Genomic DNA, 97,849 nt, shown 5'->3' with positions numbered 1-97,849 from the left:
TGCCCAGCCTGCCCAGCCTGCCCAGCCTGCCCAGCCTGCCCAGCCTGCCCAGCCTGCCCAGCCTGCCCAGCCTGCCCAGCCTCCGGGCCCGGTTTCTGCAAAAACATCTCTTCGGGAAAGACTGAAGGGTTTTTGGGCGTGGATGCAGCCCCACGCCGCCCGGCTGTCCCTTCTGACGGCGGGGGTCGCTATCGGCTCGGCGGGTCTGTTTTTCCTGATGGGCGAGACGGATGTGACCGACGATTACCTGCCCAAACGCTGGAACGAATCCATCCGCCGGTTGGGTATCACGCCGGTCTACCCGCCCCAGGAGGACATTTACGTTGGCGATATCATCGCCGAGGTCGTAGATTCAGGCCACAAGTTCAAATCCCTGCCGGACGACCTCCAGAGCGAATCCTTCATCGGCCGCTACGTCAAGGTGACGCAGATACCGGATCTTCGACGATACCTTTCCCTGAAATCGGAAGCCCCTTATTTCGGCGACAATACCTGGCAGCAGAGTGAGGAAAAGCTTGCTCTTTCGCAGCCGCGCACCGAAGTCCAGAATAATGGCAAGACGTCGGGTCTCGAGGTGAAGGATGTGCTTTTCCCGGTTATCAAGATCGAGCGACGAGAAGGTATGGCCGGGCTCTGGAACACTATCGGTTTCGGCGGCGCGCGTGCGGATGTCGAGGAAATCGAGCTGCAGAACGTTCAGACGTACGCCATCAATCCTTTTCACGCTCAATACGCATTGATTCAGTTTTGTGCCGGCGAGAAAACGCAGCTTCTTTGTAACGATGAATATCTGCGGGAGAAGCTGTCCTATATTCTCGGCCGCGACATTTTGAGAAGTGCGGAAACCAAGGATTGCGGTCTGCGCTACATCTACGACATCCGGCTGCTTGTGGTGCGCCAGGCATTCCTGACGCGTGGTGTGAAGGTCACCAACGGCCGTGGCCGGTTGGTTGAGGCCAATCTGGCCGGTAGCAAGCCAGACATGAAGCAATTGCAGGATGCCGTGAATTCGGCGGCAACCGACCGACCCAAGGAAACCCCGGCGAACGCCGCCGTGAAGGAAAAGCTCGCTGCTGAAAATACCATCCGCAGCGCCAATAGTTCGGGCCTGTTCTCCGAACGTCGTTTTGCCCGGCCCCTCGTTATTGGTTTCAATTCCGTTTCGCTGGGTATGCGCGGCAGTACACCTGCCTGGAGGGATGATCTGGCAAAGGCAGCCGCCGATGAGAAAGTAAAAGGCACGACGCTGGCATGCGCGACATCAACGGAGGCGCAGAAATGAAAAACGCATCGATTTTGTTCGGACTTTTCTGCTTCTTTCTCGCCAGTACTCAAAATGCCCTCTCGCAGCCTGTTGGTGGCAACGGTTCCCCGATCAACGCCGATTGCCAATTTGAGATTCCGCCTTGCGAAACTCCAATCGTCAGTGTTCCAGGTAAGCCTCCGGTCTCTCCACCACCGGCAGCAGGGGGAGGAGGCATTCACAATCTGCCTGGAGCCTCCGTTTTCAAGGAAACGATAATTATTCCCGGCAACAACATGTTCGAAGAATTCAAACTGGATCAGCCCAAGATGCTTGAGATGCAGAAGCAGCTTCAGAATCGGTCACCCTGAATATCGGATCGATACTATCCAGCCTGTGTCGCCGTCTCCACAGGGGCGGCGGCAGTCGAACCAAAGCCCACCCCGGTGGAGGCAATTTCTTCCCTGTCGCAGCACCCTATGGCCATGTCGCAATCAGGCGGCTGAACGGTCGACAAGCGCTTCATATTCCTCCCATCCAATGTCGGCGGAATAAGGCAAGGCCGGCGCTTTTCAGGGGTTCTGTAAATGAAGACACATGCACGGGCGGTGGTGATCGGTGGCGGCGTCGTCGGCGTTTCGACGCTTTATCATCTTGCCAAGAAGGGCTGGAGCGACAGCGTTCTCATCGAGCGCAAGGAGCTCACCTCGGGTTCCACCTGGCATGCCGCCGGGCTTCTGCCGCTGTTCAACATGAGCTATTCGGTCGGCCAGATCCACAAATATTCCGTCAAGTTCTATGAGGAGCTTCAGGAAGAGACCGGCATGAATGTCGGCTTCTCCAAGGTCTCCAACATCCGTCTCGCCCGCACCAAGGATCGCTGGGACGAATATATGTATTATGCCGGCATTGCCGAGACCATCGGTGTGCGGGTCAACATGCTGACGCCGGAGCAGGTGAAGGAAATCTGGCCGCTCTGCGAGACGGACGGCCTGCTGGGCGCCATCCAGCATCCGGATGACGGTTATATCCAGCCCGCCGATCTGACGCAGGCGCTGGCCAAGGGTGCGCGTGATCGTGGCGCGACCATCTATCGCAACACCACCGTCACCGCCATCGAGCAGCTGGAAGACGGTCACTGGAAGGTGACGACGGATAAGGGCGAGATCATCGCCGAACATATTATCTCCTGCACGGGCTCCTTTGCCCGCAAGACCGGCGAGATGGTCGGCATCAACATTCCGGTCATTCCGGTCGAACATCAGTATATCGTTACCGAGCCGCACCCGGCCATTCAGGAACGTCGCCGCCAGGGCCTGCCGGAAATGGGCGTTCTGCGCGAATCCGACTCGGCCTGGTATATGCGCGAAGAAGCGGGCGGTCTGATCCTCGGTCCTTACGAAGTCGGCGCGCCGGTCTGTTATGTCGACGGCCCCTCCGACGACAGCGAATATGAGCTGTTCCAGGAAGAACTCGACCGCCTGATGCCGCATATCGAAACCGCCATGGTGCGTGTTCCGGCCTTCGGCGAAGTGGGCATCAAGAAGGTCTATAACGGTGCTATCGCCTATACGCCCGACGGCAACCCGATTGTCGGTCCCGCACCGGGCCTGAAGAATTTCTGGCTGAACGAAGGCCATTCCTTCGGCATCACCGCCGCCGGCGGCGCCGGCTGGCAGCTGGCCGAATGGATCGTCGACGGCGAGCCGACGCTCGACCTGATGGGTGTCGATCCGCGCCGCTTCGGGCCTTACGCAACGGAAGGTTACCTCATCGCCAAGAACGAGGAAGCCTATGCCAACGTCTTCACCATGCATTATCCGGATGAGGAGCGTTCCGCCGCCCGTCCGCTGAAGACCACGCCGGTTTATGACCGCCTGAAGAAGCTCGGCGGCGTGTTCGGCTCGGTTTATGGCTGGGAACGTGCCAACTGGTATGCGCCGGAAGGTTATTCGCTGCGCGAGGAAGACTTGGGCGTGGGGGCCGATGTCATCACCAGCCACAATCATGCGCCGGCTCTGGATGATGGCCGTATCGTTGAAAAATGGTCCTTCCGCCGCTCGAATTATTTCGAACATGTCGGCAACGAGGTGAAGAACGTTCACCAGAATGTCGGCGTGCTTGATATGTCCGCCTTCGCGAAGATGGAGGTTTCCGGCCCCGGTGCACGGGCATGGCTCGACAGCATTCTCGCCAACATCGTGCCGAAGAAGCGTGGCCGCATCGCGCTCACCCATCTTCTGACGCCGACTGGCGGCGTGAAGGCGGAATTCACCGTCTATGAGTGGGCGCCGGGCCGCTTCTACATGGTTTCGGCCGGTGGTCTCGAGACGCATGACCATGACGTGCTGCGCCGCCTTGCGCCCACCGACGGGTCCGTGGTGCTGCAGCCGATCACGCAGAAATACGGCGTGCTGGTTCTGGCCGGTCCGAAGTCGCGCGATCTCCTGAAGAAGCTTACTCGCACCAGCCTTGATAACAAGGATTTCCCCTGGCTCACCGGCAAGCAGATTTCCGTCGGCGTGGCGACGGCGCATGCGCTGCGCGTCAACTTCGTGGGCGAACTGGGCTGGGAACTACACCATCCGATCGAGATGCAGAACTACATCTTCGACCGGCTGATGGAAGCGGGCGCCGAATTCGGCATCAAGCCTTTCGGTATTCGCGCCATGGTGTCCATGTCGCTCGAAAAATCCTACCGCAATATGGGCCGCGAACTGTCGGTTGAATATAACGCCTATGAATCCGGCCTCGACCGCTTCGTGCGCCCGGAAAAATCCTTCATCGGCCGCGATGCGCTGGTGGCTTACAAGGAAGCCGGCGCGAAATGGGTGTTCTCGACGCTGACCGTATCAGGCAATACGGATGTCGATGCGCGCGGTTCGGAAGCAATCGTTGATGAAAACGGCGTGCTTGCTGGCCGCGTGACAAGCGGCGGTTTCGGCTGGCGCATGGGCAAGTCAATTGCGCTCGCTATGCTCAAGCCGGATTATGCGGCCGTCGGCACCAAGCTCAAGATCCGCATTCTCGGCACGTCCTATGATGCCGAAGTGGTTGAAGAGAGCCCGTTCGACACCGAAAATGCGCTTCTGCGCGTATAAGACCACATCCCCTCCCAAAGTCGGAATACGGCCCCTCGCGGGCCGTATTTCCTTTTAAGTAAGCATGTGCTCAACTGGCTTTCACGCAAAAGTGTTATTAATCATTCTGAAAAATGAGCCTGCTATCTTTCCCTGACATACGATGGGGGATCGGGGCAGAATGAATTTCCTGGGCATTACGGGCATGCAATATTCTGGCGTGCCTTTTACCAACAGCCGCATCTTGCTGGCGGAAGATACAAATGTGTTCACCCAGATGGTGAGCATGCGCCTGAATGAATTACTGGGCGTTACCGTGGAAGTGTGCCGCAATTTCGAGGAGTTGCAGGCCTGTTACGAACATTCTCCCGAACCGGTGACGCTGGCGATTTCCAACATCAACCTGCCGGGGGCGGAAAAGGGCGAGGCGCTGGAATATCTGATCGATCTTTCGATCCCGACCATCGTTTTCACCAGCACCTTTCACGAGGGGACGCGCGAAACGCTGATCGCCAAGGATGTGGTCGATTATATCCTGAAGGACAATATTTTCGCCGTGGATATGCTGACGGAATCCGTCTGCCGCTTTCTCACCAACCACCGCCACCATGTGCTGATCGTTGATGACAGCCCGACGGCGCGGGCGCTGCTTTCGAGCCGTCTCAAGCGCTATAATTTCCGCGTCAGCCTGGCAGATAGCGGCGCCAAGGCGCTCGAAATCCTGAAGGCCAATTCCGATATTGGCCTCGTGGTGACCGACTATAACATGCCCGACATTGACGGCTTCGAACTGACGCGGCGCATCCGCACCGTGCGCGGGTCGCATGAGCTGCGCATCATCGGCGTGTCTTCCTCCACCAACCGGCTGCTTTCCGCACGGTTCCTGAAGGCGGGCGGCAATGATTTCATGCTGCGGCCCTTCATCGACGAGGAGTTCTATTGCCGCGTCAATCAGAACCTCGATACGCTGGTTCAGATACGGCTGGCGAAAGCGGGGGGCAGGCCGGCGGCCTGAAGGGGAGCGGCGTGACGGCCTGTCAAAGCTGCGATTCAAACGGCAGGAAGCGCATGATACCGGCGACGATGCGGCGGCTGATGGCGGCGTCGGGTTCGCGCCGGTAGGTTTTCGTCCGCCCCTGTTCTTCCGTCATCCAGACAATGTGCCTGCCTTTGTCGATTTCCAGCTCGAAGCTCATGGTGCGGCGGATTTCGTCGGCGAATATCTCATCCATGCGGGCAACCAGCGGGGCTGAGTTGAACACGACGCCCATTTCCGTATTGAGCGAGGCGGAGCGTGGATCGAAGTTGAGCGAGCCGATATAGCCGCTCTTGCCATCACGGGTGAAGGCCTTGGTGTGCAGGCTCGCCTGTCCCGAGCCGCGCAGGGTGAAGTTCGACTGATCCGCCTGCGCGCGCAGCTCATGCAGATGCACCCCGCCGGAGAGAAGCGGTTTTCGATAGCGGGCATAACCGGCGTGAACGGCGGCAACATCGGTCGCCGCCAGCGAATTGGTGAGGATGGCGACTGACACGCCATTTTCGGCGAGTTGCAGGAATATTCCCACCCCCTGTTTGCCGGGAATGAAATAGGGGGAGGTGATGTGCAGGCTGTCACCCGCCGCCTGCATCAGCGGCAGCAGGCTCTCCATCAGGAAGTTATGACCCTTGCGGCGTTTGCCCGCCGCTTTCTCCGGCGGGTCGGCGAGGATATCCGCCGCCTCGACCCAGTGCAGACGGTCCGACATCAGGAAATGGTCGCGGCCATGCTGGCTTTCGACGCGTTCCAGATAGGGTTTGGCCGCCTCGCTTTTCGGCAGGGCATCCAGTTCGCGGCGCAATTTGGCGAGTTTGTTTGGCCGTCTTGCCAGAAGCGACCGCACGGGAACGGAAACGGCGCTGTTCCAGTAATCGTCGAATATTTCGGTGGCGTCGGCGACGATCCTGCCGAAACCGAGAATATCGAAATCATGGAAATTCGCGCGCTCGGCGGCATCGAAATAGGCGTCGCCAATATTGCGTCCGCCGACGATCACGGCCCGCCCATCGGCAATCCACGCCTTGTTATGCATGCGCCGGTTGACGCTTCGGAAACGCAGCACCAGTTCGATGCCTCGATGCAGCATGTTTTCCCGCGCCCGGGTGGGATTGAACAGCCTGAGTTCGATATTGGGGTGGCTGTCGATGGCGTGGAAGATACGGTCTGAGATGGAAACGCCGAGATCGTCGAGGAGCAGACGCACGCGCACACCGCGATCGGCGGCGGCGATGACTTCGCGCATCATCAGCCGTCCGGTCAGGTCGGCATTCCACATGTAATACATGAGATCGAGGCTGCGCCCCGCCGCCCGGGCCGCCGCCACGCGCACCGCAAAGGCATCGAGATTGGAATGTAAGAGGCAGAGCGCATTCTTCTCGTTCCAGCCGTTTCTGATCGATTGCCAGTGCCGGTCCAGCGCCGTTTCATCTTCGGCAACGGGCAGGGCGGTGGAAGGGCGCTTGGGAATGGCCTTTTCCCGCTGCTTGCCGATGACGACGAACAGGCTCGGTCCTATGACCAGGAGAAGAATGATGATGATGAAGACCGTAAATGCAGTCACTTGTTTTGATCGCTCCCGGCCCGAAGAGTATCAGGCGCAGTGAAAACGCGCGAGGGGAGAAAGCGTTCACGGAATTGGACGCTGTGGATGAAAAACGCTGCCTTCCGCCCGCCGAAGGGACTTGTGAATCAGATAAGTGTGTGCTTATGTGTTGTCATGACTGAGAACGATATTTTCCGTGCGCTGGCCGATCCGACACGCCGCGCCATTTTCGAGAAGCTGGCGGACGGCGCCATGAACGCTTCCGCCTTGCGCGAAGGCATCGAGATTAGCCAGCCGGCCATGTCGCAGCATCTTTCTGTCCTGCGCGGGGCGGGGCTGGTGGTTGAAAGACGGCAGGGCCGTTTCGTCAATTATGAGGTCGATCCGGGAGGATTGACCCGCATTGCGGCATGGCTCGCCAAATATCGCGCCTATTGGCCGCAGCGCATCGAGGCTCTGAAGCTCCTGCTGAAGGATATGGATCAATGAACAGGCAAATACCGGAAGCACCGAAAAACGGTCTGGAGCTTGAATATGATCTGGACGAGCCGCCGCAGAAAGTGTGGCGTGCGATCAGCATTCCCGCTTTTCGCGAACACTGGTTGCCGAGGCAAGCCCTGGCGGAATCAGAGGCGATAAAAACCACGCCGGGGCAGGAGGTCTGCTACCGGCTGCGGGAGGATCATCCGCCATTTCTGGAAAGCACCGTCACGTTCCAGATCGCAGCGAATGACCGTGGCGGCACCAGCCTGCGCATCATTCATGACCTGCCCGTAAATACCGGCCGCATGACGAAGGCCGCCGCAAACCACAACGGTTCGCCGATCAAGCTCGCAGCCTGATCCGGCACGTTTCCCAATATTCTTAAACGACAGGAGTTCGCCGATGCGCGAAACGATGCAACTCGTCCCTATGGTAGTCGAACAGTCGTCAAGGGGAGAAAGGTCTTTCGACATCTACTCCCGCCTGTTGCGCGAGAGGATCATCTTCCTCAACGGAGAGGTGAACGATACGGTTTCCGCGCTGGTTTGCGCGCAATTGCTGTTTCTTGAAGCGGAAAACCCGAAGAAGCCGATCCATCTCTACATCAATTCGCCGGGTGGCATGGTGACCAGCGGTTTCGCCATGTATGACACGATGCGTTACATTCGCGCGCCGGTGCATACCTTGTGCATGGGGACGGCCCGTTCCATGGGCTCGTTCCTGCTGATGGCGGGCGAACCCGGCACGCGGACGGCGCTGCCCAATGCCAGCATCCTCATTCACCAGCCATCAGGCGGTTTTCAGGGGCAGGCGTCGGACATGCTTATCCACGCCGAGGAAATCAGGCAGACAAAACACCGCATGACGCGGCTTTATGCCGAACATTGCGGGCGCAGCTACGAGGAGTTCGAGAGGGCGATGGATCGCGACCGCTTCATGACGGTGCAGGAGGCTCTGGAATGGGGCCTGATCGACCGCATTCTGGAAGTCCGCGAGGATGCGGCGGCATAGGGCCGGACTTACTCGGATTTCCGGCTGATATTGGCGCCTGCTGGCAGGACTTCCAGGCTGCACCGGGCAAGCTCAGCCACTACTTCCTCGAAACCGAAGCGGGATGTCCAGCCCAGCCCCTCTGCGGCGCGTGCGGGTGAATAGATCCGGTCAATGGTCGCCGGCAACGTCCACCCCATCTGCGCGAAAGTGGCGGCGAGGGCCGGGGTCCGCTGCCGCAGGATGAAGGCTGCATCCCGAGCGAGAATGTCGCAGTCATCAGCGGAAAACGGGGTCGCGGCCGATATGATATAGCGTTGGAAATCGTCTCCAGCATTGCTCAGCGCCTGCACATGGGCATCGGCGACATCGCGGATATCGACGCCGCGATGCAGCCGGTAGGCCGCCATCACATCGGCGGGCTCCGGGAAACTTCTGGACATGCGCAGCACGCGCACGGCGAGATGCGGGCCGGCCATCTCCGCCAGCACCTGCTCGGCTTCGAGCTTGGTGCGGTGATAGATGCTTTTCGGCCGGGGCGGCGTCTCTTCATCGATAAATGTGCAGGACCCTGCAGATACCGCCTGTCCGTAAAGCGCCGTGGTGCTGGTGAAAACCAGCCGTGGCACACCCGCCGCCATGGCCGCTTCCGCCAGCATGCGCGTCCCGTCGACGTTGATGCGCTGAAATTCTGCGTCTGGAACGATGCCGACATGCGGTGCATGGAGCGCTGCCGCATGGATCACCGCATCCGCTCGCTCCAGAGCGGAACGCAGCAGTTTTATGTCCGCGAAATCGCCGACAATGTGAGTGGTGGAAAAGGGGGAGCGGTCAATGCCGGTAACATCGTGCCTGCCGGCCAGGGCGCTGAAAATCGCGCGGCCGACCCGACCGGAACTGCCCGTCAGCACTATCCGCATGAGGTTCCCTCCACATCAACACAAAAGGCAGCGCCATGCGCTGCCTTTCAGGGGTGCATCCGGATGATCAGATATCCAGATTATCCGCGAAGGCCGCTCGTTCCTGAATGAAACGGAAGCGGGCATCGGCCTTGGTGCCCATCAGATTGTCGACGGCCTCGCGGGTGCCTTCGAAATCCACATCGTCGATCTCGACGCGCAGCAAGGTGCGCTTTTCGGGATCCATGGTGGTTTCCTTCAGCTGCTGGGCCATCATTTCGCCAAGGCCTTTGAAGCGGCCGATTTCGACCTTCTTGCCCTTGAAGACGGTTTCCATCAGTTCGGCGCGGTGGGCGTCGTCGCGGGCATAGGCGCTCTTGGCGCCCTGACGGATGACGTAGAGCGGCGGCACCGCCAGATAGAGGTGATTGCCGCGAATGAGTTCCGGCATTTCCTGATAGAAGAAGGTGATGAGCAGCGAGGCGATATGGGCGCCGTCGACATCGGCATCGGTCATGATGATGATGCGTTCATACCGCAGGTCTTCTTCGCGGTATTTGGTGCGGGTGCCGCAGCCGAGCGCCTGGATGAGATCGGCGATCTGCTGGTTGGCCGAGAGCTTTTCGCGGCTGGCGCTGCCGACGTTGAGGATCTTGCCGCGCAGCGGCAGAATGGCCTGATTGGCGCGGTTGCGGGCCTGCTTGGCGGAGCCGCCCGCCGAGTCACCCTCGACGATGAAGAGTTCCGCATTTTCCGCCGTGTTCTGGGCGCAGTCCGCCAGCTTGCCGGGCAGGCGCAGCTTGCGCACCGCGGTCTTGCGGTTGACTTCTTTTTCCTTGCGGCGGCGCAGGCGCTCTTCGGCGCGCTCGATCACCCAGTCGAGCAGCTTCGCCGCTTCGCCCGGATTGCCGGCGAGATAGTGGTCGAAGGGATCGCGCAGCGCGTTTTCAACGATGCGCTGGGCCTCGACGGTGGCGAGCTTGTCCTTGGTCTGGCCGACGAATTCAGGCTCGCGGATGAAGACCGAGAGCATGCCGGCGGCAGAGATCATCACGTCGTCGGTGGTGATGTCCTTGGCGCGCTTGTTCTGCGTCAGATCAGCGTAATTTTTGAGGCCCTTGGTGAGCGCGATGCGGAAACCCGCCTCATGCGTGCCGCCTTCGGGCGTCGGGATGGTGTTGCAATAGGAATGAATCTGCGTATCGCCGCCATACCAGGTGACGGCCCATTCCAGCGCGCCGTGGCCGCCGGTCTTTTCGGTGCGGCCAGAGAAAATCTCGCGGGTGACGGTGAATTCCTTGCCGAGCGTGGCGGCAAGATAATCCTTGAGGCCGCCGGGGAAATGGAACACGGCCTTCTCAGGGATTTCGCCGCCGGCCGGCACCATGCCGGGATCGCAACTCCAGCGGATTTCGACGCCGCCGAAGAGATAGGCCTTGGAGCGGGCCATGCGGAAGATGCGGGCCGGTTCGAACTTGGCGTGATCGCCAAAGATTTGCGGGTCCGGATGGAAACGCACGCGGGTGCCGCGACGGTTGTGCACGTCGCCCAGCTCCTCCAGCCCGCCGATCGGCGCGCCGCGCGAAAAACGCTGGCGGTAAAGCTTGCGATTACGCGCCACTTCCACTTCCAGAAGATCGGACAGCGCATTGACCACGGACACGCCGACGCCGTGCAGGCCGCCCGATGTCTCATAGGCCTTGCCGTCGAACTTGCCGCCGGCATGCAGCTTGGTCATGATGACTTCGAGCGTCGACTTGCCCGGAACCTGCGGATGGTTTTCCACGGGAATACCACGGCCGTTATCGGTGACTGTCAGGAAACCTTCGGTATCGAGATGGACTTCGATGAAGTTGGCGTGGCCGGCGACGGCCTCGTCCATGGAGTTGTCGATGACTTCGGCAAAGAGGTGGTGCAGCGCCTTTTCATCGGTGCCGCCAATATACATGCCGGGGCGCATGCGCACCGGTTCCAGCCCTTCGAGCACGCGGATCGACGAAGCACCGTAGTCGTCACCAGAAGGAGACACGGGGGCAGGCGGCGTGACGGCCGCAACGGCTGCGGGTTTCGGCTGCACATTCAGGTTGGCGGGCACGTTGGCGGCCGCGGTCGCCGGCGTCTTCGCGGCGTCCTCGTTCGTTTCCGTATCGCTGTTTCGTGCTGCCGGAAGACCGGAGAAGAGATCGTTGCTGTCGTCCATCATGTCCAAAGTTCAAAAGCGTGTGTCAGAATTTCGCCATGCGAATCATTATGCCAGTAGCGTCAATCATAACGCCAAACGCGGTTCCCGTCCGATTGAAGTGGGTCCGTCGGGCAAACGCGGCGCATCCTATGCCACGATTGTGTCAGGGTTTCGCAACAGGAGGATTGCGCTGCCGGCCTTGCAATGGCAAGTCTCGCAGCCACGAATGAACGGTTAGCCAAGGCATGTCCACAGCTCATTTCACGTTTTGTACTCTTTTCAGCCTGACTGTTGCGGCCATGCCGGTTGCGGCTTCGGCCTCCGACGGGCCGCTGCGCCCCTTCAAGGATGAGCTGTTTTCCGCCCAGACGTTGCTTTCCACCGGAGATGGCGGCGCATCCGAGGTCATCGACTATCAGGAAATGCGCGACATCAACGGCCGCGACGAAGTGCCGGAGCGGCGGGTGAAGCGGCAATATGTCGATATGACGCCGAAGAAGGCGCAGGCGCTTGAAACCGTGTCGGTCGAGGGCAGGGCGCTCGAGGTGGGGCGCGTCGGGCCGGCAAGCGGTCAGGCATTCACCGTCATCTTCATCCACGGGCGCGGCGGTGACCGGCGGCTCGGCATGAATGACTACACCTTCGGCGGCAACTTCAACCGGCTGAAGAATCTGGCCGTCGCCAATGGTGGCACCTATTATGCGCCGAGCGTGCGTTCCTTCGATGAGAACGGCGTTGCAGATGTCGCGGCGCTGATTGCCGATGCGGCCAAAAAATCGGGCGGGAAGCCGGTCGTACTGACCTGTGCCTCGATGGGCAGCTTCATCTGCTATGGCATCAGCCGCGACAAGGCTGCTGTCGCCAACCTCAAGGGCATGGCGATCCTCGGTGGTGCGGTCGATCCCGATTTTCCGAAAAGTGCCTTTGCCAAGGCCAGGAAGCCGGTGTGGTTCACCCATGGCAGCGCCGACAAGGTCTATTCGGTCGATCAGCAGGCGACGATCTTCCGTACCCTGCTGAAGGCCGGTGAGCCGGCGCGGTTCACGCGGTATGAGACCGGCAGCCACGGCACGCCGGTGCGCATGACCGACTGGCGGGCGGTTTTGAACTGGATTTTGAGCCGCTGAGGCCTCAATTTGGGTCAGCGGCGGTGAAATTTGCGAAATCGGCCGTCGTTTTGAACCTAAGGGCCGCTTTTTTGTACCATTTGCGGCCTTCTGCGGTTAAAGGAATATCCCGGGATTTCCGGCAGTATTTCTGTCGTGATTAAGGGCCGCTTGCGGCTGAGGGATGGGGCGCCGCCAAAGGCGGGGCCAGAGACAAAGGGAATGGATACGCATGACGCCGAATGTTCGACCGCTTGTTGCCGGAAACTGGAAGATGAACGGCACCCGTGCCTCGCTCGATCAGATCAAGGCCATGGCAGAAGGCGTCAAGGGCGCGCTGTCCGAAAAGGTGGATGCGCTGATCTGCCCGCCCTCGACACTGCTCTATGTCGCAACAGCGCTCTGTGATGACAGCCCGCTGATGATCGGCGCGCAGGATTGCCACCAGAACGCATCCGGCGCTCATACCGGCGATATTTCCGCCGAGATGATCGCCGACTGCTTCGGCACCCATGTCATCGTCGGCCATTCCGAGCGCCGCACCGACCATGCCGAGACGGATCATCTGGTCCGCGCCAAGACCTCTGCCGCCCATCAGGCCGACCTCATCGCCATCGTCTGCATCGGCGAGACGGCGGATGAGCGCAAGGCGGGCCAGACGCTCGATATTCTCAAGCGCCAGCTTGCCGGCTCGCTGCCGGATGAGGCGACGGCCGAAAATACCGTCATCGCCTATGAGCCTGTCTGGGCAATCGGCACGGGCCTGACGCCGACGGTCGAAGACGTGCGCGAGGCCCATGCCTTCATGCGCGACGAACTCGTCAAGCGCTTCGGCGATGCCGGCAAGACCATGCGCATCCTCTATGGCGGCTCGGTAAAGCCGGCCAATGCGCTGGAACTGATGGGCGTCGAGAACGTCGATGGTGCGCTGATTGGCGGTGCGAGCTTGAAAGCTTCCGACTTCCTTTCCATCTATGCGGCATACGAGCAACTGACGGCTTGATCCAAGCTTTCCTGCACGAGTGGCGGGAAAGGGGCTTGGAATAAGCCGTCGCCTCATGTAAAGAGCCGCAAAACCTTCTTTATGGTGCTCCGCGCGGGGCATGGAATGGATTGTCATGCAGACCGTTTTGATTGTTATTCACCTCATGATCGTGCTGGCGCTTGTCGGCGTGGTCCTGATTCAGCGTTCCGAAGGCGGCGGCCTCGGTATCGGCGGCGGTTCGGGCTTCATGTCCGCGCGCGGAACGGCCAATGCGTTGACCCGCACAACCGGCATCCTCGCCGCGCTGTTCTTCCTGACGTCGCTCGGCCTTGGTCTTATGACCCGCTACGAATCGCGCCCGACCGACATCCTGAACCGTATTCCGGCCACGCAGGGTCAGGGCAACGGCATTCTCGACACGCTCGGTCCGGCAACGACGCCGGCCCCGGCTCCGGCTGAAAATGGCGTTCCGACAAATAATGGTGCGGCCGCTCCGGCGCAGACGACACCGGCCCCTGCCGCTTCCGGCACGGCCGCCCCGGCACCGGCGCAGCCCGCCGATCCGAACGCAGTTCCGACCGGTCAATAAGCCCGGTTTTGATTTAACGCTCCGGCAGGCCAAAAGCCTGCCGGTTTTCTTTTGTTCGCATTCCGGCTCGCCCCATCGCGGATTCGTCAACAGCGAATTTTCGAAACCATTAATTTTGGGCTGGCGGAATCAGAGGTAAAAAGGTATCCGGTGAATCCCATGGCGCGATATGTATTCATCACAGGCGGCGTGGTCTCCTCTCTAGGCAAGGGCATCGCCGCGGCAGCACTCGGAGCTTTGTTGCAATCCCGTGGTTATCGGGTGCGGCTTCGCAAACTCGACCCCTATCTGAACGTTGATCCCGGCACCATGAGCCCGACACAGCACGGCGAAGTGTTCGTGACGGATGACGGTGCCGAGACGGACCTCGACCTTGGCCACTATGAGCGCTTCACGGGGCGTTCGGCCACCAAGACCGACAACATCACGACCGGTCGTATCTACAAGAACATCATCGACAAGGAACGGCGCGGCGACTATCTCGGCGCAACCGTTCAGGTCATTCCGCATGTCACCAACGAGATCAAGGATTTCGTGATCGAAGGCAATGACGACTACGACTTCGTCATCTGCGAAATCGGTGGCACGGTGGGTGATATCGAGGCGATGCCGTTCATGGAGGCGATCCGCCAGCTCGGCAACGACCTGCCGCGCGGCACGGCGATCTATCTTCACCTGACGCTGATGCCTTACATTCCGGCAGCCGGCGAGCTGAAGACCAAGCCGACCCAGCATTCCGTGAAGGAACTGCAGGCGCTCGGCATTCACCCCGACATCCTGCTTGTGCGCGCCGACCGGGAAATCCCGGAAGCGGAACGCCGCAAGCTTTCGCTGTTCTGCAACGTGCGTCCTTCCGCCGTCATCCAGGCGCTGGATGTGGCGAATATCTATGACGTTCCGATTGCCTACCACAAGGAAGGTCTCGATTCGGAAGTGCTGGCCGCCTTCGGCATCGAGCCGGCGCCCAAGCCGCGTCTGGAGCCGTGGGAAGAGGTCTGCAACCGCATCCGCACGCCGGAAGGCGAAGTGACGATTGCGATCGTCGGCAAATACACCGGCCTCAAGGATGCCTACAAGTCGCTGATCGAGGCGCTGCATCACGGTGGTTTTGCCAATCGCGTCAAGGTCAAGCTGGAATGGATCGAGTCCGAGGTCTTCGAAAAGGAAGATCCCACACCCTATCTCGAAAAGGTCAACGGCATTCTCGTGCCTGGTGGTTTCGGTGAGCGTGGTTCCGAAGGCAAGATCATGGCGGCGCAGTTCGCGCGTGAGCGCAACGTGCCCTATTTCGGCATCTGCTTCGGCATGCAGATGGCGGTCGTGGAAGCGGCCCGTCACCTTGCCGGCATCGAAAATGCCTCCTCCACCGAATTCGGCCCGACTTCCGAGCCGGTCGTCGGCCTGATGACGGAATGGGTCAAGGGCAACGAGCTGGAGAAGCGCTCCTCCAAGGGCGATCTCGGCGGTACGATGCGTCTTGGCGCCTACAAGGCGGCGCTGAAGAAAGATACCAAGATCGCCGAAATCTACGGCACCACGGATATTTCCGAGCGCCACCGCCACCGCTACGAGGTGAACGTGGACTACAAGGACCGCCTGGAAAATTGCGGCCTCGTCTTCTCCGGCATGTCTCCGGATGGCGTCCTGCCGGAAACGGTGGAATATCCTGACCATCCGTGGTTCATCGGTGTGCAGTATCACCCGGAACTGAAGAGCCGCCCGCTTGATCCGCATCCGCTTTTCGCCAGCTTCGTTGAGGCGGCGGTGGAGCAGAGCCGGCTGGTTTGACAGTTTGAATGAGATGAAGAGGGCCGCTTTTGCGGCCCTTTTGTTTGGTGATAATGGGCTTGGGACGCGCGGTGCGCTGCGATGCGCCCCATGCATCAGGTCAGAAAGCTGCGTTTCTTAAGCCACGCTTCGTACCATGTCGGCCATGCTTCGGTGAGAGTTCCGGGCTTGCCCATGCCAAAGCCGTGACCGCCGGACGCGATTGGATGAAACTCGACATCCGCGCCGGCCTTTTCGCAGGCCTGCTGCATGATACGGCTGTTGGCCGGATCGGAAATGCGATCGTCATCGGCCTGCGTCAGGAAAATCGGCGGGCAATCCTTTCCCACATGGCTTTCCACCGACCATTGCCGCGTTGCCGCATCCGTCGGATGTCTGCCGACAAGCGATTTGCGGGTCGAGGTATCGTCATAGGGAGCCGATAGCGTGATGACCGGGTAGATCAGCGCTGCGATATCCGGCCGGGCTGATTGCCTGTCGATATCATCGAGGGCATCGTAAGATGAGAAGGCGGAGCGGGCCGCAGTCAGGCCCATCAGGTGGCCGCCCGCAGAAAAGCCAAGCGCGCCGATCTTGTGCGTATCGATCTGCCATTGCGAAGCGCGGGCGCGGATGAGCCTGATGGCACGCTGTGCATCCTGAAGCGGGGCAAGCGGACCGGCGACCCAGCCTTCGATCGGCAGGCGATAGGTGAGGACGAAGGCGTGGATACCCCTTGCGGCAAGCCAGCGTGCTGCAGGATAGGATTCCTTGCCTTCTTCGATGCGTTTATATCCACCGCCACCCGCGATAATGATGGCGGAACCGTTTGGTTTCTCGGGTGCGAATATTTCAAGGCTCGGCAGGCTGATATTGCTGACCGCGCCTTTCCTGCTGATCTCCAGAGCGCCACCCGGACCGCTGCCGCCGGGAGGTGGGCCGGGCCAGAGAGGTATTTGCAGCCGCCTGTCCCGGGCCAAGACATCTGGGATTTTCAAGGCCGCCGCGAAAAGCGCGCCGCCCAGCAGGAGATTGCGGCGGCATATCATGGCGTCATCCTCATCGCGCTTGGGGTTTCGGCATTTGCGCCGGAGACCGGCTCACAAGGACGATCTTCAAAACGGCAGGCGAGGTCAATACCGGACCATCGCAGCCTGTCCAGCTTGGAGCCTGTCCTTATCCATCCGGCAATAAAAAACGGGCCCGAAGGCCCGTTCCAATTCCAGCGATAAATCCCGACCGGCTTATTTCGGGCCGATCATGTTTTCCGGGCGTACAAACTGGTCGAATTCCTCGTTGGTGAGGTATCCGCCACCGACCGTTTCTTCGCGCAGGGTCGTGCCGTTCTTGTGCGCGGTCTTGGCGATCTTGGCGCAGATATCGTAGCCGAGCTTGCTGTTGAGCGCAGTCACCAGCATCAGCGAGTTTTCGACGCCCTTCCGGATGTTATCTTCGCGTGCCTCGATACCGACAACGCAATTGTCGGTGAAGGAGACGGCCGCATCGCCCAGAAGCTGGACCGACTGCAGGAAGTTGTAGGCCATCATCGGGTTATAGACGTTGAGCTCGAAGTGGCCCTGCGAACCGGCAAACGAGAGCGCTGCATTGTTGCCGAAGATGTGGGCGCAAACCTGCGTCAATGCTTCCGACTGGGTGGGGTTCACCTTGCCCGGCATGATCGACGAGCCGGGCTCGTTTTCCGGCAGCGACAATTCACCGAGACCGGCGCGCGGGCCGGAACCGAGGAAGCGGATGTCGTTGGCGATCTTGAACAGTGCTGCAGCGGCCGCATTGATCGCGCCATGGGAGAAGACCATGGAATCGTGCGAAGCGAGCGCTTCGAACTTGTTTGGCGCAGTGACGAAGGGCAGGCCGGTGATCTTGGAGATTTCTTCCGCGACCTTCTCGGCGAAGCCGATTGGGGCGTTGAGGCCCGTGCCTACAGCCGTGCCGCCCTGGGCGAGCTTGGAAAGTGCGGGCAGGGTGGTTTCGATATTGGCGATGGCCGAGGAGACCTGCGCGGCATAGCCGGAGAATTCCTGGCCGAGCGTCAGCGGCGTTGCATCCTGGGTGTGGGTGCGGCCGATCTTGATGATCTTTTCGAACTGCTTGACCTTGGCTTCCAGCGCCTTGTGCAGGTGCTTCAGGCTCGGCAGCAGGTGGTGAACGATCTCTTCCACGCAGGCGATGTGCATCGCCGTCGGGTAGGTGTCGTTCGAGGACTGGCTCATATTGACGTGGTCGTTGGGGTGAACCGGCTTCTTGGTGCCCATTTCGCCGCCGAGCATTTCGATTGCGCGGTTCGAAATCACCTCGTTGGCGTTCATGTTCGACTGCGTGCCGGAACCGGTCTGCCAGACGACGAGCGGGAAATGTTCGGTCAGCTTGCCGTCGATGACTTCCTGAGCAGCCGCGATGATGGCGTCGCCGACTTTCGGGTCGAGGCCGGCCAGGGCCATGTTGGCGCGGGCCGCTGCCTGCTTGACGATGCCGAGCGCGCGAACGACAGAGGCGGGCTGCTTTTCCCAGCCGATCTTGAAGTTGCCGAGCGAGCGCTGCGCCTGCGCGCCCCAATAGCGATCGGCCTGAACTTCAATGGGTCCAAATGTATCGGTTTCCGTGCGTGTGGCTGTCATCAGTATTGCCTTTTTACTCGTGTTCCTCCGCCAAAACGGCGCCTTCGCCCGCCTTGCGCGGCCGATATATAGAATCATCGCGCCGGCAATGAAAGCGCTGCAATGGGGCGGAGGCAGATATTTCCCGCCGTGCAAAAGCGATTTTACCGTGTGGCGTGGTGCGCGGAGAAAAAGGCGTCGGCGTGTCATTTTTACTACGACGCGAAATGGCCGGAAAACCGGGCTTTACCGGGTGCGCTGACGCTCCGTTGGGGCAGGGTAAAGTGAATGAAATAAATAGAAATTTAACCATTCTCGCCAATTCTGGAAATTACGTTTTTATGGCTTTGGCTGTATCATAAGGTTCATTTCGGCACGGTTGTGGGCTTTGGGCGTTTTCTTTTCAACGGGCCGGCGATCGGCTAGACAGGCATGAAACTGATGCCCGCCCTTTGCTGGCGGTGCTGGGTGCTACGAGGATCAAATTGCAAGTCACATCTGGAAAATCATCGGCAGCGCTGGTGCTGGCTCTCGGTCTTTCCGTTTCCACCGCTCTTCCCGGCAGCGCCGGGGCGGTAACGCTGATGGACCTCCTGCGCGGCGGCCCCGGCAAGATCGCGCGTGATCGCGGTGAATTGCCGCCGGCCGGCATCGTCACCTCGCCCTCGACCGCTGGACCGGGCGCAGGACAGAGTGCGGACGCTTCCGACCCCGAGCCTTTGCCGCGCGTTTCCGGCCCGCGCTATTACGACTACAAGGCGGATGCGGCGCGTGCGGTAAACACCGCGAATTTCGGCGAAGGTCTCGCCAATCTGAAGTTCAGCGCCACGCCTGAGATCGCCAAGGCGCTGGAAGCCTATTATGGAGCCGGCGGCAAGACGCTGTGGGTTTCGGAAGGTGAGCTTACCGCGCGTGCCAATGCCGTCATCGCCTTTTTCGAGACGGTGGGCGAAAGTGGCCTCGATCCGGCCGATTACAGCATTTCCGCACCGGCAAAGGACGTGACCGCCAGCATCAGCAGCAATGCTGCAGGCACGACTGCAACGGGTACGCCGGTCGAAACGGCCTCGGCACCCGTATCCGACGCCTATCAGCGGGCGCAGATGCAGTTCGAGCTGGCGCTCTCCGCCAAGGTTCTTGCCTATGTGCAGGATACGACCCGTGGCCGTGTCGATCCGAACCGGCTTTCCGGCTACCATGATTTCAAGCGCAAGACGGTGAACCTCGCACCCGTGCTGAAGCTTGCGGGCCTCAGCCCCGATGTCGCCGCGTATCTGCGCAGCCGCGAACCGTCTAGCGCCGAATATCTTGCGTTGAAGACCGAACTTGCCCGCCTGCGCGGCGAGGGTGATGCGGCACATGTCGTGCGCGTTCCCGCCGATCTGGTGCTGAAGCCCGGCAACAGCAGCGCGGATATGGCCAATGTCGTCAAGGCCATCGAACATCGTGCTTCGCCCGCCTTCAAGGCCGAGCATGCGGCGATCATTTCCGCCTATCAGCAGACGCCGGATTATACGCCTGATCTCGTCGATCTGGTGAAGGCGTTCCAGAGCGAAAACGGCCTGAAGCCGGATGGCGTGATTGGCCGCGCGACCGTGCGCGCCATGGTCGGCGAAAGCAATGACGCCAAGATCGCCAAGGTGCAGGTGGCCATGGAGCAGGTCCGCTGGCTGCCGGCCGATCTCGGCCAGCGTTACGTCTTCATCAACCAACCCGCTTTCATGGCCTATTACCACAATGACGGCCTCGAGCAGTTCGGCATGAAGGTGGTGGTCGGCTCGAAAGCCAACCAGACCTATTTCTTCCAGGATGAGATCCAGACCGTCGAGTTCAACCCCTATTGGGGCGTGCCGCAGTCGATCATCGTCAATGAGATGCTGCCGAAGCTGCGCCGTGATCCGTCCTATCTTGACCGGCTGGGTTACGAAGTGCAGGTGGGCGGCCGTGCCGTTTCTTCCACCAGCGTCAACTGGTACGGCTCGACCAACGCGATTTCCGTTCGTCAGCCGCCGAGCAGCGACAATGCGCTGGGCGACCTGAAGATCCTGTTCCCCAATGCGCATGCCATCTACATGCATGACACGCCGGCCAAGAGCTTCTTCAACCGCGACATGCGGGCGCTGAGCCATGGCTGTATCCGCCTGGTCGATCCGCGCCGCATGGCCGCGGCCGTTCTCGGCACCAGCGTCGACAAGGTTGGCGAGCAGATCGCATCCGGCAAGAACCGGGCCGTGCAGGTGCCGGAGAAGGTTCCTGTCTATGTGGCCTATTTCACCGCGTGGCCGGACAAGGACGGCAAGGTGCAATTCTTCGACGATGTCTATGATCGCGACAGCTATGTGCAGAAGGCATTCGCCGTGACGACGAAGGCGCGGGCCGCGTCGATCTGATCAGCATACCATCAAGAGAAAAAGCGCCGGAGACGGCGCTTTTTTGTTTGAAGGAAAGGCCTTCCCGATTTGTTTGGTGGTAGGGTCCGCCTGCTACATTTGGCGTTAACGGCAACACCGTACTCTGTCACCCCGGACTTGATCCGGGGTCCAGCGCGATCAAGTCCTTGATCGCGAGAGACTCTTCTCGCGGTGCAAACGCGCCGTGGCTGGATGCCGGATCAAGTCCGGCATGACGGAAGAAGGGGCGCGCAACCCTCAATGTGGTTGAGTGTGCCGCTCCCTCGCTTTTTCCGCCTAGCCCACAGCCTCTCAGGCCGCAGCCGCACCCTTAGCAACCAGTTCTTCGAACAGCGCCGGCGTCAATTCATTGAAATCGTCGATCACGACATCCGGCTCGAGTTTCACCATCGGCACATCCGTATAACCGAAGGTGACGCCGATCGATGGCACGCCAGCGTTCTTTGCGGCGAGGATGTCGTTGATGCTGTCGCCGACCATGACAGTGCGTTGCGTGTCACCGCCGGCCTTTTCGATGGTGCCGAGGATGTGGCGCGCATCGGGCTTGCGGTACTCAAAGGTATCGCCGCAGGTGATGGCGGCGAAATAGGGCGTGAGGCCGAGTTTTTCGAGTAGCGGCACAGCGAGGATTTCGGTCTTGTTGGTGCAGACGGCAAGCGTGATGCCGGCGGCCTTTAGCGCGTCCAGAGCCGCGACGATGCCCGGATAGGGAAGGCTTTCGCCGGGCATTTCGGCGCGGTAATGGGTGATGAAGCGCTCATAGAGCGGATCGATCTCGGCTTCCGGCAGTTCCGTCTCGCGCAGTGCGAAGGCGCGCTTGATCATCACCCGAGCGCCCTGGCCGACGAGATGCGTCAGGTCGTCATAGGTAACGGGGGCAAGCCCGGCTGCAGCGATGGTGTGGTTAAGGCTCGAGACGAGATCGGCGGCGGTATCGACCAGCGTGCCGTCGAGATCGAAAATGGCGAGCGGGGAGAGCGTGCGGGTTGTCACGGGAACTGGCCTCTTGGAGAATGCGGATGCTGGGATATGGGTGTTTTCATTTGCGCCAAGCCTAGGCAAACGGGCCTGTCTTTGCAACCGCGTCACAACGTTCTGTTCGTTGCCTTGAAAAAGGCTTTCGTTTGGCTTTCGACCCGTGTAAACAGCACGGCGACGACAAAGCTACCGGAGTTTCAGGCACATGGATGCCCGCCAGATGAAGATCAAGGCCGCCGAGGCCGCATTGTCCCACGTGCAGGACGGGATGCGGCTTGGTATCGGCACGGGTTCGACGGCCGAGGAATTTGTCCGGCTTCTGGCCGAAAAGGTCGCAGCCGGTCTCAAGGTCGAGGGCGTGCCGACATCCGAGCGCACCGCGCGCCTGTGCGTCGAGCTTGGCGTGCCGCTGAAATCCCTCGATGAATTGCCGGAACTCGATCTGACCATCGATGGCGCTGACGAGGTCGATCATGCGCTGCGTCTCGTCAAGGGCGGCGGCGGCGCGCTTCTGCGCGAAAAGATCGTGGCTGCGGCATCTGCCCGGGTGATCGTCATCGCCGACCAGAGCAAGGTCGTCGAGACGCTTGGCGCCTTTCCGCTTCCCATCGAAATCAACCCGTTCGGCCAGGTGGCAACGCGCATCGCCATCGAAAAACTGGCGGCACGATCCGGCCTTTCGGGCGAGTTGACGATGCGCTCATCCGGCGATGGCGCCTTCATGACCGACGGTGGACACCTCATCCTTGACGCATCTTTTGGCCGTATTCCTGATGCAGAAGCGCTAGCACGCGAGCTGAACACGATTCCCGGTGTCGTCGAGCACGGACTTTTCATAAATTTGGCATCGCTTGCCATCATCGCGGGTCCTGAAGGCGCCCGCGTGATGCAGGCAGTATAACAGGAGCGAGATTTTCATGGTCAAACTAGCGGGACTGGGCAAAGCTGCCGCTGCTTCGATCCTCATTTCCGGCATCGTGTTCGGTACTGCCGCACGCGCTCAGGAAATTTCGGAAGCGCATATCGCTGCCGCACGGCAGGCTATCACCTCTCTTGGCGTTACCGACCGTTTCGACGACATTCTGCCTGGACTGGCGGAGCGTCTGAAAGCCGAACTCATTCAGGCCTCACCGAATGTGCAGGACGCGATCACCGAGACCGTTGACGCGAAGGCGCTCGAGCTTGCGCCGCGCCGCGCCGATCTGGAACGCGAAGCCGCGCTAACCTACGCGCGCGCCTTCACCGTTGAAGAGCTGAACGCCATTTCCACCTTCTACAGCAGCGAAGCGGGCAAGAAGCTCCTGAAGGACGGCCCGATCGCCACGCGCGAACTGATGAAGGCCGCCGACATCTGGGCCGCTGGCGTCAACCGCGATCTGAACACCTCCAGCATGGCTGAGTTGCAGAAGGTAGCTGGCGCCGATCTGAAGCCGCTTCCGGCAGATCAGACCAATACGGGCGGCGCTCCGGCTCACAAGCCCTGAGTGCGTGACATAGAGCATTGGGCCCAAAAAGCTCAGGTTCAGAAATATTCAAAGCCCGGTCGCAAGACCGGGCTTTTCATTTGTGCGTCGCAGCACCTATATGTGCCGTGAATGCGCCGCCACCCGTCTCGAGGCTGAGGACGGCGGTTTTGATCAGGGGTTTTGACTATGACAGCTTATGACTACGATCTCTTCGTCATCGGTGGCGGTTCTGGCGGCGTGCGCAGCGGCCGTGTAGCGGCCTCGCTCGGCAAGCGCGTGGCAATCGCCGAAGAATACCGCTATGGCGGCACCTGCGTCATCCGCGGCTGCGTGCCGAAGAAGCTGTTCGTCTACGCCTCGCAATTCCCGGAACATTTCGAGGACTCGGAAGGATTTGGCTGGAGCGTCGGCGAACGCAGCTTCGACTGGAAGAAGCTGATCGCGGCGAAGGACAAGGAAATCACCCGTCTCGAAGGGCTCTATCGCAAGGGTCTTGAAAACGCCAAGGCGGACATTTTCGACAGCCGGGCGGAACTGGTTGACGCCCACACCGTGAAGCTCACGAAAACCGGCCAGACGTTCACGGCCGAGCGTATCGTGATCGCCGTCGGCGGCACGCCGAACGAGCACAAGGCGCTGCCCGGCCATGAGCTAACGATCTCGTCCAACGAGGCTTTCGATCTGGAAGAGCTGCCGAAATCGATCCTGATCGCCGGCGGCGGTTACATCGCCGTGGAATTCGCCAATATCTTCCACGGGCTTGGTGTCGAAACGACACTGATCTATCGCGGTAAGGAAATCCTCTCGCGGTTCGATCACGACATGCGCAAGGGCCTGCATGAGGCGATGGAGGCCAAGGGCATCCGCATCATTCTGGAAGACATCATCGAGGACGTCAGCAAGGATGGCGCCGGTGGCTTCGTGGCGCGCACGAAGCAGGGCGGCTCGCTGCATGTCGGCCTGGTGATGCTGGCGCTTGGCCGCGATCCGAACACCAAGGGCCTTGGCCTCGAAAATGCCGGGGTTAAACTCGATGCGCGGGGCGCGATCATCGTCGATGATTACTCGCGTACGAACGTGCCGAACATCTTCGCGCTGGGTGACGTCACCGACCGGGTACAGCTGACGCCGGTGGCGATCCACGAGGCCATGTGCTTCATCGAAACCGAATACAAGAACAACCCGACCAAGCCGGATCACGAACTGATCGCGACGGCGGTGTTTTCGCAGCCCGAAATCGGCACGGTCGGTCTTTCGGAAGAGGAAGCCGGCAGGAAATATCCGGAACTGGAGGTCTATCGCGCACAGTTCCGCCCGATGAAGGCGACCTTATCCGGCCGTCAGGAAAAGACGATCATGAAGCTGATCGTCAATGCTGCCGACCGCAAGGTTGTCGGCGTCCATATTCTCGGCCATGAGGCGGGTGAGATGGCGCAGCTTCTCGGCATCACGCTGAAAGCCGGCTGCACCAAGGATGATTTCGACCGCACCATGGCGGTGCATCCGACAGCGTCCGAGGAACTGGTGACGATGTATTCGCCGAGCTACCGCGTGGTGAACGGCGAAAAGGTCTAGTCACCCTCCACTTCGGCACATCATTGATTTTCGCCCGATTATCACCGACGCCCGCTGAACAGGCTCTCGTTGCTCTTCAAAAGGGCAACGAGACGGTCTATGGCGAGCCGCATTTCAGCGGCATGCCGGTCGTCATCGTTGACGACGATCCACAGCGGATGGGATAATTCTTCGATCGCCTCGCCATCGCGGACAAGGCCGGGCAGGGCATCGCCAACGAAACACGGCAGGACGCCTTTTCCCGCGCCGCTCTGGATAAGGCCCGGTAAAAGTGAGGGCGCGTTCGTCCAGGTGTGGATAAGCGGTTCCCGATGACGGAATACCCATTTCTCCGCGTCGGACGCCGCCACCTCGGTTCCAATTGAAATCCATTGCGTGAACTCTTCGCCCGAACTGTCCTGCGGGCGATAGGCGCAATAGGCGACGTCGACCGATTTGCGCACGGCAAAATTTCCGGTGGCTGGCTTGTCGTGCCTTATCGAAATCAGGCCACGCCGATAGGTCAGTTCGTCTTCGTTCTCGCATTGCTTGCAGCACAGCCGAAAAGCGTCGGATGGGCCCCGGATGGCTGCTGTATTGGCCGCTATGAAGCCCGCAATCCAGATGTCGCTCGATATCGAAACAATCGGCAGCGAGAAGGCCTCACCGTGCCATTGCGCGATCTCTGCCGCGCTTTGCCGCATGATCAGAACCTTTTCGAGCAGGACCTCGCCATCCGGGGCGAGCCTGTATCCGTTCTGGCTTCGAATGAAGAGCGTTCGTCCGATCTTGCGCTCCAAAAGGAGCATTTTTCGGCCAATCGTCGGCGCGCTGAGCCCGGCTCTGCCTGCAGCACCGGCCAAACCTCCCTCTGTCGCAACAATGTCGAAAAGCTTCAGATCGTCCCAGTCCACTTCCTTCACGGCATCTTCTCCAAATCACCGCAGCACCTTATGCGCATCAGGGGCCGCTTTCTCCGTTTTTGTATGAAACGGGTCTTTCAAACGTGCATCTATGCTCTCCCGCCGGGTCCGCTTAACTCGTCTCTCCACACCAAGGAGACAAAAATGTTGCCGGAAACCATGTTCCTGATGGAAAAGATGAGACGCACTGAAGCACTGTGCAGGCAAGGCGGGGGCGATGATGAGTGGGAGACCTGGCCATCCTCTGCCATGGACCGACTGGCGGTCTTTCTCTTCCATCTGCCTCTTTCCTTGCGCCAATACATCCGCACAAAACGGGGAATTTCTTGATTGCACGGGAGCAGGCGGACACCATCTTGTGATATTTTAATCGTTTGAAACGATTTTTCTGCGTCAGACGGCATCAAAAGGGTCGGAAAGGGAGGAGCGGGTGCACGAGTGTCTATGCAAACTCGGCGCTTGGAGCTATAAGCCGCTCAATTTTTCGAGGCGGTCGCGCCGCTGTTGCGCGGGCGAGAAAAGGGTAAGAACATGGCACAGAATTGGACCCCCGGCAGCTGGCGGCAAAAGCCAATCCAGCAGGTTCCCGAATATCCTAACGCGGCAGCGCTTGCGGCAACGGAAGCCACGCTTGCGACCTATCCGCCGCTCGTTTTTGCCGGTGAAGCCCGTCGCCTGAAAAAGCAGCTTGCCAATGTGGCTGAAGGCAACGCCTTCCTGCTGCAGGGCGGCGATTGCGCCGAAAGCTTCCTCGAGCATGGCGCGGACAATATCCGCGACTTCTTCCGCGCTTTCCTGCAGATGGCCGTCGTGCTGACCTATGGCGCGCAGCTGCCTGTCGTGAAGGTAGGACGCATTGCTGGCCAGTTCGCCAAGCCGCGCTCTTCCAACGTGGAAGTGCAGGATGGCGTTTCCCTGCCGTCCTACCGTGGCGACATCATCAACGGCATCGAATTCAACGAGGCTTCGCGCATTCCGAACCCGGAGCGTCAGCTCGACGCCTACCGCCAGTCGGCGGCGACGCTGAACCTGCTGCGCGCTTTCGCGATGGGTGGCTATGCCAACCTCGAAAACGTTCACCAGTGGATGCTCGGCTTCATCAAGGACAGCCCGCAGGCGGACCGTTATCGCAAGCTGGCCGACCGCATCTCCGAAACCATGGATTTCATGAAGGCGATAGGTATCTCGGCAGACAGCAATCCGAGCCTGCGTGAAACCGACTTCTTCACCAGCCATGAGGCGCTGCTGCTCGGTTACGAAGAGGCGTTGACCCGCGTCGATTCCACCTCCGGCGACTGGTACGCCACGTCCGGCCACATGATCTGGATCGGCGACCGCACGCGTCAGCTCGACCATGCGCATGTGGAATATTTCCGCGGCATCAAGAACCCGATCGGTTTGAAATGCGGACCGTCGCTGACGCCCGATAACCTGATCGAGCTGATCGATGCGCTGAACCCGGCGAACGAGGCTGGCCGCCTGACGCTGATTTGCCGTTTCGGCCACGACAAGGTGGCGGACAGCCTGCCGAAGCTCATCCGTGCGGTGGAAAAAGAAGGCCGCAAGGTCGTCTGGTCCTGCGATCCGATGCATGGCAACACGATCACGCTCAACCACTACAAGACGCGTCCGTTCGAGCGGATCCTGTCGGAAGTCGAAAGCTTCTTCCAGATCCACCGCGCCGAAGGCACGCATCCGGGCGGCATCCATATCGAGATGACCGGCAAGGATGTGACGGAATGCACGGGTGGTGCGCGCGCCGTGACGGCGGATTCGCTGTCCGACCGTTACCACACCCATTGCGACCCGCGCCTCAACGCCGATCAGGCGCTGGAGCTGGCGTTCCTGCTGTCCGAGCGCATGAAGAGCGGCCGCGACGAGAAGCGTCTGGCGATTGCCAACGCCTGATCTAACGAAATAAACAAAAAAGCCGCCGGGAGACCTTCCGGCGGCTTTTTCGTGTGCGGTGCTGAACTATTGCACCAGCGCTGGTTGCTGGCAGCGGACATCCGTGACCCGCACATCGGCTTCGCCGATCTTGACGCCGAGAACCAGCAGCACGTTATAGAGCAGCTGATCGACGGGGGCTGTGACCACCGCAAGCGTGTTGGCAAGCGCCGCCTGAATGCCCGCCAGACCTCCGAGATCAAGGTTGAGGAAGAGAAGCCTGATATCCAGATTAAGGTTCTTCAGCAGTGAACTGACAAGAGTGGTAACGGTGTCCTTGGTGGAGACACTCTTGATCTTGGCCTGGGTAATATCGGACTGAGTGAAGGTCAGCTTGGTCTTGGTCATGTTGGTGGCGTTGATGAGGGCGCTGCCATTGATGGAGAGCAGCGCCGAATCCACGATCGCCGCCTTGGTGACGCGCGGATCCTTGCCGAAATTGGCAAAGGCCGTGGTATCGACATTGCCAAGAGCGATTTCCGCAACGCCGGGAACGACCTCGACATCGACGGTTCCCTGTCCGCCGCCCGTGCAGCGAATATCGGCAAGCCGCGCTTCGGCATGGGCGACTTCCACATAGAGCGGAAGATTGACCTTGAGGCCTGCTATGGCCTGAAGCCCGTCAACCACGACATTGACCGCAAGCCGGGTCTGTGCGGTGCGCACCACGGTGCCCTGACCTCCGACGGCAAGCGACGGCGTTTCGACCGGCGGTTCACCGATGGCAAGCGTTGCCTTGACCGAGGCGAGACCGAGAAGATTGGCGTTGAGATTGAGGCCCAGCTGATTGCCGCCATTGCCGGCTACCGCTGCGGCATTGATGAGATCGAAGACACCGGCGGTGACCTTGAGGTTTTCACCCGTACCGATCAGCTTGTCCGAGAACGGGCCGAGATTGAGGATTTCCTCCAGCTTTATCTTGACGTTGCTCTTGTTGACGGTTTTTTGCAGCGTATTCAGAATGTTGACGACCGCCGGCTGCAATCCCGTTGTTTTCGTCAGCACGTCGAGGAATTTGCCGTAGCTGATTTCGGTCTTCAGAACATCCTTGTAGGTGCCGGCGGTGAGGTTGAGATCAATGGCCAGCGCCTCGACGATCTTCAGTGCGTTGACATCGGCGGCGAGAAGCGCCTGATAATCCATCAGCTTCAACGACACCGTGGTGCCAAGCAGGCCGCCGAGAAGGCTGTTGAGAATTCCCTCATCGAGGCTGGCGAGCCGCGATCCCACCGAAAATGCCGCGATCTTCTGGGATGAGGCCGTTCCGACCGCCGAAACCTTTGGCGGCTTGGTGAAGGCGGAGGCGAAGAATATCTGCCCCTGTTCGACGATGTTCACTTTTATCGCATTGGTGGGCAGGGCGTTATCGACAAAACGCTGGCCGACAGGGACCGTCGCATCCGGCTCATAGTGACCCTTGATGACTTCGGCATAACCCTTGCTGCTGGCGAATTCATTCAGGGGATCGAAGGGCTGGAGCCCCTTGGCGGTCAAAATGCCCTGGGCCGTCCGGACGCCGAGATCCATGCCGTTGAGGGCAAAATATTGCTGAACCGCTTTTTCGGCATCGGTGGCGTTGGCTGCCGCCGAGATGGCGGCGAGGTCGGCGGTCTGCTGCAATTGCCGTTTCTGTAATGTCAGGTAACCGTAATCGACACCGAGCGCCAATATGCCGATGAAGAGCGGTGCGGTGAGCCCCGCCGAGATGGCGATGTTGCCCGTTCTATCCCTAAGGAAGCGGGGGAGCAGGGAATGGATATCTCGCATGTCATGCTCCTCCGATCCGGATGGTGGAAAAACGCCGGATGACCGGCTCGGGCAGGGTGTAGCTGTAGAGGCTCCAGATCGGCAGGTTGCGGGCGTCATATTCGACCTTGACCGTGAACTGGTTGGCATTGGCGGGATCGGTGGCGACGTTGACGGTGAAACGCGTCTTGTCCATGAAGGCGTAGCTGAGATCGCTTTTGCTGACGAAATCGCGGGCAAGCTGCTGGCGTTCGGTGGTGTTCAGTCCGGCAACGGCCGTTCTTGCCGCATCGGCGGCGATCTGCTGCACCGAATAGGCGGCCATCAGATAAATGCCGTAGGCGATCATCGTGAGCAGGACGAGAAAGAATATCGGTGCGACGATGGCGAACTCGACAGCAGACGAGCCGGATCTATCGCGAAAGAAACGCACTCCATTAAACATAAAGCACCCCCGTTCCTTCAGGCATCAAGGTTCGATGCCTTGATTTATTATTTTCGGAAATGCTAATTTATAGGTGTTAATTTTGTATTGATGCCGCCTCTATGGGTTGCAGCTCGCGTTAAACTTTCGCGTTTGCTTCAGATCAGCCGAAGGCCCTTGAAGCTGGCGTGGCCATCCTTGCCGATGATGATATGGTCGTGAACGGCGATGCCGAGCGGCTTTGCCGTATCGATGATGGTTTTGGTCATCTCGATATCCGCTCGCGAAGGGGTGGGGTCTCCACTCGGGTGATTATGGATTAAAATCAATGCAGTAGAGGATAGTTCAAGCGCGCGCCGCACGATTTCGCGCGGGTAGACCGGCGTGTGGTCCACGGTTCCCTGACCCTGTACCTCGTCGGCGATCAGGACGTTGCGCTTGTCGAGGAAGAGGATGCGGAACTGTTCCCGCGTCTCGTGGGCCATGGCGGCATGGCAATAATCGATGACCGACGACCAGGAGCCGAGAACCTGCTTGTTGCGGATTTCGCTTTTCAGCATGCGCTGGGAAACGGAGGCGACAAGCTTCAGATCAAGCGCCACGGCTTCGCCCACGCCCTTCACTTCCTGCAGCAAGGCCAGAGGAGCACCGAGAACGCCGCCAAGGGTTCCGAACCGGGCAAGGAGGGCCTTGGCGATGGGTTTGGTATCGCGCCGCGGGATCAGCCGGAACAGCAGAAGCTCCAGCAACTCGTAATCGGCAAGCGCTGCATCGCCGCCATCGCGGTAACGCGCCCGCAGCCTGTCGCGGTGACCGTGATAATGGGCCGCATCCGCTTCCTGTTCTGAGATGGCTGCGGCCCGCTCGGGTTTCCTGGGCGCATTTCGCGGTTCTGCAAAAAAGCCGCGCTCATCCGCCCCTTCAAAGAGATCGCCTTCGCCCGCCTCAAAGCCTGACGTCGTGGAAAGATCGGCGGAAGGCGAGGCGGGGCGTTTTGCCATAGGCGGTCTGGCCTTATGCGGGGGGAAGCGGCGGCAGGCCCGGACGATCAAAACCACCCGGTGACAGCGTGAAGATTTCGCAGCCGGTGGCCGTGACACCAACGGCATGTTCATATTGGGCGGAAAGGGAACGGTCACGCGTCACCGCGGTCCAGCCGTCCGAAAGCACCTTCACATGCGGTTTGCCGAGATTGATCATCGGCTCGATGGTGAAGATCATGCCCTCGCGGATTTCCGGGCCTTCATCGGGGCGGCCGTAGTGCAGGATGTTGGGTGTGTCATGGAACAGGCGTCCGACGCCATGGCCGCAGAAATCACGCACCACGGAGCAGCGTTCCGCTTCCGCATAGGCCTGGATCGCAGCGCCGATCGCGCCGGTGCGTACGCCGGGCTTTACGGCCGCAATACCGCGCAGCAGGCATTCATAGGTCACTTCCATCAGCCGCTCGGCAGCGCGCTTGATCTGGCCGACCGGATACATGCGGCTCGAATCGCCATGCCAGCCGTCAAGCACATAGGTCACGTCGATATTGACGATATCGCCTTCGCGCAGCGGCTTCTCATCCGGAATGCCGTGGCAGACCACGTGGTTGATCGAGGTGCAGACGGATTTCGTATAACCACGATAATTCAGCGTCGCCGGCAGCGCGCCATGGTCGGCGCCGAATTCGAAGACGAAGCGGTCGATGGCGTCAGTCGTCACACCCGGCTTGACGATGGCTGCCAGTTCATCGAGGCAACGCGCCGTCAGCTGGCAGGCCTTGCGCATGCCATCAAAATCCTCAGGCGTATAAAGGCGGATGACGCCGGTATTCTTGAGGGGGGCGGAGGCTGCGTCGATATAGGTGACCATCATAGTGCTTTCTGTCTCTTTACGTCCCTGTTCATAAAACAGCCGGACGCCATTCGTCCATCTTAACCGTTCCGCTGACTGAAATTTGTGCCGGGGAGACCGTGCATTTCACCGCATAGGCCTCCACGCCGCGCGCCATCGCCCGCTGAAACGCCAGCGCATAGACGGGATCGAGATCGTCGCAGATACGCATCCGGTCGCAATCATCGCGCTGGATGAGATAGAGCATCACCGTACGGTAACCAGCTTCCGCTGCGTCACCCAGTTCTTCGAGATGTTTCGCGCCGCGTTTGGTGGCGGTGTCAGGGAATTCGGCCAGACCTTTTTCGCGCATGAAATGCACGTTCTTCACTTCCACATAGGCATCCGGCCGGCCGGGTTCCGACAGCAGGAAATCGATGCGGGAATTGCGGCCGTATTTCTGTTCGCGCCGGATCGTCGAATAGCCGTCAAGCTCAGGAATGCGGCCGTTCAGGATCGCCTCTTCCGCCAGCCGGTTCGGCATGCCGGTATTGATGCCGACCACGGTGCCATCGGCCTCGACCATTTCCAGCATGTGACGGTATTTGCGGGTGGGGCTGTCGTGTTCGGAAAGCCAGATGCGGGAGCCCGGTGTCGTCAGCCCGCGCATGGAGCCGGTATTGGGGCAGGAGCCCGTGATCGTCGTGCCGTCTTCCAGAACGGCATCGAACAGGAAACGCTTGTAGCGGGAGATCAACGTTGCGGGAATAAGCGGGGGCGTGAAGAACATGGGGCCTGAAAGATTAAGAGGTAGCGGGCGTGATCAGGACAGGACATAGGTTCCCGGCGCATCGCCGAGCACCGGACGCCTGCCATCTCCCGGTTTTCGCGCCTTCACCTTTTCGGCACTCTGGTTTTCGATCCAGCTCTGCCAGTGCACCCACCACGAGCCCTTATGGGCCGTGGCGGCGGCCTGCCAGGCGTCGAAGTCCCCAGCTGGTGACGGCCCCGTCCAATATTGGTATTTCTCAAGCTGCGGCGGGTTGACGACGCCGGCAATGTGGCCGGAAGCGCCGAGCACGAATTCCACCGGCCCGCCAAACAACGCAGCGCCCGTGAAGACCGATTTCGCCGGCGCGATATGGTCGTCGCGGGTGGCGAGATCGTAGACAGGGATATTGATATCGCCGAGATTGATCCGTTTGCCGGCAACGCGCATCAGTCCACGCGCGAGATTGTTCTCGAGATAACAATTGCGCAGATAAAACGAGTGGCTGGCGGCGGTCACCCGGGTCGAATCGGAGTTCCAGTAGAGCAGGTCGAAGGGCAGGGGCTCGGTGCCGCGCAGGTAATTATCGACCACATAGGGCCAGATGAGATCGGAGGCGCGCAGCATGTTGAAGACGGTCGCCATGATCGAGCCGTCGAGATAACCGACCGCCTGCATGTGCTTGTCCAGCGCCGCCAGCTGGCCTTCGTCAATGAAGACCTTGAGGTCGCCGGCATGGATGAAATCGGTCTGGGCGGCCAGCAGCGTGGCGCTACGGATGCGTTCATCGCCTTCCTGCGCATGCAGCGCCAGCGCCGAGGATAAAAGCGTACCGCCGACGCAATAACCTATGGCGTTGATTTGCCTCTCACCGGTCCGCTCCTCGATGGTATCAAGCGCAAAATCGATGCCTTCGCGGATGTAATCGTCCCAGCCCTTCTCGGCCAGACGGGCATCCGGATTGATCCAGGAGACCATGAACACGCTGTGGCCCTGCTCAAGGCACCAGCCGACGAAGGATTTCTGTGGGTTGAGATCGAGAATGTAGAATTTGTTGATCCATGGCGGCACGATCAGCAGCGGCCGCTTGAAGGCCTTCTGCGTCGTCGGCGCATAATGGATGATTTCGCAGAGCGGGCTTTTCGCCACCACCTTGCCCGGCGTGACGGCGATATTCTGGCCGATGACGAATTTGCTGTAATCGGTCTGGCGCAGTTTCAGGTGGCCATTGCCGGCTGCGACATCTTCCGCCAGCTGCGCCATGCCCTTGACGAGATTGGCGCCGCTGGAAGCCACCGTCTCGCGGAAGACCTGTGGATTGGTGAAGACGAAATTGGCCGGTGAAAGCGCCTCCGTTACCTGCCGCATATAGAACAGCGCCTTGGTGCGGGTATGTTCGTCAAGGCCTTCGGCTTCCGTCACCATCCGGTCGGCAAAACCGACGGTGGTCTGGTAGGCTTTCAGGAGAAAATCGAAGAAGGGATTGGCCTGCCAGTCGGCATCGGCAAAACGCCTGCTCCTGCGTTCGGCAGGACCGCTTTCGGCGGGTTTTTCAGAAGCCGAATCGGCGTCGTCGGAAAACTGCGCCACCGATTTAGCCCAAAGATCGTAATAGCTGGAAAGCAGATGGGTCTGCGCTTCGAGCGAGCGCTTCGGTTCGGCCATCCAGTATTCGGCGACATCGGAGAGCGTCTTGACCAGATCGGTCACGGGATCAGCGCTTGCCTGGGGGATTTCGCCGCGTTCGCGCGGCGCCAGCCATTCGGAGGCGGCCTTGCCGAGATTCTCGAGCGCGCGGGCGATATTGATCGCGAAGGTTTCCGGGTCGCGGATCAGGTAGGCTTCGGCGGAAGTAGCGTCGAAACCGGGCGTTTTTCCACCCTTTTTCTCTGCCCCGCCGTCAACACCTGCCATGCGCCATCCTCCACCAAATTTGTGTTTGCACATTCTGCATGAAAACGAATACAAGTTCCACCAGCAAGGGGAGGCCGCAAAGGGCCGAACCGCAGTCGAATTCGATATCGGCGATATCCTTACAGGCGGAACATGACGATGGGCAAGCACATGGGCACATGGGGAACATATGCGGAAAACGCCGCGAGAATCGCTGTTCTTTCGCTCTCTGGCACCTTGCTCGTCACCGCGCTTGCAGCCTGCAAGGCACCGGAGCCGATCGTTGCGCCCGCCCATATGCGCCGTCCGACGACTGAAATCGTCGGTCCGCGCCCCGTCAGCGACAATGCGGTGAGCCAGAAGCGCGATACCGGCACCTATCCGACCTTTTCGCAGCCGCTGACGGCCGCGGGCACCCAGATGGGTGAGGATGAGGCCTCCACCATGGAATCGAGCCTGTCGCGCCTCGGTGCGGCACGGCGCAACGGCCAGATTTCGGAAGCCGAATACAAGCGCCGGGTGGCCGAGCTGCGGGCGCTTGCCGAAAACCAGAAGCCGGTTGCGACGCCTGCAGCCTCGCAGTGAGATCATGCCGCGTATTTGCGCGGTTTCAGAGACTGGCCAGACCATCTTTGTTGACAAGACATGCCCCCCAAACGGTCGATTCCCTATGGAGCGAGCGGGTGTGCTTTGTTTCTTCTCTCTGGCGGAGAGAAGAAACATGCGGCGATGCCGAGCTTGTAACCCCTTCTTTACCCTGCCTTTGAACCATCCGCTTACCCAAGATGTTAAGCGGATGGATGAGGTTTGCCGCTATGATGCAGCCATAACAAACAGGCCGCTGAAAAAGCGGGGCACGGGGTGAAATATCATGAAATGCATCGCCGCTTTGCTGGTTCTTGCCGGTTTTGCGCTCGCACCCGCACAGGCGCGGGCGCCGCACATCAATTTCGGGACACCTGCACTTCAGGGGCAGTGAGAGGGCAAATTCCGTCAGTCGTTGCCGGCGGCTTCGCTCAGCACGTCGAGATCAGGCACCGTGATGTGACGGTTGTTTTCGATGCGGATAATGGCTTCCTTGCGCAGCTTTGTCATTTGCCGGCTAACCGTTTCGATGGTGAGGCCAAGGAAATCGGCGATGTCGGCGCGTGAAAGCGGCAAGTCGAAACAGGATTTGTCGTCGTTTTCCGGGTCGATATGGGTGGCGATCATATAAAGGAAGCTGGCAACCTTTTCCTGTGCCGATTTGCGACCCAGCGTCAGCATCCAGTCACGCGCCTCGTCCAGTTCCTTCAGGGACTGGTTGTGAAGCTTGCGTTCCATGTCAGGCACTTCGGACACCATGCGGTCGACAACGCGGCGCGGAAAGAGACAAATCTCCACATCGGTTGCGGCTTCCGCCGTCATCTTGCTTTCCGCCAGGAACGGACGGCCGAGGAAATCCGGTGCGAATTGCAGGCCGACGATCTGCTGACGGCCATCCGACATCATTTTCGACAGCTTCACCACGCCCTTCAGGATATTGCCATAGGAGGTGACGAGTTCGCCCTGGCCGAGAAGCTCGTTGCCGGCTTCCAGCTTTTTGCGGCTGGAATGGCGGTTGAGATCGCAGAGCTGCTGTGGTGTCAGCGTGCTGCAAAGACCGCCGTGACGCGCCTCGCAGGAGCGGCAAACAACGGGCTCTTCCGAATTGTGGATGGTCTTCTGCAGCGTGTCCATAAGCCTTTTCCAATGCTGGCTTTTCGGGACGATTGCGACCGTGGGTATCAAATACGGTCTCTTTGAAGGCTTGCGCCATGTAGCCGTCGTCCCCGCGTCTACTTTAGCAAGAACTTATGGCGCAATTTGATTGAAGTCAAAGTTGCAAACTGTCGCAGCCGTTACTGAAAGAGAGGAAATCGACATTTTCTTGATAAAAGGCAAATCGGGTGATGAATACCGAACTTCTTCACAAATATTCGGGTGCAGTGCCGCGTTACACGAGCTATCCGACCGCGCCGCATTTCCACGAGGGAATCGATAATGGCACTTATCGCGGCTGGCTCGGCGCGCTTGGCTACCGGAATCGCATATCGCTTTATCTGCATATTCCCTATTGCGACCGGCTGTGCTGGTTCTGCGCCTGTCACACCAAGCACACGCTGAAATACGAGCCGATTGCAGTTTATCTTGAAGCACTTAAGCAGGAGATTGCGGCGGTTGGCGCGCTTGTTTCGCCTGATGCGGTGGTGAGTGCTGTTCATTTCGGCGGCGGTTCGCCCACCATGCTGAAGCCGGAGGACATGCAGAGCCTGATGGACTGTCTGCGGCGTCACTTCACCTTCGGGCTCGCACCTGAAATCAGCGTCGAGATGGATCCCAATGATCTGGACGACAGCCGCTATGATGCGCTTGCCGCCATCGGCATGTCGCGGGCGAGCCTCGGCGTTCAGGACTTCGATGACAAAGTGCAAAAAACCATCAACCGCATCCAGTCCTTCGAACAGACGAAATCCGTCGTGGATGCCGTTCGGGCGAGGGGCGTGCATTCGGTCAACTGCGACATCCTCTATGGGCTGCCGTTCCAGACCTGTGAGACATTGGAAAGGACCGTCAACCAGATCGTGTCGCTCGATCCCGATCGCATCGCGCTTTTCGGTTATGCCCATGTTCCCTGGATGAAAAAACACCAGTCGCTGATCCCCGAACACGCGCTTCCGGATATTGCCGAGCGCTACCGCCAGATGACGATGGCGGGCGAGATGCTGAAACAGGCAGGCTACAAGGCGATCGGCATCGACCATTTCGCCAAGCCGACCGATACATTATGCCAGACCGCAGAAGCCGGCGCGCTGCGACGGAATTTCCAGGGCTACACGACCGACACCGCCGATGCGCTGATCGGGCTTGGTGCATCGTCGATCGGCAGGCTGCCGCAGGGTTATGTGCAGAACATGGTGGCGACGGGGGAATATCAGCGCATGGCGGGCGAGGGCGGTCTTGCCGTCGTCAAGGGCATTGAACTGTCGGAGGAGGATCATCTGCGCTCGCATGTCATTGAACGGCTGATGTGCGATTTTTCGATCGATCTTTCGGAATTGCAGCACCGTTTCGGTAAGGTGAGCCATTCCGTGAGGAATCAGGCACAGCTGTTCGCCGCAGGCGACAGGGATGGCGTGGTGCGTCTGGATGCCGATATTTTTGCCGTGACGGAGGCTGGAAAGCCGTTCGTGCGTAACATCGCGGCAATCTTCGACACCTATCTCGGTAACGGACGCGGCCGTCATTCGGTTGCTGTTTAGGCAACAGTTTTGGGGCAAATTACAAAGTTACGTCACGAAACCATTGGCTTTTTTGTGCGACTTGCCTATGTGGTGCGTCAGACAGGATAATTCATACGAACGACAATAAGGATTATGGGCGTGACAGCTACATTCGACAAGGTTGCCGACATTATCGCCGAAACCAGCGAAATCGACCGCGAAACCATTACGCCGGAGAGCCACACGATCGACGATCTGGGCATCGACAGCCTCGACTTTCTTGATATCGTTTTTGCGATCGACAAGGAATTCGGCATCAAGATTCCGCTCGAGCAGTGGACGCAGGAAGTCAACGAAGGCAAGGTTTCCACCGAAGAATATTTCGTGCTGAAGAACCTCTGCGCCAAGATCGATGAATTGCGCGCAGCCAAGGGCTGAAGCAACGATGCCCGCTTCAGGCGGGCATTTTTCTTTCTGGACCCAGCCTTTAAAGGCGGGTCGCAACCGACCAGAGACGGGCCGGACAGATGCTGCTTGAATATTTTCAGATGATCGACAAGGTCGAGGCCGTGGACATGGCGACGCGCACGTTGAAGGCGCAGTCGATCGTTCCCGACCAGAGCCCGGTATTCGAAGGTCACTTCCCCGGCATGCCGCTGGTTCCGGGTGTGCTGCTGATCGAAACCATGGCGCAGGCTTCCGGCATGCTGGTTCTGGCCTTCAGCGATTTTGCGTCCATGCCGTTCCTGATGTCGGTCGACGGCGCCAAGATGCGCACCTTCGTGGAGCCGGGCGCGGTTCTCGACATCGAGGCCGTGCTGGAGCATGACGGTTCCGGTTTTGCCGTCACCAAGGCGAAAATCACCTCGGACGGCAAGAAGGTCTGCGACGCGCAGCTTAAATTGCGCACCATGCCGTTCAGCGAAATTCCGCTCGGGCCTATCGTCAAGAAGCGGGCGGAAGAAGTCGGCCTGATGGCGGCGATTGCCGCGGATGCGCAGAAATAAGCGTTTCCACCCGTTTCGAAGGAGAGCGTTTTTCCCGTCGGCCCGGTTTTGACGCACGAAATTCGTGGGCTCGCGACGGCGGATCGGGCCTTCACCATTGCCAATCCGCATCGCGCGCTTTATTCCGCAACGCATGAAGTGGTTGTTCGCAACCGCTGTGGATAGCCGTGACCGTTTCTGCGGGGCCGGCTGCAAAGGATGACAGACGATGAAATCTGACAATGATGTGGTGATAACAGGGGTCGGCATCGTGACCTGTCACGGCGTTGGCAGCCAGGCGCATGTGGCGCTTCTTTCTGGAACCGCCGCGCCGGCGACGATTGTCGAGACCGAAAAATTCAAACCCTATCCGGTCCATCCCATGCCTGAGATCGACTGGTCCGCGCAGATTGCGAAGCGCGGCGACCAGCGCCAGATGGAAAACTGGCAGCGGCTTGGCGTTTTTGCCGCCGGTCTGGCGCTCGATGATGCCGGGCTGAAGGAAAATGCCGAAGCCTGCGCCACAATGGACATGATCGTTGCCGCCGGTGGTGGTGAGCGCGACATCAATGTCGATACGCTGATCGTCGACGAGGCGCTGAAGCGCAATGACCGCGAAAAGCTGCTCAACGAGAAGCTGACGACGGAACTGCGCCCGACGCTGTTTCTCGCCCAGCTTTCCAACCTGATGGCCGGCAACATCTCCATCGTGCACAAGGTTACCGGGTCTTCCCGCACTTTCATGGGCGAGGAAGCGGCGGGCATTTCCGCCGTCGAAACCGCATTCCACCGCATTCGCTCCGGCGAATCGAGCCACGCGCTGGTGGGCGGTGCTTTCTCTGCGGAACGTCCCGACATGATCCTGCTGTTTGAAGCCATCGGTGCACATGCGCAGGGCGGCTGGCAGCCGCTCTGGTCGCGTGGTGACCAGGACGGCGGCGGCATGGTTTCCGGTTCTCTCGGTGCGTTCCTTGTGCTGGAATCGCGCAAGCACGCCAGCGAGCGTGGCGCGCGCATCTATGCCCGCATCGACGCCATCGAGGGTGATCGCGGCAGCCGTGACGAAGGCAAGATGGAAAAGCGCATGGAGCGTCTGCTTGCCCCTGCCAAGGACGGCGCAGCCACTGTCATCTTCTCCGGCGCAAGCGGTTATGACGGTGTGACGGCCCGCGAGAAGGACATTCTCGAAAAGGCTCTGCCAAATGCTGTCATCCGCGGTTTCGGCGGTATCACCGGCCACGGGCTGGAAGCGCAGTTCCCGCTTGGGCTGGCGCTCGCGGCGCTGACCCTTGAAAGCGGCGCGAAGGTGCCGGCTTTCGACGCGGCCGAGGAAAAACCCATGGGCGAGGCGGCCAGCGAAGCCGTCGTCACCACCGTCGGCCATGTGCGCGGCGAAGGTGTCGCCGTTCTGTCCCGTGACGTGTGAGGAGAAAGACCATGACTTCCAACTTCAAGGATCATCTCGGTCGTCCCATCGTTGCCGTGACCGGCATGGGCATCATCACGTCGCTCGGGCAGGGGCTCGCCGATAACTGGGCGGCGCTGACATCAGGCAAATCGGGCATCCACAAGATCACCCGTTTCCCGACCGAGGGGCTTTCGACGCGGATCAGCGGCACGGTGGATTTCATCGATATCCCGGTTCCGAATTCGGTCGAGCGTTCCTATGCTTTTGCGCGTGAGACCACCATCGAGGCTCTGGCGCAGGCCGGTATATCAGGTGATTTCGACGGTCCGCTGTTTCTTGCAGCACCGCCAATCGAGCCGGAATGGAGCGCCCGTTTCGAGCTTGCCGACCGGTCGCCGCCGGCCGCCCAGCCGGGTGACGCCTATGAGCGGTTCCTGACGGCTTTCCGCCAGCGTCCCGATCCGGCATTCCAGGAAGCAGCACTTTTCGGCGCGATTTCCGAGCGTCTTTCCAACCGTTTTGGCACGCGCGGCCTGCCGGTCACGCTTTCGACCGCCTGTGCATCCGGCGCGACCGCGATCCAGCTTGGTGTCGAAGCAATCCGCCAGGGCCGCACCGAGCGGGCGCTGACGGTTGCGACAGACGGTTCGGTCAGCGCCGAAGCGCTGATCCGCTTCTCTTTGCTGTCGGCGCTTTCGACCCAGAACGATCCGCCGGAAAAGGCCTCCAAGCCATTCAGCAAGGACCGCGACGGTTTCGTGATCGCCGAAGGTGCGGCGACGCTGGTGCTGGAATCGCTCGAAGCCGCCGTTGCACGCGGTGCCAAGGTTCTCGGCATCATCAAGGGCGCCGGCGAAAAGGCCGACAGCTTCCACCGCACACGCTCTTCGCCCGATGGCGGCCCGGCGATCGCGACGATCCGCGCGGCACTTGCCGATGCGGGCGTGGCCGAAAGCGATATCGGTTATATCAACGCCCACGGCACCTCGACGCCGGAAAACGACAAGATGGAATATGGCTCCATGCTTGCCGTCTTCGGCGAGGGCCTGAAGAATATCCCGCTGTCGTCCAACAAGTCGATGATCGGCCATACCTTGACCGCCGCAGGCGCTGTGGAAGCGGTGTTTTCGCTGCAGACCATGCTGACCGGCACCCTGCCGCCGACAATCAACTACAACAATCCCGATCCGACCATCACGCTCGACGTGGTGCCGAATGTGAAGCGGGATGCTCAGGTGAGCGCGGTTCTGTCCAACTCCTTCGGATTTGGCGGGCAGAATGCAAGCCTTGTCATGACGCGGGAACCGGCCTGACCGGTTTCACCACTAACAGGAGCGTTTTCGCTTGAATTGCGAAAACGCTCTCGCTTCTTTGATTACGCATTCCGGCCGCAAAACCGTTACAGAGGTTTGCTGGAATAGCCCTTTAGATAAACGCCCTCGGGCGAAGGACTGATATATGCGCGCTCTTCAACTCGTGGACGACCGGAAGCTCGAAAAAGTGGACCTGCCCGAACCGGATGCTCCGGCACCGGGCGAGGTGACGCTGCGCGTCAAGGCGGTTGCGCTCAACCACATCGATGTGTGGGGCTGGCGCGGCATGGCTTTCGCCAAGCGCAAGATGCCGCTCACCATCGGTGCGGAAGCCTCCGGCGTGGTCGAAGCCATCGGTCCGGGCGTGTCGAACGTGCTGCCCGGCCAGCTCGTCGCAATCTATGGCGCGCGCACCTGCGGGCTGTGCAAACCCTGCCGCGAAGGCCGTGACAATCTGTGCGAACATGTGCAGGGCGTTCACGGTTTCCATCTCGATGGTTTTGCCCAGGAAAAGATCAATATTCCCGCCCGTCAGCTCGTGCCCGCGCCGCATGGCATCGATGCCGTTGCGGCTGCCCTTGCGCCTGTCACCTTTGGCACGGTCGAGCACATGCTGTTCGACAATGCCAAGCTCGAATCCGGTGAGACGATCCTCGTGCATGCCGGCGGTTCCGGCATCGGCACAGCGGCGATCCAGCTTGCCAAGAAGATGGGCTGCACCGTCATCACCACCGTCGGCTCCGACGACAAGATCGAACGGGCGAAGGCTCTGGGCGCCGACCACGTCATCAACTACCGGACCGACCGTTTTGAAGGCGTCGTGCGCAAGCTGACGAAAAAGAAGGGCGTCGACGTTGTATTCGAACATGTTGGCAAGGACACCTGGGCGGGCTCGATGTTCTCGCTGAAGCGCGGCGGCCGTCTCGTCACCTGCGGTTCTACGTCTGGTGTCTCCACCGATATCAACCTGATGATGCTGTTCCAGCAGCAGCTGAAGCTGCTCGGCTCGTTCGGCTGCCGCATGGAAAACATGGCCAACGCCATGCAGAAGATGGCGCGTGGCATCGTGCATCCTGTTATCGACACCGAAGTCACCTTCGACGATATCGACCGGGCGCTGGAACGTATGGAGACGCGTCAGGTGTTCGGTAAAATCGTTCTGCGGATGGATTGACCGTCTTGAAGCTTTTCCTGACACGGATCGTCCTGAAACTGGACCACTTCCGGCAGTGGCTGATCGCGACATTCGCCTTCGGCCTTCTCAACCTGCTGAAGCTCTTCCCCGCCGATGCGGGCATTCGCGCCGCCGACCGGCTGGCGCGCTGGGTGGGGCCGAAGACTGGTCGCCACAAGCTGATGCTTTATAATCTGGCACGCGCCTTTCCGGAGAAGTCAGAGGAAGAGCGGCTTGCGATCGCCATGGATAGCTGGGCCAATATGGGCCGGCTTGCGGCGGAATATGTGTTTCTCGACCGGCTGTTCGATTTCGATCCGGAAAAGAACGAGCCGGGCCGCATCGAGGTCGAGGGCACCTCGACCTTCCTCGAACTGCGCGACAATCCACGACCCTTCATCGTCTTTACCGCCCATAGCGGCAATTTCGAGCTGCTGCCGGTTGCCGGCTCGGCTTTTGGTCTCGATGTGACGGTGTTGTTCCGGCCGCCCAACAATCCCTTCGTGGCTGACAAGGTTTTCAATTTCCGCAAGGAGCGCATGGGTAATCTCGTGCCCTCGCATGCCGGCTCTTCCTTCGCGCTGGCGCGACAGCTGGAAAAGGGTGGCGGCGTGGGCGTGCTCGTCGACCAGAAATTCGGCAAGGGGCTGACGACGAAATTTTTCGGCCTTGAGGTTCGCACCAATCCGCTTCTCGCCAAGCTGGTGCGGCAGTTCAACTGCGATGTTTATCCTGCCCGCTGCGTGCGTCTTCCGGATAATCGCTACAGGCTGGAAATAGAGCCCAGGGTTGAAATTCCGCGCGATGAGAAGGGCAATGTCGATATTCAGGCGACGGCGCAGCTTCTGAACGACAAGGTGGAAAGCTGGGTGCGCGAATACCCCGGACAATGGCTGTGGTATCACGACCGCTGGGACGTGAAGCATCAGATTTGACGGGATCGTGTGCGGCCAGATTTTCGGTGATTCTCACGAAATTCGACGGGAAAATCGTGCGTTTCGGTACTTTTCCATATTTGCGGAACCTCATTTTTCGTTCATGGATTATCGAAATTGAAAAATTAGCGGCTGCTGTGATATTTTGAACAACAATCCTCGCGGCGTTCCTGCGTTTCGTTACGTCATTTTTAAGCGCAAAGACGCTACAATCAGGGGATAAAGGCTTAATCCGTTCGCATAGGTAGCGGGGTTATGCCCGTTCAGGGAGAGTTGGGTTGAAAGATTTGATTGAGTTGTTCTGGCTGCGTTATACGGAACTGCAATCTGCCGTTGGTAAAAACGAAGCCGACAAGATTGCCGTGCTGGAACGTGAACTGGAACAGCTCCTCGAGCGGGTTGTCGGACGCAAGACAGAAAACTCCGAAGATATCCGCGAGCAGTTCCGTTTTGCCATCGATCTCCTTAACCACGAGGCGGAAGACCTTGGCTGCGTGCAGCGCAACTCCGAGCTTCTTCGCACCCTTGTCGATCGCTACGTCGGCATGCCGTCAAAGGCGAAGGTCGTCGGTGACGAGGACGAAGACACTCTGGAGTGGCATCACCGCCATCTGATCCTCGATGAGGATATGCTCAACGATCTCGACGAGCCGGTGGTGATCGTTTCCCCTGGCTACCGCGTTTCCTTCGCCAATGCTCTCGATGCATTTCAGCGCAATGCCCCGGAAGGGCTTGTCGGCTGCCATATCGCCGAACTTGTCGGCGTTCACCGGTTCCAGAACAATCTCAGGGAAAAGCTCGACAATTGCTTCAAGGGCGATACGTCGAAATATACCTATGCGGAAGATCAGAATGGCCGCACGGTCGTCAAGTCGCTGGAAATGTCGCCGTGCTACTCGTCCGCCTACAAGCTCGTAGGTGCGATGGTGGTGATCCGCGAAATCGCCGATCGCCGTCGCCGCGCCGCTGGCTGAGGCAGCAGGGCGCCTTCCCATTGTCGGAATGACGGGAAAAGGCGCTCCACCATCCCTTATTTCGGGAATATGGTTTCCCAGACAGTGGCGATCGACCAGGCGGACGATGCGTCGACAAGAAGCTTCGTCGCCATGGCAAGGCATGACAGGACGAGCAGCGGGCGGATGATCTTTGCGCCGTTTTTCATCGCGAAACGGGATCCGATCTGCGCGCCGATGAACTGGCCGACCCCCATGGCCAGGCCGAGCTTCCACAAAACCGCGCCACCCATTGCAAAGACGAGAAAGCCGCCGAAATTCGAACCGAGGTTGAGAAGCTTCGTGTGGGCGGTCGCCTTCAGCATTCCGAAACCGGCAAGACCCACAAAGGCCAGCATGTAGAAGGACCCAGCGCCAGGGCCGAAAACACCGTCGTAAAAACCGATCAGCGGCGCGACCGCAAGCCCGAACACGAAGGGCGTGATGCGGCGGTGGCTGTCGACATCGCTGAGCTGCGGCTTGAAGGCAAAATAAAGCGCGATCGCAATCAACAGGAACGGCATGATGGCGCGCATGAGATCGGCCGGCACGAAGGCGGCTGTCAGCGCGCCGAGCATCCCGCCGGCCATGGCCATCAGCGCCATCGGCAATTGTTCTTTGAGATTCACATGGCCGCGTCTGGCATAGGCAAGGGTCGCAGAGGCGGAACCGAACTGCGCCTGCAGCTTGTTCGTGCCGAGCGTATCGAGTGGGGCGATGCCCATGATCATCATTGCGGGAATGACGATGAGGCCGCCACCACCGGCGATGGAATCGATAAATCCGGCAAAGATGGCGACGCAGAAGAGAACGATAAAAACGTTGAGGGCGATGTCTTGCACTGGGAATGTCCGGGCAGGCGAAGGAGAGGGCTTCTTCTTTCACCGAAAGGGCCACGGCGCAATCTCTTTCTGTGCGTTCAGCAGCGGGCAGGGGGATTGCGGTGTTGCCGCTTATCGTTATGTTTCCGTGGCGCGTCGCCGGAAGGACGGATGGCGCTTGAGACATATGGATGAGGGCATTATGCATAAAGTGATATTCGATACGGACCCCGGTGTGGATGACGCCATGGCGCTTCTGTTCCTGCACCGCCATCCCGATATCGATCTGATCGGCGTTACCACCGTTTTCGGCAATGCGCCCATTGATATCACCACCCGCAATGCGCTCTTCCTGAAGCGGGAATGGCAGATGACAGCACCGGTCGCCAGGGGCGCCGGCGTGACCTTCGATCCCGCCCGCAAGGAAGGCCACTGGCCGACCTTCATCCATGGCGAAAACGGTCTCGGCGATATCGATATCCCTGAGGCCATCGATCTGCCGCTCGACCCGCGCCCCGCACATCGTTTCATCATCGAGACGGTAAAGGCCAATCCCGGTGAGGTGACGCTGATTGCCGTCGGTCGCATGACCAATCTGGCGCTGGCGCTCAGCGAAGAACCTGACTTCGCGGCGCTGGTGAAGGAAGTGATCGTCATGGGCGGCGCCTTCGACATGAACGGCAATGTGTCGCCGGCGGCCGAGGCTAATATTCACGGCGATCCTGAAGCGGCCGATCTCGTCTTCACCGCGCCCTGGCGCGTGATCGTTGTCGGTCTCGATGTGACGATGAAAACGGTGATGACCAGCGCCTTCATGGCTGACATGGCAAAGGCCGGCGGCAAGCCGGTGCAGCTGCTTTCGGACCTGTCGCAGTTCTACATCGATTTCTACAAGACCCGCACCGGCGACGGCATGGTGGTGCATGACAGCTGCGCCTGCGTCTATCTTGTGGCGCCTGAGCTTTTTGAAACCCGCAGCGGCCCGGTACGCGTCGTCTGCGGCGGGCTTGCCGACGGCCAGACGATCCAGAAGCCGGATGGCCGCGCCTTTCCGCCCGGTGACTGGGATGGGCATCCGAGCCAGCTCGTCTGCACAAATATCGAGCCGGAGCGCGTGCTTTCGGTCATCCGTGCCGCAATTGTGACAGGGGAGCGCGGCTGAAGGGCGGGAATGGCCGTTCTTGAGCATGGCTTGCCTTGCATTTTCCAAGAATCTGGCGTTATGCAAGTTCCCTGATCGTAGTGCGCGATCCGCCATGCCTGAGGGGCTGAAAAGGCCGTGCCGGAAGGACGGGCGGATGGCCGCTATGCGGCGTGGGCCAAGAAAACCCCTGTAGGTTTTCCCGTGCTTTGCGCTACAATGAATAACGCCTGCCGGGTCGGTTCGTGTCGGCGGCGTTTAACAACAAAAAACGAACCTTCGTTATGGACCGGAAGAACCGGTCCATTCCCATGAGGAAAGAGATGGAAGAGTTTCATAAGGTCCGGCGTCTGCCGCAATACGTCTTCGAACAGGTCAACCGTTTGAAAGCGAGCGCGCGAGCGGCCGGGGCCGATATCATCGATCTCGGCATGGGCAATCCCGACCTTCCGACCCCCAAGGCGATCGTCGACAAGCTTTGCGAGGTCGTTCAGGATCCGCGTACCCATCGTTATTCCTCCTCCAAGGGCATTCCAGGCCTTCGCCGCGCGCAGGCCGGTTATTATGCCCGCCGTTTCGGCGTGAAGCTGAACCCCGATACGCAGGTCGTCGCGACCCTCGGCTCCAAGGAAGGCTTCGCCAATATGGCGCAGGCCATCACCGCGCCGGGCGACGTCATCCTGTGTCCGAACCCGACCTATCCGATCCATGCCTTCGGTTTCCTGATGGCGGGCGGTGTTATCCGTTCGATGAATGTCGAGCCTGATGACAGTTTCTTTGGCCCGCTGGAGCGCGCCGTGCGCCACTCCATCCCGAAGCCGCTGGCGCTGATCGTCAACTACCCGTCGAACCCGACGGCGCATGTCGCCTCGCTTGATTTCTACAAGGACGTGATCGCCTTTGCGAAGAAGCACGAGATCATTGTGTTGTCCGACCTTGCCTATTCGGAGATCTATTTCGACGACAACAATCCGCCGCCTTCGGTTCTGGAAGTTCCCGGTGCAATCGACGTTGCGGTGGAATTCACCTCCATGTCGAAGACCTTCTCCATGCCAGGCTGGCGTATGGGCTTTGCCGTCGGCAACGAGCGGCTGATCGCGGCGCTGACGCGTGTGAAGTCCTATCTCGACTACGGCGCCTTCACGCCGATCCAGGTTGCGGCAACGCATGCGCTGAACGGTGACGGCTCTGACATTGCCGAAGTGCGCAATGTCTATCGCCGCCGTCGCGATGTCATGGTCGACACGTTCGGCAAGGCCGGCTTCGAGGTTCCGCCGCCGGCGGCGACCATGTTCGCCTGGGCGAAAATCCCGGAAAAGTTCCGCCATCTCGGCAGCCTGGAATTCTCCAAGCTTCTGGTCGAGAAGGCCGATATTGCCGTTGCTCCCGGCATCGGCTTTGGCGAGATGGGCGATGATTACGTCCGTCTCGCGCTCGTGGAAAACGAGCACCGAATTCGTCAGGCAGCGCGCAATCTGAAGCGTTTCCTGTCGAGCGCAGACGAAACGATGCACAACGTCGTTTCGCTTAACGCCCACAGATAAGGGCAACCGAAGGCGGCCGGGCCTCGGCCGCCACCATCACCAGCAAATCAGGAACATACCCATGGCAGATTCATTGAGAATCGGCATAGCGGGGCTCGGCACTGTCGGCGCTTCGCTCGTGCGCATCCTCCAGCAGAGAAGCAACGAACTTGCGATTACCTGCGGACGCGCGATTGAGATTATTGCGGTGAGCGCGCGCGACCGTTCGCGCGACCGCGGCATCGATCTCAAGGGTATTACCTGGTTCGACACGCCGGAGCAGATGGCAAGCGAAGCCGATATCGACGTCTTCGTCGAACTGGTCGGCGGTGCTTCCGGCCAGGCGGAAAATGCGGTGCGGGCCGCACTCGCACGTGGTCTCCACGTGGTGACAGCCAACAAGGCGCTGCTGGCCAAGCATGGCGTCGAACTGGCGACCATTGCCGAAGACAAGGGGGCGCTTCTCAATTTCGAAGCGGCGGTGGCCGGCGGTATCCCCGTCATCAAGGCGCTGCGCGAATCCCTGACCGGCAACCATGTGTCGCGCATCTACGGCATCATGAACGGCACCTGCAATTACATCCTGACCAAGATGGAGAAGGAAGGGCTGTCCTTCGAGGCCTGTCTGAAGGAAGCGCAGCGGCTGGGCTATGCCGAAGCCGATCCGGCCTTCGATATCGAGGGCAACGACACCGCTCACAAGCTCGCCATTTTGACCACGCTTGCCTTCGGCAACAAGATTTCGGCTGATGACATCTATCTGGAAGGCATCACCAATATCTCCAGCGAGGACATTCAGGCGGCCGCCGAACTCGGTTACCGCATCAAGCTTCTCGGCGTGGCGCAGGTGACCGAATCCGGCATCGAGCAGCGCGTGCATCCGACCATGGTGCCGCTCGATTCCGTCATTGCCCAGGTGGACGGCGTGACCAATGCGGTGGCGATCGAATCCGACATTCTCGGCGAATTGCTGATGGTCGGCCCGGGTGCGGGCGGCAACGCCACGGCTTCCGCCGTGCTGGGCGACATTGCCGATATCGCCAAGAGCCGTCCGGGCGCCCAGCAGGTGCCTGTCCTCGGCCGTCCGGCGAAATCCCTGTCGGAGTATCGCCGCGCCAAGATGAAGAGCCATGAGGGCGGTTATTTCATCCGCCTGACGGTGAAGGACCAGGCGGGCGTCTTCGCCTCCATCGCCACCCGCATGGCTGACAATAACATCTCGCTGGAATCCATCGTGCAGCGCCAGCGCGTGCATGTGGAAGGCGCGCCGCAGACCATCATCCTTGTCACCCATGCGACGATGGAAGATGCGATCCGCAAGGCGGTAAAGGCGATCAAGAACGAGAAATATCTCGTCAGCGAGCCGCAGGTCATCCGCATCGAGCGGACCTGAGACGCTTCATTATTTTGATGACACCGAGAGCCGCGCTTCCATATGGAGGCGCGGTTTTTCGTTGTATGGCTGCCTGTATAGCGCCGGTGGTCCGGCGCCCATAAAATTTGAGGGGAAGGCGTCGGAAGCGCTGGAAAACAAGGCGATTCGGCACTATGGTTAATCCTGTTCACCAAGCGAGGGAGGCGTGGCCGTGACATCGATCATCCTGTTCAAGGACAATAAGCGCGCTGGCATTGCGGCGACCCATCACCGGGCGCGGCCTCACAATGCCAATGACAATATTCGCACTATGGAATTCGACATGGGGGAGCATGAGCGCAACTGGTGTTCGCTCGCCGTCTTCTCGCTGCTGCTGCTCGTTGGCGCTGTCTCGATCGTCAGCCCATTTTTCTCGATTTTTTCGGTGTGAAACCTCATATGCGCGTTTTTGCTTGAAAAACGCGCCACCGCCATTTAGCCCGTCTTAAGAGCGCGATCAGGCGCATGACAGGACGAATGGACAGGATGGCAATGATGGAGCCGGCCGATACCGTGGCCCGCGCATTTTTAAGCGTGGAGCGGTCGGCGACAGAACAGCGCTGGGTATCGCGGCTGGATCAGGCCGGGCAGAACCGCGCGCTGGCCATGTCCCAGATTCACGCCATTCCCGAATTGATCGCACGCGTTCTTGCCGGACGCGGGGTGGGTGTCGATGACGCCCTGGCGTTCCTTGATCCGACCATCCGCTCCCTGATGCCCGATCCGCATATGCTGACCGATTGCGAGAAGGCCGCCGAGCGGCTGGTACGCGCTATCGAGACCGGCGAGAAGGTGGCGATCTTCGGGGATTACGATGTCGACGGTGCAGCCTCTTCCGCACTGATGTATCGCTTTCTCGCGCATTTCGGTCTGACGCCGGAAATCTATATTCCCGACCGTATTTTTGAGGGCTACGGGCCGAACCCGGCGGCGATGCAGCAGCTTGCTGCCAATGGCGCGACGCTGATCGTGACGGTCGATTGCGGCTCAACCAGCCATGAATCGCTGCAGGCCGCCAAGGACGCGGGAACGGATGTCGTGGTGATCGATCACCACCAGGTCGGCACGGAGCTGCCGCCGGCGGTGGCGCTGGTCAATCCCAACCGCGAGGACGATCTTTCGGGGCAGGGGCATCTCTGTGCGGCAGGCGTGGTGTTCCTCGTGCTGGTCGCCACCCTGCGCCTATTGAAGGACAGGCGGAACCGGCAGGCCTTCACACTCGATCTGCTGTCCCTTCTCGATATCGTTGCGCTTGCCACCGTATGTGATGTGGTGCCGCTGAAGGGCCTCAACCGCGCCTATGTGGTCAAGGGGCTGATTGCCGCGCGCCACATGAACAATGCAGGTCTCGCTGCTCTGTTCAAGAAGGCGGGGCTTGGTGGCCCTGTCACACCCTATCATTTCGGTTTCCTGATCGGGCCGCGCATCAATGCCGGCGGCCGCATCGGTGATGCGGCACTCGGCAGCCGACTGCTGACGATAGATGATTCCTCGCAGGCCGAGGTGATCGCGGAGCGGCTGGATGAGCTGAACCGTGAGCGGCAGGCGATGGAAGCGGTGATGCTCGCGGAAGCCGAAGCGGAGGCTCTGTTCGAATATGGCGACGGCTCGGGTGCGGGCGTCATCGTCACCGCGCGCGAGAACTGGCATCCCGGCATTGTCGGCCTGCTCGCCTCGCGTCTGAAAGATCGTTTCCGCCGCCCGGCTTTCGCCATTGCTTTTGATCCCTCGGGCAAGGGCACCGGCTCCGGCCGTTCGATCAACGGTTTCGATATGGGGCGCATGGTGCGCGCCGCCGTGGAGGCCGGTTTGCTGGTCAAGGGCGGTGGGCATGCCATGGCGGCCGGTCTGACGGTTGAGCGCGCCAATCTCGGCAAGCTCAGGACCTTCTTCGAGGAGGCGGCCGCAAAGACCGTGAATGAGCTGGTGGAAAGCAGCGTGCTGAAGATCGACGGCGCCATCGGCGCCTCGGGCGCGACATTGCAGCTTGTCGACCAGTTGGAGCAGGCCGGTCCTTACGGATCAGGCCACTCGCAGCCGATCTTTGCCGTGCCGGCGCATCGCCTGCGCGACGTGCGGCTCGTGGGTACAGCTCACGTCAAGATCACGCTGGAGGCCATGGACGGCTCGCGGCTGGACGGTATCGCGTTTCGCGCTGCAGAAGCGCCTCTGGGGCAGATGCTGCTGAATGCACGCGGCAGGAACATTCACGTCGCAGGCACCGTGGGCGCCGATCTGTGGCAGGGCCAGAGGCGCGTGCAGCTGCGCGTTCTGGACGCGGCTTTCGCGCCCTGACGGGGCCTTGGAACTTACCCTGAATTTTGGGAACACTGTCTCTGACGAATGGCCGAGACACGCCAATGCGTCTTTACGCGATGCGTGAAGATTTTCGTGCAGACTACTGATTTTTATGGAGAAGCAAGTGGCACGCCCTAGGGGAGTCGAACCCCTCTTTTCAGAATGAAAATCTGACGTCCTAACCGATAGACGAAGGGCGCGTGCGCTTGTGGTGTGGCGCCCTTATAGTCAGGCTCCCGTTGCTCCGCAAGCGGAAAAATTGATTTTTTTCGCTTCACGACGAGTTTTTTTATGGAAGCCGAAAGGGCTGTGGAAAACTGAGCCGGGTCTGGCCAAGGCCTTGAAATTTCGCCGCTATCGCTGCGCGCCGGTAATGCCTTCATGCCTCGTGGAAGGCCGGGGGGTGCTTTTCCCAACCCTTAGCTGGCATCTGCCGCCCGCCGGAAAGAACCGACGCTATGACTTGTCTAAAGGGGGGAAAGGCAAGCCGGTCGATTTGCCCGCTGGCGCTTCATCCGGCTTGCCTTCCATCGGGGGGACAGCACTCTAACGTGCCGACCGGGAATCGGTTCCGGCGCATCGATCACGCGCGACGAATTCGCGATCTGTGAAGCTGCTTTATATTTTTGAAGAGGAAGAACACGAAGGCAAGTGGCACGCCCTAGGGGAGTCGAACCCCTCTTTTCAGAATGAAAATCTGACGTCCTAACCGATAGACGAAGGGCGCGTGCGCTTGTGGTGTGGCGCCCTTATAGTCAGGCTCCCGTTGCTCCGCAAGCGGAAAAATGCATGATTTGACAAAAAAATGACATGGACCGCCAGAAGCCCTGAGAAACAAGGATTCTTGTTTCGTAACAAATGGTTAAATGGTCGGGCTGTGGCTATTTTTGAGGCCTGTTGCTTTGGATGTGGGCTGTGAAACGACGACTCAGCACAAGCGTTGGCTTGATTGGAACTAACGGCGAGGCAGTGATGAGGTAGAACATATTTGCCGTCATCCTCGCCTCAGGGGCGAGGATGACGTTGGGTGTGGCCACTGTTTCTGCAATAAAAAACGGGGCCGAAACGGCCCCGTTGGATGATGCGTTGATGGCAAAAGTTCTCAGTGCAGAATCTGGCTGAGGAACAGCCGGGTGCGCTCGTGCTGTGGATTGTCGAAGAATTCGGCAGGCGAATTCTGTTCGACGATCTGGCCCTGGTCCATGAAGATGACGCGGTTTGCGACCTGGCGGGCAAAGCCCATTTCGTGGGTCACGCACAGCATCGTCATGCCGTCTTCGGCAAGGCTGACCATGGTGTCGAGCACTTCCTTGACCATTTCCGGGTCAAGCGCCGAGGTGGGTTCGTCGAACAGCATGATCTTCGGCTTCATGCAGAGCGAACGGGCAATCGCCACGCGCTGCTGCTGGCCGCCGGAGAGCTGGCCGGGATATTTATGAGCCTGCTCGGGGATCTTGACGCGCTTCAGATAGTGCATCGCCACTTCTTCGGCTTCCTTCTTGGGCATCTTGCGAACCCAGATCGGCGCCAGCGTGCAGTTCTCGAGGATCGTCAGATGCGGGAAGAGATTGAAGTGCTGGAACACCATGCCAACCTCGCGGCGCACCTCGTCGATCTTCTTCAGATCGTTGGTGAGCTCGATGCCATCGACATTGATCGTACCCGACTGATGTTCTTCCAGCCGGTTGATGCAGCGGATCATGGTCGACTTGCCCGACCCCGAAGGACCGGCGATGACGATGCGCTCGCCTTTCATGACCTTCAGGTTGATGTCGCGCAGTACGTGGAAGTCGCCATACCACTTGTTCATGCCGATGAGTTCGATCGCTACGTCCGTTGTCGAGACGGTCAGTTTTTTTGTTTGGGTTTCTGCCATTTGAGCGTCCCTTATCGTTTATGCCCGGTGTCGAGGTGCCGTTCCATGAACAGCGAATAACGCGACATGCCGAAGCAGAATATCCAGAATACGAAGCCTGCGAAAATATAGCCAGTCATGGCGGTGACGGGCGTCGCCCAGTTCGCATCCGACTGGTTGAGTGTGACAATGCCAAGCAGGTCAAACATGCCGATGATCGAGACCAGCGACGTGTCCTTGAAAAGACCGATGAAGGTGTTGACGATGCCCGGAATAACGAGCTTCAGCGCCTGCGGCAGCACGATCAGCCGGGTTTTCTGCCAATAGTTCAGGCCGAGCGAGTCTGCCCCTTCATATTGCCCCTTCGGGATGGCCTGCAAGCCGCCACGGATCACCTCCGCCATATAGGCGGACGAGAAGAGCGACACGCCGACCAGAGCTCGCAGGAACTTGTCGAAGGTCCAGCCGTCGGGAAGGAACAGCGGCAACATGATGCTGGCGAAGAACAGGACGGTGATCAGAGGAATACCTCTGATGACTTCAATGAAGAGCACGCAGAGCATCTTGATGACCGGCAGGTTCGACCGTCGGCCGAGCGCCAGGAGAATGCCGAAGGGGAGCGACACCGTGATCCCGAAGAAGGACAGGATGAGCGTCACCATCAGGCCGCCCCACAGCTGCGTTTCCACCTTCGGCAGGCCGAAGACGCCGCCGATGAGCAGGAAAAACGCAATGAAGGGCAGGATGATGAAAAGCACCAGCGCGTTGAGGCGCTTGAACGGCGCTTTTGGAATCAGCATCGGTATCAGCAGGATGGCGAACGTCACCATCACGAGGATGGGACGCCAGCGTTCGTCGATCGGATAGCGGCCGAAGACGAATTGTCCGAGCTTTGCCGAAACGAAAGCCCAGCACGCACCGGACTGGCCGTCCGGCAGCGCGCCGCCCTGCGAAGCGGTCAGGCAGGCGATACGATCGCTGCCGGTCCACACCGCGTCAATGAACAGCCACTTGATGACCGGCGGCACCAGATAGGCGAGCAGGGCAAGGGCGATCACCGTCAGGACCGTGTCCTTGGGGGTGGCGAAGAGTTTGGTGCGCAGCCAGTGACCGAAGCCGACGGCGCTCGAGGGCGCGGGTCTGGCGTCCTCGATGGTCTGCCGCACGAAAGCGTGATTGCTTGTTGTCATCGTCATCTCTCCACCAGGGCCATTTTCGCGTTGAACCAGTTCATGACCACGGCCGTGAGCAGGGACAGCGAGAGATAGATGACCAGCCAGATCGCAACGACTTCGACCGCCTGACCCGTCTGGTTCAGGATCGTGCCGCCGACGGAGACGATGTCGGCGAAGCCGACCGCGACCGCAAGCGAGGAGTTCTTGGTCAGGTTGAGATATTGACTTGTCAGCGGTGGGATGATGATGCGCATCGCCTGCGGAACGACGATCAGGCGCGTCGTGGTGCTGGAACGAAGCCCGAGCGCATCCGCAGCTTCCGTCTGGCCCTTCGCCACGGCCTTGATGCCGCCGCGAACGATCTCGGCGATGAAGGAGGCGGTGTAGAAGGAAAGCGCCAGAAACAGCGACATGAATTCAGGTGCGACGACCGCGCCGCCCGAGAGGTTGAACCGCCCGGCAATCGGGTAGTCGAAGGTCAGCGGTGAGCCGAGCGCGAGAAATGTCGCGGCCGGAAGGCCGATGATGAGAAGTGTAGCCGTGATCCCGGTGCGGAACTGCTGACCGGTCTTTTCCTGTCTCGCCTTTGCCCAGCGGTAAATGAAAAAGCTGATGACGATGGCGACCAGAAGGGCGAGCGGTATCAGCCACGTGCCTTCGCCCCAAAGGGGCTTCGGAAAGAAGAAACCGCGATTGTTGAGGTAGCTTCCGAGCGGAAGCTCCAGCGAATCACGCGCCTGCGGCAGGACTGAGATGACGCCCTTGTACCAGAAGAAGATGACGAGCAGGGGCGGGATGTTGCGGAAGATTTCCACATAGGCCTGCGCGAGCTTCGAAATCAGCCAGTTGCTGGACAGCCGGGCGATACCAACGATGAAACCGATGATCGAGGCGGCGATGATGCCAAAAAACGCAACCTGGATCGTGTTGAGAATGCCAACGAGCAAAGCCCGGCCATAGGTCGCGTCGCTGGTATAAGCGATCAGCGACTGGCCGATATCAAAACCGGCTCTTCCGTTGAGGAATCCGAAGCCGGACGAAATGTTTGACCGTTGAAGATTGGTGATCGTATTCGTCACGATGATCCAGACGAAGGCGGCCAGGATGACGACTGTCAGGACCTGATAGAAAATTCCGCGTATGCGTGGATCGTAGATAAGTGACGACGCGCTTTGCGAGCGCGATCGTTGCGAACTGACCGCGTTGCCTGCCATAGGCACCTTTCCCTTTTATATGCTCTTTGCGAGCTTATTTATATAATTTTAAAATGGAGGCCGGGCATTGCCCAGCCTCCTGTCATGATCTAGCCGATGATGGGGCCGATCAACGGACCGGCGGTGCGTATTGCAGGCCGCCCTTGGTCCACAGCGCGTTCTGGCCGCGCTCGATCTTCAGCGGAGAGCCTGCACCGACGTTGCGGTCGAAGACTTCGCCGTAGTTACCCACCAGCTTGATGATGTTGTAGGCCCAGTCGTTGGTCACGCCGAGATCGGTACCGATCTTGGTGCCTTCTTCCGTGCCGAGCAGGCGCTTGATATCAGGGTTGGCGCTGGTCTTCTGCTCATCGACGTTTTTCGAGGTGATGCCCAGTTCTTCGGCATTGACCATGGCGTAGTGAACCCAGGTCACGATGTCGAACCACTGGTCGTCGCCCTGGCGAACGGCCGGTCCAAGCGGCTCCTTGGAGATGACCTCAGGCAGAACGATGTTGTCGTCCGGGTTCTTCAGCTTGAGGCGGATGGCGTAAAGACCGGACTGGTCGGTGGTGTAGACGTCGCAACGGCCGGAATCATAGGCGGAGGTTGCGTCGGCTTCCTTTTCGAAAACGACCGGGTTGTACTGCAGATTGTTGGTCTTGAAGTAGTCGGCGAGATTGAGCTCGGTGGTCGTGCCGGTCTGAACGCAGACGGCGGCGCCGGAAAGCTCGAGCGCGGACTTAACATTCAAGCCCTTCTTGGCGATGAAACCCTGGCCGTCATAATAGTTGACGGTACGGAAGTTGAAGCCGAGCGACGTGTCGCGGCTGATCGTCCAGGTGGTGTTACGGGTCAGAACATCGACTTCACCGGACTGGAGAGCCGGGAAACGGTCCTTGCTCGAAAGGGCGACGAACTTGGCCTTGGAAGGATCGCCGAAAACCGCAGTGGCAATACCACGGCAATAGTCCACGTCGATACCGGACCATTCGCCCTTGTCATCGGGATTGGAAAATCCCGGAATGCCGGCGCTGACGCCGCAGGTGACGAAACCCTTGCCCTTCACATCCTGAAGCGTCGCAGCCGAAGCGACCGAGGCTCCTCCCAAAACTGCTGCGCCGATGGCGGCTGACAGAATTGCCTTTTTCATTTTTCCCAACCTTTGTTTGTTATCGTCACTTGGAAGAGGACCGGCATATTGTCTTGCCCCAGCTCCCCCTTCAGCGAGACCTTTTCGATCCGCTTTTTCTATCACAATCGCAATTGGCAGCGGGGTCAAGACGTGCGGGCAATAATTGTGCCTATAAAACGGAATTTTCCAAATTTTGGTCGGGAAGTGTGCAAAGGGTGAAAATATAAGCATATTTTTGCGAAAATTTGAACTTGCACAGTATTTGTATACTTGTTGTATGCTCGCTCTCGGCGGATCAATTCACCCTGTTTGACAGAACCCTGCGGGACTTGACCTTGCGGTCCGCTCTTAGCATTGTCGCACGCGTCAATGTTCCTTCGAAAGCTGATCTGAAATGACCAAGACAAATGACCTGCTTTCCGCCGCAGGTGTGAATACGCGCCTGACCCACGGCGGCAACGATCCCGCGGACTGCTTCGGTTTCGTCAATCCGCCCATCGTGCGTGGCTCTACAGTGCTTTTCCCCGATGCCGAGACGCTTTCGACCGAAAACCAGAAATACACCTATGGCACCCATGGCACGCCGACGACCGATGCGCTGTGCAGTCTCGTCGATGAGCTGGAAGGGTCTGCCGGAACCATTCTCGTGCCGTCGGGCCTTGCGGCGATTACCGTGCCGTTCCTCGCCTATCTCGGCGCCGGCGATCATGCGTTGATTGTCGATTCCGTCTATTATCCCACGCGCCGCTTCTGCAACATGATGCTGCGGAAGCTCGGCGTCGAGGTGGAATATTACGACCCGGCAATCGGCACGGGCATCGAGGCGCTGATCCGTCCGAATACCAAACTCGTGCATCTGGAAGCGCCGGGCTCCAATACCTTCGACATTCAGGATGTCCGGCTGATCACCGAGATCGCCCACAGGCATAATTGTGTGGTGACGATGGACAATACCTGGGCGACGCCGCTTTATTTCAGGCCGCTCGATTTCGGCGTCGATGTCTCCATTCACGCCGCCACCAAATATCCTTCGGGTCATTCGGACGTGCTGATGGGTTTCGTCTCGGCCAATGAAAAGCATTGGAAGACGCTTTATCAGGCCAATACCAATCTTGGCATCTGCGTCACCTCTGACGATGCCTATCAGATCCTGCGCGGCATGCGCACCATGGGAATCCGGCTGGCGCATCATCAGAAAAGCGCGCTTGAAATCGCCACATGGCTGGAGAGCCGTGACGACGTCATTCGTGTGCTGCATCCGGCCTTGCCGAGCTTTGCCGGGCACGAACTCTGGAAGCGCGATTTCAAGGGCGCAAGCGGTGTCTTCTCCTTCGTGCTGAAGGCGGAAGAGGGCAAATACAAGCAGACGGCGGCTGCCTTCCTTGATGCGCTGACGTTCTTCGGGCTCGGCTATTCCTGGGGCGGATACGAATCGCTTGCTGTTTCGGTGTCGCTTGTCGACAGGACCATCGCCAAGGGCCCCTCCGAAGGGCCGGTCATCCGCCTGCAGATCGGGCTCGAGGATGTCGCCGATCTCCAGAAGGACCTCGAAGCCGGGTTCGCGGCTGCCGCCGGAGTCTGATTTCAGACCCCGCACCCTTCAGCCCTTTGCGTGATAACCGTAGAGCCAGTCGAAGTCCTTCAGGAAGGCTTCCGTCGGACGTGTGGAAAACACGAAGTCCCGCGCGGTGCGGACCGGGCCTCTGGCATGATAGGCAAAACGATTGAGAGAGGCCCGCTTGCGGGCCTTTTCTATGCGCGGCAGGCGCAGGGCCTCGAAAGCGGCAAGGGCCTGCGGCACGGGCGGCGGGGCTCCGGCGTTGCTGCCTGCCATGGTTCCCGCAAGTTCAAACGCATCCTCGATCGCCATGGCCGCGCCCTGGGCGGCGAACGGCATCATGGCGTGCGCCGCGTCGCCGATCAGCACCGTGTCACGGCCGTTGTGCCAGCGGCCGGAGCCAGCCTGATAGAGCGGCCAGAAAGTCGGGTTTTCAGACGAATCAAGCAATCGGACGATGTCAGGGCTGAAGCCGCGAAACTGTTCCAGCAAGAGGGCTTTCTGCCGTCCGCTCGATTCCGCCCGCCATGTCGCGCCGGGGTCGGCGCCGAGCGCGATGGCGACGATGTTGAAGCCGCCGATTTCCTTCAGCGGATAGGCGACGATATGGCCGCCCGAGCCGAGATAGGCCGTGACGGCGCTTTTGTTGATGGCTGACGGCACGTCATTTGCCGTGACCGTGAAGCGCCAGGCCACATTGCCGGAGAAGGTGGCGGTGGGAGCGGAAGGCACGGCGAAGCGGGCCGCCGACCAGACGCCATCCGCGCCGACCATCAGATCATGGTCGCGGAAAGTGGTTGCGGCAATGATATCCGCTGTCGCATTTTCGATGCGTTTTCCGAGATGCAGGCGGCAAAGCGGGTTGCGTATCACCGCCTGGAGAAGTGCGTTTTGCAGCGTCGAGCGGTGCAGCACGCCATAGGGTGCGCCCCAGCGGCTGCGGGCCACCGCGCCCATCGGCAGGGAGAGCAGCGTGGCAAGCGATTTTCCGGAGGCGAGTTCGACGCTGAGAGGTTCGGTCCAGCGCGCCTCGATATCAGGCAGTACCCCGAGCGTGGCGAGAATGCGGGCGGCATTGGGGGAAAGCTGCAGGCCGGCGCCAACTTCCGCCAGTTCGCCGGCCTGTTCGATGATGTCACAGTCGATACCGTGCCGGGCAAAAGAAAGGGCAGCGGTGAGACCGGCAATGCCGGCACCGACAATGGCTACGGATTTTATGGGCATGGTGCGCCCCGATCAGAAAAGGTGGAAGGTCAGGCAGCCTTCACATGGAAGACGCAGCCCGGAGGATTGGTCTGCTCTGCCTTCAGCGACGGATTGTAGCGATAAAGGGTCGAGCAGTAGGAACAGACCTTCTCATTGTCGTCGCCCATATCGATGAAGATATGCGGATGATCGAAAGGCACGGAAGCGCCGGTGCACATGAATTCCTTGACGCCGATCTCGATCATGCGGTGTCCGCCATCGTTCTGGAAGTGGGGAATGGAATGGCCGGCCATGTTCGTCTCCAAATGCAACATCGTTATCGAGCCGCCGCTGGTTTTCGCGCATCGGCTCGTCGTTGCGGATATGTAGCCTCAAACGCATTGCATCTCCATAAAAATCGTCAGCAAAACATGTTCAACATTGCTAATTCCTGCCATATGGTCCGGCAAAAAGGATGTCCTTGATGAATCTCAACACGCCGCAGTTTTCCGATTTTTCCCATGACGGCCTTCGCCTTGCCTATTTCGACGAGGGTAATCCGGCGGGCGATCCGGTTTTGCTGATCCACGGCTTTGCCTCCAGCGCCAATGTCAACTGGGTGCATCCCGGCTGGCTGAAGACGCTGGGTGAAGCGGGTTACCGGGTGATCGCCATTGACAATCGTGGCCATGGCGCAAGCGACAAGCCGCATGATCCGGAAGCCTATTATCCGCCTGTCATGGCCGGCGATGCGGTGGCGCTGCTCAATCATCTCGGCATCGCCGAAGCCCATGTGATAGGATATTCCATGGGCGCGCGCATTTCCGCCTTCCTTGCCATGGCCCATCCTGAGCGTGTGCGTTCGCTGGTCTTCGGCGGGCTCGGCATCGGCATGGTCGAGGGTGTCGGCGACTGGGATCCGATTGCCGAGGCGCTTCTGGCACCTTCGCTCGATGTCGTGACGCACGAGCGCGGCCGTATGTTCCGCGCCTTTGCCGACCAGACGAAAAGCGACCGGCTGGCGCTGGCCGCCTGCATCGAGACATCGCGGGTTCTCGTCACGCGCGAACAGGCGGAAAAGATCGACGCCCCGACGCTGATCGCAGTCGGAACGAAAGACGACATCGCCGGATCCGGCGCGGAGCTTGCGGCGATCATGCCGCATGCGCGGGCAATCGATATTCCCGGCCGCGACCACATGCTGGCTGTCGGCGACCGGGTGTTCAAGGCGGCGGTGCTGGAATTTTACCGCTCGCTATGAGCGTGATGGCAAGAAACGGTTTTTCATGCTGCATGAAGAAAAACTGAAGCCTTGCCGCCTTTAAAGTCGTCATTCGAATCCCATTTCTAATGCACGTCTTTTTCTGTATAAAGAACGACTACTGCAAACGAGGAGACCATTCATGGTCGCACGTACCGAGGCCCGTCAGCCCGAACAGCTGGCGATCGTCGATCCGATCTGGGGCAGCCTGCTGCATGAGGCGCGTAGCGCCGCGGCACAGGATCCGCTGCTTTCGGCCTTCCTTTATTCGACGATCCTCAATCACCGGTCTCTCGAAGAATGTGTGATCTACCGTATCTGTGAACTCCTCGATCATCCCGACATGCAGGCCGTGCTTCTGCGCCAGACCTTCCAGGATATGCTGGATGACTGGCCGGAATGGGGAAGCGTGCTGCGCGTCGATATCCAGGCCGTTTACGACCGTGATCCGGCCTGCACGCGCTTCATGGAGCCGCTCCTCTATTTCAAGGGGTTCCAGGCCATCCAGACCCATCGCCTTGCCCATTGGCTGCTGCAAAAGGGCCGCAGGGATCTGGCGCTTTATCTGCAAAGCCGCTCATCGAGCATCTTCCAGACCGATATCAATCCGGCCGCGCGCATCGGCAAGGGCATCTTCCTCGACCATGCCACCGGGCTGGTGGTCGGCGAGACGGCCGTCATCGGTGACAACGTCTCCATCCTGCATGGCGTCACACTTGGCGGCACCGGCAAGGAGGGGGCGGATCGCCACCCGAAGATCGCCAATGGCGTGATGATCGGGGCGGGGGCGAAAATCCTCGGCAATATCGAAATCGGCAGCTGCTCGCGCATCGCCGCCGGTTCGGTGGTGCTGAAGCCGGTTCCGCCGAAGACTACCGTTGCCGGCGTGCCGGCGCGCGTGGTGGGAGAAGCAGGGTGTTCGGAGCCCTCGCGCCTGATGGACCAGCTTATCGGAGCCGATATCTGACCGGCCCTGTCGCGCTCTGATGGGGCCGGCATTTTCACGGTCGTCCGTGTGGAAGACGCGGATGACTTGCCGCTTTCACTTTACTTTGGCCTTTGTCCCATGCCAAAAGCGGCTCAACGCGAACCGCACAGGAGAATAGTGGTGAAAGCCGACGAAATCAAAAAACTCGACGCCTATTTCAAGCGCACCTTCAATGAAAAGATGATTGTGAAGGCGCGTCCGCGCAAGGACGATTCCGCCGAAGTGTATCTTGGCGAAGAGTTTCTCGGCGTCGTTTATATCGATGACGAAGACGGCGACCGTTCCTACAACTTCTCCATGGCGATCCTCGACGTCGATCTCTGATCGTCACCATTCGGTGACGGATGGAGTTTCGCACTAAATCAGTCGCCCGCGGTGGTTACGCCGCGGGCGATTTGTTTTGTCGCGGGCTCACCTGCATCATCAGGCGGTTTTCCGGCCGCAAGGTGACCCGCATCAGCGGCTCCGTATTTGCCGGGCTTTTGTTCTTGAGGTGGACGTCCTGCAAAAGCACGGCAAGGATTGCGACAGCCTCCATCATGGCAAAGGCGTTGCCGATGCAGACGCGCGGGCCCGCGCCGAAGGGCATATAGGCGTAGCGGTGGCGCGCCTTGATCTTTTCGGGTTCGAAACGTGACGGGTCGAAGCGGTCGGGTTCGTCCCACAGCGTGGTGTGCCGGTGGACGGCGTAGATCGGCACATAAAGAACGGTGCCCGCCGGGATATCGTGTTCGCCGAGCCTGAAGTCCTGCAATGCGGTGCGTGTCACGACAGGGGCGGGCGGGTAGAGCCGCATCGCTTCCGAAAATACCTGTCTGGTATAGGTCAGGCGGGCGATATGATCCGCCGCCACCGGTTCGCCGGCGGTAGCGGTTTCAATCTCGTCGATGACCTTGCTTTCCACGTCGCTGCTTTGGGAGAGCAGATGGAAAGTCCAGGCAAGGCCGAGGGCCGTGGTTTCATGACCGGCCGTGATGAAGGTCAGGAGATTGTCGATGATTTCCGTGTCGCTCATCATGCGTCCGGTTTCCGGGTCTTTCGCTTCGAGCAGCATGGAAACCAGATCGTTCCTTTCGATCGGATTCTGCCGTCTTTCGGAAATGACGGTCGCAAGGCTGGAACGAAGATAGCCGACCGCCGCGCGGGCCTTGCGCCGGCCCGGATGCGGAAGCCATTCCGGTGCGCCCAGCATGGCGAGCGCGAAGGTCCAGCCCGTGGGTTTCAGATAATCGGTGATGCTTTGCTCGACACGTCCTATATCGATGCCATGGCCGCCGGACATCATGGTTTCGACAATGATATCGAACGTCGTCCGCATCATCTCATGGCCGATATCGATATCACCGGCAGGTGAGCGCCAGCGCCCTTGCGTGCGACGCGCGGCGTCGATCATGACCGGTAGCAATTCCAGCAGCTTCTCGTGCCGAAAGGCCGCGGCGACGGATTGCCTTTGCCACTTCCAGTGATCGCCGTCGGCCGTCAGCAGGCCCTGGCCGAGTGCGGGGCCGAGGGCGCGGCGTACATCTTCGCCCTTGCCGAGCAGATGGGCGTTCTTGACCAGAGCTTCATGAATAAGTGCGGGGTCGGCAAGATGAACCCGCATGACACCGCCAAGGCGCGTAAAGACCGCCGGCTCGCTGAAAATTTCCGGCGGCAGAGCCTTCAACGGATTGCGGATGAGCGACAGGGCGACGCGTACCGTCGCGAATTTGGAGACGGGAGCGGTTCCGGGCGTATCGGGGGAGGCGGTGCGAATGTCGGTGCCGGTCATTTACAGGTCCTTTGTCCGCGTTGAACACTTACATTTTCTGTTAAGGTGTATACCTTATTTTTGGTATTTAAGGTGCATGCCTTAGGTTTCAATGGTTGGGTTCGACATCAATGAAAAAAATCAATACCGGACGCACGTCCGTTCGTCCCACGCGCCAGAGAATTCTCGACGCCGCACTTGTGCTGTTCAACGAGCGCGGGCCCGATCATGTGACGACGGCCGAAATCGCGCGAGCGGTAGAAATCAATGAGGGCAATCTCTATTACCACTTCCGCACCAAGGAAGCGCTGTTTCTGGCGCTGTTTGCACGATTCGAGGCCGATGCGCTGGCGATTGTCGGAAAGATTGACGGGGCGGATGAGGCGGCGGCGGCAACCTATGCCGGTTTTCTGCGGCTCTGGTTTTCGCTTGTATGGGACTATCGTTTCCTGTTTCGCGATCTGGTCGGCCTTATCTCTTCCGCCCCGGCGCTGGTGGAGCCTGTGCGAACCATAAGCGCCGCCATGCGTCTCGCTGTCGGCGATATCGTCGCCCGCATGGAGAAAGCGGGCCTGGCAGTTATTCCCGAGGAAGAACGGTCGGCCGTCCTGACAAATCTCTGGATCGTCTCCACCTATTGGGCGGCCTATCTCAACCTTCAGGAAGGTATCACCGAATTTGGATCGCAGCAGCTAGACTGGGGATTGGAGCAGGTCTCAAGCCTGTTCAGCCCCTATCTCTCCCCGGAAGCGAAAGCCGAACTGGAAGCGATGCTGATAGTGGAACCGTAAGTTTCACCTGACGGTGACAGGACGGGAAACAAAGACGCCCGCGACGATATCCGTCGCGGGCGCTTTTACGAGTATCAGCCGGGTGCCGCTGAAGTATCAGGCAGCCTTCAGCAGATCGCCATGCGGATCGAGGACGAACTTGGTTGCCGCACCCTGGTCGAAGCTTTCATAACCCTGCACGGCGTCATCAAGCGCGATGATCTTGGCGTTGACGATATCGGCAATCGGCAGGCGGTCATGCAGGATCGCCTGCATGAGCTGGCGGTTATATTTCAGCACTGGCGTCTGGCCGGTGTGGAAGGATTGCGCCTTTGCCCAGCCGAGGCCAAAGCGCAGCGAAAGGGCGCCCTGTTTTGCCGCATTGTCAACCGCGCCGGGATCTTCTGTGACATAAAGCCCGGGGATGCCGATAGAGCCGGCGGCGCGGGTGATTTCCATCATCTGGTTGAGAACGATGGCTGGCTGTTCACCGCCGGAATGGCCGCGTGCCTCGAAACCGACGGCGTCGATTGCACTATCAACCTCATTGGTGCCGACGATCTCGGCGATCATGTCGCCCAGCCGGTCGCCCTTGGAAAGATCGACGGGTTCGAAGCCGACTTTTGCTGCATGGGCAAGGCGATCCTTGTTGAAATCGCCGATCATGACGACGGCAGCACCCAGAATGCGGGCGGAGGCGGCAGCGGCGAGACCCACCGGGCCGGCGCCTGCGACATAGACCGTAGAGCCGACGCCGACGCCCGCCTTGACCGCGCCGTGGAAGCCGGTCGGCAGAATGTCCGACAGCATGGTGAGGTCGCGGATTTTCGACATCGCCTTGTCGCGGTCCGGGAACTTCAGCAGGTTGAAATCGGCATAGGGGATGGTGACATAGCGGGCCTGTCCGCCGATCCAGCCGCCCATATCGACATAACCGTACGCGCCGCCGGCGCGGGATGGGTTCACCGTCAGGCACACGCCGGTATCCTGCGACTTGCAGCAGCGGCAACGGCCGCAGGCGACGTTGAACGGCACGGATACGATATCACCGACCTGCAGCATCTCGACGTCGATGCCTTTTTCGATGACTTCACCGGTGATCTCATGGCCAAGAACGAGGCCCGGCATTGCCGTGGTGCGGCCGCGCACCATGTGCTGGTCGGAGCCGCAGATATTGGTGGAAATCACCTTGAGAATCACGCCGTGCTCGATACGGCGGCCATCCGGCGCCTCAAGCTTCGGGTCGTCGATGTCGCGGACTTCGACCTGACCCGGCCGCATGTAGACGACGCCTCTGTTCCTGCTCATATCCATCTCCTCCGTGGTTTGAACACCGTGCCTGTCCGCTCCTCCGCGGGCAGGTGACTCCATGGGTGCAGCAAACCATGTGAGGGGAGATGTGGCGTTCGGGAATACGACACTGGTTGTGGCCGTAACGACACCGGCTTTCATCCGGTGTCACGGTGGCGTTATCTGTCGAGTGGTTTTCTGAGGCGGCCGGCGGCATCCTGAATATATTGCCAGGCAACGCGGCCCGAGCGGCCGCCGCGGGTGGCTGCCCATTCCAGCGCTTCACGATGAAGCGTTTCGCGGTCCAGACCCAGATCGAAATGCGTGGCATAGCTGTCGATCATCGTCAGATAGTCTTCCTGGCCGCATTTGTGGAAACCGAGCCACAGGCCGAACCGGTCCGAAAGCGACACTTTTTCCTCAACCGCTTCCGAAGGGTTGATGGCGGTGGACTGCTCGTTTTCCATCATGTGGCGCGGCAGAAGATGGCGGCGGTTGGAGGTCGCATAAAACAGCACATTGTCCGGCCGTCCCTCGATGCCGCCGTCGAGTGCTGCCTTCAGCGATTTATAGGCTGTATCGTCATGGTCGAAGGAGAGGTCATCGCAGAAAACGATGACGCGCTGGCCTGACGCCTTCAGGATGTCGAGCAGGGCGGGCAGGGTGTGAATGTCCTCGCGGTGCACTTCCACCAGTTTGAGCGAAACGCCGCTTGCCGCGCGCACATCTTCGTGAACGGCCTTGACCAGCGAGGATTTACCCATGCCGCGCGCGCCCCACAGGAGCACGTTGTTGGCGGCAAAACCTTCCGCGAAGCGCAGCGTGTTTTCATGCAGGATGTCACGCACATGATCGACGCCACGGATCAGCTTCAGCGCGATGCGGTTGGGGCGGGGAACCGGCTGGATAAAGGAGTTGGTCGGCACCCAGACGAAACAATCGGCCGCATCCCAGTCGTTTACGGCGGGCGCGGGGCCGGCCAGCCGCTCCACGGCGAGGGTGAGCCGGCGCAGTTCTGAAAGAAGCAGGGAGGCCGTTTCTTCTCGAATCATGGTGTTTCTTCCGCTTGTCTGGTGTTCAAAACTCTGTTTTGCGCCCGGCCTAGCATGGTGTTTGGCGCCCATAAAGGTTAAGAGGTCCGGAATCGGTACGGCGTGGGCCCTGCATCTGTTGCAATCCCGGCGTTCCCCACTATATTCCGGCGGCTTGAAAGCTGGGGCGGCATCCAAGGTCGTGCCGTAATTCTGAGGAGTTTTATATGTTCATTAGTCAAGCTTTTGCCCAGGACGCAGCAGGCGGCGCATCTGCCTTCGGTTCCGGCCTTGAAATGCTTTTCCTGTTTGCGCCGCTTATGGTGGTCTGGTACTTTTTCCTTATCCGCCCGCAGCGCGCGCAGATGAAGAAGCGTCAGGAAACGCTCACCAATATTCGCCGTGGCGATCAGGTCGTTCTTGGTGGCGGCATCGTTGGCAAGGTGACCAAGGTCATCGATGACAATGAACTCGAAGTCGAAATCGCCGAAGGCGTGAAAATCCGTGCCGCCCGTGCTTACATTGCCGAAGTGCGCGTGAAGGGCGAAGTGGTCAAGACGGAAACCGCTTCCTGATCCTGCCGGACAACCGAATGCCCGATTGCGAATTTTGACGGGTTGCGCGGAGCGCGACCCCAACCCTGACCGAGATCGAAATGCTTCATTTTTCCCGTTGGAAAACAGTCTTCATCTGGCTGCTTGTGCTGGCAAGCGTCTTCATCGCCTCTCCCAACCTGTTTACGGACAAACAGCTGGAGGGCATGCCTGCCTGGTACAAGGACAACAAGGTAACGCTCGGTCTCGACCTTCAGGGCGGTTCGCACATCATGCTCAAGATCGAGCGTTCCGACATCGTCAAGGAACGGCTTGAAACGATCGTGGGCGATGTGCGCACGCAGCTTCGCGACGCCAACATTCGCTATTCGGGGCTCACCGGCAACGGCCAGCAAATTCAGGTCCGCATCAGCGATCCCGCTCAGGTGGAAGCCGCAAAGAACGCGCTTCGTGACCTGACGCAGCCGGTGTCCGCCGGCACGCTGGTCGGCGGCTCCATCACCGAAGTGACGATGAATGACGGCGGCGACAATCTGCTCCGGCTCAATCTGACGGATGAAGGCATCGATTACCGTCTGTCTTCGGCCGTTTCGCAGTCCATCGAAGTCGTGCGCCGCCGCGTTGACGAAGTCGGCACCACCGAGCCGCTCATCCAGCGTCAGGGTTCCGACCGCATCATCGTGCAGGTTCCGGGGCTTCAGGATCCGCAGCGTCTGAAGTCGCTTTTGAACCAGACGGCCAAGCTCTCCTTCCGCATGGTCGACACGACGATGCCGGTGCAGGAAGCCATGAACGGCCGTCCGCCGGCTACATCAGAGGTTCTGTACTCGCAGGACGATCCGCCGGTTCCCTATCTGGTGGAGCGCCGCGCGCTCGTTTCCGGCGACAATCTCGTCGACGCGCAGGCAAGCTTCAACCAGCAGACCAACGAACCCGTCGTTACCTTCCGCTTCGACAGCCGCGGCGCGCAGCGCTTTGCGCAGGCGACGCAGCAGAATGTCGGCAAGCCTTTCGCCATCGTGCTTGATAATCAGGTCATTTCCGCGCCTGTCATCCGCGAACCGATTATTGGCGGTTCGGGACAGATTTCAGGTAATTTCTCGGTGCAGGGCGCCAACGACCTTGCGGTTCTGCTGCGCGCCGGTGCACTGCCGGCCACGCTGACCGTGGTTGAAGAACGCACTGTCGGTCCGAGCCTTGGTAACGACTCCATCACCGCCGGTCTGACGGCCAGCGTCATCGGCGCCGTCGGCGTCCTCATCTTCATGTTCGTGTTCTATGGCTTCTTCGGCCTGCTCGCGAACATCGCACTCATCGTCAACGTCGTCATGCTGCTCGCTGTCCTCAGTGTGATAGGATCAACGCTGACCTTGCCAGGTATTGCCGGTATCGTTCTGACGATCGGTATGGCGGTGGATTCCAACGTTCTGATCTATGAGCGCATACGCGAGGAGGTGAAGAGCGGCAAACCGCTGATCCAGTCACTGGATAACGGCTTCACCCGCGCCTTTGCGACCATTATCGACGCCAACCTGACGACGCTGATCGTGGCGAGCGTGCTGTTCTACATGGGCACCGGCCCGGTCAAGGGCTTCGCGGTCACGCTGGCTGTCGGTATCATCACCACCGTCTTCACGGCCTATACGCTGACGGCGTGGATGTTCGGCTACTGGGTTCGCCGCAGCCGTCCGAAACATCTGCCGAAGGGTGTCCGCACCGCCATGTTCGACGGCCGCGACATTCCGTTCATGCGCTACCGTCGCGTGGTGTTCATGATCACCGGCGTCGTCATGCTCGCCTGTGTCGGTGGCTTCGTGGCCAAGGGCCTGAACCTCGGCATCGACTTCCAGGGCGGCTCGGTCATCGAAGTCCGCGCCAAGCAGGGTGAGGCCGATCTCGCCGATATCCGTGATCGCCTGAACCAGCTCAACCTCGGTGAAATCCAGGCGCAGAACTTCGGTACGCCGCAGGACGTTCTCATCCGCATCCAGGCGCAGGACGGCGGCGAAAATGCCGAGCAGTCTGCGATCACCATGGTGCGCGGCGAGCTTGAGGACAAATATGACTTCCGCCGCGTGGAAGTCGTCGGTCCGGCCGTTTCGGGTGACCTCACCTTCACCTCCACGGTTGGCATCCTGCTCGCCATGACGGCGATCATGATCTACATCTGGGTTCGCTTCGAATGGCAGTTCGCCTTGGGCGCCGTCATTTCGATGGTGCACGATGTGGTCTTCACCATCGGTCTCTTCGTGTTCCTGGGGATAGAATTCAACCTCACCAGTATCGCGGCGATCCTGACGATCATCGGTTATTCGCTGAACGACACCGTCGTCATCTATGACCGTATCCGCGAAAACCTCAGGCGTTATAAAAAGATGCCGCTGTCGATGATCATCGACGTGTCGCTGAACCAGACGCTGTCGCGTACGATCCTCACCGGTCTGACCGTGCTTCTGGCGCTGCTGTCGCTCTACCTCTTCGGTGGCGAAGTCATCCGCTCCTTCACCTTCGCCATGCTGTTTGGTGTCGGTATCGGCGTGTTCTCGTCGCTCTACATCGCCGCACCGGTGCTGATCGCCTTCAAGCTGCGTCCCGACAGCAAGGATGCGGAAGACGAGAAGGACGACAAGAAAGAAAACAACACCGGCGCCATTGGCGGCAAGCCTGCCGTCTGATGGCCGGCGGGATCGAAATACGCCCGGCCCATTTTCCCGGCCGGGCGCCCATCGATGCCTATGGTAATGGCGGTTTTCGCTTTGCCGACATGTCGCATCGCGGCTCTCTTCTCCTCCTGCCTTCGGGCATTTACGGGTGGGAGCCGGTTGATGCAAAAGAACTGACCGTCGGGCATTTCGAAAAGGTTCTGGCGGAAGCACAGGATATCGAAGTGCTGCTGATCGGCACGGGTGACGGCATGCGGGTCCTGCCGAAAGAACTGCGCGCCGCCTTTAAGGAGGCGGGCATTTCGGTTGATCCGATGAGTACGGGTGCTGCGGTGCGCACCTACAATATCATGCTTTCGGAATCGCGCGCCGTGGCCGCGGCGCTGATTGCCGTCGAAGGCTGACAGGACGTTTCGCGCGGGGAACCATGGCACCCACAGAAAATCTCGACGTCAGCCTCGCGACGCTGCGCGATACCGATCGCGACCGTTATCTTGCCTGCCTTCTGTCGCCTGCCGACAGGCGTAATGCCCTTGCCGCGCTTTATGCCTTCAACGCCGAAATCGCCCGCATCCGCGATTCCGTGCGCGAGGCGTTGCCCGGCGAAGTGCGCATGCAATGGTGGCGCGACCTTATCGATGGCAATCCGCACGGTGACAGCCAGTCCCACCCGGTGGCTGCAGCGCTTCTGACAACGATCGAGCAATATCGCCTGCCGCGCCCGGTTCTGGCCAATATGATCGAGGCCCGGATCTTCGATCTCTATGACGACCTGTTCGAGGATCGCAATGCGCTGGAAGGTTATGCTGGCGAAACCGCATCCGCTTTGATCCAGCTTGCAAGTCTCGTGCTTTCCGCTGAAGACGCCGCATCCAGCGCGGAAGGGGCAGGTCATGCGGGCGTCGCGCAGGCCATGGCCGGCATGTTGCTGCTTATGCCGCTGCACCGGCGTCGCGGGCAGGTCTATATTCCCGCCGATATGCTGGCTGCGGCCGGGCTCGACCGCGAGACTTTTCTGGAAGGTAAGGACAGGCAGCGCATCGGCATTGCCATCGAGATTTTTGCGACCCATGCGCTGGATCATATGGAGAGGGCACGACGCGCAAAGATCTCGAAAAATGTTTTTGCCGCCTATCTTCCCGTCGCCCTGTCCGGCCCTGTCATCGCTGCGGCGAGAAAGGCGGGGAGCGGTGTATTTGACGGCGACCTGCAACTGTCGCAGCTTCGCCGGCAATGGCTGCTGGCAAAGGCCTCCTTCCTCAAGCGTTTCTGATTGCGCAGACCGCGTAGCGCAGCGAAACGACGTCGATCCGGCAGAGCCACACTTCACACAAGCCTCGGTCTGTATGAACCTGAGCCGGGTTCGCGTCTTTTCGATTCGCGAATCGTGATGTTTCGATGCTGAGGGAGCGCCCCGGATGAGTATTGCGATCTGGATTATCGTTTTCGTGCTGCTTTCGGTCTTCGCTGTCTACGCCTGGCGCATGACGCGGGCGACGGATGAGGATAACAGTCATGATGTGGGGCAGGCGATCATGGATTTCGCCCGTGCCTTTCCCAATGAGGCGATCAGAAGTCTGCACATGACGGCGGATGGTGGTGCTGCCTTCGTGCGGCTGCACGACAACAAGGCCGGCTTCATGCGCAATATGGGGTCGCATTATGTGTGTGTGATGATCGATCCCGAGCGCATCAGGGTCGAAAGTCTGGAAAGCGGTGACGGTTTCGTCGTCACCTTTTTCGATATGCCGAAATATAGCGGCTCATACCGGTTCAAATCGGCCGGAGAGGCGGCCGAGGTTTCCCTTTGGCTGCTTGGCAGTCTTGTGGAGGCGCAGGATCATCACGACGACGGGCCGCCGCCCTCGGATAGTTGAGAGACGGCTAGGGTTGGCAGTCATTGCCCGTCAAGCGGCGGGTTTGCGCCGGTTTGCTGGCGCTCGCGCCAGATGATGAACAGGCCGGATGCGACGATGATGAGAATGCCGAGCCATTTTGATGGCGTCGGGAAATCGGAAAACAGCGCATAACCGAGGATAGTCGCCGAGATGATCTCGAAATACTGGAACGGCGCCAGCAGAGAAAGCGGCGCCAGCCGGAAGGCCCTGACGATCAACAGGTGCATGTAGCCGGATATCGATCCCAACAGGATTAGCAGGGTGAGGGCAAAGCCGGATTGCGGAAGCGAGACGGCAAAATCCTTGTCGCCGAGTGCATCACCGGCAAGAAGGGCCGCCCCCATGAACACCGTACCGGCAATGCCGGACATGGTCTGCATGACCAGCGGGCTGTCGGCATCGCCGATGGCGCGGTTCAGGAACAGGTAAAGTGTGTACAGAAAGGCGCAGGCAACCGGCAGAAGCGATGTCCAGCCGAAGATTTCGAAACTCGGCTGAATGACGATCAGGGCGCCGCCGAACCCGACTGCGATCGCCGTCCAGCGCTTCCAGCCCACCTTGTCGCCGAGGAAGATCGCCGACATCATCGTCAACATGAATGGTTCGACGAAATAGATCGCGAAGACATCCGCAAGCGGCATGTATTTGACGGCGGCGAAGAACATCAGGCTGGCCGAGGCGTGCAGCACACCGCGCAGGCAGTTCATCCATGGCCGTTTGGCGCTGAACAGCGCCCTGGGTGACACCACGAGCAGCAACGGCAGGGTGCAGAGCACCTGGAAAAAGAAGCGGTAGAAGGTCACTTGCGCCGGCGACATGCCGCCACTGACCGCCATGTATTTGGCGATCGCATCCATGACCGGCAGCACCAGCATGCAACCCGCCATGATGGTCATGCCCTTGGCGATATCGTTGAAACCGGTCTGGCTGGTCATGGATCAGGCTGCGCTTTCGACCCAAAGGTCCAACGGGAGAGGGGACGCCTGCAAGGTCGCCCCCCTTCAGGGGTCAGGCGGCCTTCTGGCGCGGCAGGCTCTTCATATCAATGACGAAGCGATAACGCACATCGCTTTTTATCATGCGTTCATAAGCGTCGTTGATCTGATCGATATTGATCATCTCGATCTCGGCGGTGATGCCTTTTTCGGCGCAGAAATCCAGCATGTCCTGCGTTTCGGGAATGCCGCCGATCATCGAGCCGGCAAACGTCTTGCGGCCGGGAATGAGACTGAAGGCCATCACCGAGAGCGGCTTTTCCGGTGCGCCCACCTGCACCAGCGCGCCGTCACGTTTCAGCAGTGCGAGATAGGCGTTGATATCGTGGTCGGCGGCCACAGCGTCGATGATGAGATCGAGACTGGAAGCGGCCTTGTTCATCTGTTCGGCATCACGCGAGATGATGACCTCGTGGGCGCCGAGTTTTTTAGCGTCCTCCGCCTTGCCGGGCGACGTCGTGATCATCACGACAGTCGCGCCCATGGCGTTGGCGAGCTTGACCGCCATATGGCCAAGGCCGCCGAGACCAACGACGCCGACACGCTTGCCGGGACCGGCATTCCAGTGCCGCAGCGGCGAGTAGGTGGTGATACCCGCGCAGAGCAGGGGTGCGGCGGCGGCCGGGTCGAGGCCTTCGGGAATGTTGAGGACGTAACGGTCATCGACGACCACATGGGCGGAATAACCACCAAGCGTATGCGCGCCGCCGCCCATCGCCTTGTCAGGCGAATTATAGGTGCCGGTCATGCCGTTTTCGCAATATTGCTCCAGACCTTCGGCGCAGCTCGCGCATTCACGGCAACTGTCGACGATACAGCCGACGCCGACGCGGTCGCCCACCTTGAATTTGGTGACCTGCGCACCCACCCGGCCGACACGGCCGATGATTTCGTGGCCGGGAACGCAGGGGTAGAGGGACCCCGGCCATTCGCTGCGGGCCGTATGAATATCGGAGTGGCAGACGCCACAGAATTCGATCTCGATTTCGACATCGCGCGGGCCGGGATCGCGACGCTTGATGGTCGCGAGCTTCATCGGCGAAGAACCGTCGTCGCAGGCATAGGCGGACGTTGTGAACATGGTCGTTCCTCCTCTTGTAGTGATCGATGCTGGAAACACCGGACTGCGGCAAAGGTTGCGCTGCAATCAGCCGCCAGCGCCGGTTTCGGGCACTGCAGGGCCAAAGACCTCCTCGAAGGCCTCGCGCAGCAGAACGTCGACGTCGCCGATCATAACCGGCAATCCGAGATCGACAAGGCTGGTGACGCCATAGGCGCTGATGCCGCAGGGAACGATGCCGGAAAAATGCGTGAGGTCGGGATCCACATTGATCGACAGCCCGTGAAAGCTCACCCATTTGCGCAGGCGGATGCCGAGCGCGGCGATCTTGTCCTCGGCCATGCCGCCATCGGGCAGAAGAGGTTTTTCCGGACGCCTGACCCAGACGCCGACGCGGTCCTCGCGCCGCTCGCCCCGGACATTCATCTTGTCGAGCGTGCGGATGATGACATCCTCCAGCGCCGCCACATAGGCGCGCACATCCTGCCGCCGCCGCTTCAGGTCGAGCATGACGTAGACGACCCGCTGTCCCGGCCCGTGATAGGTATATTCACCGCCGCGACCGGTGGCGAAGACGGGGAAACGATCAGGCTCAATGAGATCAACGGCATCGGCGCTTGTGCCCGCGGTATAGAGCGGCGGATGTTCCAGAAGCCAGACGAGTTCGTCAGACTCCCCGCTGGCAATGGCGGCCACTTCGCGTTCCATCTCCTCGATCGCCAGTTCGTAAGGCACGAGACCTTCCGAGATTCGCCAGCGGACGGGCGGCGAACCGGCGGCGGGAAGCATATTTGTCTCGATATCGGTGCGTGTGAGCATGAAAAAGTCCTTTCCACAGCCTTCTCGCAAAATGGCGACAGGGCCGCAACCCCAGCATTTCCGGGCTTCCTGCATATAGGATGGTGCAGTGCGATTTTTAATTTCAAAAAACTGTCACGACGCTCTTGTGCACCGAAAATCCTTTTGCTACATGCACCCCCGTCGGCGCAAGTCGACGCCTACCACGATGCGGTCGTGGCGGAATTGGTAGACGCGCAGCGTTGAGGTCGCTGTGGGGCAACCCGTGGAAGTTCGAGTCTTCTCGACCGCACCAAAAAAACCCGCTTCGGCGGGTTTTTTCTTTTTTAGCCAGTCGTTTAGCTAGCTCTCCGTTTTCTGCCCCGGGTTCGTTGGGCCGTATTGGAAGTCACCCGGGCTGCGTCGATGTGATTTGCGCCACTGCCCGGGCTTTATAATTTCGGTTCGGAAATTCCCGACTTGCTGCTACTTCAGCATAGTCGTCGCGATTTAGCGTCGAATGATATTTGAGGCCGTACCGTTTTCCTGATGGTTGCCATCTCCGACGCGATAAGGGTCCCCGTCCATGACCTGGTCCATCCGCCATCCGCTTCCGCGATATGGACTTTCCCATGTCTGGCACCCAGCGAGAACGACAGTTACCATCAGTAGTCCGAAAGTGAGAGCGGTTCGCAGCATATTGGCCTCCTTTGAAATTTCATCACAGCGCTATGTAGGAACAGGTTGGTGGCTTTGCGATATCTCTTAGGAACTTATCGCTCCTTTGAGCCCTTACTCCGATCAGGCCGTCATGAAATTTCGGTGGATATCAATGCACGCTCTGGTGGACGGCAGCTTCTCCCTAAAAAACGAGGGGTGGAATATTAGAGGTCTGATGTTAGCTTTTGTCAGGAAAAATGTCTGGGGGTTTTCGTGCTGGGGGACAAAACGGATTCAGACAATGCGCTCGGCTATTACATGTGGAGCATTTCCGACAACAGGCTGATCATGGATGCTGTCACCGCGGAATGTCATGGGTTTCCCGAACCAGTTGCGTCGCGCGGGGTGACGATTGAGGAGATTCTCGAAAGAATCGATGTCGAAATGCGCGATCAGGTGGCGCAGGCCATTTTTGAGAGCATCACCACCGGCGTGTTTTTCGATCAGCGCTACAAGGTCAATCTGCCGGATGGTTCAAGCCGGTGGATCGTGGCGAAGGGCAGGGCGATTTTTGATGCCGACAATACGCCGTTTCTCGGCATTGGCAGCGTCCGGGATATTACACTGAAAAAAGCCTATCAGTTCGAGCCTCGCCAATAGCGATCAGGCAGGTGAAAAACGCGCATAAAAAGAGGCGGCTTTCGCCGCCTTTTTCGTCTGCACTACGCCGGGACATCAGAAGACGGCGAGATATTTCAGCAGCGAAATAATGCCGATGATGATGACGATCACTTGAGCGATCTGTTTCGCACCGCCGCCGACCGGCAGTCGTGCGATAAGCCACAAGACAAGCACAATCACCAGGAAGGTGATCAGAATGCTGACGAGCGTAGATGTAACCATATGTCCCAGCTCCCTTTTTAATCAATATTCGACGGTCGTTCACCGTTGCGTGAGTAAAAGCGCGAGGTTAATTTTGGTTCCATCGGTGTAATCGCGGTGTGAGGTCGGGTGTGAATCAGTTCAGGGTTAAAAAGCGGCCGACAGGGGCTGTCGTTACACTTGGCCGCCTTGGGCATCCCGACGTCGTCACGGCCACCGGAGGCGCCCTGACGGTGGTGACGGGGGCCTCAGAGCCGGGTTTCAATCCGCTCGATCTTCTTTATTCGTCGCTGGCGGCCTGCCTGGCGCTTAGCGCCCGGATTGCGGCGAGCCGCATGGCTGTGCTCGACCGGTTCGAAAAGGTCACGGTGCATGTGTCGGGCGAAAAGGCCGATGAGGAGCCATCGCGGATCGTGCGTTTCGATGTCCGGATCGAGATAAAGGGGGATTTCGATGAGGCCACCCGCAGCGGCATCGCCCATATGGCCGAGGATATCTGTACCGTCAGCAACACGCTGAAGGGCGATGCGGAATTTGTGCTGTCGGTTACCGGCTGACCATCAAGTTTTTCGGGATTTTTCCCATTTTTTTACCAGCCGGTCGCGCTTGAGTTTCGAGAGGCGCTTCAGCCAGAAAATACCGTCCAGCTGGTCGATCTCGTGCTGGATACAGATGGCGTGAAACCCCTCGGCGTTCTGCCGGTGTTCGCCGCCGGATATATCCTGAAACCTCACCTCGACTTCGGAAGGCCGCTCAACCTCGTCGGTAAAGCCCGACATGGAGACGCTTCCTTCCATATGCCGCATCGTCTGTGCGGATTGGCTGACGATTTCAGGGTTGACGTAGGTGAGGACAGTTCCCGGCGTCAGCTCCAGAACGAAAACGCGCTGCTTGACGCCGATATGGGCGGCGGTGATGCCGACGCCGGGCGCGGCGCGCATCGTGTCGATCAGGTCGGTGACCAGATCGTGCAGCTGCTCGTCGAAAACCGTGACCGGCGCGCAGATTTCGGACAGACCGGGATGGGGATAGGGCAGGATCGGCCTGATTGCCAAGGAATGCTCCGTTCGTTTCAAATCCGGGATGAAGAGGCGGCGGCGAGCGCCTGTCCTTCTTCAGTCGTCTCTAGAAAGCTGCGCTGGGTGCGGGCGTCGCGTTTTATCACCCGTACGAAACGCGGTGACAGGAGAGTGATTTCGCGCAGAATAAGGGCGTGTGCAAGCCCAAGCCGGTTGGCGATGCTGCGGCTGTCGGCGGCGATGTTCAGATAAACCGCCAGAAGGATCGCCGCGCCCGTGGCCGTCAGCGCCTGTGAGGAGCTTTCCTGAACCCGCTCCACCGCCGCCATGAACGCAGCGGCGGATTGCTCCTCTTCCATCAGGAGGCGTTCGGGCGCAGGCGAACGGAGACGAGCACCGATTTCGATGTCGGCGTGAAGCTGCCTTCGCCATAGCTCGACAGCGGCACCAGCACGTTCAGTTCCGGGTAATAACCGCCGACGCTGCCGCGCGGGATATTATAGGGCACCAGTCGGAAATCTTCCGCGATACGCTCCATGCCATCGCCATATTCGCCGATGACATCAACGCGCTGGCGGGAATGGGCGCCGAGCGCTTCCATATCTCCAGGGTTCATGAATATGACGTGGCGTTCGCCATAGACGCCGCGATAGCGGTCATCCATGCCGTAGATCGTGGTGTTGTATTGATCGTGGCTGCGGAATGTCTGCAGCACGAAGAGGTTATCACGCATCAGCGCCTGCTGGTGTTCGGTCTGTTCCGGCAAGGGGCCGCTATAGAAGGTGGCCTTTTTTGCCGGCGTGTTCCATTCCCGTTCGGCCGCCGCATTGCGCAGATGAAAACCGCGGGGCACACGGACGCGTTCGTTGAAATTGTCGAAACCGGGAATGACCCGCTCGATCATGTCGCGGATGAGATCGTAATCATCGGCAAGCGCCTTCCAGTCGAGATGCGCATTGCCAAGCGTTGCTTCGGCGATGCCGGCAACGATGGCGACTTCCGAACGCAGCTCCTCCGAGGCCGGCGGATTGATGCCGCCGGAACCGTGCACCATGCTCATGGAATCTTCCACCGTAACGATCTGCGAGCGGCCGGCCGAATTGCGGTCGATTTCCGTTCGGCCGAGGCAGGGCAATACGAAGGAGGTTTCGCCCGGCACCAGATGCGAATGGTTGAGCTTGGTGGCGATGTTGACGGTCAGCTTCTGCTTTTCGAAAGCCTTGATAATCAGCGGGCTGTCGGGTGTCGCGCGCATGAAATTGCCGCCAAGCGCGATGAAGGCCTGAGCCTTGCCCTCCAGCATCGCGGCGACGGCTTCCACGGTATTGTGGCCGGGTCTGCGCGGCATAGGGGCGCCGAGTTCCTTCTCCAGCGCGTCGAGAAGCGCCGGCGGTGCTTTTTCGTCGATGCCGACGGTGCGGTCACCCTGCACGTTGGAATGGCCGCGCACCGGGCAAAGGCCAGCGCCGGGACGGCCGACATTGCCGCGCAGCAGCATGAAATTGGCGATTTCTCGAACGATGATGACGGAGTGACGGTGCTGGGTGACGCCCATGGCCCATGTGGTGATGACCGAGCCGGCATTCATGTAGATACGGGCGGCTTCCTCGATCTCCGCGCGGGTGAGGCCGGACTGGTCGAGGATGCTTTCCCAGCTCGTCGCTTCAACGGCGGCGCGATAGGCCTCGAACTCCGCCGCATGTTCGGCGATGAAGTCATAATCGATAATGGTAGGCTCGCCGGCCGCCCTTGCGGCCTCGTCGGCGGCGAAGACCGCCTTGCTCATGCCGCGCACCGCCGCCATGTCTCCGCCCTGCCGGGGCTGGTAATAATTGGTGGCGATGCGGGTGCTGCCACCGGTAATCATCTCCACCTTGTCCTGCGGGTCTGCAAAGCGCTCCAGACCCTTTTCGCGGATGGGGTTGAAGACGGCGATCCGGGCGCCGCGAAGGGCGGCGCGGCGCAGGTCGCCCAGCATGCGGGGATGGTTGGTGCCGGGATTTTGCCCGATGACGAAAATGGCGTCGGTCTGCTCGAAATCCTCAAGCAGCACGGTGCCCTTGCCGACGCCGATCGATTCCTTCAGGCCGACGCCGCTCGCTTCGTGGCACATGTTGGAGCAGTCGGGGAAATTATTGGTGCCGTAGAGCCGGACCATCAACTGATAGAGGAAGGCGGCCTCGTTGGAGGCGCGGCCGGAGGTATAGAACTCCGCCCGGTCCGGGCTGTCGAGACTGTTGAGGATGTCACCGATTTCGGCGAAGGCATCGTCCCAGGAAACGGGCAGATATCTGTCGCTTGCCCGGTCATAACGCATGGGATGGGTCAGGCGGCCCTGTTTTTCCAGATCGTAGTCAGACCAGCTGCGCAGTTCGGAGACGGTGCGGCTGGCGAAGAAATCCGGTGGTACGCGCGCCTCCGTCGCTTCCCATGACACTGCCTTGACGCCGTTTTCGCAGAATTCGAAAGAGGAGCCGTGTTCTGGGTCACCCCAGGCGCAGCCCGGGCAGTCGAAACCATCCGGCTGGTTGGTCTTCAAAAGTGTGCGGGCGCCGGAAATCGGTGCGCCGGATTCCAGAAGGCGTTTGCCGACGCTTTTGAGTGCGCCCCAGCCACCTGCGGCGGAGGATGCCTTGCCTATGAAATCCGTCTTGCTCATGGTTGTGATTCCCGGGATATGTCTTCTCGCGCCCGCCTGCCGGCGCTTGTCGTTTGTCAAAAGCAACTTCAAAAGCGCTGATCCACACCGCCTGTCAATGTCTTAATTGTGCATTGCGGTGAAACCCTTATTTGCCCGTTCGACATTTGAAATGGGAACGGCGTAAAGGGGGTGGACGTTGTCGCAAAGCAAGCCGCAAAGATTGGCTAAACATGCTTATGGCCGCTGGCTGAGACCCTGCCGGCCAATAGGAAGAGGAATGTTGAATGGATTTTGCGCCGCAGTCGGAAAGCTTGTTCATTTGCCGCTATCCGGTTGTTGACAATATACCTTTTAACGCCATTCTGCCTGCGCATCCGTGCACTGCGGCATTTGAATACGAGGGGACGCCAGATGACAGACCGTGACGACGATCCTGTCGCGCCCGAGGACGTGAAGCCGACGGAAGCGCCCTCCGATATTTACGCCGAAGATGGGTCTGTGCGCTCCGACTTTCTGACGATGGTGGGTGCGGCGATCGCTGACCGCGATCTGCTTTTCCTGCGCAAGAATGTGGCGCGGCTGCACGAATCGGAACTCGGCGACCTCCTGGAATCCATCCTGCCTGAACAGCGCCATGCGCTGGTGCGGCTTCTTGGTTCCGATTTCGACATGACGGCGCTGACCGAGGTGGATGAGGGCATCCGTCTCGATATCGTCGACCAGATGTCGAACGAGCAGATCGCCGCCGGTATCGGCGAGCTGGATTCGGACGACGCCGTCTATATTCTCGAGGACCTCGACGACGAAGACCGCGAGGATATTCTCTCGCAACTGCCGTTCACCGAACGCGTGCGGTTGATGCGGGCGCTGGATTATCCGGAAAGTTCGGCCGGCCGCCGCATGCAGACGGAATTCGTGGCCGTGCCGCCGTTCTGGACCGTGGGGCAGACCATCGATTATCTGCGCGAAGAAGAAGAACTGCCGGAATCGTTTTCGCAAATTTTCGTTATCGATCCCACGTTCAAGCTGGTCGGTGCGCTTGATCTCGATCGCGTGCTGCGCGCCAAGCGTCAGGTGAAGATCGAAACGATCATGCACGAGACCAACCACTCCATTCCGGCCGAGATGGACCAGGAAGAGGCCGCGCAGCTTTTTGAGCAATACGACCTTCTCTCCGCAGCCGTAGTCGATGACAACGGCCGGCTGGTGGGCGTGCTGACCATCGATGACGTGGTGGACGTCATTCAGGAAGAGGCCGAAGAGGATCTGTTGCGCCTTGGCGGTGTCGGTGACGAAGAGCTGTCTGATAGCATTGTCAGCACCTCGCGCTCGCGTGTGCCCTGGCTTGCCGTCAATCTCCTTACCGCCTTTCTGTCCGCCTCGGTCATCAGCCTGTTCGATGCGACGATCCAGCAGATTATCGCTCTGGCGATCCTGATGCCGGCGGTGGCCGGTATGGGCGGCAATGCCGGATCGCAGACCATGACGGTGTCGGTGCGGGCGCTCGCCACCAAAAGCCTCGATATTCACAACGCCGCCCGCATCATCAGGCGCGAGGCGGGTGTGGGTATCCTGAACGGCATGCTGTTCGGTTGCGCCATCGGCATTGTCGCCGGTGTCTGGTTTCAGGATATCCATATCGGTGGCATCATCGCCACGGCCATGTGTCTCAACATGCTGGCGGCGGCGCTGGCGGGCATTCTCATTCCGCTGGTGCTCGACAAGTTCGGAGCGGACCCGGCCGTCTCCTCGGCAGTCTTCGTCACGGCGGTGACCGATATTGTCGGCTTTTTCGCCTTTCTGGGGATCGCGACCTGGTGGTACGGTATTTCCGGATAGGGGAAGCGGGCGAAAATTGACTTTTACGTGAAGGTCAAATAATATTATCCGGTTATGAATCGGATAGGCCCTTGGACAAGTATTATAGCATAACCGAACTGACACGCGAATTCGGTGTTTCCACCCGTACCTTGAGATTTTATGAGGACGAGGGGCTTATTCACCCTGAGCGTCGTGGGCGCACCCGGCTTTTCAGGGCTGCGGACCGCCGCCTCATTCAGGAAATCCTGCGCGGCCGCCGTATCGGTTTCACCATCTCCGAAATTCGCGAAATCATTCACGTCTACAAGGAGCCGCCGGGCGAATCGGGCCAACTGGTGCTTCTGATGAAGAAGGTCGATGAAAAGCGCGCCGATCTCAGGCAAAAACGCAAGGACATCGAGGAGACGCTGGCGGAACTCGACAATGTCGAAGAAGCCTGTCTGACGCGGCTTGCCGAAATCGGCGTGGGGACGTGAACCCCGCCCTGTAGCGGTTTGGCTACTCCGTTAACGTAACGTCGAGAATGGCTCTGAAGTCTTTCCACTTTTGCTGCATATGGAACGAGCGGGTTTCGCTCATTTCTTCTCCCCACCGGGGAGAAGGTCGCGGCAGCGGGATAAGGGGCGAGGGTAAAGATAGTTCGGCGAGGGTTCCCCCTCATCCGGCCCTTCGGGCCACCTTCTCCCCGGCGGGGAGAAGAAATGGATCGTAAGCCCTGACGTTTATCCCTATTGCGCCTCAGCCGTACACTGCTGCGCCACTTCGCTGACCTTCGTCTGCTGATCCGCGCTGAGTTTGCCTTCCATCATCATATCGAACAGGTCTTCGGCCTGCAGCTTCTCCAGCGTGCAGCCGCAGAAACGCTGGCATAGTTCCAGCCCGTTTGCCTGCTCGACGCAGCTTTTTTCACAGCTCGATTTGTACAGCTCGACCTGATCGACAGGCGGAGGCGGAGCGATGAGCGACAGGGTGTAAACGAGGCCGATCAGCACCGGCTGGTGGATAAGGTAAAAGGCGAGGCTGTGGCGGCCGGCGCTGGCGATCAGGTTGCGAGGTGAACTCGGGCTTCGAAAGCGATCGAGCCAATCGCGCGGCGTGACGAATTGCGAAACCGCAAGCCCGGCGAGGAAGGGCGCAAGCCAGGGCAGCAGTGGAACATAATCGTTCGAGCGGGGCGGCATGGTGGAAAAACCGATCCAGGCCAGCCATTTTGCGTTGAACAGTTCGGATTGCAGATATTGCGGCAGGATGAAAGCGATCACCGCAAAAAGCAGCGTCACGACTGCAGGGGCTCGCAGGAACAGCAGCCCCACGAGGCTTGCGGCGGCGATATTGTGCAATATACCGAAGAAGATGAAACTGTCCGGAAAGGCAAAATAGGTCGCGACGGTAATGAGCAGCGCCGAACCGGCCACCATCGCAAAACGTTTGCCGAAAGACGGCCAGTTCACGCCCTTGCCATGGGCGAGAAACAGGCTGAAACCGGCCAGGAACAGGAACGAGCTGGCGATGCCGCGCGCATAGAGTTTCCACAGGCCTGTCGTCGCCGTGCCGGGTTCGAGATAGCCGAAATATTCCAGGTTCCATGTGAAGTGATAGGACGCCATGGCGATGAGGGCCAGCCCGCGCAGGGTGTCGAGACCGCCGATGCGGCCCTTGCGGCGGTTTTCGTTTGCGGCTGCGTCTGTGTCCATGTTTCCCGCTTTTTTCAGCTTTCGAGGGAGCTAACATTCACTTGGATTCGCTCGAAATGACCCGAGGGCTTGGCCCTTGAAGTGCGGCTATTTCAAGGCTGGTTTTCTTCCATGATCGCGCGCCGGGCCTCGGAAAAGAACTGGCGGCGCAACAGCGCCACGATGATGATGACCGTACTGGCAATGAAGACATAGGGGCTGATGAACCAGCCGAGATAACCGATGGACAGAAAGATCGTCCGCAGGCCGTCATTGAAGTTCTTAGCAGCGATGATGTTCATCTTTATGACGTTTTCGGCCGCCCGCTCCGCTGCCTCGCGATCCGCGTTGACATCGTGGACCATGGGGATGGCGCCGAAAAGGATTGTGCAATAGTTGAACAGGCGGTAGGACCAGCCGAATTTGAAGAAGGAGTAACCGAAAAGACAGGTGAGCCCTATGACCTTCAGTTCGAAGGCCGTGCGCCCGGCATAATGCACGAAAGGCATGTCGCGAAACACCGATTCGACCTGTTCGGTCGCGCCCAGAAGAGCGAAACATCCACCGATGGCGAAGATGGAGGTGGAGGCGAAAAAGGCGGTGCCGTTCTGCAGGCCGGCCATGATCTGCGTGTCGATCATCTTCAGGTCGCGCTTCAGCGAATTCATAATCCAGTGGCGACGGCGCTCGGCCATGGCCTGATTGAGGCTGGCTCTCGAAAACAGCCTCGTTCCCGTCGTTACATGGGTATAGATGGCCCATAGCAGGATGAAAACGACGATCGAGATATAGTCCATGACGGTCATCACGGGCAGGCCACCTTACTGTTTGCGAATCTTCGAAAGCATATTGATTTGAAGGCCATGGCAAGGCAATGGCGGTGACTGCCGTCACTCGATATTCTCCTTCGGCGTTGCGGTTTCATCATTCGGTTTTTCGCTAACTTTCCGGTAACCAAGTCGCTTTATCAATCCACTTGCGGACGACAGGTCTGCCGGTTCCGGGTAAGGTTTTGCGTACCGGTTCCGCGTAAATCCCGGCACGGTCACCCGCCGATTGACAGGATGGCATTTCGCACCTAGCCTTTCATCAGGACCGGTGTTTCCGGTATCCGGGGTAATCAGGGCTTTCCATGTCCCGCATCCTGCGGGCAGGTCTTGTTTCTCCGGTCCGGTATCAGCGGCAGTCCGGCATGAACAACCGGGGGACGCCTTTTTCTACGAATCGTTCCCTTCATGACCGCCTGTCCCTGGCTTGCGTCACCGCAAAGATGCCGGTCCGATTCATTCTTTTCCTTCAGGTTTCCCATGACAGATAAAAACCGCTCCGTTTTCATTCTTGGCGGCGCGCGCTCCGGCAAATCGCGTTTTGCCGAGGAACTTGCGGGAAAATCCGGCGGACGCCTGCATTACCTCGCCACCGGGCGAGCATGGGATGACGAGATGCGCGACCGCATCAGCCATCATCAGGAGCGGCGCGGCGGGGAATGGACCACCCATGAAGCGCCGGTCGATATCGCCGCCGTTCTGCAGCGGCTCGACGACGCGGGAAATGTCATTCTCATCGACTGCCTCACCCTGTGGCTCACCAATCTGATGATGGAGAATGCCGATATCGAGGCTGCCTTCACCGCAGTTGAGGCGGCGATCATATCGTCGCAGGCGACGCTGATATTCGTCTCCAATGAAGTGGGTCTCGGCATCGTGCCTGAAAATCGCATGGCGCGTGAATTCCGCGATCACGCCGGCCGCCTGCATCAGCGAATCGCGGCAATTGCCGGCGAGGTCTATTTTGTCGCCGCCGGGCTGCCCCTGAAGATGAAGGGCTGAGACGACACCCTGGTCGATATCGCCCTGCGTTTTTTGCTTTTACGCAAATTCCTCTCGTAGAGCCGCGCCCTGTTTTGCCGGGGCTGCGACAGCTTTGCATTCTTGATCTGGATCAAGGTGGGCTTTCCCGCGCGGTGGCAATGCTCCAACCGACGCAAAGGCGCGTTCCCGCTCTCCCAGGCGCGTGCCGTGCCTTTCGTCGGTCGGCTTGCACGTTGGGGGAAACCAACAATGAATTACACGTTAGAAACCGCGATCGTGGCCCTCGGGGCCTTTCTCGCGTTGCTCGGGGCAGCCTTTGCCCATGACAGTCTTTTCGCTGCCCATATGTGGGTGCTGTTCTTTACACTTCTGGTCAGCACGGTGCTTCTGCTGCGCCGTGTCTCCTTTGCGCCTGTCGATCAGGCGGCGCGTGCGCGCCTCAAGTCGGAATATTTCGATGAGGTGGTGAAATACGGCGTCATCGCCACCGTGTTCTGGGGTGTCGTCGGTTTTCTGGTGGGTGTCGTGGTGGCGCTGCAACTCGCCTTTCCCGATCTCAACATCGCGCCCTATTTCAATTTCGGCCGCATGCGGCCGCTGCACACATCAGCGGTGATCTTCGCTTTCGGGGGAAATGCGCTGATTGCCACGTCTTTCTACGTGGTGCAGAGAACCTGTCGCGCGCGCCTCTTCGGCGGCAATCTCGGCTGGTTCGTGTTCTGGGGATATAATCTCTTCATCGTCATGGCCGCCACCGGCTACCTGCTCGGTATTACCCAGGGTCGCGAATATGCGGAGCCGGAATGGTATGTCGATATCTGGCTGACCATCGTCTGGGTTGCCTATCTCGTCGCCTTCCTTGGCACGATCTTCATGCGCAAGGAGCCGCATATCTATGTGGCGAACTGGTTCTACCTGGGATTCATCGTAACGATTGCCATGCTGCATATCGTCAATAATCTCGCCATTCCGGTCTCGTTCCTTGGCGTCAAGAGCTACTCGGCCTTTTCGGGCGTGCAGGATGCGCTGACGCAATGGTGGTATGGCCACAATGCCGTCGGCTTCTTCCTCACCGCCGGCTTCCTCGGCATGATGTATTATTTCATTCCGAAGCAGGTGAACCGTCCGGTCTATTCCTACCGCCTGTCGATCATTCACTTCTGGGCGCTGATCTTCATGTATATCTGGGCCGGCCCCCACCATCTGCATTATACCGCGCTGCCGGACTGGGCGCAGACGCTCGGCATGGTGTTCTCGGTCATGCTGTGGATGCCCTCGTGGGGCGGCATGATCAACGGTCTGATGACGCTTTCGGGCGCATGGGACAAGATCCGCACGGACCCTGTCGTGCGCATGATGGTGATGGCCGTTGCCTTCTACGGCATGGCGACCTTCGAAGGTCCGATGATGTCGATCAAGGCCGTCAATTCGCTCAGCCACTATACCGACTGGACCATTGGCCACGTGCATTCCGGCGCACTCGGCTGGAACGGCATGATCACCTTCGGCGCGATCTATTACCTGACGCCGAAACTATGGGGCAGGGAGCGTCTCTACAGCCTGCAGCTGGTCAACTGGCACTTCTGGCTCGCCACGCTCGGCATCGTCGTCTACGCCGCCGTCATGTGGGTGGCCGGCATCCAGCAGGCGCTGATGTGGCGCGAATATGATAGCCAGGGCTTCCTCGTCTATTCCTTCGCGGAATCGGTCGCAGCGCTGTTCCCCTATTACGTGATGCGTGCATTGGGCGGCCTGATGTTCCTCAGCGGCGCGCTGATCATGGCCTACAACGTCACGATGACCATCCTCGGTCATCAACGCGACGAAGGCGTCCGCAAGGATGCCGAAGTTTCGGCGCAGCCCGCCGAAACCCGTTCGCTGCAGCCTGCTGAATAAGGAGAGGCCGATGTCCATACTCGACAAACACGGCGTCATCGAACGCAACGCCACGCTGCTTCTGGTCGGCTCCCTGCTGGTCGTCTCGATCGGCGGCATCGTGGAAATCGCACCGCTCTTCTATCTCGAAAACACCATCGAGAAGGTGGAGGGCATGCGGCCCTACACGCCGCTGGAGCTGGCCGGGCGCAACATCTACATCCGCGAGGGATGTTATGTCTGCCACAGCCAGATGATCCGTCCGTTCCGCGACGAGGTGGAGCGTTACGGGCACTATAGCCTGGCGGCGGAATCCATGTATGACCATCCGTTCCAGTGGGGTTCCAAGCGCACGGGGCCGGACCTCGCGCGCGTCGGTGACCGCTATTCGAACGAATGGCACGTGCAGCATCTGGCCGATCCGCGCTCGGTGGTGCCGGAATCGATCATGCCGTCCTATGCGTTCCTCAAGACCACGCCGCTGAAGATCACCGACGTCTCCATGGAGCTGAAGGCCAACCGCGCCGTTGGTGTGCCCTATAGCGACGAGATGATCGAGAAATCCGCGGCCGATCTTGCCGCCCAGGCCGACCCGAATGCGGATTCGTCGGAACTCCTGGCGCGGTATCCCAAGGCGAAGGTGGGCGATTTCGATGGCGACCCGACCAAGCTTACCGAAATGGATGCGCTGGTCGCCTATCTGCAGATGCTCGGCACGCTGGTCGATTTTTCGACCTATGACGATGCCGCCGGATACCGGTGAGGAGGTGTAAGCCATGGAAACCTACACGGCCATGCGCCACTTCGCCGACAGCTGGGGCCTGCTTGCCATGACCCTGTTCTTCGCCGGCGTCGTCGTTTTCACCCTTCGCCCCGGCTCGAAGAAGGCCGCGGACGATGCCGCCAGCATTCCGCTCAAGGAGGACTAGGATATGTCCGAAAAACACATTGATGACATCAGCGGCGTCGAAACCACCGGCCATGAATGGGACGGTATCCGTGAGCTGAACAATCCCATGCCGCGCTGGTGGGTCTGGACCTTCTACTTCACGATCCTCTGGGCCATCGGCTATACCATCGCCTATCCGGCATGGCCGCTGATCAACGGGGCGACGCAAGGGCTGCTCGGTTGGAGCAGCCGTGGTGAGATCGCCGCCGAAATCGCCGATGCAAAACAGTCGCAGAGCGTTTTTGTCGACAAGATCGCCAAGTCGTCGCTTGCCGATATTCAGGCCGATCCGACCCTGATGCAATTTGCCCTTTCCGGCGGTGCGGCCGCTTTCAAGGTCAATTGCATTCAGTGTCACGGTTCTGGTGCGGAAGGCGGGCAGGGTTATCCCAACCTCAATGATGACGACTGGATGTGGGGCGGCAGCGTTGACGACATCTACACGACGGTGAAGCACGGCATCCGTTTTGCAGATGATGCTGACACGCGCGCGTCGGAAATGCCGGCCTTCGGCGATATTCTCAAGTCGGACGAAATCCGCGAGGTTGCGGCTTACGTCGTCAGCCTGACGGGAAAGCCCGCCAACCCGGCGCTGGTGGAACCCGGCAAGCAGGTCTTTGCCGACAATTGCGCTTCGTGCCACGGCGAGGATGCCAAGGGTAACCGCGAGTTCGGTGCACCGAACCTCGCCGATGCGATCTGGCTGAAGGCGCATGGAGAAGAGGGCATCGTCGCGCAGATCCGTTCGCCCAAGCATGGCGTCATGCCCGCCTGGGGTGAGCGCCTTGGCGATACGACGGTCAAGCAGTTGGCGATCTTCGTGCATTCGCTTGGTGGGGGCGAGTGAAGCAAGCGGAATGTAAAGAAGGGGCGCCGGGGAGGCGCCCTTTTTTATTGTTTAGATCAGGCGTTTTCCGCCCGTCCATCCGGATATTCGGCTGGTCCCTTCAACTCGATCTTGTTGCCGAAGGGATCACGGAAATAGAACGAATGTCCCATTCCTCTCGCGCCGCCGTGAAAGGCTTCCTGTTCTATCGTGACGTTAAATTTCGCCAGATGTGCGCGAAGTGCATCATGGTTCAGAGGACCGGTCGCTATGCAGATGTGATCGACATTACGTCCTCCGGCGACGGGCGGAGCAGCCTTTGTGCCACCGGGATGCGTGACATCCCACAGCACGATCAAGGCATTTCCGCACCAGACTTGTTCCATCCCGAGAGCAGGGTAAGAGTAACCATCCCTACACCCCAGCACGTTCCGGTAAAAATCGAGCGCCCGCATCATGTCGTCGACGATGAAGACGATATGATCGATACCGACCAACGAAAAAGGCGGCGTTGTCAAAGTCATGACGGGCTCCTGCCAATCAGTTTTTCGACCAGACTGCTAGTTCGTATCCATCCGGATCGGTGAAATGAAAACGGCGTCCGCCGGGAAACTCGAAAAGCGCGACGCTGATCTGGCCGCCGGCGGCCTCGACGCGGCGCTGGGCATCCTCGATATCGGCGGCGTAGAGAATCACGAGCGGCCCGCCTTTGGCCGAGACGGGTGCCGTGGTGGTAAAACCGCCGGTCAGCCGGCCGTCGGAAAACTCGCAATATTGCGGACCGTAATCCTTGAAGGACCAGCCGAAGGCGCCGCCGTAAAATTCCTTGCTGCGCTCGATATCGGTGACGTTGAATTCGACATAGTCGATCCGCCGGTCGTTTGTATTCGTGGTCATCGTTCCTCCATCAGTCCTTTTCGAGCAGCACCTTCAGCGTTTCGAGATCGGCCGTGATCGCTCTTGCATCCTGCTCGAAATCCTCGTCCGTCATGTCCTGAAGGCGAAGGAGGGTGAAACTCACCTCCGTACCGCTGCCGTTCGGCGTCACCCGTAGCGCGTTATAAACCTTGATGCCATCCGGCAATGTCACGACATGGTCGATGACGCCGAATTCGTTTGCGGGCGCAAAATTGACGCGCACCTCGCCAAGCGGTCCGCCCTCGGCGATCCAGTCCTCGCCATCGGATTTGAGGCCGCCCGCAAGGCCTGCGGCCCAGCTGGGCATGTTCTGCGGGTCGGAGGCGAAGTCGTAGACCTGGGCCCAGGGTTTTTCGATCGACAGATGAATGATTCTCGACTGCATGACAGGCATTTCATCCTCCCTTGGCGGCGCGTTCCCATACTGCGCCACTTTGTCGTCACTTGATGTAAGTCAAGGATGTTTCACCGGGGAGATGGGAGAAAGCAAGGAGATAAAAACGGACATCTTACCATGAACATCTATCGCGCCGGACAGGACAGCCCGCAACAGCCCGTCGAAAGGCTGGAGGCGGAAGCCGTCAATTCCGCAAAAACGCGCAAACCGCTCTACGAAGCCCGCAAGAAGATTTTTCCCAAGCGCGCGGAAGGTCGGTTCCGGCGGTTCAAATGGCTGGTGATGCTCGTCACCCTCGGCATCTATTATCTGACGCCGTTCCTGCGCTGGGACAGGGGGCCTTATGCACCCGATCAGGCAGTGCTGATCGATATCGCCAACCGGCGCTTTTATTTCTTCTTCATCGAAATCTGGCCGCAGGAGTTCTTTTTCGTTGCGGGATTGCTGGTCATGGCGGGGCTGGGGCTGTTTCTCGTCACCTCAGCCGTGGGGCGCGCATGGTGCGGTTATACCTGTCCACAGACCGTCTGGGTCGATCTGTTTCTGGTGGTTGAACGGGCGATAGAGGGTGACAGGAACGCCCGCATGAAACTGGACGCCGCGCCCCTTACATTCGGCAAATTGCGCAAGCGCGTGCTGAAACATGCGATCTGGCTGGTGATTGGCGTTCTGACCGGCGGCGCCTGGATTTTCTATTTCGCCGATGCGCCGACGCTGGCGATGCAGTTCATGACGGGACAGGCGCCGATGATCGCCTATTCGACCGTCGCCACGCTTACCGCCACCACCTATGTTTTCGGCGGGCTGATGCGGGAGCAGGTCTGTACCTACATGTGTCCCTGGCCACGCATCCAGGCGGCGATGCTGGATGAGAATTCGCTTGTTGTCACCTATAATGACTGGCGCGGCGAACCGCGCTCGCGGCACGCCAAAAAAGCCGCTGCGGCGGGCGAGAGCATCGGCGATTGCGTCGATTGCAACGCCTGTGTCGCCGTCTGTCCCATGGGCATCGACATCAGGGACGGGCAACAGCTGGAATGCATCACCTGCGCGCTCTGCATCGACGCCTGCGACGGGGTGATGGACAAGATCGGCAAACCGCGCGGGCTGATCGCCTATGCGACGCTTGCGGAATACCAGTCCAACATGGCGCTGGCGACCGGCAACGGTGCGCACGCCATCCGGCCTGCCAATGTGCGCGAGGAGGATGGCAGCTTCAGGAAGAGCATCCGCCACTTCAACTGGCGCATCGTCTTCCGGCCGCGCACGCTGCTTTATACGGCCATCTGGTCGGCGGTCGGCATCGGCATGCTGTTTGCGCTGGTGACGCGCGAGCGGCTGGCGCTCAACGTCCTGCACGACCGCAATCCGCAATATGTGCTGGAATCGAACGGTTCGATCCGCAACGGCTATACCGTGCGCATTCTCAACATGGTGCCGCAGCCGCGCATGATGAGCCTCACCATCGAGGGCATCCCGAATGCGGTGATGAAGATAAACGGCATGCCGGATACGGTCTCGCGCACTTTCAACGTTACGGTCGAACCGGATGAGGCGACGACGCTGAAGGTCTTTGTCACCCTGCCTGGCAAGGATGTCGCGCGAACGGCTGAAAATTTCGAATTCATCGTCAGCGATACGGGCGGCCATGAGACGGCCCGTTACGATGCTGTCTTCAACGCTCCGGGAGTGAAAAAATGACCGTGAACAATCGCCAGACATCCGGCTTCACTTTTACCGGCTGGCACATGCTCGGCGTCATGCTGCTGTTCTTCGGCACCATCATCACGGTCAACATGATCATGGCCTGGAATGCGGTGAACAGCTGGAGCGGGCTTGTCGTGCCCAATACCTATGTCGCCAGCCAGCAGTTCAACGCCAAGGCGGAAGCCGCCAAGGCACGGGCCGCGACTGGCATCAAGGGCAAGCTCGTGGTGGACGAAAAGACCGTACGCTATGAGGTTTTCCATCCGGATAAGGGGCCCGTCGATACGGATACGGTGACGGCGCATTTCCGCCGGCCGGTCGGTGAAAGCCAGAATTTCGACATGGAGCTCACCCCGCTTTCCACCGGCGTCTTCACCGGTGTGCATGACATGCTGCCCGGCCAGTGGATCGTCGAGGTCACCGCCGTCAAGGATGGCCGGATCATCGTGCATGAGGGGACGCGGATCGCCGTCATCAGGGGGCGCAAATGAGCTGCTGCGCACCGGGAACGGAAGGTTCGCTTCAGCTTGGCGAACCGGTCAATCCACCATCGTCGGAGGAATTGCTGCTGGCGAGCCGCGATCTGGGGCAGGGGCTGCGGCAGACTGATCTCAGCGTGCCGGATGTCTATTGCGGCGCCTGCATCACCACCATCGAAACCGCGCTTAGCCGTCTCCGCCAGGTGGAGCGGGCGCGCGTGAACCTGTCGTCCAAACGCGTCGCAATCGTCTGGAAGGAAGAGGTCGATGGCGTCAGGACCGATCCTTCCGATCTCGCCCGCGCCATTCTTTCGACCGGATATCGCACGCATCTTTTCGCCAGCGGTCAGGATGCTTCCGACGCCTTGCGTTCGCAATTGATCAGGGCGGTGGCGCTGTGCGGTTTTGCCTCCGCCAATATCATGCTCCTTTCCGTCTCCGTCTGGTCAGGCGCGGATGCGGCGACGCGCGACATGTTCCACTGGATTTCGGCGATGATCGCCGCGCCGGCGCTGATCTATGGTGGCCGCTTCTTTTACCAGTCGGCCTGGAATGCGCTGAAACACGGCCGCACCAATATGGATGTGCCGATTGCGCTCGCCATCACGCTCTCCTATGCCGTTTCGCTGTGGGAAACGATCCATCACGGTGAACATGCGTGGTTCGACGCGACCGTGTCGCTGCTGTTCTTCCTGCTGATCGGCCGCACGCTTGACCATATCATGCGCGACAAGGCGCGTTCGGCCATTGCCGGGCTTGCAAGGCTTTCGCCGCGCGGCGCGACCGTGATCGGTGAGGATGGAACGCGGGAATACCGCCAGCTTGCCGATGTCCAACCCGGAATGTCGATAACGATTGCCGCCGGGGACCGTGTGGCGGTGGATGCCGTGGTCGTCTCCGGCAGCAGCGATCTCGACATGTCCATCGTCAACGGCGAAAGCGCACCGCGCCGCGTTACGGCAGGTGACAGCCTGCAGGCCGGTACGCTCAACCTCACCGGTTCGCTGATCGCGCGGGTAACCGCCTCGGCAAAGGAGTCCTTCCTGTCGGAGGTGATCGGGCTTATGGAGGCGGCGGAAGGCGGCCGGGCGCGGTATCGGCGCATCGCTGATCGCGCCGCGAGCTATTATTCGCCCGTCGTGCATCTTCTCGCGCTGGTGACATTTCTTGGCTGGGGCTTTTTCGGCGGCGACTGGAAACAGGCGATGCTGATCGCCATAGCGGTTCTCATCATAACCTGCCCCTGTGCGCTTGGCCTTGCCGTTCCCGTCGTGCAGGTGGTGGCGGCAGGCAGGCTCTTCCGGCACGGCATCATGGTCAAGGAAGGCTCGGCCATGGAGCGGCTGGCCGAAATCGATACCGTGCTGTTCGACAAGACAGGCACCCTGACCGTTGGAAAGCCGAGACTGGTCGAGACAGGTGATGTGAAGCCGGCCACCATGGCGATTGCTGCGGGGCTTGCCGCCCATTCGCGCCATCCCCTCTCGAAAGCCCTGTATGCCGCCTATAACGGCGCCATGACGACCTATGAGGCAGTGCGGGAAATTCCCGGCTCCGGCGTTGAGGCTGAGACGGAAGCCGGAACCTACCGGCTCGGCAATCGCCGTTTCGCCTGCCCGGATGACGACGCGGGCGTCGACAATGGCGATGCGCGGTCGGAAGTCGTGCTGTCCCTTGACGGCCGGCATCTGGCGAGCTTCGGCTTCGAGGACAATCCGCGCGCAGGTGCAGTTGCGGCATTGCGCAGCCTCTCAGTGCGGGGCCTTGCGCAGGAAATCGTCTCGGGTGACCGGGCGGCGGCTGTCAGCGCCATGGCGCAGCGGCTGGGGATCGGCAACTGGAGTGCAGACCTTTCGCCGAGGGACAAGGCGGCGCGCTGCGCTGCGCTCGCCGGCGAGGGTCGCAGGGTGCTGATGGTGGGAGACGGCATCAACGATGCGCCGGCGCTTGCCGCCGCCCATGTTTCCATGGCGCCCGCCACCGCCGCCGATATCGGCCGGCAGGCCGCTGATTTCGTGTTCATGCAGGAGGATCTCGATGCCGTGCCCTTTGCGATCGAGACGTCGCAGCGGGCCGGAAGGCTCATCCGGCAGAACTTCGCTCTCGCCATCGGCTATAATGTCATCGCCGTGCCGATTGCGATTGCCGGTTATGCGACGCCGATGATCGCGGCCATCGCCATGTCGACATCCTCGCTGATCGTCGTCGCCAATGCGTTGCGTCTTGCCGGCACGGCTGAAACCGTGCGTCCTCGGAACAACGTAAAAACAGGATATGCGGGAGAGGGGGCGCAACTGGCATGAACATGCTGATCTATCTCATTCCGGTCGCGCTGTTTCTGGGGGCGCTCGGCCTTTTCGCCTTCCTCTGGTCGGTGCGCTCTGGCCAGTATGAGGATATGGACGGGGCCGCCTGGCGTGCGCTGGATGACGGCGACGACCGACCCCGGCGATCATAGGAGGCGAGGTGGGCCTGTCGTTTAGAGCCGGCTCTGACCTGTCGCAAATATGCAAAGCTGATTTGCGTCATCAAAATTTAATCGTTTCAGTCGCGGCTAGCCTTGCCGTTTGTTCATTACAGTGCCACAACACGACCACCTTAAAGCAAGATGGAGGCACATCCGTGGAACAGGCAGAAATCGGTTTGATCGGTCTCGGCGTCATGGGCTCGAACCTGGCGTTGAACATCGCGGAAAAGGGCAACAAGATTGCCGTATTCAACCGAACCCCTGAAGCGACGAAAAAATTCTACGCTGAAGCCGGGGACTTGCAGGGACAGCTGATCCCCTGCGAAACCATCGAGGAATTCGTCGCCGCCATTCGTCCTCCGCGCCCGATCATCATCATGATCAAGGCTGGTGACCCTGTCGACCAGCAGATGGAAATCCTTAAACCCCATCTTTCTAACGGCGACATCATGATCGATGCGGGCAATGCGAATTTCCGCGATACGATCCGCCGTTTCGACAATCTGAAGGATAGCGGCCTGACCTTTATCGGCATGGGTGTTTCCGGCGGCGAAGAAGGTGCCCGCCATGGACCGTCGATCATGGTTGGCGGGACCGAGGATAGCTGGAAGCGTGTCGAGAAGGTGCTGACCTCCATTTCCGCCAAGTACAACGATGATCCGTGCGTGGCATGGCTCGGCAATGACGGCGCCGGCCATTTCGTCAAGACGATCCATAACGGCATCGAATATGCCGACATGCAGATGATCGCCGAAATCTACGGCATCCTGCGTGACGGCCTTGGCATGAGCGCAGTCGAAATCGCCGACGTGTTCGCCGAATGGAACAAGGGCCGCCTGAACTCCTACCTGATCGAAATCACCGAGAAGGTTCTGCGCGCCGCCGATCCGATCACCGGCAAGCCGATGGTCGATCTGATCCTCGACAAGGCCGGCCAGAAGGGCACCGGCAAGTGGTCGGTCATCGAGGCGCAGAACATGGGCGTCGCCGCAACCGCCATCGAGGCGGCTGTGGCTGCCCGTATTCTCTCCTCGCAGAAGGACGAGCGCGAAGCTGCCGAGAAGATCTTCGGTCTACCGACCGTTGCACCGGCACCCGCTGACAAAAAGGCCTTCATCGCCGATCTCGAAAGCGCGCTTCTGGCCGCCAAGGTCGGCGCCTATGCGCAGGGCTTCGCCATCATGTCGGCCGCATCGAAGGAGTTCAACTGGAACCTGCCGATGCCGACGATCGCCCGCATCTGGCGCGCCGGCTGCATCATCCGCTCGGAATTCCTCGATGAGATCACCTCGGCCTTCACCAAGGACCCGCATGTGGCCAACCTCATCGTGACGCCGGCCTTCTCCGGCATCGTCAAGGATACCGACGCACCGCTGCGCCGTGTTGTTTCCTATGCCGTTCTCTCCGGCCTGCCGGTTTCGGCACTGGCTTCGGCGCTTGGCTATTTCGACGCCTATCGCCGTGGTCGCGGCAGCGCCAACCTCATCCAGGCGCAACGCGACTTCTTTGGCGCACATGGTTTCGAACGCACCGACGGCGTCGACAAGCCGCATGGCCCGTGGGGCAGCGGCGCCGATATCTTCTGATCGGCTGAAACTATAAACGACAAAAGGGTCGGCTTTGAGCCGACCCTTTTTGCTTGGTGGATATGTCGAAACCTCTCCTTCGTCATTCTCGGGCTTGACCAGAGAATCCACAGCCCATTGCGATCAATGGATCCTCGGGTCAAGCCCGGGGATGACGTCGAATTTGGAGCGATATTCGCAAGAATTATCAGGCCCGCATAAGCGGGCCTTTTCCACGGCATCCGATGATTTCACTCAGCGTGCGGCAGAGAGGCCGACGATCAAGCCTGTGACGGCGTTGATGAGCAGGAACTGGTTGTCGACGCGCACCCAGCGCTGGTCACGGCGCGGCTCGGCAAGACGGTAGCGGCGATAGTCGCGGCGGTCGACCGTGTGGCGGCGTTCGCCTGCAGACAGGCGCTGGCCGCGATCCCAGCGGTGCTTCTTGACGATGACCTTTTTCGTGGTGATCTGGCGCTCGACGGTAACGCCACGGTGGCGATCGTCATGACGGCTCTGTGCCTGCGCCATCGGAGCAGCGAGAACGGTGGCAGCCAGAAGAATGGTGATGAACTTTTTCATGAATGTTTCCTCGTGTTTCGATGAGGAGAACTTACGAATAAACGAATGAACGGAAACTGAATTTAAAATTACATTTATGTAATGGTTGTTAATGGTTAGGAGCGTGAGTTAATCTTTTATTTTGAGTTTTTCGGGGTAGCCAGACCGCCCGGCGGAACCGGGCGGTCTCTTCTGCATCAGATGCGTTCGGCGGATTTTGCCCAGAGGTTGATATCCGCTTCCTTGGCATAACGGTCGATTTCCGCAAGCTCTTCGGCCGTGAAATCCGGCCGCTCAAGCGCCTTCACGCAATCCTCAACCTGTTCGACGCGGCTTGCCCCGATCAGCGCCGAGGTGATGCGGCCGCCGCGCAGAACCCAGGCAATCGCCATCTGCGCCAGCGTCTGGCCGCGCCGCTCGGCAATGCTGTTGAGCGCCCGGATGTTCTCGACGTTGCGTTCGTTGAGGAAGGCCGGGTTCAGCGACTTGCGCTGCGCCGCGCGGCTGCCATCAGGCACGCCGCCGAGATATTTCGTCGTCAGCATGCCCTGCGCCAGCGGCGAGAAGACGATGGAGCCGATGCCCAGTTCTTCCAGCGTATCGACGAGACCATCCTCTTCGATCCAGCGGTTGATCATCGAATAGCTCGGCTGGTGGATGATGCAGGGCGTGCCGAGGTCCTTCAGGATGGCGGCGGCTTCACGGGTGCGCTTCGAGTTGTAGGACGAGATGCCGGCATAAAGCGCTTTGCCCGAGCGCACGATCTGGT

General features: G+C 59.7%; 93 protein-coding genes and 3 tRNA genes (1 of these 96 cut by a window edge). 56 read left to right on the top strand and 40 right to left on the bottom strand.

The window, feature by feature from the left end:
- Positions 1-142: 142 nt before the first annotated feature.
- From AC5I5B_RS08150 to AC5I5B_RS08135, 4 genes are all read left to right on the top strand, one after another.
- On the top strand, positions 143-1,282 hold the full coding sequence (locus tag AC5I5B_RS08150) for a hypothetical protein (RefSeq protein ID WP_080866163.1): 1,140 nt from the start codon (positions 143-145) through the stop codon (positions 1,280-1,282).
- Entirely contained in the window at positions 1,252-1,614 is a 363-nt protein-coding gene (locus AC5I5B_RS08145) for a hypothetical protein (protein ID WP_026364123.1), read from the top strand. Before AC5I5B_RS08150 ends, AC5I5B_RS08145 begins: the two co-directional genes overlap by 31 nt.
- 216 nt (positions 1,615-1,830) lie before the next feature.
- Positions 1,831-4,344, top strand: a complete 2,514-nt coding sequence (locus AC5I5B_RS08140) for a GcvT family protein (RefSeq protein ID WP_003502951.1) — start codon at positions 1,831-1,833, stop codon at positions 4,342-4,344.
- A gap of 160 nt (positions 4,345-4,504) precedes the next feature.
- Positions 4,505-5,338 carry a response regulator gene (locus AC5I5B_RS08135; protein ID WP_111834439.1) on the top strand — a complete coding sequence of 278 codons (834 nt, stop codon included), beginning with the start codon at positions 4,505-4,507 and terminating at the stop codon, positions 5,336-5,338.
- 22 nt (positions 5,339-5,360) lie between these two features.
- Here AC5I5B_RS08135 and AC5I5B_RS08130 read toward each other — a convergent pair whose 3' ends face one another.
- Positions 5,361-6,920: a phospholipase D family protein gene (locus AC5I5B_RS08130; protein ID WP_107675587.1), complete on the bottom strand. Its 1,560-nt coding sequence runs from the start codon at positions 6,918-6,920 to the stop codon at positions 5,361-5,363.
- A gap of 156 nt (positions 6,921-7,076) precedes the next feature.
- On the opposite strand from AC5I5B_RS08130, the gene AC5I5B_RS08125 reads away from it, so the two are divergent.
- Genes AC5I5B_RS08125 through AC5I5B_RS08115 form a run of 3 tightly spaced genes read left to right on the top strand, consistent with a single transcriptional unit; the run spans position 7,077 to position 8,396 of the window.
- Positions 7,077-7,391, top strand: coding sequence for an ArsR/SmtB family transcription factor (locus AC5I5B_RS08125; RefSeq protein WP_003502944.1), 315 nt, complete (start codon positions 7,077-7,079; stop codon positions 7,389-7,391).
- The gene (locus tag AC5I5B_RS08120; RefSeq protein ID WP_003502941.1) at positions 7,388-7,744 is read left to right on the top strand and encodes an SRPBCC family protein; all 357 of its coding nucleotides are present in this window, start codon (positions 7,388-7,390) and stop codon (positions 7,742-7,744) included. The genes AC5I5B_RS08125 and AC5I5B_RS08120 overlap by 4 nt, the downstream gene beginning before the upstream one ends.
- Before the next feature lie 43 nt (positions 7,745-7,787).
- The gene (locus tag AC5I5B_RS08115; RefSeq protein ID WP_111834438.1) at positions 7,788-8,396 is read left to right on the top strand and encodes an ATP-dependent Clp protease proteolytic subunit; all 609 of its coding nucleotides are present in this window, start codon (positions 7,788-7,790) and stop codon (positions 8,394-8,396) included.
- Positions 8,397-8,404: 8 nt separating this feature from the next.
- Here the strand turns inward: AC5I5B_RS08115 and AC5I5B_RS08110 are convergent, their stop codons facing one another.
- Positions 8,405-9,295 carry an NAD-dependent epimerase/dehydratase family protein gene (locus AC5I5B_RS08110; RefSeq protein ID WP_111834437.1) on the bottom strand — a complete coding sequence of 297 codons (891 nt, stop codon included), beginning with the start codon at positions 9,293-9,295 and terminating at the stop codon, positions 8,405-8,407.
- A 67-nt stretch (positions 9,296-9,362) separates the two neighbouring features.
- Positions 9,363-11,477 carry a DNA topoisomerase IV subunit B gene (parE, locus tag AC5I5B_RS08105; protein WP_035212455.1) on the bottom strand — a complete coding sequence of 705 codons (2,115 nt, stop codon included), beginning with the start codon at positions 11,475-11,477 and terminating at the stop codon, positions 9,363-9,365.
- 224 nt (positions 11,478-11,701) lie between these two features.
- On the opposite strand from parE, the gene AC5I5B_RS08100 reads away from it, so the two are divergent.
- From AC5I5B_RS08100 to pyrG, 4 genes are all read left to right on the top strand, one after another.
- Entirely contained in the window at positions 11,702-12,583 is an 882-nt protein-coding gene (locus AC5I5B_RS08100; RefSeq protein WP_080866159.1) for an alpha/beta fold hydrolase, read from the top strand.
- 211 nt (positions 12,584-12,794) lie between these two features.
- Positions 12,795-13,565, top strand: a complete 771-nt coding sequence (gene tpiA / locus AC5I5B_RS08095) for a triose-phosphate isomerase (protein ID WP_087744079.1) — start codon at positions 12,795-12,797, stop codon at positions 13,563-13,565.
- 115 nt (positions 13,566-13,680) lie between these two features.
- The gene (gene secG, locus AC5I5B_RS08090) at positions 13,681-14,136 is read left to right on the top strand and encodes a preprotein translocase subunit SecG (protein ID WP_003502931.1); all 456 of its coding nucleotides are present in this window, start codon (positions 13,681-13,683) and stop codon (positions 14,134-14,136) included.
- A gap of 159 nt (positions 14,137-14,295) precedes the next feature.
- Complete coding sequence (gene pyrG / locus AC5I5B_RS08085; RefSeq protein ID WP_003502929.1) at positions 14,296-15,924, top strand: CTP synthase; 1,629 nt, start codon at positions 14,296-14,298, stop codon at positions 15,922-15,924.
- A 95-nt stretch (positions 15,925-16,019) separates the two neighbouring features.
- Here pyrG and AC5I5B_RS08080 read toward each other — a convergent pair whose 3' ends face one another.
- Both AC5I5B_RS08080 and fumC read right to left on the bottom strand, forming a co-directional pair.
- The gene (locus AC5I5B_RS08080) at positions 16,020-16,952 is read right to left on the bottom strand and encodes an alpha/beta hydrolase (RefSeq protein WP_060726281.1); all 933 of its coding nucleotides are present in this window, start codon (positions 16,950-16,952) and stop codon (positions 16,020-16,022) included.
- A gap of 195 nt (positions 16,953-17,147) precedes the next feature.
- On the bottom strand, positions 17,148-18,617 hold the full coding sequence (fumC, locus tag AC5I5B_RS08075) for a class II fumarate hydratase (RefSeq protein WP_373426353.1): 1,470 nt from the start codon (positions 18,615-18,617) through the stop codon (positions 17,148-17,150).
- A 386-nt stretch (positions 18,618-19,003) separates the two neighbouring features.
- On the opposite strand from fumC, the gene AC5I5B_RS08070 reads away from it, so the two are divergent.
- Positions 19,004-20,908 (top strand): L,D-transpeptidase family protein, encoded by a 1,905-nt coding sequence (locus tag AC5I5B_RS08070; RefSeq protein ID WP_236775483.1) that lies wholly within the window; start codon positions 19,004-19,006, stop codon positions 20,906-20,908.
- Positions 20,909-21,220: 312 nt separating this feature from the next.
- Here AC5I5B_RS08070 and gph read toward each other — a convergent pair whose 3' ends face one another.
- Positions 21,221-21,922 (bottom strand): phosphoglycolate phosphatase, encoded by a 702-nt coding sequence (gene gph / locus AC5I5B_RS08065; protein ID WP_087744075.1) that lies wholly within the window; start codon positions 21,920-21,922, stop codon positions 21,221-21,223.
- Between the two features lie 190 nt (positions 21,923-22,112).
- Between gph and rpiA the strand changes: the two genes are divergently transcribed.
- From rpiA to gor, 3 genes are all read left to right on the top strand, one after another.
- Positions 22,113-22,808, top strand: a complete 696-nt coding sequence (rpiA, locus tag AC5I5B_RS08060; RefSeq protein WP_080825029.1) for a ribose-5-phosphate isomerase RpiA — start codon at positions 22,113-22,115, stop codon at positions 22,806-22,808.
- A 16-nt stretch (positions 22,809-22,824) separates the two neighbouring features.
- Positions 22,825-23,391: a DUF2059 domain-containing protein gene (locus AC5I5B_RS08055; RefSeq protein WP_003502923.1), complete on the top strand. Its 567-nt coding sequence runs from the start codon at positions 22,825-22,827 to the stop codon at positions 23,389-23,391.
- A gap of 168 nt (positions 23,392-23,559) precedes the next feature.
- The gene (gene gor, locus AC5I5B_RS08050) at positions 23,560-24,948 is read left to right on the top strand and encodes a glutathione-disulfide reductase (protein WP_080866155.1); all 1,389 of its coding nucleotides are present in this window, start codon (positions 23,560-23,562) and stop codon (positions 24,946-24,948) included.
- Between the two features lie 41 nt (positions 24,949-24,989).
- Here the strand turns inward: gor and AC5I5B_RS08045 are convergent, their stop codons facing one another.
- Positions 24,990-25,850 (bottom strand): LysR family transcriptional regulator, encoded by an 861-nt coding sequence (locus AC5I5B_RS08045; protein WP_111834436.1) that lies wholly within the window; start codon positions 25,848-25,850, stop codon positions 24,990-24,992.
- A gap of 144 nt (positions 25,851-25,994) precedes the next feature.
- Between AC5I5B_RS08045 and AC5I5B_RS08040 the strand changes: the two genes are divergently transcribed.
- Both AC5I5B_RS08040 and AC5I5B_RS08035 read left to right on the top strand, forming a co-directional pair.
- Positions 25,995-26,180: a hypothetical protein gene (locus AC5I5B_RS08040; protein ID WP_003502917.1), complete on the top strand. Its 186-nt coding sequence runs from the start codon at positions 25,995-25,997 to the stop codon at positions 26,178-26,180.
- 201 nt (positions 26,181-26,381) lie between these two features.
- Positions 26,382-27,758 carry a class II 3-deoxy-7-phosphoheptulonate synthase gene (locus AC5I5B_RS08035; protein WP_003502915.1) on the top strand — a complete coding sequence of 459 codons (1,377 nt, stop codon included), beginning with the start codon at positions 26,382-26,384 and terminating at the stop codon, positions 27,756-27,758.
- A gap of 66 nt (positions 27,759-27,824) precedes the next feature.
- Here AC5I5B_RS08035 and AC5I5B_RS08030 read toward each other — a convergent pair whose 3' ends face one another.
- The 6 genes from AC5I5B_RS08030 to AC5I5B_RS08005 form a co-directional block, all read right to left on the bottom strand.
- Positions 27,825-29,564, bottom strand: a complete 1,740-nt coding sequence (locus AC5I5B_RS08030) for a TadG family pilus assembly protein (protein ID WP_111780761.1) — start codon at positions 29,562-29,564, stop codon at positions 27,825-27,827.
- A 1-nt stretch (position 29,565) separates the two neighbouring features.
- Positions 29,566-29,988: a TadE/TadG family type IV pilus assembly protein gene (locus tag AC5I5B_RS08025; protein ID WP_020012601.1), complete on the bottom strand. Its 423-nt coding sequence runs from the start codon at positions 29,986-29,988 to the stop codon at positions 29,566-29,568.
- Between the two features lie 137 nt (positions 29,989-30,125).
- Positions 30,126-30,968, bottom strand: coding sequence for a RadC family protein (gene radC, locus AC5I5B_RS08020; RefSeq protein ID WP_003502909.1), 843 nt, complete (start codon positions 30,966-30,968; stop codon positions 30,126-30,128).
- Between the two features lie 13 nt (positions 30,969-30,981).
- Positions 30,982-31,821, bottom strand: a complete 840-nt coding sequence (gene map / locus AC5I5B_RS08015; RefSeq protein ID WP_065115772.1) for a type I methionyl aminopeptidase — start codon at positions 31,819-31,821, stop codon at positions 30,982-30,984.
- Positions 31,822-31,852: 31 nt separating this feature from the next.
- A complete protein-coding gene (sfsA, locus tag AC5I5B_RS08010) occupies positions 31,853-32,572 on the bottom strand; it encodes a DNA/RNA nuclease SfsA (protein ID WP_111784453.1) in 720 nt (239 codons plus the stop codon).
- 33 nt (positions 32,573-32,605) lie between these two features.
- Positions 32,606-34,465: a PHA/PHB synthase family protein gene (locus AC5I5B_RS08005; RefSeq protein ID WP_060725784.1), complete on the bottom strand. Its 1,860-nt coding sequence runs from the start codon at positions 34,463-34,465 to the stop codon at positions 32,606-32,608.
- A 138-nt stretch (positions 34,466-34,603) separates the two neighbouring features.
- On the opposite strand from AC5I5B_RS08005, the gene AC5I5B_RS08000 reads away from it, so the two are divergent.
- A complete protein-coding gene (locus AC5I5B_RS08000; RefSeq protein ID WP_223567027.1) occupies positions 34,604-35,029 on the top strand; it encodes a hypothetical protein in 426 nt (141 codons plus the stop codon).
- A gap of 408 nt (positions 35,030-35,437) precedes the next feature.
- Here the strand turns inward: AC5I5B_RS08000 and fnrN are convergent, their stop codons facing one another.
- Positions 35,438-36,163 carry a transcriptional regulator FnrN gene (gene fnrN, locus AC5I5B_RS07995; RefSeq protein ID WP_111834434.1) on the bottom strand — a complete coding sequence of 242 codons (726 nt, stop codon included), beginning with the start codon at positions 36,161-36,163 and terminating at the stop codon, positions 35,438-35,440.
- 212 nt (positions 36,164-36,375) lie between these two features.
- Here fnrN and hemN point away from each other — a divergent pair, with 212 nt between their 5' ends.
- The 8 genes from hemN to AC5I5B_RS07955 all read left to right on the top strand — a co-directional run bounded on the left by hemN (position 36,376) and on the right by AC5I5B_RS07955 (position 44,476).
- Complete coding sequence (gene hemN / locus AC5I5B_RS07990) at positions 36,376-37,725, top strand: oxygen-independent coproporphyrinogen III oxidase (RefSeq protein WP_111834433.1); 1,350 nt, start codon at positions 36,376-36,378, stop codon at positions 37,723-37,725.
- A 114-nt stretch (positions 37,726-37,839) separates the two neighbouring features.
- Positions 37,840-38,124, top strand: coding sequence for an acyl carrier protein (locus tag AC5I5B_RS07985; RefSeq protein WP_003495848.1), 285 nt, complete (start codon positions 37,840-37,842; stop codon positions 38,122-38,124).
- 89 nt (positions 38,125-38,213) lie between these two features.
- A complete protein-coding gene (locus AC5I5B_RS07980; protein WP_099085397.1) occupies positions 38,214-38,693 on the top strand; it encodes a 3-hydroxyacyl-ACP dehydratase FabZ family protein in 480 nt (159 codons plus the stop codon).
- Between the two features lie 208 nt (positions 38,694-38,901).
- Complete coding sequence (locus AC5I5B_RS07975) at positions 38,902-40,098, top strand: beta-ketoacyl-ACP synthase (protein ID WP_107675573.1); 1,197 nt, start codon at positions 38,902-38,904, stop codon at positions 40,096-40,098.
- 11 nt (positions 40,099-40,109) lie between these two features.
- Positions 40,110-41,393 (top strand): beta-ketoacyl-ACP synthase, encoded by a 1,284-nt coding sequence (locus tag AC5I5B_RS07970; protein WP_111834432.1) that lies wholly within the window; start codon positions 40,110-40,112, stop codon positions 41,391-41,393.
- Positions 41,394-41,538: 145 nt separating this feature from the next.
- Positions 41,539-42,567 carry a zinc-binding dehydrogenase gene (locus AC5I5B_RS07965; protein WP_020810302.1) on the top strand — a complete coding sequence of 343 codons (1,029 nt, stop codon included), beginning with the start codon at positions 41,539-41,541 and terminating at the stop codon, positions 42,565-42,567.
- 5 nt (positions 42,568-42,572) lie between these two features.
- Complete coding sequence (locus AC5I5B_RS07960) at positions 42,573-43,502, top strand: lipid A biosynthesis lauroyl acyltransferase (protein WP_003502881.1); 930 nt, start codon at positions 42,573-42,575, stop codon at positions 43,500-43,502.
- A 278-nt stretch (positions 43,503-43,780) separates the two neighbouring features.
- Positions 43,781-44,476: a nitrogen regulation protein NR(II) gene (locus AC5I5B_RS07955; protein WP_003502880.1), complete on the top strand. Its 696-nt coding sequence runs from the start codon at positions 43,781-43,783 to the stop codon at positions 44,474-44,476.
- 56 nt (positions 44,477-44,532) lie between these two features.
- Here the strand turns inward: AC5I5B_RS07955 and AC5I5B_RS07950 are convergent, their stop codons facing one another.
- Positions 44,533-45,336, bottom strand: coding sequence for a TSUP family transporter (locus AC5I5B_RS07950; protein WP_003502879.1), 804 nt, complete (start codon positions 45,334-45,336; stop codon positions 44,533-44,535).
- A gap of 181 nt (positions 45,337-45,517) precedes the next feature.
- Between AC5I5B_RS07950 and AC5I5B_RS07945 the strand changes: the two genes are divergently transcribed.
- From AC5I5B_RS07945 to recJ, 5 genes are all read left to right on the top strand, one after another.
- Positions 45,518-46,477, top strand: coding sequence for a nucleoside hydrolase (locus tag AC5I5B_RS07945; RefSeq protein WP_111834533.1), 960 nt, complete (start codon positions 45,518-45,520; stop codon positions 46,475-46,477).
- 302 nt (positions 46,478-46,779) lie between these two features.
- A complete protein-coding gene (locus tag AC5I5B_RS07940; RefSeq protein ID WP_003502876.1) occupies positions 46,780-48,000 on the top strand; it encodes an LL-diaminopimelate aminotransferase in 1,221 nt (406 codons plus the stop codon).
- A 61-nt stretch (positions 48,001-48,061) separates the two neighbouring features.
- Positions 48,062-49,372, top strand: coding sequence for a homoserine dehydrogenase (locus AC5I5B_RS07935; protein ID WP_020012584.1), 1,311 nt, complete (start codon positions 48,062-48,064; stop codon positions 49,370-49,372).
- 187 nt (positions 49,373-49,559) lie between these two features.
- Positions 49,560-49,784 (top strand): hypothetical protein, encoded by a 225-nt coding sequence (locus AC5I5B_RS07930; protein WP_060725790.1) that lies wholly within the window; start codon positions 49,560-49,562, stop codon positions 49,782-49,784.
- 95 nt (positions 49,785-49,879) lie between these two features.
- Complete coding sequence (gene recJ / locus AC5I5B_RS07925; RefSeq protein WP_111834430.1) at positions 49,880-51,688, top strand: single-stranded-DNA-specific exonuclease RecJ; 1,809 nt, start codon at positions 49,880-49,882, stop codon at positions 51,686-51,688.
- Positions 51,689-51,816: 128 nt separating this feature from the next.
- On the opposite strand, the gene AC5I5B_RS07920 is transcribed toward recJ, so the two are convergent.
- From AC5I5B_RS07920 to AC5I5B_RS07895, 6 genes are all read right to left on the bottom strand, one after another.
- A tRNA-Glu gene (locus AC5I5B_RS07920) sits at positions 51,817-51,891 on the bottom strand.
- A 452-nt stretch (positions 51,892-52,343) separates the two neighbouring features.
- Positions 52,344-52,418: transfer RNA gene (locus AC5I5B_RS07915), tRNA-Glu, on the bottom strand.
- Positions 52,419-52,793: 375 nt separating this feature from the next.
- Entirely contained in the window at positions 52,794-53,567 is a 774-nt protein-coding gene (locus tag AC5I5B_RS07910) for an amino acid ABC transporter ATP-binding protein (RefSeq protein WP_111834429.1), read from the bottom strand.
- Between the two features lie 11 nt (positions 53,568-53,578).
- On the bottom strand, positions 53,579-54,736 hold the full coding sequence (locus AC5I5B_RS07905; protein ID WP_003502867.1) for an amino acid ABC transporter permease: 1,158 nt from the start codon (positions 54,734-54,736) through the stop codon (positions 53,579-53,581).
- Between the two features lie 2 nt (positions 54,737-54,738).
- Positions 54,739-55,935: an amino acid ABC transporter permease gene (locus tag AC5I5B_RS07900; protein ID WP_495752609.1), complete on the bottom strand. Its 1,197-nt coding sequence runs from the start codon at positions 55,933-55,935 to the stop codon at positions 54,739-54,741.
- A gap of 109 nt (positions 55,936-56,044) precedes the next feature.
- On the bottom strand, positions 56,045-57,067 hold the full coding sequence (locus AC5I5B_RS07895) for an amino acid ABC transporter substrate-binding protein (RefSeq protein WP_003502863.1): 1,023 nt from the start codon (positions 57,065-57,067) through the stop codon (positions 56,045-56,047).
- A gap of 376 nt (positions 57,068-57,443) precedes the next feature.
- Between AC5I5B_RS07895 and AC5I5B_RS07890 the strand changes: the two genes are divergently transcribed.
- The gene (locus AC5I5B_RS07890) at positions 57,444-58,631 is read left to right on the top strand and encodes a cystathionine beta-lyase (protein WP_111834428.1); all 1,188 of its coding nucleotides are present in this window, start codon (positions 57,444-57,446) and stop codon (positions 58,629-58,631) included.
- Positions 58,632-58,649: 18 nt separating this feature from the next.
- On the opposite strand, the gene AC5I5B_RS07885 is transcribed toward AC5I5B_RS07890, so the two are convergent.
- Entirely contained in the window at positions 58,650-59,831 is a 1,182-nt protein-coding gene (locus tag AC5I5B_RS07885) for an FAD-dependent monooxygenase (protein WP_111834427.1), read from the bottom strand.
- A 29-nt stretch (positions 59,832-59,860) separates the two neighbouring features.
- Positions 59,861-60,106 (bottom strand): zinc-finger domain-containing protein, encoded by a 246-nt coding sequence (locus tag AC5I5B_RS07880; RefSeq protein WP_003502857.1) that lies wholly within the window; start codon positions 60,104-60,106, stop codon positions 59,861-59,863.
- A gap of 170 nt (positions 60,107-60,276) precedes the next feature.
- Here AC5I5B_RS07880 and AC5I5B_RS07875 point away from each other — a divergent pair, with 170 nt between their 5' ends.
- The 3 genes from AC5I5B_RS07875 to AC5I5B_RS07865 all read left to right on the top strand — a co-directional run bounded on the left by AC5I5B_RS07875 (position 60,277) and on the right by AC5I5B_RS07865 (position 62,365).
- Positions 60,277-61,053: an alpha/beta fold hydrolase gene (locus tag AC5I5B_RS07875; RefSeq protein ID WP_111834532.1), complete on the top strand. Its 777-nt coding sequence runs from the start codon at positions 60,277-60,279 to the stop codon at positions 61,051-61,053.
- Positions 61,054-61,195: 142 nt separating this feature from the next.
- Positions 61,196-62,020: a serine O-acetyltransferase gene (cysE, locus tag AC5I5B_RS07870; RefSeq protein WP_003502853.1), complete on the top strand. Its 825-nt coding sequence runs from the start codon at positions 61,196-61,198 to the stop codon at positions 62,018-62,020.
- A gap of 141 nt (positions 62,021-62,161) precedes the next feature.
- Positions 62,162-62,365, top strand: a complete 204-nt coding sequence (locus tag AC5I5B_RS07865) for a DUF3126 family protein (RefSeq protein WP_003502851.1) — start codon at positions 62,162-62,164, stop codon at positions 62,363-62,365.
- Positions 62,366-62,420: 55 nt separating this feature from the next.
- Here AC5I5B_RS07865 and AC5I5B_RS07860 read toward each other — a convergent pair whose 3' ends face one another.
- Positions 62,421-63,812, bottom strand: coding sequence for a cytochrome P450 (locus AC5I5B_RS07860; RefSeq protein WP_111834426.1), 1,392 nt, complete (start codon positions 63,810-63,812; stop codon positions 62,421-62,423).
- A gap of 110 nt (positions 63,813-63,922) precedes the next feature.
- Between AC5I5B_RS07860 and AC5I5B_RS07855 the strand changes: the two genes are divergently transcribed.
- Positions 63,923-64,582, top strand: a complete 660-nt coding sequence (locus tag AC5I5B_RS07855; RefSeq protein WP_111834425.1) for a TetR/AcrR family transcriptional regulator — start codon at positions 63,923-63,925, stop codon at positions 64,580-64,582.
- A 96-nt stretch (positions 64,583-64,678) separates the two neighbouring features.
- Here AC5I5B_RS07855 and fdhA read toward each other — a convergent pair whose 3' ends face one another.
- Both fdhA and AC5I5B_RS07845 read right to left on the bottom strand, forming a co-directional pair.
- On the bottom strand, positions 64,679-65,869 hold the full coding sequence (fdhA, locus tag AC5I5B_RS07850; RefSeq protein ID WP_003502846.1) for a formaldehyde dehydrogenase, glutathione-independent: 1,191 nt from the start codon (positions 65,867-65,869) through the stop codon (positions 64,679-64,681).
- Between the two features lie 161 nt (positions 65,870-66,030).
- Entirely contained in the window at positions 66,031-66,903 is an 873-nt protein-coding gene (locus tag AC5I5B_RS07845; protein ID WP_111834424.1) for an ATP-binding protein, read from the bottom strand.
- A gap of 206 nt (positions 66,904-67,109) precedes the next feature.
- On the opposite strand from AC5I5B_RS07845, the gene yajC reads away from it, so the two are divergent.
- The 5 genes from yajC (at position 67,110) to AC5I5B_RS07820 (ending at position 71,976) form a co-directional block, all read left to right on the top strand.
- Positions 67,110-67,457, top strand: coding sequence for a preprotein translocase subunit YajC (gene yajC, locus AC5I5B_RS07840; RefSeq protein WP_020012565.1), 348 nt, complete (start codon positions 67,110-67,112; stop codon positions 67,455-67,457).
- Positions 67,458-67,537: 80 nt separating this feature from the next.
- Positions 67,538-70,111, top strand: a complete 2,574-nt coding sequence (secDF, locus tag AC5I5B_RS07835) for a protein translocase subunit SecDF (RefSeq protein ID WP_003502840.1) — start codon at positions 67,538-67,540, stop codon at positions 70,109-70,111.
- The gene (locus AC5I5B_RS07830; protein WP_003524967.1) at positions 70,111-70,503 is read left to right on the top strand and encodes an Mth938-like domain-containing protein; all 393 of its coding nucleotides are present in this window, start codon (positions 70,111-70,113) and stop codon (positions 70,501-70,503) included. The genes secDF and AC5I5B_RS07830 overlap by 1 nt, the downstream gene beginning before the upstream one ends.
- A gap of 23 nt (positions 70,504-70,526) precedes the next feature.
- A complete protein-coding gene (locus AC5I5B_RS07825; RefSeq protein ID WP_111834423.1) occupies positions 70,527-71,372 on the top strand; it encodes a phytoene/squalene synthase family protein in 846 nt (281 codons plus the stop codon).
- A gap of 145 nt (positions 71,373-71,517) precedes the next feature.
- Positions 71,518-71,976 (top strand): hypothetical protein, encoded by a 459-nt coding sequence (locus AC5I5B_RS07820; protein ID WP_060726268.1) that lies wholly within the window; start codon positions 71,518-71,520, stop codon positions 71,974-71,976.
- Between the two features lie 20 nt (positions 71,977-71,996).
- Here the strand turns inward: AC5I5B_RS07820 and AC5I5B_RS07815 are convergent, their stop codons facing one another.
- The 3 genes from AC5I5B_RS07815 to lipB all read right to left on the bottom strand — a co-directional run bounded on the left by AC5I5B_RS07815 (position 71,997) and on the right by lipB (position 74,871).
- Positions 71,997-72,932, bottom strand: a complete 936-nt coding sequence (locus AC5I5B_RS07815; RefSeq protein WP_161974074.1) for a DMT family transporter — start codon at positions 72,930-72,932, stop codon at positions 71,997-71,999.
- Between the two features lie 73 nt (positions 72,933-73,005).
- A complete protein-coding gene (locus tag AC5I5B_RS07810) occupies positions 73,006-74,073 on the bottom strand; it encodes an NAD(P)-dependent alcohol dehydrogenase (protein WP_111834422.1) in 1,068 nt (355 codons plus the stop codon).
- A gap of 66 nt (positions 74,074-74,139) precedes the next feature.
- Positions 74,140-74,871, bottom strand: coding sequence for a lipoyl(octanoyl) transferase LipB (gene lipB, locus AC5I5B_RS07805; protein ID WP_111834421.1), 732 nt, complete (start codon positions 74,869-74,871; stop codon positions 74,140-74,142).
- Between the two features lie 189 nt (positions 74,872-75,060).
- Here lipB and AC5I5B_RS07800 point away from each other — a divergent pair.
- A tRNA-Leu gene (locus tag AC5I5B_RS07800) sits at positions 75,061-75,145 on the top strand.
- A gap of 617 nt (positions 75,146-75,762) precedes the next feature.
- Entirely contained in the window at positions 75,763-76,149 is a 387-nt protein-coding gene (locus AC5I5B_RS07795; RefSeq protein ID WP_020012558.1) for a PAS domain-containing protein, read from the top strand.
- A 75-nt stretch (positions 76,150-76,224) separates the two neighbouring features.
- Here AC5I5B_RS07795 and AC5I5B_RS07790 read toward each other — a convergent pair whose 3' ends face one another.
- Positions 76,225-76,392, bottom strand: coding sequence for a Thivi_2564 family membrane protein (locus AC5I5B_RS07790; RefSeq protein WP_003502827.1), 168 nt, complete (start codon positions 76,390-76,392; stop codon positions 76,225-76,227).
- Between the two features lie 110 nt (positions 76,393-76,502).
- Between AC5I5B_RS07790 and AC5I5B_RS07785 the strand changes: the two genes are divergently transcribed.
- Positions 76,503-76,928, top strand: coding sequence for an OsmC family protein (locus AC5I5B_RS07785; protein WP_003502825.1), 426 nt, complete (start codon positions 76,503-76,505; stop codon positions 76,926-76,928).
- Positions 76,929-76,931: 3 nt separating this feature from the next.
- On the opposite strand, the gene AC5I5B_RS07780 is transcribed toward AC5I5B_RS07785, so the two are convergent.
- From AC5I5B_RS07780 to AC5I5B_RS07770, 3 genes are read right to left on the bottom strand one after another with little or no spacing between them, the layout of a single operon-like run.
- Positions 76,932-77,426 (bottom strand): peptide deformylase, encoded by a 495-nt coding sequence (locus AC5I5B_RS07780; RefSeq protein WP_087744049.1) that lies wholly within the window; start codon positions 77,424-77,426, stop codon positions 76,932-76,934.
- Positions 77,427-77,443: 17 nt separating this feature from the next.
- Entirely contained in the window at positions 77,444-77,749 is a 306-nt protein-coding gene (locus AC5I5B_RS07775) for a hypothetical protein (protein WP_111834420.1), read from the bottom strand.
- Positions 77,749-80,049: an FdhF/YdeP family oxidoreductase gene (locus tag AC5I5B_RS07770; protein WP_162724163.1), complete on the bottom strand. Its 2,301-nt coding sequence runs from the start codon at positions 80,047-80,049 to the stop codon at positions 77,749-77,751. Before AC5I5B_RS07770 ends, AC5I5B_RS07775 begins: the two co-directional genes overlap by 1 nt.
- 393 nt (positions 80,050-80,442) lie before the next feature.
- On the opposite strand from AC5I5B_RS07770, the gene mgtE reads away from it, so the two are divergent.
- Together mgtE and AC5I5B_RS07760 are read left to right on the top strand one after the other, a co-directional pair.
- On the top strand, positions 80,443-81,870 hold the full coding sequence (gene mgtE / locus AC5I5B_RS07765; RefSeq protein ID WP_003502821.1) for a magnesium transporter: 1,428 nt from the start codon (positions 80,443-80,445) through the stop codon (positions 81,868-81,870).
- A 71-nt stretch (positions 81,871-81,941) separates the two neighbouring features.
- The gene (locus AC5I5B_RS07760; RefSeq protein ID WP_003495942.1) at positions 81,942-82,328 is read left to right on the top strand and encodes a MerR family transcriptional regulator; all 387 of its coding nucleotides are present in this window, start codon (positions 81,942-81,944) and stop codon (positions 82,326-82,328) included.
- A gap of 252 nt (positions 82,329-82,580) precedes the next feature.
- Here the strand turns inward: AC5I5B_RS07760 and AC5I5B_RS07755 are convergent, their stop codons facing one another.
- Together AC5I5B_RS07755 and AC5I5B_RS07750 are read right to left on the bottom strand one after the other, a co-directional pair.
- The gene (locus tag AC5I5B_RS07755; RefSeq protein ID WP_111834419.1) at positions 82,581-83,546 is read right to left on the bottom strand and encodes a heparan-alpha-glucosaminide N-acetyltransferase domain-containing protein; all 966 of its coding nucleotides are present in this window, start codon (positions 83,544-83,546) and stop codon (positions 82,581-82,583) included.
- Between the two features lie 92 nt (positions 83,547-83,638).
- Positions 83,639-84,331 (bottom strand): DUF599 domain-containing protein, encoded by a 693-nt coding sequence (locus AC5I5B_RS07750; protein WP_003502819.1) that lies wholly within the window; start codon positions 84,329-84,331, stop codon positions 83,639-83,641.
- 501 nt (positions 84,332-84,832) lie between these two features.
- Between AC5I5B_RS07750 and cobU the strand changes: the two genes are divergently transcribed.
- The 5 genes from cobU (at position 84,833) to ccoP (ending at position 89,007) form a co-directional block, all read left to right on the top strand.
- The gene (cobU, locus tag AC5I5B_RS07745) at positions 84,833-85,354 is read left to right on the top strand and encodes a bifunctional adenosylcobinamide kinase/adenosylcobinamide-phosphate guanylyltransferase (RefSeq protein ID WP_111834418.1); all 522 of its coding nucleotides are present in this window, start codon (positions 84,833-84,835) and stop codon (positions 85,352-85,354) included.
- Positions 85,355-85,585: 231 nt separating this feature from the next.
- Positions 85,586-87,232, top strand: a complete 1,647-nt coding sequence (gene ccoN, locus AC5I5B_RS07740; RefSeq protein WP_060725810.1) for a cytochrome-c oxidase, cbb3-type subunit I — start codon at positions 85,586-85,588, stop codon at positions 87,230-87,232.
- Between the two features lie 10 nt (positions 87,233-87,242).
- Complete coding sequence (gene ccoO, locus AC5I5B_RS07735) at positions 87,243-87,974, top strand: cytochrome-c oxidase, cbb3-type subunit II (protein ID WP_031234438.1); 732 nt, start codon at positions 87,243-87,245, stop codon at positions 87,972-87,974.
- A gap of 13 nt (positions 87,975-87,987) precedes the next feature.
- Positions 87,988-88,140, top strand: a complete 153-nt coding sequence (locus AC5I5B_RS07730; protein ID WP_003502810.1) for a CcoQ/FixQ family Cbb3-type cytochrome c oxidase assembly chaperone — start codon at positions 87,988-87,990, stop codon at positions 88,138-88,140.
- Positions 88,141-88,143: 3 nt separating this feature from the next.
- Positions 88,144-89,007 carry a cytochrome-c oxidase, cbb3-type subunit III gene (gene ccoP, locus AC5I5B_RS07725; protein ID WP_003502808.1) on the top strand — a complete coding sequence of 288 codons (864 nt, stop codon included), beginning with the start codon at positions 88,144-88,146 and terminating at the stop codon, positions 89,005-89,007.
- A gap of 56 nt (positions 89,008-89,063) precedes the next feature.
- On the opposite strand, the gene AC5I5B_RS07720 is transcribed toward ccoP, so the two are convergent.
- The 3 genes from AC5I5B_RS07720 to AC5I5B_RS07710 are packed head-to-tail and all read right to left on the bottom strand — an operon-like array spanning position 89,064 to position 90,298.
- The gene (locus AC5I5B_RS07720) at positions 89,064-89,510 is read right to left on the bottom strand and encodes a VOC family protein (RefSeq protein ID WP_003502805.1); all 447 of its coding nucleotides are present in this window, start codon (positions 89,508-89,510) and stop codon (positions 89,064-89,066) included.
- 16 nt (positions 89,511-89,526) lie between these two features.
- Entirely contained in the window at positions 89,527-89,883 is a 357-nt protein-coding gene (locus AC5I5B_RS07715; RefSeq protein WP_003502804.1) for a VOC family protein, read from the bottom strand.
- Between the two features lie 10 nt (positions 89,884-89,893).
- Positions 89,894-90,298 (bottom strand): SRPBCC family protein, encoded by a 405-nt coding sequence (locus tag AC5I5B_RS07710; protein WP_060725811.1) that lies wholly within the window; start codon positions 90,296-90,298, stop codon positions 89,894-89,896.
- Between the two features lie 120 nt (positions 90,299-90,418).
- Here AC5I5B_RS07710 and ccoG point away from each other — a divergent pair, with 120 nt between their 5' ends.
- The 5 genes from ccoG to gnd all read left to right on the top strand — a co-directional run bounded on the left by ccoG (position 90,419) and on the right by gnd (position 96,540).
- Positions 90,419-92,002 (top strand): cytochrome c oxidase accessory protein CcoG, encoded by a 1,584-nt coding sequence (gene ccoG / locus AC5I5B_RS07705; RefSeq protein ID WP_111834417.1) that lies wholly within the window; start codon positions 90,419-90,421, stop codon positions 92,000-92,002.
- Positions 91,999-92,499 (top strand): FixH family protein, encoded by a 501-nt coding sequence (locus tag AC5I5B_RS07700; protein ID WP_111834416.1) that lies wholly within the window; start codon positions 91,999-92,001, stop codon positions 92,497-92,499. Before ccoG ends, AC5I5B_RS07700 begins: the two co-directional genes overlap by 4 nt.
- Positions 92,496-94,790 (top strand): copper-translocating P-type ATPase, encoded by a 2,295-nt coding sequence (locus AC5I5B_RS07695; protein ID WP_111797806.1) that lies wholly within the window; start codon positions 92,496-92,498, stop codon positions 94,788-94,790. Before AC5I5B_RS07700 ends, AC5I5B_RS07695 begins: the two co-directional genes overlap by 4 nt.
- Positions 94,787-94,945 carry a cbb3-type cytochrome oxidase assembly protein CcoS gene (gene ccoS / locus AC5I5B_RS07690; protein ID WP_003502794.1) on the top strand — a complete coding sequence of 53 codons (159 nt, stop codon included), beginning with the start codon at positions 94,787-94,789 and terminating at the stop codon, positions 94,943-94,945. Before AC5I5B_RS07695 ends, ccoS begins: the two co-directional genes overlap by 4 nt.
- Positions 94,946-95,109: 164 nt before the next feature.
- Positions 95,110-96,540, top strand: a complete 1,431-nt coding sequence (gnd, locus tag AC5I5B_RS07685) for an NADP-dependent phosphogluconate dehydrogenase (protein ID WP_003502791.1) — start codon at positions 95,110-95,112, stop codon at positions 96,538-96,540.
- Positions 96,541-96,774: 234 nt separating this feature from the next.
- Here the strand turns inward: gnd and AC5I5B_RS07680 are convergent, their stop codons facing one another.
- The gene (locus AC5I5B_RS07680; protein WP_003502789.1) at positions 96,775-97,101 is read right to left on the bottom strand and encodes an RcnB family protein; all 327 of its coding nucleotides are present in this window, start codon (positions 97,099-97,101) and stop codon (positions 96,775-96,777) included.
- Positions 97,102-97,277: 176 nt separating this feature from the next.
- Positions 97,278-97,849 carry the 3' portion of an L-glyceraldehyde 3-phosphate reductase gene (mgrA, locus tag AC5I5B_RS07675; RefSeq protein ID WP_111834415.1) on the bottom strand. The gene runs 460 nt beyond the window's last position, so the window shows 572 of its 1,032 coding nt (coding positions 461-1,032); its start codon lies off the right edge, out of view; it ends in the stop codon at positions 97,278-97,280.

The organism is Agrobacterium sp. (genome assembly GCF_059499945.1).
The sequence above is the reverse complement of the archived record's forward strand: the minus strand, read 5'-3'. Positions and strand labels throughout refer to the sequence as shown.

Excerpts from the sequence above, each read along its gene's own strand:
- parE (WP_035212455.1), bottom strand. The coding sequence starts at position 11,477 with ATGATGGACGACAGCAACGATCTCTTCTCCGGTCTTCCGGCAGCACGA.
- yajC (WP_020012565.1), top strand. The coding sequence starts at position 67,110 with ATGTTCATTAGTCAAGCTTTTGCCCAGGACGCAGCAGGCGGCGCATCT.
- AC5I5B_RS07720 (WP_003502805.1), bottom strand. The coding sequence starts at position 89,510 with ATGACTTTGACAACGCCGCCTTTTTCGTTGGTCGGTATCGATCATATC.
- map (WP_065115772.1), bottom strand. The coding sequence starts at position 31,821 with ATGGTCACCTATATCGACGCAGCCTCCGCCCCCCTCAAGAATACCGGC.
- recJ (WP_111834430.1), top strand. The coding sequence starts at position 49,880 with ATGGCAATGATGGAGCCGGCCGATACCGTGGCCCGCGCATTTTTAAGC.
- AC5I5B_RS08110 (WP_111834437.1), bottom strand. The coding sequence starts at position 9,295 with ATGCGGATAGTGCTGACGGGCAGTTCCGGTCGGGTCGGCCGCGCGATT.
- secG (WP_003502931.1), top strand. The coding sequence starts at position 13,681 with ATGCAGACCGTTTTGATTGTTATTCACCTCATGATCGTGCTGGCGCTT.
- fumC (WP_373426353.1), bottom strand. The coding sequence starts at position 18,617 with ATGATTCTATATATCGGCCGCGCAAGGCGGGCGAAGGCGCCGTTTTGG.
- AC5I5B_RS07815 (WP_161974074.1), bottom strand. The coding sequence starts at position 72,932 with ATGACCAGCCAGACCGGTTTCAACGATATCGCCAAGGGCATGACCATC.
- AC5I5B_RS07975 (WP_107675573.1), top strand. The coding sequence starts at position 38,902 with ATGAAATCTGACAATGATGTGGTGATAACAGGGGTCGGCATCGTGACC.
- AC5I5B_RS07700 (WP_111834416.1), top strand. The coding sequence starts at position 91,999 with ATGACCGTGAACAATCGCCAGACATCCGGCTTCACTTTTACCGGCTGG.
- ccoG (WP_111834417.1), top strand. The coding sequence starts at position 90,419 with ATGAACATCTATCGCGCCGGACAGGACAGCCCGCAACAGCCCGTCGAA.
- AC5I5B_RS07880 (WP_003502857.1), bottom strand. The coding sequence starts at position 60,106 with ATGGCCGGCCATTCCATTCCCCACTTCCAGAACGATGGCGGACACCGC.
- AC5I5B_RS07730 (WP_003502810.1), top strand. The coding sequence starts at position 87,988 with ATGGAAACCTACACGGCCATGCGCCACTTCGCCGACAGCTGGGGCCTG.
- AC5I5B_RS07755 (WP_111834419.1), bottom strand. The coding sequence starts at position 83,546 with ATGGACACAGACGCAGCCGCAAACGAAAACCGCCGCAAGGGCCGCATC.
- secDF (WP_003502840.1), top strand. The coding sequence starts at position 67,538 with ATGCTTCATTTTTCCCGTTGGAAAACAGTCTTCATCTGGCTGCTTGTG.
- AC5I5B_RS07985 (WP_003495848.1), top strand. The coding sequence starts at position 37,840 with ATGGGCGTGACAGCTACATTCGACAAGGTTGCCGACATTATCGCCGAA.
- AC5I5B_RS07770 (WP_162724163.1), bottom strand. The coding sequence starts at position 80,049 with ATGAGCAAGACGGATTTCATAGGCAAGGCATCCTCCGCCGCAGGTGGC.
- AC5I5B_RS07980 (WP_099085397.1), top strand. The coding sequence starts at position 38,214 with ATGCTGCTTGAATATTTTCAGATGATCGACAAGGTCGAGGCCGTGGAC.
- AC5I5B_RS08135 (WP_111834439.1), top strand. The coding sequence starts at position 4,505 with ATGAATTTCCTGGGCATTACGGGCATGCAATATTCTGGCGTGCCTTTT.
- AC5I5B_RS07940 (WP_003502876.1), top strand. The coding sequence starts at position 46,780 with ATGGAAGAGTTTCATAAGGTCCGGCGTCTGCCGCAATACGTCTTCGAA.
- AC5I5B_RS07890 (WP_111834428.1), top strand. The coding sequence starts at position 57,444 with ATGACCAAGACAAATGACCTGCTTTCCGCCGCAGGTGTGAATACGCGC.
- AC5I5B_RS07830 (WP_003524967.1), top strand. The coding sequence starts at position 70,111 with ATGGCCGGCGGGATCGAAATACGCCCGGCCCATTTTCCCGGCCGGGCG.
- AC5I5B_RS08115 (WP_111834438.1), top strand. The coding sequence starts at position 7,788 with ATGCGCGAAACGATGCAACTCGTCCCTATGGTAGTCGAACAGTCGTCA.
- ccoN (WP_060725810.1), top strand. The coding sequence starts at position 85,586 with ATGAATTACACGTTAGAAACCGCGATCGTGGCCCTCGGGGCCTTTCTC.
- AC5I5B_RS07965 (WP_020810302.1), top strand. The coding sequence starts at position 41,539 with ATGCGCGCTCTTCAACTCGTGGACGACCGGAAGCTCGAAAAAGTGGAC.
- AC5I5B_RS08035 (WP_003502915.1), top strand. The coding sequence starts at position 26,382 with ATGGCACAGAATTGGACCCCCGGCAGCTGGCGGCAAAAGCCAATCCAG.
- fnrN (WP_111834434.1), bottom strand. The coding sequence starts at position 36,163 with ATGGACACGCTGCAGAAGACCATCCACAATTCGGAAGAGCCCGTTGTT.
- AC5I5B_RS07860 (WP_111834426.1), bottom strand. The coding sequence starts at position 63,812 with ATGACCGGCACCGACATTCGCACCGCCTCCCCCGATACGCCCGGAACC.
- pyrG (WP_003502929.1), top strand. The coding sequence starts at position 14,296 with ATGGCGCGATATGTATTCATCACAGGCGGCGTGGTCTCCTCTCTAGGC.
- AC5I5B_RS08005 (WP_060725784.1), bottom strand. The coding sequence starts at position 34,465 with ATGGCAGGTGTTGACGGCGGGGCAGAGAAAAAGGGTGGAAAAACGCCC.
- AC5I5B_RS07825 (WP_111834423.1), top strand. The coding sequence starts at position 70,527 with ATGGCACCCACAGAAAATCTCGACGTCAGCCTCGCGACGCTGCGCGAT.
- AC5I5B_RS07895 (WP_003502863.1), bottom strand. The coding sequence starts at position 57,067 with ATGAAAAAGGCAATTCTGTCAGCCGCCATCGGCGCAGCAGTTTTGGGA.
- AC5I5B_RS07875 (WP_111834532.1), top strand. The coding sequence starts at position 60,277 with ATGAATCTCAACACGCCGCAGTTTTCCGATTTTTCCCATGACGGCCTT.
- AC5I5B_RS07970 (WP_111834432.1), top strand. The coding sequence starts at position 40,110 with ATGACTTCCAACTTCAAGGATCATCTCGGTCGTCCCATCGTTGCCGTG.
- AC5I5B_RS07710 (WP_060725811.1), bottom strand. The coding sequence starts at position 90,298 with ATGCCTGTCATGCAGTCGAGAATCATTCATCTGTCGATCGAAAAACCC.
- AC5I5B_RS08030 (WP_111780761.1), bottom strand. The coding sequence starts at position 29,564 with ATGCGAGATATCCATTCCCTGCTCCCCCGCTTCCTTAGGGATAGAACG.
- AC5I5B_RS07845 (WP_111834424.1), bottom strand. The coding sequence starts at position 66,903 with ATGATTCGAGAAGAAACGGCCTCCCTGCTTCTTTCAGAACTGCGCCGG.
- tpiA (WP_087744079.1), top strand. The coding sequence starts at position 12,795 with ATGACGCCGAATGTTCGACCGCTTGTTGCCGGAAACTGGAAGATGAAC.
- AC5I5B_RS07750 (WP_003502819.1), bottom strand. The coding sequence starts at position 84,331 with ATGACCGTCATGGACTATATCTCGATCGTCGTTTTCATCCTGCTATGG.
- hemN (WP_111834433.1), top strand. The coding sequence starts at position 36,376 with ATGAATACCGAACTTCTTCACAAATATTCGGGTGCAGTGCCGCGTTAC.
- mgtE (WP_003502821.1), top strand. The coding sequence starts at position 80,443 with ATGACAGACCGTGACGACGATCCTGTCGCGCCCGAGGACGTGAAGCCG.
- rpiA (WP_080825029.1), top strand. The coding sequence starts at position 22,113 with ATGGATGCCCGCCAGATGAAGATCAAGGCCGCCGAGGCCGCATTGTCC.
- radC (WP_003502909.1), bottom strand. The coding sequence starts at position 30,968 with ATGGCAAAACGCCCCGCCTCGCCTTCCGCCGATCTTTCCACGACGTCA.
- AC5I5B_RS07810 (WP_111834422.1), bottom strand. The coding sequence starts at position 74,073 with ATGTTCACAACGTCCGCCTATGCCTGCGACGACGGTTCTTCGCCGATG.
- AC5I5B_RS07885 (WP_111834427.1), bottom strand. The coding sequence starts at position 59,831 with ATGCCCATAAAATCCGTAGCCATTGTCGGTGCCGGCATTGCCGGTCTC.
- AC5I5B_RS07695 (WP_111797806.1), top strand. The coding sequence starts at position 92,496 with ATGAGCTGCTGCGCACCGGGAACGGAAGGTTCGCTTCAGCTTGGCGAA.
- ccoS (WP_003502794.1), top strand. The coding sequence starts at position 94,787 with ATGAACATGCTGATCTATCTCATTCCGGTCGCGCTGTTTCTGGGGGCG.
- AC5I5B_RS07775 (WP_111834420.1), bottom strand. The coding sequence starts at position 77,749 with ATGGAAGAGGAGCAATCCGCCGCTGCGTTCATGGCGGCGGTGGAGCGG.
- lipB (WP_111834421.1), bottom strand. The coding sequence starts at position 74,871 with ATGCTCACACGCACCGATATCGAGACAAATATGCTTCCCGCCGCCGGT.
- gor (WP_080866155.1), top strand. The coding sequence starts at position 23,560 with ATGACAGCTTATGACTACGATCTCTTCGTCATCGGTGGCGGTTCTGGC.
- AC5I5B_RS07905 (WP_003502867.1), bottom strand. The coding sequence starts at position 54,736 with ATGACAACAAGCAATCACGCTTTCGTGCGGCAGACCATCGAGGACGCC.
- AC5I5B_RS07910 (WP_111834429.1), bottom strand. The coding sequence starts at position 53,567 with ATGGCAGAAACCCAAACAAAAAAACTGACCGTCTCGACAACGGACGTA.
- AC5I5B_RS08120 (WP_003502941.1), top strand. The coding sequence starts at position 7,388 with ATGAACAGGCAAATACCGGAAGCACCGAAAAACGGTCTGGAGCTTGAA.
- cysE (WP_003502853.1), top strand. The coding sequence starts at position 61,196 with ATGGTCGCACGTACCGAGGCCCGTCAGCCCGAACAGCTGGCGATCGTC.
- AC5I5B_RS08080 (WP_060726281.1), bottom strand. The coding sequence starts at position 16,952 with ATGATATGCCGCCGCAATCTCCTGCTGGGCGGCGCGCTTTTCGCGGCG.
- AC5I5B_RS07680 (WP_003502789.1), bottom strand. The coding sequence starts at position 97,101 with ATGAAAAAGTTCATCACCATTCTTCTGGCTGCCACCGTTCTCGCTGCT.
- AC5I5B_RS08145 (WP_026364123.1), top strand. The coding sequence starts at position 1,252 with ATGCGCGACATCAACGGAGGCGCAGAAATGAAAAACGCATCGATTTTG.
- AC5I5B_RS07935 (WP_020012584.1), top strand. The coding sequence starts at position 48,062 with ATGGCAGATTCATTGAGAATCGGCATAGCGGGGCTCGGCACTGTCGGC.
- AC5I5B_RS08100 (WP_080866159.1), top strand. The coding sequence starts at position 11,702 with ATGTCCACAGCTCATTTCACGTTTTGTACTCTTTTCAGCCTGACTGTT.
- AC5I5B_RS07790 (WP_003502827.1), bottom strand. The coding sequence starts at position 76,392 with ATGGTTACATCTACGCTCGTCAGCATTCTGATCACCTTCCTGGTGATT.
- AC5I5B_RS08000 (WP_223567027.1), top strand. The coding sequence starts at position 34,604 with ATGGGCAAGCACATGGGCACATGGGGAACATATGCGGAAAACGCCGCG.
- AC5I5B_RS07855 (WP_111834425.1), top strand. The coding sequence starts at position 63,923 with ATGAAAAAAATCAATACCGGACGCACGTCCGTTCGTCCCACGCGCCAG.
- fdhA (WP_003502846.1), bottom strand. The coding sequence starts at position 65,869 with ATGAGCAGGAACAGAGGCGTCGTCTACATGCGGCCGGGTCAGGTCGAA.
- AC5I5B_RS07820 (WP_060726268.1), top strand. The coding sequence starts at position 71,518 with ATGAGTATTGCGATCTGGATTATCGTTTTCGTGCTGCTTTCGGTCTTC.
- ccoP (WP_003502808.1), top strand. The coding sequence starts at position 88,144 with ATGTCCGAAAAACACATTGATGACATCAGCGGCGTCGAAACCACCGGC.
- sfsA (WP_111784453.1), bottom strand. The coding sequence starts at position 32,572 with ATGTTCTTCACGCCCCCGCTTATTCCCGCAACGTTGATCTCCCGCTAC.
- ccoO (WP_031234438.1), top strand. The coding sequence starts at position 87,243 with ATGTCCATACTCGACAAACACGGCGTCATCGAACGCAACGCCACGCTG.
- AC5I5B_RS08150 (WP_080866163.1), top strand. The coding sequence starts at position 143 with ATGCAGCCCCACGCCGCCCGGCTGTCCCTTCTGACGGCGGGGGTCGCT.
- AC5I5B_RS08025 (WP_020012601.1), bottom strand. The coding sequence starts at position 29,988 with ATGTTTAATGGAGTGCGTTTCTTTCGCGATAGATCCGGCTCGTCTGCT.
- AC5I5B_RS07715 (WP_003502804.1), bottom strand. The coding sequence starts at position 89,883 with ATGACCACGAATACAAACGACCGGCGGATCGACTATGTCGAATTCAAC.
- AC5I5B_RS08055 (WP_003502923.1), top strand. The coding sequence starts at position 22,825 with ATGGTCAAACTAGCGGGACTGGGCAAAGCTGCCGCTGCTTCGATCCTC.
- AC5I5B_RS08040 (WP_003502917.1), top strand. The coding sequence starts at position 25,995 with ATGTTGCCGGAAACCATGTTCCTGATGGAAAAGATGAGACGCACTGAA.
- AC5I5B_RS07900 (WP_495752609.1), bottom strand. The coding sequence starts at position 55,935 with ATGGCAGGCAACGCGGTCAGTTCGCAACGATCGCGCTCGCAAAGCGCG.
- AC5I5B_RS08125 (WP_003502944.1), top strand. The coding sequence starts at position 7,077 with ATGACTGAGAACGATATTTTCCGTGCGCTGGCCGATCCGACACGCCGC.
- cobU (WP_111834418.1), top strand. The coding sequence starts at position 84,833 with ATGACAGATAAAAACCGCTCCGTTTTCATTCTTGGCGGCGCGCGCTCC.
- AC5I5B_RS08140 (WP_003502951.1), top strand. The coding sequence starts at position 1,831 with ATGAAGACACATGCACGGGCGGTGGTGATCGGTGGCGGCGTCGTCGGC.
- AC5I5B_RS07945 (WP_111834533.1), top strand. The coding sequence starts at position 45,518 with ATGCATAAAGTGATATTCGATACGGACCCCGGTGTGGATGACGCCATG.